Below are 100,721 nucleotides of genomic sequence, written 5' to 3' on the forward strand. Positions count from 1 at the left end.
TCCTGATGGGTGCCCCGCCGGAACGGTCCGTAGGCGGTGAGCACCTCGATGTCTTCATCCACGGCGCGGGCCTCGGCATCGAGAAAGCTCTGGATGGCCTTCCGGAATCCGGGATCCGCGACCCAGTGGAGCGAATGGGTGTAGCTGGGCAGGTAGCCGCGCGCCAGCTTGTGTTCGCCCTGGGCGCCGGCTTCGACGCGGGCCAGCCTTCTGGCGATGGCAAAGTCGATGGCCTGATAGTAGCACAGTTCGAAATGCAGGCAGGGGTGATGTTCGGTGCAGCCCCAGTAGCGGCCGAAAAGCGTTTCCCGACCGATGAAGTTCAGCGCCCCGGCGATGGGCGTGCCGTCCCCGTTCAGCGCCAGCGCCAGCAGCACGTCGTCGCGCAGGCTCTCCTGCAGCTGGTCGAAGAAGGCCCGTGTCAGATAGGGCGATCCCCATTTGCGGCTGCCGGTGTCCTGGTAGAAGCGCCAGAAGGCATCCCAGTGTTCGGGCCGCAGATCGTCCCCCGTCAGCGCCACGATGGTCCCGCCGAAGGCCTGGGCCTGGGCGCGTTCCTTGCGGATGTTCTTGCGCTTGCGCGAGGACAGCGTGGCCAGGAAGGCATCGAAATCCGCGTAGCCCTCGTTCAGCCAGTGGAACTGGCTGGAGCTGCGCCGCATCAGCCCCATGCGTTCGCCGGCGAGGGCCTCGGCCTCGGTGCAGAAGGTGGCGTGCACGCCCGAGAGGCCGTTGTTCGCGGCCAGCTGCACCGCGCCCTGCACCAGCGCGGCCATCCCCTCGGCCTCGTGGCCGGGCTTCACCAGAAAGCGCCGCCCGGTCGCGGGCGTGAAGGGCACCGCGATCTGGAGCTTCGGATAGTAGTCGCCGCCGGCGTTCTCGTAGGCATGGGCCCAGTTGAAATCGAAGATGTATTCGCCCTGGCTGTGGCTTTTCGCGTAAAGCGGCGCGACCGCGATCAGCTCTTCGCCCCTGTAGGCCGCGAGGTGATGCGGCTCCCAGCCGGTGCGCGGCCCGACCGATCCGCTGTCCTCCAGCGCCGCGAGGAAACGCCAGGTGGTGAAGGGATCCAGCGGCGGGCCGCCGTCGGCGGCCTCGGGGCAGGCGCAGGCATCCCAGTCCGCCGCCGGCAGGTCGTGCAGCGAGGAAAGGGTGCGGATCTCGATCTCGGGGGCGGAGGAGGGGTTGGTCATCAGGCCATCATCTGGGGTGGCCCGTCCCGGGATCAAGCGGGAAGGGCGGCGGGGTAGCCTTCGAAGGTCACATTGTCGGCAAGGCGGCGGGCCTCGGCCTCGGCCTGCGCGGAACGGATGGTCCAGCACAGCACCGGCACGCCGGCGGCCTTCAGCGCGGCGACCTGCGGGCGCGACAGATCGGCGGCCTCGTGGCTGATGAAGCTGGCGCCGGTGCGGTCGAAATCGGCGATGGCGCGCAGATGCGCCAAGTGCGCGGGATCCATGCCCGCGCATTCCGGCCCCTCCCAGGACCAGGTGGTCAGGCCGCGCGGCAGGGTCGGGCAGAGGCGGGCGATCTCGGCCACGGCATCGGGATTGAAGGACATGAAGGCCAGCGGGCCCTCGTAGCCCGCCACCGCGCGGGCGGCGGCGGCTTCCAGCGGGCCGATGCCGGCCCCGGCGCTCTGGTCCTTGATCTCGACCAGCAGGGGGGCGCGACCGGCAACCTGGGCCAGGATCTGCGCAAAGCTCGGGATGCCGGTGGCGCCGCCGGTCAGCGGGATCTGCTGCAACTGCGCAAGGGAGCGGGCGCCGACGGGGCCGGACTGGCCGGTCAGGCGCTCCAGCGTGTCGTCGTGAAAGACCACGGCCTCGCCATCGGAGGTCAGCTGGAGGTCGATCTCGATCCCGTAGCCGGCGGCGATTGCGGCCGCCACCGCCTCCGGGCTGTTCTCGGGCCGGCCCGCATCGCGATCATGCAGGGCGCGATGGGCGATCGGGGCGGTCCGGAAGACCGGCGGCAGGGGCGGACGCGTCATCTCATTCGACCTCGAACAGGCCTTCGATCTCGACCGCGACATTGAAGGGCAGCGAGGCGGCAGAGACGGCGGAGCGGGCGTGGCGCCCGGCATCGCCCAGGGCCTCGACGAAGAAGTCGGAGGCGCCGTTGATGACCTTCGGCTGGTCGGCGAAATCGCCGGTGGAATTGACGAAGCCGGTCAGCTTCACCACCCGCTTGAGCTTGCCCAGATCACCGTCGCAGGCGGCCTTGACCTGCGCCAGCAGGGAGATCGCGCAGAGCTTGGCGGCGGCGGCGCCGGCCTCGGTGTCGAGCGTGTCGCCAAGCTTGCCGGTGACCAGTCCGTTGGCATCCTGGCTGATCTGGCCGGAGACATGCACGAGGTTCCCGGAGCGCACGAAGGGCACGTAGTTGGCGGCCGGGGCGGCGGCGACGGGAAGGGTGATGCCGAGCGCGGCGAGGCGGGTTTCGATGTCGGTACTCATGGGGCCTCCGGTAGGAACGGGTTGGGTCGGGGCGACGCTAGCCGCTGGTCGCGGGAATGCAACCGGGGAAAGTGCCGGGGCGGGATTGCGGGGCCGGGCGTGGCGGGGGGGCTCTGCCCCCGTCCCCTGCGGGGACTCCCCCGACATATTTGCGGAAAGATGAAGCGATCAGCCCCGGAAGGCACGGGTGAAGTAATCGGTGAAGGGTCTGGTGACGAATTCCAGCGGGCTGCGGTCGGCGGTGCGGATGAAGGCCTCGACCGGCATGCCGGGGATCAGCGTGTCGCCCTCTGGGAGGTGGCTGGCGGCATCCTCGGCCAGGCGGATTTCGGCGCGGTAATAGCTGATCCCGGTGGCCTCGTCGGTGAAGGCATCGGCGGAGAGGGTGGCGAGCGTACCGTCGAGTTCGGGCGTGCTGCGCTGGTCGAAGGCGGGGAAGCGCAGCCGCACGTCCTGGCCCAGGTGCAGCGCGTCGATCTGCAGCGGGTCGATCCTTGCGGTGATCACCAGCGGGCGGTCCGAGGGCACGAGATAGAGCACCGGTTCGGCGGCACGCAGCACCGCGCCGGGCGAGAAGACCCGCAGCCCGTGGATCGTGCCGGGGCCGGGGGCGGTGATGTCGAGCCGGGCGATCCGGTCGCGCAGGACGCGCGTCTTCTCGGAGGCTTCGAGTTCCTGGACGCGCAGGTCGCGCAGCTCTGCGATGGCGTCTTCCCGGTCGGTGGTCTGCTGGCGCAGGATCTCGATCTCGGTCTCGGTGATCTTGCCGAGGGCCTCGGCGCGGCGGGCGTCGAGATCTCCCATCAGGCCGGTCAGGCGGGCGGCCTCGCGGCGCAGTTCCAGAACCCTCGCGAGCTGCGAGAGCCCCTTGTCGAGCAGCGCCGCCTGGGTTTCGTGCTGCTGGCGGGTCAGCTCGGCCTGGGTTTCAAGCGCGGTCTGCTGGGCGGTGATGCCGTCGATCTGGGCGCGGATCTGGCCTATCCGGCGGCGCAGCTGTTCGCGCGCCTGGGCGCGGGCCTCGTGGCGGGCGGTGAAAAGCCGGCGCTGGCCGTCGATCAGCTCTGTGACCGCGGGATCGGCACTGTCGGTCAGGGTGGCATCGAAACGGGGGGCGGGCAGGTCGTCGCGCTCGGCCTCGAGGCGGGCGCGGCGGGCCATCGCCTCGGACCACTGGGCCGCGCTGACCGCGAGGGAGGCGCGCAGCTCCTGCGGGTCGAGGCGCAGCAGCAGCTGGCCGGCGCTGACCTGCTGGCCTTCCTCGACCAGGACCGCCAGGACGGTGCCGCCGTCGGGATGCTGCAGCACCAGGCGGTTGCGCTCCACCTCGATGCGACCGGGGGCGATGACGGCGCCGGCGATGCGGGTGGTGGCGGCCCAGCCGCCGAGGCCGCCGATCAGCAGCGCCACGCAGAGCAGGCCGAGGGCCAGGGGCAGGCGGGCGGCACGCAGGTAGATCATCGCACGCCTCCGGCGGATTTCAGGATGCTGTCGTGATTGCGCACCACCTTGCGCAGCACCTCGTCGCGGGGGCCGAAGGCGGCGCGGCTGCCGTTTTCCAGCATCAGCAGCAGGTCGCATTCGCGGATCGCCGCCGGGCGGTGGGCCATGATCAGCACCGCGCCGCCGGCCTGCTTCAGCCCGACGATGGCGCGGTTCAGCGCCTCGCTGCCCTCATTGTCGAGGTTCGAGTTGGGCTCGTCCAGCACCAGCAGGACCGGGTCGCCGTACATGGCGCGGGCCAGGCCGATGCGCTGGATCTGCCCGCCCGAAAGCTGCCCGCCGCGTGCCGTGACCCGGGTGTCGTAGCCCTGGGGCATCTTCAGGATCATCTCGTGGGCATCGGCCTTGCGGGCGGCGGCGACAACCTTTTCGGGGTCGGGATGGGCTTCCAGGCGGGCGATGTTCTCGGCCAGGGTGCCATCGAAGATCTCGACCCGCTGGGGCAGGTAGCCGATCAGCCGGCCCAGCTCTTCCTCCGGGTATTGTTCCAGCGTGGCGCCCCCCAGGCGGATGCGGCCGCCGGCACAGGGCCAGGCCGAGGTCAGCGCGCGCGCCAGCGTGGTCTTGCCCGCCCCCGAGGGGCCGATCACGCCGATCGCCTGGCCGGGCGACAGGGTGAAGCTGAGCAGCCGCAGCGCCGGGCTTTCGGCGCCGGGCGGCAGCACGCTGGCCTGCTGGACCTCCAGGCGGGCTTCGGGGCGGGGCAGGGCGGTGCGCGGGGCGGGCAAGGGCGTTTCGCCCAGCAGGCGGGCCAGGTTGGCGCGGCCCCGGGCGGCGCGGCGCAGCAGCGGCCATTGCGCCACCAGCACCTCGACCGGCATCAGCGCGCGCCCCAGCAGGACCGAGCCCGCGATCATCGAACCGGCGGACATCTGCCCCGACAGGGCCAGGAAGGCGCCGAGGCCCAGCATCGCCGATTGCAGCATCAGCCGCAGCGTCCGCGACAGCGCGGAAAACCCCGAGGTCCGGTCCGAGGCCAGCAGCTGCGCGGCCAGCGCCCGGTCGCGGTCCTGGTGCCAGCGCCGCCGGACCGCGGCGCCCATGCCCATGGCGCGCACCAGCCCGGCCTCGGCGCGGATGCGGTCGGCCTGGGCCTGGGCGGCCTGCTGGGCCAGCAGGGCGGCCCCCTGCGGCCCGCGCCCGGCGCGCTGGTTCAGCGCGGCCACGCCCACCAGCAGCGCGCCCCCGGCGAGGGCCAGCAGCCCCAGCCAGGGGTGGAAGACGGCGATGCCGGCCAGGAAAATCGGGGTCCAGGGCAGGTCGAACAGCGCCGCCGGCACCGGCGATCCCAGCAGGGCCCGGATCGCTTCCAGGTCCGGAAGCGCGCTGTCGGCCAGCGGATCGCCCTTCTGTGCCGCGCGGCGCAGGGCGGCATCGTAGACCCGCCCGTCCAGCCGGGACTGCACATGCGCCCCCAGCCGCGACAGCAGCCAGCCCCGGAAGATGTCGAGCACCCCCATGGTCAGGAACAGGAAGGCCGCCAGCCCGGTCAGCGCCACCAGCGTCTCGGGCGAGCGCGCGGGCAGCACCCGGTCGTAGACCAGCATCATGTAAAGCGGTCCGGTCAGCATCAGCAGGTTGCAGACCAGCGAAAAGACCGCGGCCCCCCAAAGCAGCGGACGCCCCTCGCGCTGGACGGCGCGCAGTTCGGCTAGCCCGCGAAGAACGGCTGGCTCCTTCAAGGATCCCCCCAGCGAATTCCGGCCCCGCCGGGCGGTTTCCCGCCGGAAGGGGGCCCAGGACCGGGAGGGCGGACTTTTCCGGCTCCGGCAATTGGTGTGAAATGGCGGCGGTTCCGCCGCTGCGCGGTGCCGTTTCACGGCGCCGCCCTACGGTCGTATGCTGCAAATGCGCACTACGCTTGGGTTCACCTATGCCGGATTACCGTTTAAGGATTACATAACAGCTTCGCGATCTCCTGTTCCCGCTCACCCCTTCCAGATTCAGAGACGGCCGACGTTTCATGACCCAGACCAAGCTCCAGACGACCCGCCGCGCCGGAGCGGCCCTTGCCGCGCTGTCCCTCGCAACGCTGCTTTCCGCCTGTGCCTCGGCGCCCGCAGACCAGGTCAGCCGCGCCGGTGAGGACCCCTACGAGGCCTCGAACCGCCAGATCCACGAGTTCAACAAGAAGCTCGACAAGGCCGTGCTGCGCCCGGTGGGCGTGACCGTCTCCAAGGTCCTGCCGGTCGAGGCCGCGACCCTGATCGGCAATTTCGGCGAGAACCTGTCGACCCCGCGCTACGTTGTGAACAACGTCCTGCAGGCGCATTTCGGCGAGGCGGCGCTGAACACCGCGCGTTTCGTGATGAACACGACCATCGGGATCGGCGGGCTGATCGACGCCGCGACGATCTTCGGCCTGCCCAAGTACGATACCGACTTCGGCGAGACGCTCTACACCTGGGGCGTGCCCGAGGGCGACTACCAGGAGCTGCCGGTGCTCGGCCCTTCGACCCAGCGACGCACCCTGGGCCGGATCGTCGATCTGGCGCTGGATCCGCTGGAATACGTGCTGCCCACGCCCGAAAAGAGCTATGGCACCTATGCCCGCGTGACCTCCACCGTGGACGAGCGCGGCCGCCAGGCCGGTGCGGTGGATTCGGTGCTTTACGACAGCGCCGACAGTTACACGCAGCTGAAATCCATCTATCTGCAGCATCGCCGTTACAAGCTGGGTGATACCGGCAGCACTGGCGCCGGGCTTGGAGAAGACCCATATGGTGCCGCAGACCCCTATGCGGATCCCTACGGCAGCAATGAGGCTGCCGCTTCGGCCTCCGCTGATCCCTATGACGCAAGCTACACGGACCCCTATGACCAATAGCTTCCAGACCCGCCGCCGCCTCCTCGGCTCCATCGCCCTGCTGCCGCTCGCGGTTGCCACGGCCTCCGTCACCGCCGGCCCGGCCTTCGCGCTGTCCGACAGCCAGGCCCAGGCCCTGGTGCAGAGCGTGATCGACGACATCACCAAGGTGATCGACTCGGGCCAGTCCGAACCGGCGATGATCAAGCAGTTCGAGGGCATCTTTAACCGCTACGCCGATGTCTCGATCATCGCGCAAAGCTGCCTCGGCCCCGCCGCGCGCAGCCTCAGCGCATCGCAGAAGGCCGCCTATACGGAAGCCTTCCGCGGCTACATTTCGCGCAAGTACGGCAAGCGTTTCCGGGAATTCATCGGCGCCAAGTTCACCATGGGCAAGGTCGCCCAGGTGAAAACCTGGACCGAGGTTTCCGTGACCGCGAACCTGCGCGGCCAGTCGCCCTTCGAGGTGCGCTTCCTGGTCTCCGACCGCTCCGGCAAGAATCTCTTCTTCGACATGCTGATCGAGGGGATCTCCATGCGCCTGACCGAACGTTCGGAAATCGGCGCGATGCTGGATAAGGCCAACGGCAATATCGACGGGCTGATCAAGGCGCTGCAGAGCGCCGGCTGATCCAGCCCCCGTTCCAAAGGAAAGGGCGCCCCCAGGGGCGCCCTTTCGCGTTTCGGGGGGGGCAGGCCGGCCAAGGAAGGTCCCGGCCGGCCCGCGTCCTCAGCGCAGGCCGAAGATGTTGCGGATCGCGTTCTCGATCACCTGGTCGATGCGCTGACCGCCGCCACCGCCATTGCCGCTGTCGGCGACGGTGCGGCTGGGGGCGGTGGGCTCCGGGTGCAGCATCGGCAGCGGGCGCACCGGCTGGCCCTGTTCGACGCGGCTCATCACCTCGTGGAAGATCTCGGCGGGCAGGCCGCCACCGGTGACGCCGGTCAGCGGTTTGTTGTTGTCGTAGCCCATCCAGACGCCGACCACGTAATCGGCGGAGAAGCCGATGAACCAGGCGTCCCGCGCGCTGGAGGTGGTGCCGGTCTTGCCGGCGATCTCGCGGTCGGGAAGCCCGGCGCGCTGGCCGGAACCGCGCAGCACCACCTGGCGCATCATGTAGATCAGCTCGCGTGCGGCATCCTGGCGGATCACCCGTTCGCCGATGCCCCCTTCGGAGCCCATCAGCGGCGTGTTGTCGCCCTGCAGCTTCACCGATTTCACCCCGTAGGGCGTCACCGAGGAGCCGCCGTTCAGGATGCCGGCATAGCCGCCGACCATCTCGATCAGGGTGCTTTCCGAGGCGCCGAGCGCCAGCGCCGGGCCCTTGGCCAGGTCGGACTGGATGCCGAAGTCCTCGGCCACCTGGCGCACCTTGTCCAGGCCGACGGCCTCGGCGACGCGCACCGCCGGCACGTTCAGCGATTTCGCCAGCGCGGTCTCCAGCGTCACCGGGCCGCTGAAGGTGCGTTCGTAGTTCTCCGGACTCCAGGGGCCGGAGCCGGGGATGTTGATGGTCAGCGGCGTGTCCTGGACGATGTCGTCGTAGTGGTAGCCCAGCTCAAGCGCGGTGGCGTAGACGAAGGGCTTGAAGGACGAACCGGTCTGGCGCAGCGCCTGGGTGGCGCGGTTGAAGACGCCGCCACCGCGCACATTGCGCCCGCCCACCATGGCGCGCACGGCGCCGTCGGCGCTCATCACCACGACGGCGGCCTGGGCGTTGGAGCCCTCTTTCACCTTCTGGTCGAAGATATCGGTCAGCGCGGTGTCGGCGGCCTTCTGGATGCGGGCATCGTAGGTCGTGGAATAGACCACGTCCTCGGTGGTCTTGGTGCCCAGGGAATCGGGCACGGAGGACATCACCCAGTCGGCGAAATAGCCGCCCGAACCGGTGCGGGCCTGGGCGGCAAGCTCGGCGGGGTGGGCGCGGGCCTCGGCGACCTGGGCCGCGGTCAGATAGCCCTCTTCCTTCATCAGGCCGACGATCACGCTGGCGCGGTTCTGGCTGCGGGCCAGGTCGTTGGTGGGCGCATAGCGCGTCGGCGCGGCCAGCAGGCCCGCCAGCATCGCGGCCTCGGCCGGCGACAGGGTCTTGGCGGAATGGCCGAAGTAGCGCTGGCTGGCGGCCTCGAAGCCGCGGGTGCCCTCGCCCAGGTAGGCGCGGTTCATGTAGATCGTCAGGATCTGGTCCTTGGAATAGCGCATCTCCATGCCGACGGCATAGACGGCCTCCTTGGCCTTGCGCCACAGGGTGGTTTGGCGGCAGTCGGCCTCGTAGGCGTGCTCGTTCTTCCACTTCTTCGGGTCGTAGGGCTCGCCCATGCACAACAGCTTGGCGGTCTGCTGGGTGATGGTGGAGCCGCCGTGGCCCTCCAGCGGGCCGCGCCCCTCGCGCAGGTTGATGGCGATGGCGCCGATGATGCCGCGCGGGCTGACGCCGAAGTGATGGAAGAAACGCCGGTCTTCGGTCGAGACGATGGCATGGACCAGGTTCGGCGATACCGTCTTGGCATCGACCACGCCGCCGAACTGCTCTCCGCGCCAGGCGAAGGCATGGCCCTGGTCGTCCAGCATGGTCACGGAGCCCTTGGCCCGCCCGTCATAGAGATCGGAAGCCGGCGGCAGCGTGATCGCCACGTAGCAGGCCGAGATCACGATGGCCGCGACGAAGAAGGCGGCCAGCCGCCAGGACAGCCGCCAGACCAGCGACAGCACCAGCCGGAACGGCCAGAGCACCGCCGAGAGGAACTGGCCGAAGGGGCCGCGCGGCGGACGGCGACCGCCCCCGCCGCCCCCGGAGGCCTTCCGGGCGGTTTTCTTCGGGGGGGATTTGCGGGGGGGCTGTTTCGACGCCTGCGCCTTTTTCGGGGGGCGGGAGCCCCCGCCGCCCCCGCCGCCCGCGGCGCTGCCGCGGGGCTTGGAGGCGGGGCGGGTGCCGCCGGAATAGCGCTTGTCCGCCACCAGAGGCGGCTTTTTGCGTCCTGAATCGCTCATGTCTTGCCTGCTCGCAGTTTTCTGCTTTCGCGGGAAGGTACAGCTTTCCCTTCCGGTTGTAGACCCTTCCCAGGCGGATATGGATCAAATTTGACCGTCCGACACCCCCTGCGGGAGATGATCAAAATCTAAGCCGCTCCTGCGAATGTGATTGACGGGAAGGCGGGTGCTGATCAAACCCACTGGTCAAGGCCCGCCCGGCACCCGCATTTCGGGAATGCATGGGGTGATCCTGCGCGCCGGAGCGTTCTGCCGTGCCGGGGGCCTGATCAAAGGAAGGGGACAGCCGTGAAACTGATCATTGCGACAATCAAGCCGTTCAAGCTGGAAGAGGTCCGCGAAGCGCTGACCGAAATCGGCGTGCGGGGCATGATGGTGACGGAAATCAAGGGCTTCGGCTCTCAGTCGGGACATACGGAGATCTATCGCGGCGCAGAATACGCGGTGAACTTCGTGCCCAAGATCAAGCTGGAAATCGGCGTCACGGACGGGCTTGCCGACCAGGTCGTCGACACGATCACGAGCACGGCAAAGACCGGCAAGATCGGCGACGGCAAGATCTTCGTCCTGGACATCGCCCAGGCGGTGCGCGTGCGCACCGGCGAGACCGACGAAGACGCATTGTGATCATCTGGACAGGGAAAGGGAACTCTTGATGAAATCTGTGATGAAATTGGGGACGCTGGGCGCGCTGCTGGCCGCCGTTCCCGGCCTGGCGATGGCGCAGGACGCCGCCGCGGCCACCGTCGACAAGGGCGACGTGGCCTGGATGATGACCGCCAGCGCGCTGGTGCTGTTCATGACCATCCCCGGCCTGGCGCTGTTCTACGGCGGCCTGGTGCGCGCCAAGAACATGCTCTCGGTGCTGATGCAGGTGTCGCTGATCGCCTGCCTGATCATGGTGATCTGGGTGCTCTATGGCTATTCCATGGCCTTCGGCGGCGGCACCGGCCCGTTCTGGGGCGGCCTGGGCAAGGCCTTCCTGAAGGGCGTGACCATCGATTCCACCGCCGCCACCTTCACCGATGGTGTCGAGCTGCCGGAATATGTCTTCATCGCCTTCCAGATGACCTTCGCGGCCATCACCCCGGCGCTGATCGTCGGCGCCTATGTCGAACGCATCAAGCTTTCGGCGGTGCTGCTGTTCTCGGGTCTGTGGGCCACCTTCATCTACTTCCCCATCGCCCACATGGTCTGGGACGGCTCCGGCCTGATCTTCAACTGGGGCGCGATCGACTTTGCCGGTGGCACCGTGGTTCACATCAACGCCGGGATCGCCGCGCTGATGGTGGCGCTGGTGCTGGGCAAGCGCGTGGGCCTTGGCCGCGACAACATGGCGCCGCATTCCATGACCCTGACCATGGTCGGTGCCGGGATGCTGTGGTTCGGCTGGTTCGGCTTCAACGCCGGCTCCAACCTGGAAGCCACCGCCAATGCCACCCTGCCGCTGCTGAACACCTTCGTCGCCACCGCCGCCGCCGCGCTGAGCTGGTGCGCCTTCGAAGCCATGGGCCGCGGCAAGGCCTCGGGCCTGGGCGCTGCCTCCGGTATCGTTGCCGGTCTGGTCGCGATCACCCCGGCCTGCGGCACCATCGGTCCGGTCGGCGCGATCATCCTGGGCCTTGTCGTCTCCCCGATCTGCCTGTTCTTCGTGACCACCGTGAAGAACAGCTTCGGCTATGACGACAGCCTGGACGTCTTCGGCGTGCACGGCATCGGCGGCATCGTCGGCGCCGTGGGCACCGGCATCCTGACCTCCGCTTCGCTGGGGGGCCTGGGCTATGCCGATGGCGTCAGCATGGGCATGCAGGTCTGGATCCAGATCAAGGCGGTCCTGGTCACCATCGTGTGGTCCGGCGTCGGCTCGCTGATCCTGATCTACATCGTCAAGGCCCTCACCGGCCTGCGGGTCAGCACCGAGGACGAGCAGGTCGGCCTCGATCTGACGACCCACGGCGAAAGCGCCTATCACAGCTGAGGACGCCCGCGTCCCTCGGGCCCGTCCGGAGATCCGGGCGGGCCACCGCGCCCTCCGTGGGCGCCTCTCCGCTCCGGAAACCTGACTTTCCCGTCGGGAAATCGGTTTCACCGGGCGTCGCCGGAGCCTTCTCCGGTTGATGAAAAACTGTGCCGTTTTCCCAATACGGGCAAAAAAAAGGCAGGTTGCGCCCACTTTCCGCTGGTCAAGCGGATCTCTTCCTACGCATTCCGTTCGGGCACGGCTTAGCTAGCCGGTGCCAAAGGCGGGAGTCCGCGCGGACGGACACCCGGTCAAAGGAAGGGGATAGTAGTGAAACTGATCATTGCGACAATCAAACCGTTCAAGCTCGAGGAGGTCCGCGAGGCGCTGACCGAGATCGGCGTGCGCGGGATGATGGTGACGGAAATCAAGGGCTTCGGCTCTCAGTCGGGTCACACGGAGATCTATCGCGGTGCGGAATACGCGGTGAACTTCGTGCCGAAGATCAAGCTGGAAATCGGCGTCTCCGCGGCCATGGCAGACCAGGTCGTCGAAACGATCACGAGCACGGCGAAGACCGGCAAGATCGGCGACGGGAAGATTTTCGTGCTGGATATCCAGCAGGCGGTTCGGGTGCGGACCGGGGAAACCAACGAAGACGCGCTCTGAGCTGTTGGACAGGGGAAAGGAAATATCTTCATGAAAACCGTTACGAAACTGGGCCTTGCCGCGGCGCTTGTCGCACTGCCCAGCCTGGCCCTGGCCCAGGACGCCGACGTCACGCCGCCGAACGGCGACATCGGCTTCATCTTCACCACCTTCATGTTCCTGGTCACCGGTTTCCTGGTGATGTTCATGGGCTGCGGCTTTGCGATGCTGGAAGCCGGCCTGGTGCGTCAGAAGAACGTCACCATGCAGCTGATGAAGAACGTCGCGCTCTTCGCCTTTGCCGCGATCCTCTACTACCTCGTCGGCTACAATCTGATGTACCCGGGCGACGGCTGGTCGATCCCGAACATCCTGGGCGCCTTCTCGCTGACCTCGCTGGAGCCCGTCGGCCTTGACGGCGCAGAGCCGGACCTGACCTATGCTTCCGTCGGTTCCGACTTCTTCTTCCAGCTGATGTTCTGCGCCACCACCGCCTCGATCGTGTCGGGCACCCTGGCCGAGCGCATCAAGCTGTGGCCGTTCCTGGTCTTCATCATCCTGCTGACCGGCTTCATCTACCCGATCCAGGCGTCCTGGAAATGGGGCGGCGGCTTCCTCGACCAGATGGGCTTCCTCGACTTCGCCGGCTCGACCGTCGTGCACTCGGTCGGTGGCTGGTGTGCCCTGACCGGCGCCATCATCCTCGGGCCGCGTATCGGCAAGTTCAAGGATGGCCGCGTCAACCCGTTCCCGGGCTCCAACCTGCCGCTCGCCGTGCTGGGTACCTTCATCCTGTGGCTCGGCTGGTTCGGCTTCAACGGCGGTTCGCAGCTCTACATGGACACCGCGGGCAACGTGGCTGACATCAGCCGCATCTTCGCCAACACCAACACGGCAGCAGCCGGCGGTGCGGTTGCGGCGCTGATCCTGACCCAGATCATGTACGGCAAGGCCGACCTGACCATGGTGCTGAACGGCGCGCTGGCCGGCCTCGTGTCGATCACCGCAGAGCCCCTGACCCCCGGTCTGGGCGCGGCGACCATCATCGGCGCCATCGGCGGCATCCTCTGCGTCCTCGCGGTTCCGATGCTCGACAAGCTGAAGATCGACGACGTTGTCGGCGCGATCCCGGTCCACCTGGTCTGCGGCATCTGGGGCACCATCGCGGTCTGCTTCACCAACCCCGACGCCTCCTTCGGCACCCAGCTCTACTCGATCGTCGTGGTCGGTGTGTTCTGTGTCGTCGTCTCGGCCGTCATCTGGCTGATCCTGAAGGCCGTCATGGGCCTGCGCGTCACTGCCGAGGACGAGGTCATGGGCCTCGACATGGCAGAGCTGGGCATGGAAGCCTACCCGGAATTCTCCAAGGGCTGATCCCCTTCGGAGCATCCAAACGAAAGGCCCGGGAGAGATCCCGGGCCTTTTGCCGTTTCAGGGTCGTGACTTCAGGGCCGCGACTTCAGGGGGTGACCGGCTTTGGCGCGCCCGTCGCCATGTCGGTGCCGGTATAGGGCAGGCCGGCGGCCTTCCAGGCGCCGAAGCCGCCCTCCATATGGGCGATCATGGGCAGGCCGGCCTCAAGCGCGCGGCGCGCCACCTTGTCAGAGCGCATCCCCGATCCGCAGTGCAGCACGATGCGCTTGCTCTCCTGGCCGGGCAGGGTGGCGGGGGTGAAGAAGGACATCGGCATCAGCAGCGCGCCCTCGATATGTTCGAACATGTATTCCTGCGGCGTGCGCACGTCGATCAGCACGATCTGACCGGCCTGAAGCGCGGCCCGGACCTCTTGCGGGGTCCAGGTTTCCAGCGGCATGCCATTGACGGTTTCGGTCTTCATGAAGTCCTCCTGGGCTTGCCCGGGGCCGAACTGCCCGTTTCCTGATCGCCCTGCGCCCCGGGGGCCGTGAGGCGACCCTGCGCGGCCTTTCCCAGCCGCGGGGGATATGCGAAGGAACAGATCGGCCTTCCGGCGTGGTGCTGACATTCCTGTCCGTGAATGCACGCCTTTGCAAGGCAGGCGAGGGTTTGCCGCAGATCGCGTTTCGTGATCCATTCGGCGAGAGAGAGATATCGGGGAACAGGGACAGATGTATGATTGGGCCGCCCTCGGGGCGTGGATCGAATTCGCGGTGCGCTGGCTGCATGTGATCACGGCGATCGCATGGATCGGGTCGTCGTTCTACTTCATCGCACTGGACCTGGGGCTGCACCGGGACCGCAACCTGGCCTCGGGCGCGGATGGCGAGGAATGGCAGGTGCACGGCGGGGGCTTCTACCACGTGCAGAAGTACCTGGTGGCGCCGGCGCAGATGCCCGACGACCTGATCTGGTACAAGTGGGAGGCCTATTCGACCTGGCTGTCGGGCTTCGCGCTGCTGTGCCTCGTCTATTACATGGGCGCCGATTTCTACCTCGTGGACCCGGCGGTCCTCGATATCCCGACCGGCTGGGCGATCGTGATCTCGATCTGCTCCCTGGCCTTCGGCTGGCTGGTCTACGACCGGCTCTGCAAGTCGAAGTTCGGCGATGACAACACCCGGCTGATGCTGGGCCTTTACGTTCTGCTGGTGTGCCTGGCGTATTTCTACACCCATGTCTTCTCGGGGCGGGCGGCGCTGCTGCATCTGGGGGCCTTCACCGCCACGATCATGAGCGCGAACGTCTTCATGATCATCATGCCGAACCAGCGCGTCGTGGTCGCCGACCTGAAGGCGGGGCGCAAGCCCGATGCCAAGTATGGCAAGATCGCCAAGCAGCGTTCGACCCACAACAACTACCTGACGCTGCCGGTCATCTTCATGATGCTCAGCAACCACTACCCGCTGGCGTTCTCGACCCAGTACACCTGGATCATCGCCAGCCTGGTGTTCCTGATGGGCGTGACGATCCGGCATTTCTTCAACTCGATGCATTCGCGCCAGGGGATGCCCTACTGGACCTGGCTGGTCACCGCGCTGATCTTCATCCTGATCGCCTGGCTGTCGACCGCGCCGCTGTTCTTCCACAAGGACCAGGAGCAGGTCAGCGAGAACCTCAAGCACTTCACCGAGGCGCCGGGCTACACCGAGGTGCATGACATCGTGATGGGCCGCTGTTCGATGTGCCACGCCAAGGAGCCGGGCTATGACGGCATCCTCTGGGCGCCGAAGGGCGTGCGGCTGGACACGGATGCCCAGATCGCCCGCAATGCCCGGATGATCTACCTTGAGGCGGGCCTCAGCCATGCCATGCCGCCGGCCAATGTCAGCTTCATGGAAGATGCGGAAAGAAAGAAGATCCGCGACTGGTACGCGGCGGCGACCAAGGGATGACGCCCGGGGAATGACTGGGGAAGGGGCCTTCGGGCCCCTTTTTCACGCCCGGTCTTTCACACCCAGTCGGTCGGCTGCGTCGCGTAGGCCACGTAGAGCGGATGGCGCGGCTCGCCGTCCTTGGTCAGCCCCAGATGCGCCAGACGACGCCCGGTGCCCTTCAGCAGCGCCTTCACCTCTGCCCCGCGCCCCATGTGGCTGCCGTGCACGCCCCAGCCGCACAGGATCAGGCCGTCGGGGCCGATCCAGTCGGCGGCCTCCCGCAGCAGGCGGTCGTTCTCGGGTCCGATGGGTTCGGAGGCCTTCTTCAGCAGGGCCGGAGAGGTCTCGCGCCAGGCAAAGAGGTTGCAGACCCGGAAGCCGCCATAGCCCAGCGTGCGGGCGCGGCGCTCGCAGCGCTCGACGGTGGGGTCGTTCTGGGTCTCGGTGGCGGTCGAGGGGTTCAGCATCACGTAGAGGATGCGCGCCCCCTCGGCCCATTCCCGGCTGAGCGCGTAGCGGTAGCGTTCGCAGGGGGAATAGAGCGCCGCGCTCCGGGCATCGCCCTTCAGGAAGCGGCGCTCGGTGATCATTGCTCTTCGGAGAGGTTGAAGACCCGGCTGGGGTGCAGGGCCCCGGCGCGGAACTGGCCGACCGCGACCGGCACGCCGTTGTGGCTGGCCCAGCAATCCTCGCCGTAATCCACCCCCGAGGCGATCACCATGCCGGGGTTGCCGTGGCGCATCTTGGCGGCGCCCTCCGAGGTGGCGGCGACATGGGGCAGGTCGGTCAGGCCCAGCTCCAGCGGCAGCAGGTGCTGATCCAGCTCGGGCGTGCGCGCCAGCTCCTCGATGGTGGCCAGAGAGACGCCCTTGTCGGCCTCGAACGGGCCGGACCAGACGCGGCGCAGGTTGCGCACATGGCCGAAGCAGCCCAGCTTCTCGCCCAGATCGCGGGCGATGGAGCGCACGTAGCCGCCCTTGCCGCAGACCATCTCCAGCGTGATGTGATCGGCGTCGGGGCGTTCCAGCAGGATCAGGCTTTCGACGAAGAGCGGCCGCGCCGCGATCTCGAACTCCTCGTCGTCGCGGGCCAGCTTGTAGGCGCGCTCACCGTCGATCTTCACCGCCGAGAACTTGGGCGGCACCTGCATGATGTCGCCGACGAAACCGTGCAGGGCCTCCTTGATGGCGGCGTCCTCGGGGCGGGCGTCGCTTTGCGCGATCACCTCGCCCTCGGCGTCATCGGTGTTGGTGGCCTGCCCGAGGCGCACGGTGAAGACATAGGCCTTCAGCGCGTCGGTGATGTAGGGCACGGTCTTGGTGGCCTCGCCAAGCGCCACGGCCAGGACGCCGGTGGCTTCCGGGTCGAGGGTGCCGGCATGGCCGGCCTTGTTGGCGTCGAAGGCCCAGCGGACCTTGTTGACCACGGCGTTGGAGGTCAGGCCCGCGGGCTTGTCCACCACGATCCAGCCCGAGATGTCGCGTCCCTTGCGCCTGCGTCCCATGTCGCGTCCCCTGAGAATGCTGCCCTAGAAGGCCGTCCCTCTAAAGGGGCGGGTCGTTCGGGTCAACTCAGTTCGAGGGGGTCTCGGGGTCGCTGTCGGGCTTGTCGACGACGACGCCGACGATCGGCCCCATTTCCTGACCCCAGTCGTTGCGCCCGAGCTGCGGCGCATAGAGCCGCGAGATGTTGCCATCGAAATAGAGCGCCTGCGGCAGTTCCAGCCGGTCGCGGAAGAAGCTGGCGAATTCGTGGAAGGTCACGGGCTGGCGCGAGATCACGAAGACCGCCTTGTCGCCGGATTCGGTGACGCCGACGCCGTTGCGGATGTAGCGCGAGGTGCTGTCGGGGTTGAAGGCGGGGTGCAGCTTGCCGTCGATGACCAGCATCGGCCCGGACTGGGTGGCGTATGTGCAGTTCAGCTGGTCGCGTTCGGCCTGGTAGCGCAGGGTCTCGACGACGCGGGCCTTGCCGGGGGTCAGGCAGAAGACGCCGTTCGGCAGCAGGCCGAAATTCCCGGGACCGGCATTGGGGATGACCTGCTTCAGCTCCTTGCCGTTCTCGATGTAATGGCCGACGGGGCTGCGGTCCTCGTGGTACATGCCGGCGTTCATGGCAAAGCCGAGGGTCTTGCCCTCGACGCCGAGGCGGGCATTCAGCGCGTCGAATTCGCCATAGGGCGCGCCGCCGGGATCATAGAGGAAGAGGCGGAGGTCGTCCTTGGCGGGATCGACCTCGCAGAGGGCGTAGCGGGTGCCGTTCCAGGTCTCGTTGCGGCACTCCAGCGCCATGGCGGGCATGGGAAACAGCGGGGCCAGCAGCGGCGTCAGCCCGAGGGCGAGGAGTGCGGCGCGCAGGAGCATTCCCGCTCAGCCCTCGTCCTCGTCGAAATCGTCCTCGGCGCCGTGGATGTCGCGCTGGACGGTTTCATCCGAGAACAGGCGGCGCGTCTCGTCCAGCCGGTCGAAGGTCTCGTCCGGGCGGAAACGCAGGTCGGGGGTGAACTTGAGGTTCAGCTTGCGCCCGATGGCGCGGCGCATCTCGTGCTTGTTGCGCTTGAGCAGCTGGATCGCCTCGGTGACGTCGCCACCGCCCAGCGGCATGACATAGGCCGTCGCGATCTTGAGATCGGGCGAGCAGCGCACCTCGCCCACGGTGATCGACAGGCGATTCAGCTCGGGGTCGTGGATGTCGCCACGTTGCAGAAGCTCCGAGAGGCCACGGCGAATGGTCTCGCCGACGCGAAGCTGACGCTGGGAGGGGCCGGGCCCGTCATGGAACTTGTTCTTGCTCATGGGCTGCATCTAGAGGTTTGCAGGGGTTTTGCCAAGTGGAGAGCGCGTGCGGGGGGCGCTGCCCCCATCCCGCTGCGCGGGATTCCCCCGGCATATTTGAGGAAAGATGAAAGGGGTGGGGTGGCGAGGGGGGACCTGCCGGGATATTCAGCGGGAAAACCGGAGGGTCGAGATGAACGAGAAACCTGGAATCGTGATCACCGGCGCGGCGGGCCGGATGGGCCAGATGCTGATGCGCTGCGTGCTGGAGAGCGACGCGGTGCGCCTGGTGGGGGCCGTGGTGCGCCCGGGCCATCCTTGGGTCGGCCGCGACGTGGGCGAGGCGATGGGCGGCACGGCCGTCGGCGTGGTGGCGAGCGACGATGCGCTGGAGGCGTTTTCGAAGGCGCAGGCGGTGATCGACTTTACCACCCCGGCGGCGACGCTGGAATTCGCCGCCCTGGCGGCCCAGGCGCGTGCGGTGCACGTGATCGGCACCACCGGCTTTGCCCCCGAGGAGATCGCCGCGCTGGAGCCCGCTTCGCGCCACGCGGTGATGGTGCGCGCCGGCAACATGAGCCTGGGGGTCAACCTGCTGGTGCAGCTGGCCAAGCAGGTGGCGGCGGCGCTGGACGAGGATTTCGACATCGAGGTGGTCGAGTATCATCACCGCCGCAAGGTCGATGCGCCTTCCGGCACCGCGCTGATGCTGGGCGAGGCCGCCGCCGAGGGCCGTGGTGTCGAGCTGGCGCAGGTCGCCGACCGGGGCCGTGACGGCATCACCGGAGCCCGCGAGCGCGGTCATATCGGTTTTGCCGCCGTGCGGGCGGGCGGCATCGTGGGCGAGCATGACGTGCTCTTCGCTTCTGAATCCGAGCGGGTGATCCTGCGCCATGTCGCCGAGGACCGTTCGGTCTTTGCGCGTGGCGCCATCAAGGCCGCGCTCTGGGGGCAGGACAAGGGCCCGGGGGCCTATGACATGCTGGATGTGCTGGGGCTGAAGCCCGGGGCCTGAGGCCCGGCAAGCGGCGGCGGGTCCTGCAAAAAATATGTTCACCTTGCAGGTTTTGACCGCCGGGTGGATTGATTTTCCGGTGGTTTCGTGGATGGTCGGGACATGCTTTCCCGACCCTCCGCCCGCCCGCTGCCCGTGACCTTCCTGATCGGGACCATGCTGTTCAGCGTGCTTTGCGCGGCCCCGCTGGCCGCCAAGGGGTTCCGACAGATCGAGACGCGCTCGGATTTCCTGGCGCTGGTGGACGGGCATGTGCTGTGGTCGCTGGGGCTGTCGATGCGGCTGCACGCCAACGGCAACCTGCGCGGCAAGAGCCTGGGGCGGCGGGTCACCGGGCGCTGGCACTGGAAGGACGGGCTGTTCTGCCGCACCATGAGCGCCGGTGATGATACCCTGCCGATGAATTGCCAGAGCGTGAAGACCCTGGCCAACACCCTGCGGTTCACCGCCGATGCCGGCAAGGGCCGAAAGCGCGATTTCGAGATCCGCTAGGGGCGGCGATCAGGCGATCAGGCGATCAGAAGTCGATCGCCAGGCCCTTCTTCTCCCAGTCGCCGAAGCGGGCGGGGTCCAGCCCGTCGCGGCCACCGTATTCGCGCGGCGCGGCGTCGGAGGCGGCCTCGGCGGCGGCGCGGCGTTCGGCGGCCTCGGCCAGGGCGCGCTGCGCGGCGGGGGGCAGATCGCTGAGCGGCGTGCCCGAGGCGGCGCGCGGGGTGGCGTCTTCCTGCGGGGCGGAATCGGGGATGAGATCGTCCTGGGACATGACGGTTCCTTTCGGCTTCGCCGACATGGCGGTTCCTTTCGGCTTCGCCCATGATATACGCGCGCCCTGTGCCTTCGCAACCTGACCCGGACCCCGACATGCCTGCTCCCCGACGCCCCCGTACCCCGAATGCGCGCCCCCAGGCGGCGCCCAAAGCCGACACCCGCCGGGCGCCCTCGGCGCGCGGTGCCGCGCTGCGGATGCTGAACGAGGTGCTGGGCGAGGAGCCGCGGCTTCTGGCCGACCTCTCGGATGCGCCCTGGGCCGCGGGCATGGCGGGGGCCGACCGGGCCCGCGCGCAACGGCTGGCCGCCGAGACCCTGCGCGGTCTGGAACGCTGCGACCGGCTGCTGGCGAAGCACCTGAAGAAGCTGCCGCCGCTGCCGGTGCGCAACGTCCTGCGCATCGCCACCTGGGAGCTGGCCCATGGCGAGGCCGCCCATGGCGTGGTCAACGATGCGGTGAACGCGGTGTCGCGGATGCCGCGCCAGGGGCATCTGAAGGGGCTGGTCAACGCCGTGCTGCGCAAGATCGCCGATGAGGCGCCCTCCGAATGGCCGAAGCTGCGCGCGCCGCGTCTGCCCGACTGGCTGCGCGAGCCGCTGGTTGCGGCCTATTCCAGCGCGCAGATGCTGGCTTTCGAGGCCGCCCATGCCGCCGGCGCGCCGCTGGACCTGACGCCGCGCGATCCGGCGCAGGCTGCCGACTGGGCGGAAAAGCTGGGCGGCGTGCTGCTGCCCACCGGATCGGTCCGGCTGGCGGAGGCGGGGCAGATCTCGGCGCTGCCGGGATACGAGGAGGGCGCGTGGTGGGTGCAGGATGCCGCCGCCGCCCTGCCGGTGAAGCTGCTGGCCCCCAAGCAGGGCGAGAAGATCCTGGATCTGTGCGCCGCGCCCGGGGGAAAGACCCTGCAGGTCGCCGCCGCCGGGGCCGAGGTGACGGCGGTGGACCTGTCCGCCCACCGTCTGAAACGGCTGGAGGCGAACCTGAAACGCACCGGGCTTAAGGCGACCGTCATCGCCGGCGACGCGATGGAGCACGAGGGGCGCTATGATGCGATCCTGCTGGATGCGCCCTGTTCGGCGACCGGCACGATCCGCCGCCACCCCGATCTGCCGCACGCCCGCGACGGCGCGGAAATCGGCGACCTGATCGGCCTGCAATCCTTCATGATCGACCATGCGCTGAGCCTGCTGAACCCCGGCGGGCGGCTGGTCTTCTGCACCTGCTCGCTGATTCCCGACGAGGGCGAGTGCCAGATCGAGGAGGCGCTGGAACGTCATCCGGACCTGCGCGTCGATCGCAGCGCGCTGGAACGTCCCGGCATCGACCCGGCCTGGATCACCGAAGAGGGCGGGCTGCGCCTGACCCCGGATCTGTGGCCCGATCTGGGCGGCATGGATGGCTTCTACATGGCGGTGCTGACCCGCTGATCGGCGCCTTGATCCCTATTGTGACATGACAGCGGCGGGGCCGCAGGCTAGGCTTCGTGCAGGCGCCGGAAGAGTGCCGCCCGAGCGAGCGAGGCCCCGATGTCCAGATCCAAGACCCTCCCCCCGGGGGGAACCGCCGTTGGTGCGCTGAACCGGCTTCAGGCCTGGCGCGCCACCCGGGGCCACCCGGTCAGCGCGTTGATTTCCCAGCCCGAACCGCGCAGCACCGGCAGCTATGCCCGGGGCTTTGCGCTGTTGCAGGGCAACTACCTGTTCTCGGCCCAGATCCCGACCGGGCCGGGGACGCTCTGGCAGGTCGAGGCCCCCGATGCCGCCTTCCTGGACGAGATCCACGGCTTTGCCTGGCTGGATGACCTGGCCGCCGTCGGCAGCCCGCCGGCGCGGGATCTGGCGCAGCGCTGGATTGCCGACTGGTTCGACCGCTACGGACGCGGACAGGGCCCGGGCTGGCGCCCCGAACTGGCCGGGCGGCGGCTGATCCGGCTGGTGCATCACGCGCTGTTCCTGCTGCGCGGGCAGGGCGCCGAGGCGCAGAACCTCTATTTCGAGGGGCTGGCCCGCCAGACCCTGTTCCTGGCCCGCCGCGCCCGTTCTGCCCCCGAGGGGCTGCCCCGGTTCGAGGCGCTTTGCGGGCTGGTCTGCGCCGGTCTGGCGCTGGAGGGGATGGAGGCGCGTGCACTGGCCGGGATCGCCGCGCTGGAGCGAGAGGCGGCGGCGCGCATTGGCGCCGAAGGCCAGATCCCTTCGCGCAACCCCGAGGAACTGCTTGAGATCTTCTGCCTGCTGACATGGGCCGCCGCGGCGATCGAGGCGGCGGGCCGTCCGCCCGCCCCGAAGCTTCAGGCGGCGATCGTGCGCATCGCGCCGGTGCTGCGGCGGCTGCGCCACGGCGATGGCGGGCTGGCACGCTTCCATGGCGGTGGGCCGGGGATCGAGGGGCGGCTGGACCAGGCGCTGCGCGACAGCTGCGTGCCGGCGCGGCTGTCTTCGGGGATGGCCATGGGTTATGGCCGGCTTCAGGCGGGGCGCACCGATGTCATCGTCGATGCCGATCCGCCCGCCGCCGGAGAGGCCGGGGCGCAGGCCCATGCCTCGACCCTGGCGTTCGAGCTGACCTCGGGCCGCCGGCCCGTGGTGGTCAGCTGCGGCACCGGGCGCAGCTTTGGCGATGACTGGCGCCGCGCCGGGCGCTCCACCCCCAGCCATTCGGTGCTTTGCCTTGATGGCGCCTCTTCCTCGGTGCAGGCGGCGCGGAGCGAGACCCTGGCCGAGATCCCCCGCCACACGCCGCACACGCTGGAGGAGGTGTCGGGCGGGATCTGCTTCGAGGGCGCCCATGACGGCTACCAGAAGCGCTATGGCCTGACCCATGCCCGCAAGCTGACCCTGTCGCGCGATGGCCGCAGCCTGAGCGGCGAGGATCTGCTGCTGGCGCTGAATGATGGCGGCAAGCGCCGCTTCGACCGCGCCTCGAAGGCGGCGTCGCGGCTGGGCGTGCCCTGGCGGCTGCGCTTCCATCTGCATCCCGACGTGCGCCCCGATCTGGACCTGGCGCGCAACAGCGTCACGCTGACGCTGCTCAGTGGCGAATCCTGGGTCTTCCAGCCGGTCGGGCGCTTTGAGCTGACGGTAGAGCCCTCGGTCTGGCTGGAAAGGGGGCGGCTGAAGCCCGCCAGTACAAAACAGCTGGTTCTCTCCGGGCGCGCAATGGAGTATGCGACGCGCATTCGCTGGTCTTTCGCCAAGGCAGAGGGTACTCCCCTCGCCATCCGGGACGTCCCCGAGGAGGAGGCGGAGGCGCCCGCGACCGAAGTGACCTGACCTGTAACGCTGCCTGGACCTGACCCAATGACCGATACCCTCGCACTTCATCCGGTGCGCCGCGCGCTGATTTCCGTTTCCGACAAGACCGGCCTCGTAGAGCTGGCCAAGGCGCTGACCGAGCGCGGGATCGAGCTTCTGTCCACCGGCGGCAGCGCGGGGATGCTGCGCGAGGCCGGCCTGACCGTGAAGGACGTGGCCGAGGTCACCGGTTTCCCGGAAATGATGGACGGTCGCGTCAAGACGCTGCACCCCAAGGTCCATGGCGGCCTGCTGGCGCTGCGCGACGACCCGACCCACGTTGCGGCCATGGAAGCCCATGACATCGGTCCGATCGACCTGCTGATCGTGAACCTCTACCCGTTCGAGGAAACCGTCGCGAAGGGTGCCGACTACGACACCTGCATCGAGAACATCGACATCGGCGGCCCGGCGATGATCCGCGCGGCGGCGAAGAACCACAAGTTCGTCAACGTCGTGGTGGATACCGAAGATTACGCGGCCCTGCTGGCCGAGCTGGACGCCCATGACGGCGCGACCTCCTACGCCTTCCGTCAGAAACTGGCGCAGACCGCCTATGCCCGCACCGGCGCCTATGACGCCGCCGTGTCGACCTGGATGGCCGATGCGCTGAACGACGCCGCGCCGCGCCGCCGCGTCTTCGCCGGCACCCTGGCGCAGACCCTGCGCTACGGCGAGAACCCGCACCAGTCGGCTGCCTTCTACACCGATGGCTCGGCCCGTCCGGGGGTTGCCACCGCGACCCAGGTGCAGGGCAAGGAACTGTCCTACAACAACATCAACGACACCGATGCCGCGTTCGAGCTGGTCTCGGAATTCCTGCCCGCCAACGGCCCGGCCTGCGCAATCATCAAGCACGCCAACCCCTGCGGCGTGGCGCGCGGCGAGACCCTGCGCGAAGCCTATACCAACGCCTTCGACTGCGACCGCACTTCGGCCTTCGGCGGCATCATCGCGCTGAACCAGCCGCTGGACCTGGAAACCGCCGAAGAGATCTCCCAGATCTTCACCGAGGTGATCATCGCGCCCGGCGCCGATGAGGCCGCCAAGGAACTGCTCTCGAAGAAGAAGAATCTGCGCCTGCTGCTGACCGACGGTCTGGCGGATCCGAAGACCGCGGGCCTGATGGTCAAGCAGGTCTCGGGCGGGATGCTGGTGCAGGACAAGGACTCGGGTCATATCGACATGGACGACCTGAAGGTCGTGACCAAGCGCAAGCCCTCGGACAAGGAAATGGCCGACCTGCTGTTCGCCTGGAAGGTCGCCAAGCACGTGAAGTCCAACGCCATCGTCTACGTCAAGGACGGCGCGACCGTGGGTGTGGGCGCCGGCCAGATGTCCCGCGTCGACAGCTGCCGCATTGCCGCGCGCAAGGCGCAGGACATGGCCGAGGCGATGGGCCTTGCCCAGCCGCTGACCATCGGGTCGGTCGTTGCCTCGGACGCGTTCTTCCCCTTCGCCGACGGTCTGCTGACCGCAGCCGAAGCCGGTGCCACGGCGGTGATCCAGCCGGGCGGCTCCATGCGCGACCAGGAAGTCATCGACGCGGCGGACGAGGCAGGTCTGGCCATGGTCATGACCGGCATGCGCCACTTCCGCCACTGAGGCCTGGATGCGCATCGTCACCCTGACGGCCTTTCTGTCGATCCTCCTGGACCAGGTGACCAAGATCATCGTGGTTCAGGGGCTCGACCTGGAAAGCAAGCTGAGGATCCCGGTCATCGACGGGTTCCTCAGTTTCCGCATGGCCTGGAACGAGGGCATCAACTTCGGCCTTTTCGCCGGCAGCGGCAGCCAGAATGCCCGCTGGATCCTGATCGGCGTCGCGGTGGTGATCTGCCTGGCGGTGCTCTACTGGGTGCGGCGCCAGCGGCCGGGCACCTGGGGCCAGGTGGCCGCCGGGCTGATCATCGGCGGCGCGCTCGGAAACGTGATCGACCGGCTGTGGTATGGCGCGGTGGCGGACTTCCTGAACGTCACCTGCTGCGGCATCGTCAATCCCTTTGCCTTCAACGTGGCGGATGCGGCGATCTTCCTCGGCGCCGTGCTGCTGGTGCTGATGCCTGCCCAGAAAGGGGCGTGACCTCGGCATGGGGATGCGATACTCCTCGCCCGAAACAAGGAGGCTGCCGATGAGAATGGCAACGGGTCTTGCGCTGGCAACGGTTTGTGCGCTGGCGGCCTGCGGAAGCGACCGCGACATCAGCATGCGCAAGTTCCACAAGACCAGCGCCGGTCCTGAGGAATTCGACGTCCTGCCCACAAAGGACCTTGAGCAGCCCGCGAATTACACCACCCTTCCGGTGCCCACGCCGGGCGGCGCGAACCTGGTGGACCAGACGCCGCGCGCGGATGCTGTGACGGCGCTTGGGGGCAAGGCTTCGGCGCTGGTCGATGCCGGGCGGGTGCCTGCTTCGGACACGGCGCTGGTGACCTATGCGTCCCGCGACGGCATCGATCCCTCGATCCGTCCGACGCTTGAGAAGGAAGACACCGCCTTCCGCCGCAAGATGTCGCGCTTCGGTTTCCTGAACATCCTTGGGATCGACCGCTACTACGAGGCCTACAAGGACCAGACGCTGGACGCCCAGAAGGCTGCGGCGCGCGCCCGGGCTGCCGGGATCGAAACCCCGACCTCGCCGCCCGGCGACGGATCGACCCCGGCCATCCTGCTGCCGCAGGACCGCAGCGTGTCCCCGGAAATCACCGAATCCGGCAGATGATCGAAGGAGGGCCCTGGCCCTCCTTTTCGCTTTTCGGGGGGCGTTGGGGCTGCAATTGCGGATTGTGCCGACGCTTCACGATACCACCATCGGATCAACACATCGCGGTGAGAAGTGCCGCCCTCCCTTGCGGGCGGCCCGCCGCGACGTATCTTTCCCCAAAGTTCGTTCAGACGAGAGGAGGGCGCATGTACTTGCGGCTCGTTGCCGGGGCCCTTGCCCTGGCCGTTGTGACCGGCCCGGCCCGTGCGGCAGACACGGCGGATCAGGTCACGGATTTCAAGCTCGATAACGGCCTCGAGGTGGTCGTGATCGAGGATCACCGGGCCCCGGTCGTCGTCCAGATGGTCTGGTACAAGGTCGGCGCCGCCGACGAGCAGCCCGGCGTCTCGGGCATCGCCCACTTCCTGGAACACCTGATGTTCAAGGGCACCGACACCATGAAGGCCGGAGAGTTCTCGGCCACGGTGGCGGCCAACGGGGGCTCTGACAACGCCTTCACGACGCAGGATTACACGGCCTATTTCCAGCGCGTCGCCGCCGACCGGCTGCCGCTGATGATGAAGATGGAATCCGACCGGATGACCCATCTGAAGCTGACCCCCGATGTCGTCGACACGGAGCGCCAGGTGATCCTGGAAGAGCGCGCCATGCGCATCGACAGCAATCCCCAGGCGCTGTTCGGCGAACAGCTGAACGCGGCGCAATACCTCAACAGCCCCTACGGCATCCCGGTGATCGGCTGGCGCCAGGAGATGGAGAAGCTCTCGCTCAAGGAGGCGACGGACTTCTACCACAAGTACTACGCGCCCAATGACGCGGTGCTGGTGGTCGCGGGCGACGTGACGCCCGACAAGGTGAAGGAACTGGCCCAGAAGTACTATGGCCCGATCCCCGCCAATCCCGATCTGGGTCCCCGGATGCGCCCGCAGGAGCCGCCGCAGCTGGCCGAGCGTCGCCTGACCATGCGCGATGCCCGCGTTGCCCAGCCCTACGTGACCCGCAGCTACCTGGCGCCCGAGCGCGACGCGGGCGACCAGCAGAAGGCCGCCGCGCTGACGTTGCTGTCGGGGCTGCTGGGCGGCACCACCGGCAAGCTTTACGAGGATCTGGTGGTGAAGCAGAAACTGGCGGTCTACGCGTCGTCCTACTACAGCGGCACCAGCTACGACGACACCACCTTCGGGGTCTATGGCGTGCCCGCCCCGGGCGTCACGCTGGAACAGCTTGAGGCGGGCATCGACAAGGTGCTGGCGCAGTTCCTGAAGGACGGCGTCAACCAGGAGGATCTGGACCGGCTGAAGATGCAGATTCGTGCCGGGCAGATCTATGACCGCGACGACGTGGACGGGCTGGCCCGCATGTACGGCGCCGCGCTGACCTCGGGACTGACGGTCAAGGATGTGCAGGACTGGCCGGAGATCCTCGACAAGACCACGCCCGCGCAGATCCTTGCGGCCGCGAAAGAGGTGCTGAACCGTGACCATTCGGTCACCGGCTACCTGACCCCGCCCGATTCCGACACCGGCACCGACGCGCCCGCCCGCGTGGCCGCGCCCACTTCCGGGGAGCTGACCCGATGATCCGTTTCGTTCTGCCCGTCCTGTTTTCCCTCGTGGCGCTGCCGGCGCTGGCCGAGGTGCATATCCAGAAGGTCACCAGCCCCGGCGGCATCACCGCCTGGCTGGTCGAGGAACATTCGATTCCCTTCACCGCGCTCGACATGCAGTTCGCCGGCGGGGCCTCTCTGGACCTGCCCGGCAAGCGCGGCGCCACCAACCTGATGACCGGCCTTCTGGAAGAGGGCTCGGGCAAGATGGACAGCCAGCAGTTCGCCAAGGCCGAGGACGACCTGGCCGCAAGCTTCAACTACGATGTCGGCGACGACACGCTGTCGGTCTCGGCCCGCTTCCTGAGCGAGAACCGCGACAAGGCGGTCGACCTTCTGCGTCAGTCCCTGGTGGAGCCGACCTTCCCGCAGGATGCCATCGACCGGGTGCGCGAGCAGGTGCTTTCGATCATCGCGTCCAACAAGCAGGATCCCGGCAAGATCGCCTCGACGACCTTCGACAAGGAGGCCTTCGGGGATCACCCCTATGCCACCTCGCTGAACGGCACCGAGGAAAGCGTGAAGGCGCTGAACCGCGACGACATCGTGACCGCTTGGAAGAACGTCATGGTGAAGGACCGGGTGAACATCGCCGCCGTCGGTGACATCACCCCCGAACAGCTGGGCAAGCTGCTGGACCGGCTGCTGGGCGATCTGCCCACCGGCGGCGCGGCGCTGCCCGGCGATGCCAAGCTGACGCTGACGCCCGGCGTGACGGTGGTGCCCTACGACACCCCCCAGGCCCAGGTGATCTGGGCGCAGAAGGGGCTGGACCTGAACGATCCGGACTTCTTCCCGGCCTATATCCTGAACACCATCCTGGGCGGCGGCAGCTTTGAAAGCCGGCTGATGAAGGAGGTGCGCGTCAAGCGCGGCCTGACCTACGGCGTCTATTCCTACCTTGTGGACCGCGATCACGCGGACCTGTGGATGGGGTCTGTCGCCTCCTCGAACGACAAGGTCGCCGAGGCGATCAAGGTCATCAAGGACCAGTGGGGCGAGATCGCGAAGAATGGCGTCACCGCCGAGGAGCTGGCCAATGCCAAGAAGTACATGACGGGCGAATACCCGCTGCGCTTCGACGGCAACGGCACCATAGCCTCGATCCTGGTGGGGATGCAGCATGACGGCATGCCGATCGACTACCCGGCGTCGCGCAACGACAAGATCGATGCGGTGACCCTGGCCGACGTGAACCGGGTGGCGAAGGAGTACCTTGATCCCGACAAGCTGCGCTTCGTCGTGGTGGGCCAGCCCGAGGGGCTGAAATCCACCGACTGAGGTGGAGGCCGGATGATTGGGGGCGCCCGGGGAGAGAGATCTTCCCGGGCGTTTTGCGTCGGGCGGGGGAGGGGGCTGTCGGCCCCCTCTGGCGTCCCTGCGGGCCGCCATTCACCCCCCGAGGATATTTCCGGCCAGATGAGGGAGCCGGGGACGCGGGGGAAGGCAGCCGATCGGGGGGGCTGGCCTTCAAGCTTCTGCGATTTTTTGTGCGTTCGCCTTTCGCATGTGGCAGACATGGGATTATTGTTGCTACGTCGAAGCAACGGGAGATCCCAAGAGTGCCAGCAAGGCGCCGGGGCTCCGAATGAGGCAAGCAGCTTGGAGGCTGAATACATGACATCCCGGACCCTTGCGGCCGCAGCGGCCCTCGCGCTGATGGCAGGCGGAGCCCATGCACAACAGGAGAGCGACAATCGCGTGTCCGTCCAGACGGACTGGAGCGTGTTCGAGGATTCCAACCCCAAGGAATGCTGGGCGGTGTCGGTCCCGAAGAAGACGGTGAATACCAAGGGCGGCAAGCCCGTGTCGGTGTCGCGCGGCGAGATCCAGCTGATGGCCTTCTACCGGCCCGGTTCGAACGTCAGCGGCCAGCTGGCCTTTACCGGTGGCTACCCGTTCGAGGGCGGCTCCACGGTGAAGATCTCGGTCGGCAACAATTCCTTCGATCTCTATACCGAGGGCGAATGGGCCTGGCCGGCGGGTCCGGGCGACGATGCCAAGATCCTGGCCGCGATGCGCGGCGGGGCCGAGGCGGTGCTGACCGGCCATTCCAGCCGCGGGACGCAGACCCAGGATACCTTCTCGCTCATGGGGTTCACGGCAGCCCTGGAAGAAGCCGGGAAACGCTGCAAGTAAGCCCGGAGCTGGGCTGAAGGCGGCCGGAAACAGGTGGGGGGCGTCATGCGTGACGCGCCCTGTTTTCATGTGCGGACGAATCCGCTATAACCCCTGACCTTGAGCAGGAGCCGCCACCGATGAGCCAGACCCCCACCGCCCCGATCACCCAGGATGTCATGACGATCCCCCGGAAGCTTCCGGAGGGGGCGGCGAACCTTGTGGGCATGACGCGGGAGGGCATGCGCCAGGCGCTGCTGGATGCGGGCACGCCCGAAAAGCAGATCAAGATGCGCCTCAACCAGGTGTGGCAGTGGGTCTACCACTGGGGGGTGCGCGACTTCGACCAGATGACCAACCTGGCCAAGGATTACCGGGCGTTGCTGAAGGATCACTTCGTGATCGAGCTGCCCGAGATGGTCTCGAAGCTGGTGTCGGAAGACGGTACGCGGAAATATCTGGTGCGGATCGCCGGCGGTCACGAGGTCGAGGTGGTCTACATCCCCGAGGAAGATCGCGGCACGCTGTGCGTGTCGTCGCAGGTCGGCTGCACGCTGACCTGTTCGTTCTGCCACACGGGGACGCAGAAGCTGGTGCGCAACCTGACGCCCGGAGAGATTGTCGGCCAGATCATGCTGGCGCGCGATGACCTGGACGAATGGCCGACCCCCGGCAAGCCGAAGGACGAGACACGCCTTCTGTCCAACATCGTTCTGATGGGCATGGGCGAGCCGCTCTACAATTTCGAGGGCGTGCGCGATGCAATGAAGATCGCCATGGATGGTGAGGGGATTGCGCTGTCGCGTCGCCGCATCACGCTCTCGACCTCGGGGGTTGTTCCCGAGATTGCTCGCGCGGCCGAGGAAATCGGCTGCCTGCTGGCGGTGTCGTTCCACGCCACCACCGACGAGGTCCGCGACAAGCTTGTGCCGATCAACAAGCGCTGGAACATCGAGACGCTGCTGGCGGCGCTGAAGGAATATCCGCGCCTGTCGAACTCCGAACGGATCACCTTCGAATACGTGATGCTGAAGGATGTGAACGACAGCGACGAGGATGCGCGGCGTCTGGTGCGTCTGATCTCGGGGATTCCGGCGAAGATCAACCTGATCCCGTTCAACGAATGGCCGGGGTCGCCCTACCAGCGCTCGGACTGGACGCGGATTCGCAAGTTTGCCGACATTATCCACAAGGCGGGCTACGCCTCGCCGATCCGCACGCCGCGGGGCGAGGACATCATGGCGGCCTGCGGGCAGCTGAAGTCGGCCACGGAACGCGCGCGCAAGTCGCGTGCCGAGATCGCCCGCGAAGCGGGTCTCTGATCGGGAACGTAAGGGGGGCTCTGCCCCCGTCGGCCTCTGGCCGACTCCCCCGGGATATTTTCAGCCAGATGACGGGGAGGGGGCGCTCTTTATCATCTGGCCAAAAATATCCCCGCCGGAGGCTCGGCCCGGTACGGGTCGAACTTCCAGAGGTTTATTTGCCGAGACGCCCCGCTCCGACACGGCTGAGCCCCAGCAGGAGCGCCGCCGTGCCGAGACAGGCGGGCAGTCCGCCCAGCTGGTAGCTGAGTCCCGACAGCAGCGTGCCCAGAAGCCGGCCGGCGGCATTCGCCATGTAGTAGAAACCCACATCCATGGTCACGCGCGCGCCGCTGGTGAAGGCGAGGATCAGGTAGGAGTGCAGGGCGGAGTTCACGGCGAAGAGGGCTCCGAATCCCAGCAGGCCCAGGGCCAGAGTGGCGGTTAGCCAGGGGGCGGGGGTCGGCGCCAGGGCCACCAGCAGCGCCAGTATGAGCGGGATCGCGATCAGGGCGGTGACCCAGTGGCGGGTGGCGGCGATGATCTGCCCCTGCGGTCGCGTCGCGGCGCCCAGGAATTTCGGCGCCAGGGCCTGCATGGCGCCGTAGAGGATCGTCCAGACCGCCATGAAGCTGCCGATTGCGAAGAAGGCCGTGCGGTCCCCGGCGGCGCTGCCGTCCGAGAGCACGGCGTAGAAGTAGATCGGGATGCCCACCACGAACCAGACATCGCGGGCGCCGAAGAGGAAGACCCGGGCGAAGCTCAGCCAGTTGATGTCGGGGTTGCGGGAGAAGACGTCGGTGAATTTCACGCCCTTGCGGCCCTTCGGCAGGCCCTCGGGCATGCGCCAGGCGACGGCGGCGAGGATTACGGCCAGCACCCCCGCCATGGCCAGCAGCGAGGCGGTGAAGCCTGCCAGCGCCAGCAGGCCCGCGCCCAGCAGGAAGCCCGCGCCCTTCACCGCGTTCTTCGAGCCGGTGAGCAGCGCCACCCAGCGGAACAGGCTGCCGTTGCCCTGCGGGGCCAGCAGCTTGACCGCAGACTTGGAGCTCATCTTGGCGAGATCCTTGGCGACGCCGCTGGCGCCCTGCACCGCCATCACATAGGCGACCGAGGTGCCGAGCGCCCAGCCGGGATCGAGACGGGTGAGGGCCAGAAGCGCCAGCACCTGAAGGGCCAGCCCCGCGTAGAGCGTCTTCGTCAGCCCGAAGCGGGCGGCGATCCAGCCGGCGCAGAGATTGGTGAGGATGCCCGCGACCTCGTAGAGAAGGAAGAGATAGGCGAGCTGTACCGGAGAGAAGCCGAGGGTGTGGAAATGCAGCAGCACCAGCATCCGGAGCGCGCCGTCGGTCAGCATGAAGGCCCAGTAGGCGGCGGTGACCGCGACATAGGCCTGGAGGGCGCCTCTGGCGGGCGGGGTGTCTGTCATCGGAAGCTCCGGGGCCTCTGGCGGGTGGGAGGCCGTATTTGGGGAAAGATGAAACTCAGAGGCGCGTGCCGACCATGCGGGCGACATCCACCAGGCGGTGGGCATAGCCCCATTCGTTGTCGTACCAGGCATAGACCTTCACCTGGGTGCCACCGATGATCATGGTCGAGAGCGCATCGACAATGGAGCTGCGCGGGTCGTTGACGTAATCGGCCGAGACGAGGGGGCGTTCCTCGTAGCCGAGGATGCCTTTCAGCGGGCCTTCGGCGGCGGCCCTGAAGAGGGCGTTGACCTCTTCGGCGGTGGTGGCGCGGGCGACCTCGAAGACGCAGTCGGTCAGCGAGGCGTTCAGCAGCGGCACCCGCACCGCATGGCCGTTCAGCTTGCCGGCAAGCTCGGGGAAGATCAGGCCGACGGTGCGGGCCGAGCCGGTGGTGGTGGGGATCAGCGCGTTCAGCGCCGAGCGGGCGCGACGGGGATCCTTGTGCACCTTGTCGACCAGGGTCTGGGTGTTGGTCACGTCGTGGATCGTCGTCATCGAGCCGTGGCGGATGCCGAGCCCCTCGTGGATGACCTTGACCACCGGGGCCAGGCAGTTCGTCGTGCAGCTGGCGGCGGTGACGATCCGGTGCTGTGCGGGATCGTAGATGTGATCGTTGACGCCCATGACGATATTGGCGGCGTCAGGGTCGGCGACCGGGGCCGAGACCACGACCTTCTGCACGCCGGCCTCGAAATAGGGGGCAAGCTTTGCGGCGGTCTTGAACTGGCCGGTGCAGTCGATCACCACGTCGACGCCGTCCAGCGGCAGTTCGGCAATCTGCCGGGTGCCGATGAAGGGCAGGCGGGTGCCGTCGATGGTGATGGCAGCGGCCTCGGCACGGATCTGCGCCGCCCAGCGGCCATGCACCGTGTCGAATTCCAGCAGGTGGGCATGCATTGCCGCATCGCCCTCGGCATCGTTGATCCAGGCGATCCTGGCGCCGCTTTCCAGCAGCGGGCGCAGGGCAAGCTTTCCGATCCGGCCAAGGCCGTTCAGCGCATAGGTGGTCATGGGGCAGGCTCCGTCTGGGTGGCGATCCCGTCCACCGCCCTTTGCAGGGAGATCCGGTCGAGTTCGGCGAGGGGCAGCGCGGTGAAGGCGCGCAGCCGGTTGAGCAGAAGGCCATAGGCCTGCTGGAAGGCAAGGGCGCGCTCGGCCTCGGTGCCGGTGGCGGCGACCGGATCGGGCAGGCCCCAGTGGGCGCTGACCGGCTGGCCGTCCCAGGCCGGGCAGTCCTCGTTCGCGGCGGCGTCGCAGACGGTGAAGACGAAATCCATCTGCGGGGCCTCCGGGCCCTGGAAGTCGCGGATCGACTTGGCGCGCAGCCCGGAAATGTCGTGGCCCTTGGCGCGCAGCGTTTCCAGCGCGACCGGGTTCAGTTCCGAGCGCGGCGCGGTGCCGGCGGAGAAGGCGTTGAAGCGGTCCCCGGCGAGGTGGCGCAGGAGCGTCTCGGCGAAGATCGAGCGGGCGGAGTTGCCCGAGCAGATGAACAGCACGTTGTAGAGGCGGTTCGCCGCCTTGCGTCCGGGGCCGGGCAGGCAGGTCTCTGGGCGGCCGCGACAGCAGTCGTTGAAGAGGTAGTCGAGCAGGGTGCCGGCGCTGCCCACCTCGGCGCTGTAGCGCAGCGAGGTGCCCTGGCGGTGCTGGGCGATCAGCCCGGTGGCCCGCAGCGCGCCCAGGTAGACCGACAGGGTCGAGGGCTTGAGGTGCAGGATCTCGGCGATCTCTCCGGCGGGCAGGGCCTGGGGGTGGCGGCGCATGAGCAGCCGCCAGATCGCCAGCCGCTGCGGGTGGCCCAGGGTCGAGAGCTGGGTGGGAATCACATTTTCCATAATTCGTGAATTATGGAAATAAAGGGCCGCGCGCAAGCTGCCCCAAGGGGGGCAGCAAAAGTTTCACATTTCGGGAGCGACCCGCCGGGCGGTCAGATCCGCAGGAAGGGCTGGGCCAGGCGCGGCAGGAGGGACCGGAAGCGCAGCCGGGCGTCGGTGGCGGCCAGGCAGATGCAGGGCACGCCTTCGTCGGCGATGGGCGTATGCTCCAGGCTTTCGTCGGCAACCTCCACGTCGCCGGTGCGGAACTGCCCGGTCTCGTCGTGGAAGGCGCCCTGCAGCACCATGGTCAGCTCCAGCCCGTTGTGGCCGTGATCGGGCACCGCCATGCCGCCGGGGATCCACAGCAGCCGGACCGAGCCCTTGCCGTCCTCGAACAGGATCTTCTGGCGCACGCCGCCACCGGCGGCGCGCCAGCGCGGCGGCTGATGGTTCAGCGCCTCGGCCACGGGACCGGGGTAGATGCCCATGCGGGCTGGGGCAGCGGGGGGCGCGGCCTCGTCCAGGCGCAGCAGCATCCGCGCCAGCAGGTCATCGGACACGGCGGGCGTGGCGGCGCCTTCCAGCAGGGTGCCTGCCAGGGTGTCCTCGGCCTCCAGCCGGGCGCGGCAGTCGTCGCACAGCGAAACATGGGCCGCGATCACCAGTTCGAACGGGCGCGGCAGTTGGCCCGCCGCATAGGCGCGCAGCATGGTGTCGGGAATATGATGGGCAATCTGGTCCATCACGGGCGCAGGTCCTTCAATTCGTGGCGCAGCCGTTCCAGCCCCAGCCGGATGCGCGATTTGATGGTTCCGAGAGGCAGGCCGGTCTCGGCCCGGATCTCTCCGTGGGTGAGGTCGCCCAGATAGGCGCGGGCGATGACCTCGCGCTGATCGGGGCTGAGCTGATCTAGGGCGGCGCGCAGCTTGGCGGCCTCCTCGGCAAAGGCGAGCTGCTGGCCGGGGTCTTCCTCGGGCGGCGTCTCGATCTCTACCTCCTCGGGCAGGGTGCGGGGGGCGCGGCGCACCAGGTCGATCTGGCGGTTGCGGGCGATGCGGTAGATCCAGCCCGAAACCTGGGCCCGGGCGGGATCGAACTGCGCCGCCTTGCGCCAGACCGACAGCATGACGTCCTGAACGACATCCTCTGCCTCGGCCCCGGACATGCCCGAGCGCATCAGCATCCCCTTGATCCGGGGCGCGTAGAAGGCAAACAGCCGTCCGAAGGCGGCCCGGTCGCGCTGGTCGCGCACCGCGAGCATCCATTCCGTCTGGGTACTTGGGGCCTCGGGGGGCATTTGCTGCATCACCGCCAGCCTGCCTTTCTGCCATGCGCCGCGCCGCACGCGCAGGCGCGGCTGTTCCAAGGAAACTGTTGCAGGCATGGGGTCCGGGTTCAACATGCGAAGAATACGAAAGGCCCCCGGGACCGGATCAGAAAAAACTGGCGCAAATTTATTTTCGCCGCATGTGAACTGTTGCGGCGCCCGATCCGTATCCTAATGCGAACCCCGAGCAGGAGCCGCCCCATGTCCTTCGACGCGCTGTCGTTTCGTCCCCAGAAGATCGCGATCATCGGTGGCGGCATCTCGGGGCTGGCCGCGGCCTACCAGCTGGCGCCGCATCACCGCGTGACCCTGTTCGAGGCCGAGCCGCGCCTGGGCGGCCATGCCCGCACGGTGATGGCCGGGCTGCACGGGGACCAGCCGGTCGATACCGGCTTCATCGTCTTCAACTATGCCAATTATCCCCACCTGACGCGGATGTTCCGTGACCTGAACGTGCCGGTGCAGAAAAGCGACATGAGCTTTGGGGCCACCATTGCGGGCGGTCGGGTGGAATACGGGCTGCGCGATGCCGGCGCGGTCTTCGGCCAGCGGCGCAACCTGCTGCGCCCGGGCTTTGCCGCGATGATCCGTGACATCCTGCGCTTCAATGCCCGCGCCGAGGAGACCGCCCGGGACGACTCCATGACCGTGGCCGAGCTGCTGGCTGAGATGCGGCTGGGCCCGTGGTTCCGCGATTATTACCTGCATCCGATCTGCGGTGCGATCTGGTCCACCCCGCCCGAGGATATCGCCCGCTTCCCGGCCCGCGCCCTGCTGCGCTTCTTCCGCAATCACGCGCTGCTGTCGGCCCAGGGGCAGCACCAGTGGTGGACGGTGAAGGGGGGCTCTGTACAGTATGTTGATCGGGTCGAGCAGTTCCTGCGGGCCGAGGGCGTGACGATCCATACCGGCACGCCGATTGCCGCCGTGCGCCGCAGCGGCCCCCGCCCCGAGGTGGTGACTTCGGTCGCGCCGCCCGAGGCCTTCGATCAGGTGATCCTGGCCTGCCATTCCGACCAGGCGCTGCGGCTGCTGGCGCGCCCCACCTGGGAAGAGCTGAAGGCGCTTTCGGCGGTGCGCTATCAGGACAACGAGATGGTGCTGCACCGCGATCCCCGGCAGATGCCGCAGCGGCGCGCCTGCTGGTCCTCCTGGGTCTACCAGTCCGATGGCAGGCCGCGTCCGAAGATCGGTGTCACCTACTGGATGAACCGGCTGCAGAACATCCCCGAGGAAGATCCGCTCTTCGTCACCCTGAACCCCGCCCAGCCGGTTCCCGAGGCCGCCACCTATGACCGCAAGGTCTTCCGCCACCCGGTCTTCGACGGCCCGGCGCTGGCGGCGCAGAGCCGCATCGCCGCGATCCAGGGCCAGAATGCCACCTGGTTCGCCGGGGCCTGGCTGCGCCACGGCTTCCACGAGGACGGCTTTGCCAGCGCCATGCGGGTGGTGCGCCAGATCGACCCGGCGCTGGCATGACCCTGCCGCGCCACATCCCCGGCCAGACCCTTCATGCGCGTCGCGGCGCGGTGCGCCACCGCTTCCGCTACAGCGTCGATTACGTGCTGATCGATCCGGAGGACGACGCCCCCCTGCCGCTGCTGTTCTCGCGCAACCGGATCAACCTGGCCTCGGTGCATGACCGCGACCATGGCGGGATCCGCGGGCAGGGCCGGGGCGCCGCCTGGCTGCGCGAGGCGCTGCGCGACCGCGGCCTGCCGGCGGCGCGGATCACCCGCATCGGGCTGCTGACCCAGCCGGCGTTTCTGGGCCGCGTCTTCAACCCCGTGTCCTTCTGGCTAGTCTGGGAGCGCGCGGCGCTGATCGCCGTGGTGGCCGAGGTCAACAATACCTTCGGAGACCGCCACAGCTATCTCTGCGCCCATCCCGGTTTCCTGCCCATCGGACCGACCGAGCGGATGCGGGCGCAGAAGGTCTTTCACGTCTCGCCCTTCCAGGACATCGCCGGCGGCTACAGCTTCCGGTTCGATGTGTCGCAGGAGCGGGTCTCGATCCATATCGATCATGACAACGGGCGGGAGGGTCTTTACGCTACGTTGACCGGGCCCAGCCGTCCGCTGACCAACCGCGGCCTGCTGGCCGCCGCGCTGCGCCGGCCCACCGGCACGCTGCGCGTCCTGCTGCTGATCTACTGGCAGGCGCTGAAACTGAAGGCGAAAGGGGCCCGCTACAGAACGCGCCCCACGCCCCCCGAGGAGGAGCTGAGCTGAATGCTGACCAACCGTGTGAAAAGTGAATTCCTGGCCACCTGCGAGGGGATCGTCCGGGGCAGCCTGACGGTGATCACCCCGGAGGGCGCGCGCCATCACTTCGGCGCCGGCGCGCCTGAGGCCGAGATCACGATCCACGACTGGTCCGCGATCACCGCGATGATCGCGCGCGGCGATATCGGCATGGGGGAAACCTACGTGGCGGGCCTGTGGGACACCCCCTCGATCGAGGCGCTGACCACGCTGGCGCTGCTGAACCTCGACCAGTTTTCCTCCTATGCCTACGCGAGCCCGCTTCAGAGCCTGAAGTTCCGCATCGTCGACCGGTTGGTGCGGGCCAATTCCCGGCGCGGTGCCTCGCGCAACATCAAGGCGCATTACGATGTCGGGAACGAGTTCTTCCAGCTCTGGCTGGATCCGTCGATGACCTATTCCTCGGCGCTTTATGAGGCGGGGGATGATGACCTGGAGCGCGCCCAGCTGCGCAAGTACGACCGCATCCTGAACCACCTGCCCGAGGCCGAGCGGGTGCTGGAGATCGGCTGCGGCTGGGGCGGTTTCGCCGAACGCGCGGCGGGTCAGGGGCGCAGCGTCACCGGGCTGACGATCTCTCCGTCGCAGAAGGGCTACGCGGATGCGCGCCTCGACGGGCGCGCCGACATCCAGCTGCGCGACTACCGCGACAGCCAGGGGCGTTTCGACGGCATCGTCTCGATCGAGATGATCGAGGCGGTGGGCGAACGCTACTGGCCCTCCTATTTCGCCACGATCCGCGACCGGCTGGCCGAAGGCGGGCGCGCCATGGTGCAGGCGATCACCGTGCCGGACGCCTATTTCCCGACCTATCGCAAGGGATCGGACTACATCCGCGCCCATGCCTTCCCGGGGGGGATGCTGCTTTCGGACGGGGAGATCGCGAAGGCCGCGCAGCAGGCGGGCCTGCGGGTTGCCTCCTCTCATGCCTTCGGGACCGATTACGGGCGCACCTGCCGCACCTGGCTTGAGCGCATGGAGGCCGAGGCGGTGCGGATCCGCAAGTTCGGCTATTCCAACGACTTCCTGCGCAGCTGGCGCTTCTACCTCGGGATTTGCGCCGCCTCTTTCGCGGTCGGCCAGACCGATGTCGTCCAGGTGGAACTGCAAAGGGTTTGAGCTTGCGCCGGCATACATCGGAAAAAAGGTGCCGACGGATTTCCCCTGACACGGGATTGCCACAGTTCTTGTCATGACTGCATCCCGCGCGCCCCGGAGCAGGGCCCGCGGCACCGTCCGGATCGCCGACAGTCGTTCACCAGTGCTCTGTTTCAGAAGGAGGGGACCATGTTCCGTTCCAAGTCCAAGACCCGTGATCTTCACGGCAAGACCTACTGGCTGATCGGTGCGAGCGAGGGGCTCGGCCGGGATCTGGCGAAGGAGATGAAGCGCATGGGGGCAGAGCTGATCCTGTCCGCGCGCTCGGGCGACCGGCTTCAGGCCCTGGCCGAGGAGATCGGCGGCGCGACGGTGGTGCCGGTGGACGTGACCGATACCGCCTCGGTCGCGGTGGCCACCGCCAAGGCCGCCCATGCCGACGGGCTGATCTACTGCGTCGGGGAATACGATCCGATGACCGCCGCCGAATGGGATGCCACCAAGGCGCTGGCGATTGCCGACACCAATTTCATGGGCGCCATGCGCATCCTGGGGCGGGTCGTGCCCGGATGGGTGCAGCGCGGAGAGGGGCACGTTGTGCTGATCGGGTCTCTGGCCGGGTTCAAGGGGCTGCCGGGCGCCATCGGCTACGGTGCCTCCAAGGCCGCGCTGCGGCACCTGGCCGAGGACATGTACATCGACCTCAAGGGAACGGGGGTCGACGTGCAGGTCGCCAACCCCGGCTTCATCCGCACCCGGCTGACCGCCAAGAACAGTTTCTCCATGCCGCAGATCATGGAGCCCGGAGAGGCGGCGCGCCAGGTCATGTGCCTGGTGCGCAACAGTGAACCCCGGCAACTGTCCTTCCCGGCGCCCTTTGCCTGGGTGTTCACCGTGCTGGGCCGGCTGCTGCCGTTCCGCCTTTATGCGCGGATCGTTTCGGGCTGAGCACATCACGCCGCGATCACGGCTGATCGCGATAGTGTTATTTTGCAACACATCTTTCCAAAGCGGGTACCTGAGCGAAAAACTCAGGCACCCTGCCTTGTGCCTGTTTCCCGGGTCCTTACATCCGGCGGTACCGGCCAGCCCAGGGCGTCTTCCCCGTCTGAGCAAGCTTCCCCTGACATTCGATCCCTTCCGGAGGCTTCATGGCTTGCTCTGCGCGCCTGGCATCCGGCACCGCTCTGGCCCTGCTGCTTTCGGCAGGCCTGTCCCCGGTGCTGGCCCAGGACACCTCGACCCTTTCCGACACCGATACCGGCGATGTGCTGGTCCTTGATGCCATCGACGTGAATTCCTACGAGCAGGAGGTGCTGCAATCGCTCGGCGTCTCCGTGATCTCGGCCGAGAAGATCGCCGAGGCGCCGGTGGCCAACGACATTTCGGAGCTGGTGCGCAAGATGCCCGGCGTGAACCTGACCGGCGCCTCTTCTTCGGGGCAGCGCGGCAACCAGCGCCAGATCGACATTCGCGGCATGGGCCCCGAGAACACGCTGATCCTGATCGACGGCAAGCCGGTGCTGTCGCGCGATGCGGTGAAGATGGGCCGCGCCGGCGAGCGTGACAGCCGCGGCGACAGCAACTGGGTGCCCGCCGAGCTGATCGAGCGGATCGAGGTGATCCGCGGCCCGGCGGCGGCGCGTTACGGGTCCGGTGCGGCGGGGGGCGTGGTGAACATCATCACCAAGCAGCCCGAGAAGGACCTGTTCCAGCTTTCGATGAGCTACAACCAGCCCGAAAGCAGCCTGGAGGGCGGCGACAAGCGGGCCAACTTCCTCTGGGCCAAGCCGATCGGTGACAGCCTCAGCCTGCGGCTGACCGGCAACTACAACCATTCCGACCCGGATGATCCCGATATCAACGCCGCGACCGTGGCCGAGGATGACGATGCCGCCGCCGGTTCCGAAGGGGTGATCAACAAGGATCTGACCGCCCTGCTGAGCTGGACGCTCGACGACCAGAACAAGATCGACTTCGAGCTGGGCTATTCGAAGCAGTCGAACCTTTATGCGGGGGACACCCAGCTTTCGATGCCCACCGATGCCTCGGCCGAGCTGGCGGAAAGCGGTGCGACCACCAACAAGATGACGCGCACCACCGCCTCGGTCACCCATACCGGGCGCTATGCGGTGGGCGAGCTGAAAAGCTACCTGCAATGGGAGCATACCAACAACACCCGCCTCTCCGAAGGGGCCAGCGGTTCGCGCGAAGGGGCGATCAGCTCGACCGACGAATGGGGGACGGTGACGCTCGACAATGTCGCGGCCAAGACCGAGCTGACCCGCGACGGCCAGTTCCTGGGCCGCGAGGCCAAGTGGACCTATGGCGGAGAGCTGCGCTTTGAGCGGATGGACGACCCGGTGTCGATCACGGCGCGGGGCGACATCGACTTCTCCTATGGCGATACGGTGGCCAGCGCCGAGGATCGCGATCCGGTCAGCTCCCAGATGATGCTGGGCGCCTATGCCGAGGGCAACATCCTGTGGACCGACCGGCTGTCCATCGCGCCCTCGCTGCGGGTCGATCATGCCGACACCTTCGGCACCAACATCTCCGGGGCGCTGAACGCCAGCTACGAGATGACCTCGTCCTGGACGCTGAAGGCGGGGGTGGCGCAGGCCTTCAAGGCGCCGAACCTGTACCAGCTGAACCCGAACTACATCTACACCACCCGCGGCAATGGCTGCCCCTATCCCTATTACCGCAACGGCCCCTGCTACGTGCTGGGCAACGAGGACCTGAACCCCGAGCGCAGCCTGAACACCGAGCTGGGCGTGGCCTATGCCGGCCCCTCCGGGATCGAGGCGACGCTGACGGCCTTCTACAACGACTACCACGACAAGATTCAGGCCGGCACCGATCAGGTGGCCGAGCTGACGGTGGATGATTCGACCTACCGGGTCTACCAGTGGGAGAACATTCCCCGCGCCGTCGTCTCGGGGGTCGAGGGCAGTTTCCAGGCGCAGCTGCGCGAGGACCTGCTGCTGACCACCAACCTGACCTACATGATCCGCTCCGAGAACAAGGAGACCGGCGATCCGCTGAGCCTGGTGCCGAAGTACACGATCAATGCGGCGCTGGAATGGCAGGCGACGGAACGGCTGAAGCTGGTGCCCTCGCTCACCCATTATGGCAAGATCGAGGCGGCCGAGACCTCGGCCACGACGGGCTATGCCGAGGATGACACCACGGCGCAGGATCCCTACACGCTGGTCAACCTGACCGCCGCCTTCGAGGTCCGCGAGGGCTTCACGATCAAGGGCGGGGTGACCAACCTCTTTGACAAGCAGATCCTGCGTTCGGACAGCGGCGCGCAGACCTACAACGAGCCGGGGCGGGCCTATTTCCTGGGGCTGACCACGACCTTCTGATCGCTTTGGCGGGGCGGGAACGGGGCGGGCGCTGGTCCGCCCCGCTTGCGTTTCGGGGGGCGGGGAGGGGGCGCTGCCCCCGTCGTCCGTGCCGGACGACTCCCCCGGGATATTTTCGGCCAGATGACAGGGAGGCCAGATGACAGGGAGGCCGGGCGTTGACCCCGGGCGGGATCTTTGCAGGATCGGGGGGGCTGTTTCGGGATTTTGAGGTCTGCCATGCCGTCTGTCTTGCGTTTTCTGCGCCGAACCCTGTGGATCGGGGCGCTGGCCCTGCTGCCTGTCGCGGCGCAGGCCGGGGAAACGCCCTGGCGGGTCGGGATCTTCGAGGGGCAATGGGCGGCCACCCGCCTGCCGCTTCTGCCCTACAATCTGGTGACCGGCGGGCTGAGCTTTCGCGACAGCTACCTGACCTCGGTCATCGTGTCGCGGCAGGTCGGGGAGGCCGACCTGCGGGTGCCGGGGACCGCGCTGGGGCTGGCGGGCGTGCGCTTCGAGCTGGAGGGCACCCTGAGCCGGCATTCCGGCCTGCAGGACCATGACGAGGCGACGCTTGGGGTGATGACCCGCAGCCGCGATTACACGGGTCGCGCCGGGGCGATCAGCCTGGGCTGGGCGAACGGCCTGTCCTGGGCCTTCTCTCCGCCGGATTACGAATACGGCGTCGACGGGGTGCGCGGCGAGAAGACCCGGCAGCTGCAGTACTACATGGGCTTCGAAGCGGAATACACGCCGGTGGGCGCGCAGCATTTCAGCCTGTTCGCGCGGCTGCATCACCGTTCGGGCATCTACGGGGTGATCTCTCCCTCGAAGACCGGATCGAACATCCTCGGGGTGGGGCTGCGCTGGAAGGGCTGAAGCCCGACGGGCGCGCCCCTTGCGGGGCGCGTTCGGCACCGATCTCTCGTCGTCATGGGATGATTTTGGAGGGATGGTAGCGGAGGAGGGACTTGAACCCCCGACACGCGGATTATGATTCCGCTGCTCTAACCAACTGAGCTACTCCGCCGAACGAGGCGCTGAATACTGTAGGTCCTCGGGGGGGTCAAGAAGAAAAGTTCACTTTTTTCGCGGTTGCACCCGGAGGCGGTTCCTGCTTCCTCGGGGCAGCGAAAAACGCCTGTTTCGGAAGGGAAAAGTCATGCTGGATCGTCTGCGGGAACTGCTTGGGGCAACGCAGGTTCTGACTGGGGAGGCGGCGGCACCCTACGGCTACGACTGGAATGGCGGCGGTTTCGCGGCCCCCCTTGCGGTGGTGCGTCCGGCCAGTACGGCAGAGGTTTCGGCGGTGATGAAACTGGCCTCGGAAACCGGCACGCCGGTCATTCCGCTGTCGGGGCGTACCGGGCTTGCCGGCGGCGGCCAGGGGGCGGGGGCGCTGGTTCTGTCGCTGGAGCGGATGAACCGCATCCGCGAGATCCGGGTCGGTGCGCGTTCCGCCGTGGTCGAGGCGGGGGTGATCCTTTCGAGACTGCACGAGGCGGCAGAGGCCGAGGGGCTGATCTTTCCGCTGAGCTTCGGGGCGCGCGGTTCGGCGATGATCGGCGGGGCGCTGGCGACCAATGCCGGGGGCTCCAACGTGCTGCGCTATGGCAATACCCGCGATTTGGTGCTGGGGATCGAGGCGGTGCTGGCCGATGGCACCATCGTCGATCTGATGCAGGACCTGCACAAGAACAACTCCGGCTACGACCTGCGCCACCTGCTGATCGGCTCCGAGGGGACTCTGGCGGTGATCACCGGGGCGGTGCTGCGGCTGCGCCCCAAGCCCGGCGCCTATGCGACGGCGATGGTGGCGATGGAGGATCTCTCTCCGGCGCTGGCGCTGCTGAACGAGATCCAGCAGGCCACCGGCGGCGCGGTCGAGGCCTTCGAATACATGCCGGCGAATTTCGTCGAGGATTATCTGGCGCTGCACCCCGGCGCCCGGGCTCCGTTCGAAAGCCGCCCGCCGGTGACGATCCTGCTGGAGATCGGTGCCCTGGCGCCGCGCGACTGCACGCCGGGGCTGGACGGGGCGCTGCCCATCGTGACCTACCTGGAGGACCTGCTGGGGCGTTTCCTGGAGGCGGGGCGGATCTCGGATGCGGTGATCGCCCGTTCGGGCAGTCAGCGGGCCGAGATGTGGGCGATGCGCGAGGCCGCCAGCGAGATCGCGGGCACGCGGGATCCGCGCATCATCCTCGATATCGCCGTGCCGGTGGACCGGGTGGTGAGCTTCCTGGAACGGGCGGATGCGGCATTGGTCAAGGCGGATCCGGGCGCGGGGACCTCGGTCGTGTCGCACCTGGGGGATGGCAACGTGCACTACACGGTCTTCCCGACCCGCGTGGATCCGGTGCACAAGGACCACCTGGTCGAGGCCATCGAGGATGTCGTTGCAGAGCTTGGCGGAGCCTTCTCGGCCGAGCACGGCATCGGGACGCACAAGCTCTCGACCATGGCGCGGCGCAAGGATCCCGGGGCGCTGGCGGCCATGCGGGCGATCAAGGCGGCCCTGGATCCGCAGAACATCATGAATCCGGGCAAGCTTCTGCCACCTGCCTGATCTGCTGCCGCCCTGCGTGCGGATATGGCAGGTGCCTCCGGCGGGGATATTTATGGCCAGATGATGAAGAGCCCCGGCTCCCCTGTCATCTGGCCGAAAATATCCCGGGGGAGGCTCCGCAGGAGGCGGGGGCAGCGCCCCCTTTGTGGCCCCTCCAAAATGGAACAAATCATGAATATAATGCGGAGTCGCCATGTATGCCGAACTCTGCGTCTCTTCGAACTTCACCTTTCTCACCGGGGCCTCGCTGCCGGAGGATTTCGTGCGCGAGGCGGTCGAACTCGGGGTTCCGGCGCTGGCCATCGTCGATGCGAACTCGGTTGCAGGCATCGTGCGGGCCTTCGACGTGGCCCAGGCGATCGCCGGCCAGCAGGCCGCACGCGACACCCATGACCTGTTTCATCCTGCCATCGGGCCGCCCTTGCCGGCCTATGTGCCGCCCTGTTTGCCGCTGGTGGTGCCGCGCCTGCTGCCTGGCAGCCTGCTGCAGCTGACCTGCGGGACCGAGGTCGTGGCCCTGCCGCGGGATCGGGCCGCCTGGGGGCGGCTCTGCCGGTTGCTGTCGAAGGGGCAGCAGCGGGCGCCCAAGGGCGAATGCTACCTGGAGATCGGGGATCTTCTGGAAGAGGGGGCGCTTGAGGGCATGGCGCTGCTGCTGCAGCCGCCACAGGCACAGACGGTGCCTTGCGGCGCGGGCGACTGGCTGCCACGGGTGCGACCGCTGACGCGCCGCCTTGGGGGGCAGATGCACCTGATTCTCAGCCCGGGCTACGACGGCAAGGATCACCTGCGGATGCCGGCCATCGCGGCGCTTGGCGCGGCGCTTGGCCTGCCGCTGGTCGCCAGCCTGCGCCCGCTCATGCATCATGCCCGGCAGCGGCGGATGGCGGATGTGCTCTCGGCGATCCGGCTGGGAACCACGGTGGATGATCTGGGACCCGAGGCGCAGCGGAACGCCGAGCGCCGCCTGCGTCCCGTCCCCGAAGTCCACCGCATCTTCGCCGACTACCCCGAGGCCGTTGCCGCCAGCGGGCAGATCGCCGACAGCCTCGATTTCTGCCTGAGCGAACTGCGCTACGAATATCCCTCCGAGGTTGCCCCCGGCGAAACCCCGGCCGAGCGCCTGTCGCGGCTGGCCCATGAGGGCCTGCGCTGGCGCTACCCTGCCGGCGCCCCGCAGCAGATCCGCGACCTTCTGGCCCATGAGCTGGAGCTGATCGGCAAGCTGGGCTACGAACCCTACTTCCTGACCGTCAACGACATCGTGGCCTTCGCCCGTTCGCGCGACATCCTGTGCCAGGGGCGGGGCTCGGCTGCCAATTCCGTCACCTGCTTCTGCCTTGGCGTCACTTCGGTCAGCCCCGAGATCGGCACCATGGTCTTCGAACGCTTCGTCTCCGAGGCCCGGGACGAGCCCCCCGATATCGATGTCGATTTCGAGCATGAACGCCGCGAGGAGGTGATCCAGTGGATCTACGAACGCTACGGGCGCCACCGCGCGGGCCTCTGCGCCACCGTGATCCACTACCGCGGCAAGCGCGCCATCCGCGAGGTCGGCGCCGCCATGGGCCTGTCGCAGGACACCATCGCGGCATTGTCTTCGCAGCTTTGGGGGCACTCCGCCGCCGGCAGCCTGACGCCCGAGCGCCTGCGCGAGATCGGCCTGGATCCCCATGATCGCCGGCTGAACCTGACGCTTCAGATGATCGGGGAAATCGAGGGCTTCCCCCGCCACCTGTCGCAGCATGTCGGCGGCTTCATCATCACCGAGGGGCGCCTGGACGAGCTGGTGCCGGTGCAGAATGCCGCCATGGAGGACCGCACCGTCATCTGCTGGGACAAGGACGACATCGACCGGCTGGGCATCCTCAAGGTCGATATCCTGGCGCTTGGCATGTTGTCCTGCCTGCGCCGCGCCTTCGAGCTGATGCAGGTGCACGAGGGGCTGGACTATACCCTGGCCAGCCTTCCGGCGGAGGATCCGAAGACCTACGACATGCTCTGCCGCGCCGACAGCATCGGCGTGTTCCAGGTGGAAAGCCGGGCGCAGATGAACTTCCTGCCCCGGATGCGGCCGCGCAAGTTCTACGATCTGGTGATCGAGGTGGCGATCATCCGGCCCGGGCCGATCCAGGGCGACATGGTGCATCCCTACATCCGTCGCCGCAACGGCGAGGAAGAGGTCAGCTTCCCCTCCGACGCCCTGGGCGAGGTGCTGGGCAAGACCCTGGGCGTGCCGCTGTTCCAGGAGCAGGCGATGCAGATCGCCATCATCGGCGCGGGTTTCACCCCGACCGAGGCCGACCGCCTGCGCCGTTCGCTGGCCACCTTCAAGAAGCACGGCAATGTCGCCGATTTCCGCGACCGCTTCCTGCGCGGCATGGCCCGCAACGGCTACGACATGGACTTTGCCGAACGCTGCTTCTCCCAGATCGAGGGGTTCGGATCCTACGGTTTCCCGGAAAGCCATGCCGCCAGCTTCGCGCTGCTGGTCTATGCCTCGGCCTGGATCAAGTGCCACCACCCCGGTATCTATGCCTGCGCGCTGCTGAATTCGCAGCCCATGGGGTTCTATGCCCCGGCGCAGATCGTGCGCGATGCGCGTGAACACGGTGTCACGGTGCTGCCCGTCGATATCAACGCCTCCTACTGGGACAACGTGATGGAGCGTGACGGCGGCGGCAATCTGGCGCTGCGGCTGGGCTTCCGGCAGATCAAGGGGCTGAGCCGCGACGAGGTGCGCTGGATCTCGGGGGCGCGCGGCAACGGTTACCTGACGGTGGAGGAGGTCTGGCGCCGCGCCGGCACCCCGCCACCGCTGATCGAGCGCCTGGCCGAGGCCGATGCCTTCGCCAGCCTCGGGCTGAGCCGCCGCGAGGCCTTGTGGGAGGCGAAGGCGCTGCGCCCGGGAGACCCGCTGCCGCTGTTTGCCCGCGACCTGGAGGGCGAGGGGATCGAGGAACCGCAGGCCCTGCTGCCCGAGATGACCCTGGGCGAACATGTGGTGGAGGATTTCGTGGCGACGCGGCTGTCGCTGAAGGCGCATCCGGTGGCCCTGCTGCGCCATATCCTGACGCCGGGGTGGCGGCGCGAGGATATGTAAAGCACGCTTTACACGCCGCCCCGATCGGCTCTAGTGTAAAGCATACTTTACATGATTCCCGGGGAGGCACGGAATGAGACGTTCGATGATCGAAATCGCCCTGGCGATGACGGCCTATGTGGTGGTCCTGGTGCTGTCGCTTCTGCTGCTGGCGCGCGGCGGCATCGGCCATCCGGGGGGGCGCATCGCGGTGTCGCTGCTGCCGGTGCTGCCCGCGCTCGGCATCTTCTGGGTCACGCTGCGCGACCTTGCGCGGCTGGACGAGATGCAGCGCCGCATCGCGCTGGAGGCCCTGGCCCTGGCCTATGGGGCCACGGCCCTGCTGACCTTCAGCTACGGTTTGCTGGAAAACGTGGGCTTTCCGCGGCTCAGCATGTTCGCGGTCTGGCCGGTGATGGGGGCGCTTTGGGTGCTGGGCAAGATCATCGCCCAGTGGCGCTACAGATGAGGAACAGCATCCCCGATCTGCGCGCGGCGCGGCACTGGTCTCAGGCCGATCTGGCCGAAAAGCTGGGCGTGTCGCGCCAGACCATCAACGCGCTGGAGCGCGGGCGCTACGATCCCAGCCTGCCTCTGGCCTTCCGTATCGCCGCGCTGTTCGGGACCCGGATCGAGGACATCTTCGAGCCGGATCCCCTCTGAGCCCTCAGCGCAGGCCCTTCTGGGCGATCAGGGCGGCCAGCTCGGCCATGACCTGGGCGCGGGCGGCGGCCAGGGCGGCGGCGTTCTCTCCGGCCACGGGGGCTTCCAGTTCGAACAGGCCCGAGCGGCCCCGCGCCTCGCTGTCGGGCGCCACGAAGTACTGACCCGCCAGGTGGAAACTGCCGTCGGCCTCGGTCACCATCTCCGAGATCCGCACCTCGACCCGCGCCGAGGCCCGGTCCAGGAAGGGCCAGGGCGAGGCGGCGATCTGCGCCCCGGTGATGCCCGTGAGGTCGCGCACCAGCGTCATCGTCATGCCGCGCGCCGGGTCGTCGGCCCAGAGCTTGGACTTGTCGGCCTTCAGGCTGCCGTCGCCCTGACGGCGGTAGATCTCTCCGCTGCCCGCGTAATCGGGCAGCGAGACCGAGGCGACCTCGACCGAGGAGAAGCCGATGCGCTGCTTGGGCAGGGCCTCTACCGGGGTGGCGGGGATGGTGTAGAGCGCCTCGTTCCCCGAACAGGCCGCCAGAAGCAGCAGGACGGGCAGGGTGCTGAACAGCTTTGCAGGTTTCATCAGGTCGTCCTCATCGTCCGAAGAGCAGGGAGTTGGGGTTGCGCTGCACCTCGCGCGCCAGCGCCGAGATGGCGTCGGCGGCACGTTGCACCTGGCGCAGCGTGTCGGTCACGTCGCGGCCCACGCCGTCGCGGGCGTCGTAGCCGCGCAGGGTGGTGGCGGCCTGGGCCAGCACGGCCTGGGCATTGGCGATCAGCGCCGGCAGATCCTGCGAGACCTTGGTGACATTCTTCGCGGCATCGTTGGCCGAGGCCAGCGTGTCGTTCAGATTGTCCACCGCGCCGCCCTCGCGCAGCTCCTTGAGCGTGTCGCGCAGCTGGTCGAGCGCCTGCGAGAGATGCGCCGGAAGCTCCTTGGTGCCGGATTGCTGGAGGAAGCTGTCGACGGTCTGCATCAGCCCGTCGAGGCTGTCGGCCAGCTGGTCAAGCGGCACGTTCGCGGCATTGGCGGCGATGCTGTCGAGGCGCTGGATCAGGGCCGGAACGCCGGTCACCGCGCCGCTGAAGGCCTGAGCTGCATCGGTCACGCCCTGGATCGCGTCGGTCACCTTCTTCACCATCTCCTCGTGCTGGACCTGGGTCAGCACGCCGTTGATGTTGTCGGCCACCGAGGAGAGCTGCTGGGGCAGCTGCTGCACCCCGTCGGATCCGACGAACTTGCGGGTATCGTCCAGCAGGCCGCGGATCTCTCCGGGCACCGCGCGGGTGTCGTCGCTGCCCACCAGCGCCGAGATGTTGTTCAGCGTGTTGATCGCGCTGCTCATCAGCTGCTCGATCGGCAGGGCCGAGACGCGGTCGAGGATGCCCTGGGCATTCGCCGCCACATCCGAGATCTGCCCCGGTGCCGTCGGGATGACCGGGTTCGGCTGGGCGCTTTCGTCCAGCGTGCCGGGATCGGCATCGGTGTTCGAGGTCAGCTCGACCTTCAGCCCGCCGGTCAGGATCGAGGCGGTCACCAGCCGGGCCCGCAGGCCCTCGTCCTTGACCTGCTGGCTCAGGTAGGCCAGCGCGCCCTCCGGGGTCTTGTCCTTCAGGCCCATCTTGGAGGGGCGGATTTCCAGCGTGGCGACCATGTGCATGTCGCTGTCGCCGAAACGGTCCTTGTCGACGATGGCGCCGATGGCATCGACCTTGCCGATCTGAAGGCCGCCCAGGGTCACCGGGGCATCCACCGACAGGCCGGCGACGTTCTCGCGGAAATAGGCGGTCAGGGTCAGGGTCGGGCCCTCGTCATCCCCGAAGGTCGAGGCGGCGGCGGAATCCTTGTCCGGATAGACCGTGAAGGTCGAATCCGGCAGCACCTCCTGCCCGCCGGAGGCGGTGGTCTCGAAGCTGACGCCGCCCTGCAGCAGCGTCGCCACCGAGGAGATGTCGAGCGCGGCGCCGTTCGGCCCCAGCGTGAAGGAGAAACCCGAAGTGTCCCAGAACCGCGTCGCCGAGGTGATCAGCTTGTCCTGGGGGGCAAAGATGAAGGCCGGGGCCTCGACGGTGGAGCCGTCCTTGGAAATCTCGGCCTTGCCGACGCGACCGACCTCGATGCCGCGGTACTCGATCACCGTGTCGCCGGTCAGCCCGCTGCCGGGGGCGGCACGCAGGCGGATCTTCAGCCCGGGCTTGCCGTCGCTGTTCAGCGGCGCCTGGGATAGGCCTTCGAATTTCGTCTTTAGCCCCTCGGGCTTGCTGTCCCACAGGCCCTGGATGTAGACGCCCGAAAGAACCGTTCCAAGGCCGGTCACGCCGCGCGCCGACACCTCGGGACGCACCACCCAGAAGTTCGAGCTGTCGTCGACATAATCGGCCACGTCCTTGTTCAGCCGCACCCAGACCTCGACCTTGTTGAGGTCGGCGGAGAAGCCCAGCTTCTCGACCACGCCGACGGCGACGTCGCGGTAGTGCAGCTCGGTCTCGCCGGCCTTGACGCCCTCGGCGCTGTCGAAGTCGATCTCGATCAGCGGGCCGCGCTGCGCATAGTTGTGCCAGGCGACGCTGAGGGCGATGATCAGCGCCAGGATCGGCACCACCCAGACCAGCGAGATACGCTCGTACAGGCTGCGGCGGGTGGTGGTGACGTGAACGTCCGGGGGCGTGTCGCTCATGGGGCGGGCGAAGCTCCGTTCTTGGCCTCGCGGTCCCAGATCAGGCGGCTGTCGAAGGCCTGGGCCGAAAGCATGGTGAAGATGACGGACAGCGCGAAATAGAGCGCCGCCGGGCCGGGCTTGACCGAAACGATGCTGCCCAGCTGGACGAGGGACGACAGGATGGCGACGACGAAGACGTCGATCATGGACCAGCGTCCGATATATTCGACCAGTTCGTAAAGCTGCAAACGGCGGCGGGCCGACAACCGGGCGCGGTGGCGCACGCTGAGCGCCAGCAGGGCCACCACGCCGAACTTGCTGACCGGGATCAGCACCGAGGCCACCAGGATCACCAGCGCGATGGCATAGCTGCCGTGGTTGGCCAGTTCCACCGCGCCGCCGACGATGGTGTTTTCCTGGGTGAAGACCAGGGTGCGGGTCTGCAGCATCGGGTAGACATTGGCGGGCACGTAGCAGATCAGCCCGACCAGCCACCAGGCCCAGACCTTCTGGATCGATTTCGGATCGCGCGAGCGCAGCTTGTGGCCGCAGCGCCCGCAGCGGGGCGTGCCATCGGGCCAGACCCGACCGCAGCGGGTGCAGCCGATCAGGCCCATCTCGCGCGCGGATTTCAGCCCTCCAGGCGTTTCCATACCGTGTACCTGCACATGAGCGTGTCCTGGACGACGACCAGGACAACGAGGATCGAGAACAGCCAGAAGGCCGGGCCCAGGTCCACCTGGGCCAGCGCCGAGATCTTGATCAGCGCGACGGCGCAGCCGACGGCAAAGACCTCGGCCATGGACCAGGGGCGCAGGTGCTCGGCCAGGCGGAAGGCGCGGGATGCGCCGGGCCAGGGGGTGCGGTTGCGCACCAGCGGGATCAGCACGTAGATCACCAGAATCGCCCGCAGCGCCGGGATGAAGACGATGAGCGCGGCCAGCGCGAAGGACAGCAGCAGCAGCAGCGCGCCCGAGGAATTGAAGGCCAGCGCCGCATCCAGGATCGAGCTGCGGTTGGACAGCCCGTTGGTCGAGATCGCCAGGAAGGGCGTGATCGTCGCCGCCACCACCAGGAACAGCACCGAAAGCGCCACCGCGATGATCCGCTTGCCGGCGCTCTGGCGCGGCGCGATCAGCACGTGGTGGCAGCGCGTGCAGGTGGCCCGCTGGTTGATCCCGGGGGCCGTGCCCACATGATAGACCGCGTCGCAGCGCGGGCAGGCGATCAGCGCATCCAGCGACGGCGCCGGGCGATCAGAGGCGGGCAGGGGCTGGGACATCGGACTGCGGCAGGGCTGCGGGTTCCTTGCAGGGGAAGCTGGCGGACCGGGCCCCGCGGGGCGCAGCGGTCCAGGGTTCCCCGACATGGTAGCACCTCGGCGCGGCGCGCCAAGGGGCCGGGACAAATTGCTGCCGCAGCGTCAGCGCCGCAGCCTTTCCAGCAGGGTGTAGGAGCCGAAGCCATCGGGCACGGCGCCGATGCTGCGCTGGTAGGCGCGGATCGCGGCGACGCTGCGCCCGCCCAGGATGCCATCGACGCCACCGGTGTCGTAGCCGCGCCGGGTCAGCAGGGCCTGCATCTCCTGACGCTCGCGGCGGGTCAGGCCGCGTTCGCCCTTCGGCCAGTCATGGGCCAGCGGCCCGGCGCCGGCGATCCGGTCCCCCAGCAGCCCCACCGCCAGCGCGTAGCTGTCGGCGTTGTTGTAGCGCTTGATGACGTCGAAGTTCTTGAACACCAGGAAGGCGGGGCCATTGGCGCCGGTCAGCATCAGCAGCTCGGCCGGACCGTAATCGCGCAGCTCTTTCGAGACCGGCCGCACGCCAAGCGCGGCCCATTGCCGGGCGGATTTCTTCGGCCCGTTCGCCAGGCCGTAATCGAAGCCGCGCGGCAGCTGCACCTCCATGCCCCAGGGCTGGCCGGGCTGCCAGCCGAAGCGCTTCAGATAGGCCGCCGAGGAGGCCAGCGCATCGGTCGGATCGTCGGACCAGATGTCGCGCCGCCCGTCGCCGGTGAAATCCACCGCGTAATCCAGATAGGAGGTCGGCATGAACTGGGTATGCCCCATGGCCCCCGCCCAGGATCCCACCATGCGCTCGGGCGTGGTGTCGCCGTGCTGGACGATCTTCAGCAGCGCGATCAGCTGCGCCTCGTAGAAATCGCGGCGCCGCCCCTCGTAGGCCAGCGTCGCCATGGAGGAGATCAGCGGCGTCTTGCCCCGGTGCGAGCCGTAGTTGCTCTCCATCCCCCAGATCGCGGCAACATATTGCGACTGCACGCCGTAATGATTCTGGATCGCCGAGAAGGTGCGGGAATATTGCCGGTAGGCATCGCGGCCATTGCCGACACGGGTGTCGGAGACGGCGCTCGACATGTAGTCGCCCACGCCCTTGGTGAATTCCGCCTGGTTCTGGTCCTTGCGGATCACGTCGGGCAGCAGCTGGACATGGCGGAAGGCCCGGTCGAAGGCCGCAGAGGAGACCCCCTTGGCCATGGCGCGGCCCTTGAAGCTGCGCAGCCAGCGGTTGAAGCCCGGATCCATCGAGGCCTGCACGACCTGCGCCTCGGGCTCCGGGCGCGGTGCTTCGGCCTGCTGGCGCAGCAGGGCGGGACGGGGTTTCGGGCGCAGGCTCTCGTCCAGGCGCTCGACCGCCGCCACCACCGGCACCACGGAGGTCTGCGGCGCTTCGGGGGCCGCCGCCCGGGCCTGCAGATGCGCCGGGGGCGCCTTCGGCTCGATCTTGACGGGTTCGGCAGAGGCGGTGCGCACCGGCGCGCTGCGGGACGGGCTCTCCAGCCCGAGCTGGCTCATCGTGGCGGCGGCCAGAGCCGCGGCATCGTCCTGCGCCAGCGGGGCGGATTGGGCCGACCTGAGCTTGGGGCGCAGCGACTCGACCGGCGCCTGTTCCAGCGCGGCGGCGGCCTCGGGCAGAAGAAGAAACAGAAGGGGGGTCGCCTTCAGGATGTGACGCATGATGGGAAAAATCCGGCTGCTCGTGGATTTCAGGCTTTTGTGTTTTTAAGGATGGTAAACCGAAAAGCCTGAAATCCAAAGCCTTGCAGCCGGGGAATTTCACGTCTGCGAAGACCCGCTCACTTCTGCGTGCGGGTCCGCTTTACTTTCTTCGCGGTCTTGCTGTCCTTGCGCTTCTGGCGGACCAGATTGGGCTTGGAACGCGTGGTGCCCGGACGGTTCGGCGCCCCCTTGCCGTAGCTTTTCCTGCGCCCGCCGCGCCGCGACGGCCCGTGCTGCACCGTGGCGCCGTCCAGCTCGATCAGCTCCAGCTCCAGCCCGCCGGTCACCGGCACGGCCTCGGCCAGCTTGACGGTGACCCGCATCCCCGGCGCCACCAGCATCCCGGTGTCGGCGCCCATCAGGGTCATTTCCTCGCGGTCGAAATGGAAGAACTCGGAGCCCAGCGAGCGGATCGGCACCAGCCCGTCGGCGCCGGTTTCATCCAGCCGCACGAAGGCGCCGAAGCGCGCCACGCCGCTGATCCGACCGGTGAATTCATTGCCCACCCGTTCGCTCAGGTAGGCGGCCAGGTAGCGGTCGGTGGTGTCGCGTTCGGCCATCATCGACTTGCGCTCGGTCTCGGAAATATGCGTCGCGGTGCCTTCCAGCCGCTCGACATCCTCCGCCGACAGCCCGTCCTTGCCCCAGCGGTGCACGTTGATCAGGCCGCGATGCACGATCAGGTCGGAATAGCGCCGGATGGGCGAGGTGAAATGCGCGTAGTTCTGCAGCGCCAGGCCGAAGTGGCCAAAGTTCACCGGCGCGTAATAGGCCTGCATCATCGAGCGCAGGGTCGCCATGTTGATCAGCTCGGCCTGGTCGGTGCCGGCGGCCTGGTTCAGCAGCCGGTTGATATGCGCCGTCTTCAGCACCTGGCCCTTGGCCAGCTTGAAACCGGCGGCATCGGCGGTCTCGCGCAGCGCCTCCAGCTTTTCGGGGCTGGGTTCCTCGTGGACCCGGAACAGCAGCGGAGAGTTCTTCGCGATCAGGGTCTCGGCGGCGGCGACATTGGCCAGCACCATGAATTCCTCGATCAGCTTGTGGGCATCCAGCCGGTCGCGGAACCGCACGGAGCTGACCTGGCCGTCCTCGGACAGCTCGATCTTGCGTTCCGGCAGGTCCAGGTCCAGCGGCTGGCGCGCCTCGCGGGCGGCGCGCAGGGCGGCATAGGCACCGTAGAGCGGCTTCAGCACGTCCTCCAGCAGCGGCCCGGTCTTGTCGTTGGGCTGGCCGTCGATGGCGGCCTGCACCTCTTCGTAGGACAGCGACGCGGCGGATCGCATCAGCCCGCGCTGGAAGCGGTGGCTCAGCTTGTGGCCCTGGGCGTCGATCTTCATGCAGACGGCGATGCAGGCGCGCGGCACGCCCTCGTGCAGCGAACACAGGTCCCCCGACAGCCGGTCCGGCAGCATCGGCACGACCCGGTCGGGGAAGTAGCTGGAATTGCCGCGCTGGCGCGCCTCGCGATCCAGCGCCGATCCCGGCGTCACGTAATGCGCCACATCGGCGATCGCGACCCAGAGCAGGAAGCCGCCGGGGTTCTTCGGATCGGGATCGGCCTCGGCATAGCAGGCGTCATCGTGGTCGCGCGCATCCGAAGGGTCGATGGTGACCAGCGGCATGTCGCGCATGTCCTCGCGCCCCGAGAGGCCGGCGGGCTTCATGCGGTCGGCCTCGGCGATCACCTCATCGGGGAAGGCGTCGCGGATGCCGTGCTGGTGGATGGCGATCAGGCTGACGGCCTTCGGTGCGGTCGGATCGCCCAGCCGCGCGACGATGCGGGCGCGCGGCAGGCCCATGCGGGCCTTGGGCCCGGCCTGCTCGGCCTCGACCAGCTCGCCGTCCTTTGCCCCGTGGGTGGCGCCCTCGGGGACCAGCCATTCCTTGTCCTGGCCCTTCTCGATGGGCACGATCCGCCCCCCTTCGGAGCCCTGCCGGAACACGCCCAGAATCCGCGTGGGGTTCTGGCCGATCTTGCGGATCAGCCGCGCCTCGTAGGCATTCTCGCCCTCGATCGGGGTGACCTTGCCCAGGATGCGATCCCCGGCGCCAAGCGCGGGATCGCTGTCGCGCAGCACCAGATGCACCACGGGTTCCGGGCCCTCGCCCTGCCATTCCAGCGGCTTCGCGGTCAGGTCGCCATCGGCATCCGGCGCGTTCACCTGCAACACCGAGACCGGCGGCAGCCGGTCCGGATCGCGATAGGTCTTGTGGCGTTTCGCCAGCACGCCCTCGGCCTCCAGCTCCTTCAGCAGGCGCTTGAGGTCGATGCGGGCCTGGCCCTTGATGCCAAAGGCCTTGGCGATGTCGCGCTTTGCGGTCTGGGTCGGATGCTCGGAGATCCAGTCGAGGATGTCCTGCCGGGAAGGAAGCTGTGCCATTGTGCCGCCATACCACGCCGCCGTATCCTGGTCATCGCGAAAAGCAGCGCCGCCCCCTCTCCATTTTCTTGTTCCAAATACCTCGGGGGAGTCGCGCAGCGCGCGACGGGGGCAGCGCCCCCGGCCCGCTTTCCACCCCGCGCGCACGCCCCGCATCAGACCGGTGCATCCGGCACAGGCATCCCCTGGCATACCGGTCGCCGCCGCAGGTCCGCCCCGCAGATTCCCGTTGCCTCCTTGCCGCCGTGCCGCAAACTGGTCCGACCCGCAAGGAAAGCCCGAAGATGCCCCAAGACGATCTCCTCGCCGAGCTTGCCGCCTGGGACTGGCAGGAAGGACAGGCCATCGCCATTTCCGCCCAGCTCGAAGCGCAGATCTGATCTCTGGCTGCGGCCAGTTCTTTCCGCAAAGCGGTGCTGTCGCGCGGGCGGAAGGCTCTCTTCGACACCTGTGCGCTGGAACAGACCGCCGAGGCCCTGTTGCCCGCCGCGCCCGATGTCGGCGGCGGTCTCGATCTTGCGACACAGGATCTTGAGGTGCTCTGGCTGATCGTTTCGGCGCTGGCCCTGTGCCAGGATGCCGGGCTGCGCGCCCTCTACGAGGCCGGAGAGCTTGAGGTCGCCGCCGCCCTGTCGGCCCGTCAGGCGCAGGAGCTGATGGCGCTGCTGCGGCCGCTCGGCGCGGATGGGCTGGCGCGTCGCGTGGCCGCCGGGATCGCGTTCGAGGACCGCGCCGCGCTGCGCCAGAGGGTGCTGCCGCAGGCGCAGACCCTGCTGGGCGGCCTGAGAGAGAGCGTCGGCGGATTGCATGGCCGGTCGCTGCTGACCCGGGAGCTGATCGACCGGGGCCATTCCGGTCCGGCCTACCTGCGTGCCATCGAGGCCGAGCAGGAGGCGCCCTTCCTCTTCCTGCCAAGCTCCGGGGGCGCGCCGGAACGGGCCGTGGCTAGAGCGGCAGAACCAGCGCCATCTCCCGGTGCGGCACCCCGCCGCCGTCGTATTCCGGGCCGCTGGTGGTAAAGCCCAGGCCCTCGTAAAAGCCCATCGCCTGCACCTGGGCACCCAGCACGATGCGCCTGTGGCCCCGGGCGGCCAGCTGCGCGATCCCCTCGCGCACCAGCGCCGCGCCAAGGCCGGTGCCGCGTGCCGGTGCCAGCACGCAGATCCGTCCGATCCGCCCATCCGCGCCCTCGTCCAGCAGCCGCGCGGTGCCCAGGGCCACGCCGTCCAGGCGGGCCAGCAGATGCACGGCGCCCGCGTCCAGCGCATCCCATTCGTCGGCCTCGGAAAAGCCCTGTTCCTCGATGAAGACCTTGCGCCGCAGGGCGAAGCAGTCCGCGGGATCCGCGACCGCCTCGATCCGCAGCGTGCCGCTCATGCGAAGTAGTCCTTCAGGATGCGGGCGTAGATGCCCTTCAGCTGGGTGATCTGTTCGACCGGGACACGTTCGTCCACCTGGTGCATGGTCTGGCCGACCAGGCCGAATTCCACCACCGGGCAGTGATCCTTGACGAAACGCGCGTCCGAGGTTCCGCCCGAGGTCGACATCTCGGGCACAACGCCGGTCTCGGCCTCGACGGATTTCGCCACCAGCGTCGACAGTTCGCCCGGGGGCGTCAGGAAGCTTTCGCCCGAGATCTTGATCTCGCAGTCGATCTGGATGCCGAAGTTGCGGCTGACGTCCTGGGCCTCGCGCTTCAGCCACTGGCTGAGCTCGGCGCCGCTATGGGCATCGTTGAAGCGGATGTTGACGGCGGCCTTGCACTGCGCCGGGATCACGTTGGTGGCGCGGTTGCCGGTGTCGAACTGCACCACCGCCAGGGTCGAGGCGTCGAAATGATCGGTGCCCTCGTCCAGCGTCGCGCTGGCCAGCCGGTCGATCAGCCGCGCCATCGCGGGCAGCGGGTTCTTCGCCTTGTGCGGATAGGCCGAATGGCCCTGCTTGCCGGTCGCCGTGAACCAGCAGGTCATGGAGCCGCGCCGGCCGATCTTCATCATCTCGCCCATGGTCTCGGGGCAGGTGGGTTCGCCGACCAGGCAGGCGGACATCGCCTCGCCCTCGGTCTGCATCCAGTCCAGCAGGGCGATGGTGCCGTCATGGGCATCGCCTTCCTCGTCGCCGGTGATCGCCAGGATCACCGCGCCGTCGGGGGGCGTCTGGCGGACGAAATCCACCGCAGCGGCGGCAAAGGCGGCAACGCCGGTCTTCATGTCGGTGGCGCCGCGCCCCCAGAGGATGCCGTCCTTGATCGCGCCGCCGAAGGGATCGACCGTCCAGGCGGCCGCATCGCCCACCGGCACCACGTCGGTATGGCCGTTGAAGCCGAAGCTGCGGGCATGGCCCTTGGCGCCCCAGCGGGCATAGAGGTTCGAGGTGCCGTTGCGATCGACCCGGGTGCAGGTGAACCCGGCGCCCGACAGCAGGCCTTCCAGCAGGACCAGCGCACCGCCTTCCTCGGGGGTGACCGAGGGGCAGCGGATCAGATCGGCACTGAGCGCAACGGGATCGACGGGGGCATGCGACATCTGGGACTCTCCTTTGACGCGCATGGCTAGCGCCTTTCCGGCACGAAGCAAAGCCCCGCCCCTGAAAGACCCTGTCACGTCACTGTCAATGAACGGTGTCGCCCGGTTCTCCGGCATCATCGTAGAACGGCGTCATCTGCGCCACGATGACCGAGTTCTCTTCCAGCGCGCGCTGCATCAGCTCGCGCTCTTCCTCGGGGATGTCATGGCCTTCTTCCAGCCGCTCCTCGAGCGAGCCGTAGCCCGAGACATCCAGCGGTGCGAGGTCCGCCTGCTTGAGGATCGCCACCGTCTCGCGGACGGCCTCGGCCTCGTCGACGCCGGAGGCGTAGCACATCAGCGCGGCGCCGGTGCTGTCCTCGGGCAGGCCGTCGCCCTCGTGCCGGCCGACCTCGACCAGCAGCGTGTAGACCTGTTGCTTGCGTGGGGTCTTGTCCTTGGCCATAGCGCCCTCCGTGGTTGCGGCGGCTGTCCCAGATCGCGGCGCGGAAGTAAAGGGGGCGATGCGGCAGGCGGGGGCGGTCGCCGGACCTCGGACAGCCAAACGCCCGCGCCGGGGCGGGCGCGGGCGGGCATGTCGGGGGCGTCGGACCCGCCGGGCGTCAGACGCGCCGCAGGGCGCGGGTCAGGGCGATCAGCAGGCAGGCGCCGATCACGCCGACGATCAGCTGGCCGAACCAGCCGCCCAGGGTGCTGCCGACGATGGCCAGCAGCAGGAAGTTCATCACCACGGCGCCGACGATCCCGAGGATGATGTTCAGGATCAGGCCCATGCTGGAGCTCATGATCTTTTCTGCGATCCAGCCCGCGATGGCACCGACGATGATCGCCGCAATCCAGCCAAGTCCTGCCATTGGTCTTTCCTTTCGTTGATCTCCGGGCCGCCTCTGGGGCGGGTCGCAAGGTCAACGCGGCGGCAGGGGAAATGTTCCCGCGGGGCGCGCGGGCGGGTCGGCGCATGCAAAGGGCCCGAAGGCGGTCTGCCTCCGGGCCCTTCCGATGTCTGCCTGCGGGCGCGATCAGTCGCGCAGCAGCTCGTTCACGCCGGTCTTCGAACGGGTGCGTTCGTCCACGCGCTTGACGATGACCGCGCAGTAGAGGTTCACGCCGTTCTTGGAGGGCATGGTGCCGGCCACGACGACCGAGTAGGGCGGCACTTCGCCATACATGACTTCGCCGGTCTCGCGGTCGACGATCTTGGTGGACTGGCCCAGGTACACGCCCATGCCCAGCACCGAGCCCTCGCGCACGATGACGCCCTCGGCCACTTCGGAGCGTGCGCCGATGAAGCAGTTGTCCTCGATGATGACGGGGCCGGCCTGCAGGGGCTCAAGCACGCCGCCGATGCCCGCGCCGCCCGAGATGTGGCAGTTCTTGCCGATCTGCGCGCAGGAGCCGACGGTGGCCCAGGTGTCGACCATGGTGCCGCTGCCGACATGGGCGCCCAGGTTCACGAAGGAGGGCATCAGCACCGCGCCGGGCGCGATGTAGGCGGATTTGCGGACCACGCAGTTCGGCACGGCGCGGAAGCCTGCGGCCTTCCACTGGTTGTCGCCCCAGCCCTTGAACTTGCTGTCGACCTTGTCCCACCAGCCGGAGCCCTGCGGGCCGCCGTCATGCTGTTCCATGTCCTTGATGCGGAAGCCCAGCAGCACGGCCTTCTTGGCCCACTGGTTCACTTTCCAGTTGCCGTCTTCCTGCTTCTCGGCAACGCGCAGGGCGCCGCTGTCCAGGGCGTTCAGCGTGTCTTCGATGGCTTCCCGGGTTTCGCCGGTGGTCGCGGGGGTGATGGTGTCGCGCGCCTCCCAGGCGGCTTCGATGGCAGCTTCGAGCTGAGCGTTGGACATCTTCAGTTCCTCGTTTCGGTTCCCGACCGCTATAGCCAGCACGGGCGGGGGGCGCAATCGCGGGCTGCGCTGCTCTGGCATCGGGCGGCGGGGCAGGTTACGCAGGGAGATCGACAGAAGGATTGCCGAGAATGAGCGACGACACCCACGGCCGCTTCCGTGATGCCCGGGACGACATCCGCCAGACGGGCCACCTGCCCGACACGCCCCAGACCCGGTCCGAGGCCTACCGGCTGGCGTTCACCGACGATGATTTCCTGGCCCGCGATGCGCTGCGCCCGGTGCGCCTGCAACTGGAGCTGCTGAAGCCCGAGCTGGGCATGGACGAGGCCGGCATCGCCTCGACCGTGGTGCTGTTCGGCGGGGCACGCATCCCCGCCCCGGGCGAGAAGGCCCGCAATCCCGGCCTTGAACGTCTGAGCCATTTCTACGACGAGGCCCGCCGCTTTGCCGCGCTGATGACCGAACGCTCTCTGGCCGGGGGCGGCACCGACTGGGTGGTGTGCACCGGCGGCGGCCCGGGCGTGATGGAGGCCGGCAACCGCGGCGCCGCCGAGGCCGGCGGCAAGAGCGTCGGCCTGTCCATCGTGCTGCCCCACGAGCAGGTGCCGAACCAGTGGGTGACGCCCGAGCTGTGCTTCAACTTCCACTACTTCGCGATCCGCAAGATGCATTTCCTGATGCGCTGCCGGGCGCTGTGCATCTTCCCGGGCGGCTTCGGCACCCTGGACGAGATGTTCGAGGCGATCACCCTGATCCAGACCGGTCGCATGGCGCAGGTGCCGCTGCTGCTGTTCGGGCGCAGCTTCTGGGAAAGCATCATCGACTTCGACGCCATCGCCGAGGCCGGCACGATCTCTCCGGATGATCTGAAGCTGTTCCGCTTCGTCGAGACTGCCGAAGAGGCGATCGAGGTGATCGACGGCTGGGAACATGTCGGCGAGAAACGCCGCCGCATCCCCGGGCGCGGCTGATGGCCCCTGCACGCGGGCAGATGTGGTTTCGCATCGCGGTGCTGTTCCTGGCGGGGCTGGGGGCGGCAGGACAATTCGGCAAGATCTCGGTCCTGTTCCCGGCCTGGGCGGCGGCCTATCCGGGGGCGGGGGCCTCGCTCGGCTTCCTGCTCTCGCTGATCTCTCTCATGGGGGTGGTGCTGGGGCTGGTCGCGGGGCTGGCGGTGGCGCGTCTGGGCTTCCGGCGGATGCTGGTCCTGGGGCTGGCCTTCGGCGCGGTGCTGTCCTGCATCGAGGCGCTGATGCCGCCGCTGCCGGTGATGATGGGCCTGCGGGTGATCGAGGGGCTGTCGCATCTGGTGATCGTGGTGGCCGCCCCGACCCTGATGGCCGAGATCGCCGATGACCGCGCGCGGCCGGTGTCGCTGGCGATCTGGTCGACCTATTTCGGCGTCGCCTTCGCGCTTTACGCGGTGATCGGCCATGCCCTGCTGGCGCTGGGCGGGTTGCCGGCGGTGCTGCTGACCCATGCCGCCTGGATGGCGGCCTTCGCGGTCATCGTGCGGGTCTGCCTGCCGGAGGACCGGCCCTTTGCCGGCAATGCCTCCTTCGCGCCGCTGGCGCTGCTGAAACGGCATGGCGCGGCCTATCGCTCGGCCTTCATCGCGACGCCGGGGCTGGGGTTCGGCTGCTACGCCGCGACCTACATGGCGACGCTGACGGTGATGCCCGCCTTCTTCCGCGCCGATGCGCGCGAGGGGCTGATGACGGTGCTGCCGATGGCGGGGATCGTGACCTCGCTCACCCTCGGGGCCTATCTGCTGCGCCGCCACCCGGCGGTGAAGGTCGTGGTCTGGGGCTTCGGCCTCTCGGCGCTGGGGGCGCTGTGCCTGGCACTGCTGCCGCAGATTGCCTGGGCGCCGGTGCTGCTGTTCTGCGTGCTGGGGCTGGTGCAGGGCGGCAGCTTTGCCTCCGTGCCGCAGATCAACCTGGATGCAGAGGGGCGGGCGCTGTCGAACGGCGTGCTGGCGCAGATGGGCAACCTCGGCAACTTCCTTGGCACGCCCGTCCTGCTGGCCATGACCGGCGCCGCCGGAGAGAGCGGCTTCCTGGTTTTCGCGCTGGTGCTTTACGGGCTGGGCGCGGCGATCCACGTCGTTTCGGCGCGGATGCGGGCGCGCGGGCCGGTCCCGGCCTGAGCTGCGGGGCCTGCCCCGAAAGGGCAGGCCCGATCCCTCATACCGACATGCAGATGTACTTCACCTCGAGGAATTCCTCGATCCCGTGGCGGCTGCCCTCGCGGCCCAGACCCGATTGCTTGACGCCGCCAAAGGGCGCCACCTCGGTCGAGATCAGCCCGGTGTTCACCCCCACGATGCCGTATTCCAGCGCCTCGGCCACCTTGTACACGCGGCTCAGGTCCCTGGCGTAGAAATACGAGGCCAGCCCGAAGATCGTGTCATTGGCCATGGCGATCACCTCGTCCGTGTCCTCGAACCGGAACAGCGGGGCGAGGGGGCCGAAGGTCTCCTCGGTTGCGAAGGCCATCTCCGGCGTGGCGCCGGTGACGATGGTGGGCGGGAAGAAGGTGCCGGGCAGGCCGCCCTTGTCGCCGCCCAGGATCACCCTGGCGCCCTTGGCGGTGGCATCGGCGATGTGGTCGCGGACCTTCTGCACCGCGTCCTCGGTGATCAGCGGCCCCAGCTCCGAGCCCTCCTCCAGCCCGTCACCCACCGTCATGGCGGCGACCTTCGCCTTCAGCTTCTCAGCGAAGGCATCATAGACGCCCGACTGCACGTAGATCCGGTTGGCGCAAACGCAGGTCTGGCCGTTGTTGCGGAACTTGCACTGGATCGCGCCCTCGACGGCGGCGTCCAGATCGGCGTCGTCGAAGACGATGAAGGGCGCGTTGCCGCCCAGCTCCATCGAGCATTTCTTCACCGTGTCGGCGGCCTGTTTCAGCAGGATGCGCCCGACGGCGGTGGAGCCGGTGAAGGTGATCTTGCGGACCTTCTCGTTCTCGCAGAACTCCTTGCCGACTTCGGAGGAGCTGCCCGAGGGCAGGACGTTGAAGACCCCGGCGGGCAGGCCCGCGCGCGCCGCCAGAACCGCCAGCGCCAGCGCCGAAAGCGGCGTTTCAGAGGCCGGGCGGGCGAGGAAACTGCACCCGGCGGCCAGCGCCGGGCCGGCCTTGCGGGTGATCATCGCGGTGGGGAAGTTCCACGGCGTGATCGAGGCGGCAACGCCGACCGGCTGCTTGATCACGGTGATCCGCTTGTCGGCCTGATGGCCGGGAATGGTCTCTCCGTAGATGCGCTTGGCCTCTTCGGCGTAGAATTCGATGAAGGAAGCGCCATAGGCGATCTCTCCCTTGGCCTCGGCCAGGGGCTTGCCCTGTTCGGCGGTCAGGATCGTGCCCAGATCCTCCTGGTTCTCCATGATCAGGTCGAACCAGCGGCGCAGCAGCACCGAGCGTTCCTTGGCGGTCCGCGCCGCCCAGAGCCGTTGCGCATCGTGGGCGGCGTCGATGGCGGTGGCGATCTGGGCGCGCGACAGGTTCGCGACCTCGGCCAGCACGTCGCCGCGCGCGGGGTTGGTGACGGCGAAGGTCCCGTCGGCGCCGTCGATCCACTTGCCGTTCACATAGGCCCGGGTGGCCAGCAGCGACGGGTCCTTCAGAAGGGCGGAGAGGTTCGTGGTGGTGTCCAGCATCTGACTACTCCCTTGGTCTGGGTGCGTTCAGGCTGAGGGTAGGGCCGGGGTGCCGCCCGGCCACTGTCTGCGCGGTCAGTGCCCGGCAAGGTCCTGCCAGCAGGGGAAGGGATCGTGGGGCGCGGGGGTGGCGGCATGGACGCCGCGGGCGATGGCGCGGGCCATGACGGTGGCGCCGGCATGGCAGAGATCCAGCAGATCCGCGGGGTCGGCGAGGGGCCTTGCATTGGTGGCGGCGCCAAAGATCAGGTCGCCGTCGGCAGGGGTGTGCGAGGGCACCAGCGCACGGGCAAAACCGTCATGGGCGGCGGTGGCCAGCCGGGTGCACTGTGCCTGGGTCAGGTCGGCATCGGTGGCGATGATGGCGATGGTGGTGTTCTCGCCCTGCGCGCGCCGGCCCAGCATCTTCGCCTTGGTCAGCGCCTCGTGGGGATCGGGGAAGCGCGCGGGCAGGCCGAGGCCGCCGAATTCCTCCGACATCTCCCACGGGGCGGCCCAGAAATGCCGCCCGACGCCGACCGTGGCGGTGCCAAGCGCGTTGACGGCCACCAGCGCGCCCACCGTGTAGCCCCCCGGCAGCTTTACCGAAGCGGTGCCGAGGCCGCCCTTCAGCCCGGCGGTATTGGCCCCGGTCCCGGCGCCGACCGAGCCAAGCGCGACGCGCCGCCCCCGGGTGCCGTAGGCGGCGCGGCCAAGCGCCTTGTAGGGGTTCTCGCTCCAGGATTTGTCGCCGCCGTTGATCAGGTCGAAAAGGATGGCGCCGGGCACGATGGGCACCCGCACCGGCCCGGCCTGAAAGCCGCGCCCCTCTGCGCGCAGCGCATCCGCCACCCCCGAGGCCGCATCGAGCCCGAAGGCCGATCCCCCCGAGAGCACCAGCGCATCGACCTTCTGCACCGTCTTGTCGGGCGCCAGAAGGTCGGTCTCGCGCGTGCCGGGGGCGCCGCCCATGACATGGACGGCGGCGGTGAAGGGGGTGTCGGCAGTCAGCACGCTGACCCCGGATTTCACCGTGTCGTCCTGTGCCTGTCCCAGCAGCAGCCCCTCGATATCGGTGATCGCGTTCATCCATGTCATGAGAAAATCCTTTCGCGCTGGACTGTTGCCGGAGACGGACGGCTCTGCAACGGGTCTTGGCGCTCACGCTCCCGTCAGGTCACGGAAAATCGACTGGCGGGGGATGTAAATCCGATTAACACCGCCCATATCGGCAGAAACCCAGGACGAGGAGAGCCAGATGTCCGATTTCGAGGCGCAGATCCAGCAGAGCCGGCGCGAGGTGAGCGAGGCGCAGGGGCGCATCGCGCAGGTGACGGCGCGGATCGAGGCGGCGCGCGCCGATGCCGGGGCCTCGGAGGCGCTGGCGGGGATCGAGGACGCGACGCTGGCGGATGTGCGCGCCCATGCCGAGCAGATGAACGCCAACATCGCCGAGCTGATCATGGGCCTCGATGACGTGACGGGGCAGTTCTCGCGCGAGTTCGACGCGATGCGCAACCGCACGGGGATGGAGAAGGTGATGGGCTTCTTCTCGCGCCAGAAGGCCGAGCAGATGCGCCAGGAGCGGCTGCGCCATGCCTCGATCGACGACAAGCTGCAGGATCTGATCGCCAAGTCGGACGAGATCACCCGGCTGTTGCAGGACCAGCTGAGCGAGCTGGAGCACCAGAAGCAGAAGGTGGGCACGAACCTGTCGGAGACCCTGGCCGAGCGCGAGGCGGTGGTGAGCGAACTGGAGGCGCTGCGGGCCGCGATCCTGGCGATGGATCCGAAGATCATCGACCTGGAGAACCGCATCGGCGTTTGCCAGGACGCCGCCGAACGCACCCGGCTGGAAAGCGATCTGGCCGGGGTGAATGCGGAATACAACGCCAAGGTGCAGGACGAGCAGGTGAAGATTGCCCGCTCGCAGACGCTGGAGCGCTACGTGGAAAAGGGCAAGACCTGGGTGGATAGCCTGCAGAACCAGGCGGCGACCCAGATGGTGCTGATCAACAAGCTTCAGACCGACACCAAGCAGCGGGTGGTGCTGTATGACGCGCTGACGAAATCGCTGAAGACCGCGCAGCAGCAGGAGGTCGCGCACCGGATCAACGAGATCGGCACCGAGACCGACCGCGAGGCGCAGAAGGCGATGGCGCAGATCGGCGCGGCCACCAATGCCCGGATGGCCGACATGCTGGAGGCGCACGAGGGCCACATGGTCTTTGCCCGAGAGGTGCTGGAGGCCAAGGCGCGGGCGGACGAGCGCTTTGCCCGCCGTTTCCGCGCCATCGTCGAGAAGCATGACAGCAATCTTTATGGCGGCTGAGGGGATGGCAGCGCCGCTCGCCCCTGCGGGGCATCGCCCCGCCCGCCATCCCGCAAGGTGTCTTGATGACTGAGGGGCTGGCGTCGGATCACGTGGTGCTGGAGGACGGCACGCTGTCGCGGCGCTACCTGGCGCAGATGCGGGCGATTTGCGCCCATCTGCCCCGGGTGCTGGGCGTGATGGAGGCCGAGGGGGCGCTTTCGGCGCGTGAAAGCGCGGCGGTGGCCGGGCATCTGGCGGCCCTGGGCTTCACCTTCCGGGCGCTGGAGATGAAATACATGATGGTCGGGCGCGCGGGGCTGAAGGGCACCGGCGCGCTGACCATCGACGATCACGAGAGCGGCTTTCCCACCGCCCGCGAGGTGATGGTGCTGGCCAATGACGCCGCCCAGGCCACGGCGCGGCTGGCCGAGATGCCTTCGGAAGCGGCGCTGAAGCGGCAGATGCTGGACGAGATCATCGGCGATCTGCGCACCCCGGTGCGGCTGCAATATGCGCTGTCGCAGCGGCTTTATCTGGAGGAGCTGGCGAAGGGCCGGCTGTTCTGGCCGCATGTGGAGGCGGAGGCCGAGTGGCTGGGCGATGTGGCACCGGGGCGGCGGCGCTACCTGCTGCACTGGTCGAGCTGGGACAGCCAGGTGAACCTGCCGCTGATCTGGCTGATGGAGCTGGAGGATACCGGCGCCACCGGCCTGCCCGCCGACGGCGCCCGCTGGGCCGAGCTGCGCGGCTATCTTTCGGCGCAGAGCCTCTCGGGGCTGAAGCTGCTGACCATCGCGCGCGGGCTGGATGCCGATTTCTCCGACCTGCATCCGAAGCGGCTGCGGCGGCTGCATGTGGGGCCGATGCATTCGCATCTGTTCACCCGCCAGTCCGGGCCGATCGCCGATGTGCTGGCGGCTGCGGGGGGCGCGGAGGGCGAGGACTGGGCGCTGGCCTGGACCTCGGAGCTGCTGGAGAGCGAACGCGTGGTGCAGGAGCGCACGGGCTGGTTCGGCCAGGTGGAGCGCGAGGTCTTCGCGCTGGATCCCGTGCAGGGAAGTGAGCGCGGGGTGAGTGCCCGCAGCCGGGCGCTGGTGCTGCCCGCGCGGCCCTATCAGGTGCTGGTGGAACAGGCGCCGGAGGGTTTCCGGAGGCTGCGGAAATATGTCGTCGGCGATGGCGGCCGGGTGCTGAGCCAGCGCTGAGGCCGCGCGACCGGTGCGCAAGAGAGGGAAGGCGAGAGATGTCGGATCTGGATGTGATGGCGCTGCCCGAGGCGGAGATCCGGGCCTGCTACCCGGCGGCCGAGGCGCTGCTGACGGGGTTCGATCACGCGCCGCGGCTGACCAGGCCGCGGGAGGGGCCCGCCACCGGCGCGCGCGCTCTGCCCGGGCATCGCGCCTTCCGTTCGACCACGCCGGGGCTGACGGCGACGCGCCCGGCACGGGGCGCCTCGGTGCATCTGCTGGAGCGGATCCGGGCGGGGGAGGCGGATGCGCTGATCTCTCCGGCGCAGGCGGGTCTGGCACGGGCGCTGCGCCGCGCGCTGGCGGTGGCCCTGGCGCTGGGCGAGGTCTTTGCCGCCGGATCGGGGCTCGCGGAGTTGAAGCGGACCAACCGTGAAGGCCGGGTGCCGGGGGCGCGGCAGGCCGAATTCGCGCGGCTGCTGGAGGCCGAGGCGCTGGTGGTGCTGCATGTCTTCGCCAATGCCACCGCCTTCCTGCTGGCGCCGCAGCTGGAGGGCGCCGTTGCCGAGGGGCCGGAGCCCGAAGAGATCCTGACCGAGAATGCACCGCTGGCCCTGCAGGGCACCCTGTGGGAGCTGGACACCGTGCTGGAGGCGGCGGGCGCGGCGCAGGTCGCCGCCGTCGCGGGCCATGCCGAGCGGCTGATGGCGGCGGTGGCGCTGCGGATCGGCACGGCGCCGGTGGCGGGCTTTGCCGGGCGGGCCTGGCGGATCGGCGACGACGATCTGGTGATCCGGGGCTTCGCGCCGGCGGTGCGGGCGCGCTCCACCCGGGTGGAGATGGAGTTTGCCGCCCCGCGCGAGGTGGTCGGCAATGCCATCGCCAAGCATCAGGCGATGAAGCTGGCGCGGATGATGATGGCCTATGACCCGCTGACCCGGATGAACCCCTTTGCCGAGATGGGCGGCTTTGCCTTCACCTTCCTCGGGGACGGGCGACCGGGCACCGGCAAGACCACTCTGATCCGGATGATGGCCGGTCTTCTGAACGACTATTGCGCGGTCGCGGGCTATGCCTTCTGCTACCGCAACCTCTCGGTCGGGGCGCTGGACAGCTACCAGGGCAAGTCCGGGCAGAATGCCCGCGATTTCATCGCGGCGGTGAGCGATCCCGCCGGCATCGGCTTCGGCACGATCGACGATGTGGACCAGGTGGCGGGGCGGCGCGGGGACCGGCAGGCCTCGGCGGGGCAGCAGGAGATCACGGCGGTGCTGATGGAGGCCTTCGCCGGGGCGCAGACCGTGGTGCGCGGGAATTGCAGCTTCGGGCTGTTCTCGAACTTTCCGGAGCGGGTCGATGATGCGCTGCGCCAGCGCGCCGGGGCGCGCTTTGCGATCGACGGGCCGCAGAGCCGCGAGGATTACATCGACCTGCTGGCGCTGCTGATGGGGGAGGGGCACGACATCCCCCTGGGGCAGCACGATTTCCTGGCGGCGCAGGAGATCCGCCGCGCGGTGGCGCACAGCTATGCCGGCCATGACCGCCCTGCCGAGCCCGCCCTGGCGGCGGTTCTGGCCGAGGTTGAGGGGCGGCTGGGGCCGCTGGATACGCTGGCCAAGCTTGGCAGTTACCTGAAGGCGATCCAGGAGGCCGATCCGCGCTTTACCGGGCGGGCGGTGAAGAACATCACCGATGCGGTGAAGGCGCGGTCTCTGGATGTCGAGCTGCCGGAGGAATGGATGCAGGACCCGGGCCTGTTCCTGCACCGCGACTACGCGACGAAACGCGCCATGATCGGGGAGTTGCGCAAACCCGTCACAGCCCGGATGCTGATGCAGGAGATCAACCGCTACGGCGACAGCGAGCTGCGCTATGCCGGGGCGGCGGAGGAGGCGGCGGTGACGGACAGGGTGCGCGAGATGGAACGGGCCGAGGCGGCGCAGCGGCGCTTCCGGGCAGGGCGCGGATGAGCGCGCGTCGGGTGTTCGGGAACGGGGGGTGCGGGAATGGGGGGAGCGCCCTCCGCGCCCCTTGGGGCCCGTCGGGCGCTGCCCGGGCCCTGCGGTCCCGGGCGGGCCCCCGGGCCGGCGGAGGGGCGCGGCCATGATGGATCTGCTTCTGGACAGGGGCCTGATCTACGGCAACCTGTTCCGCGTCGACACCGAGGCCCTGGCCGAGCGCTATGCCCGCGCCCTGCGCCATCTGACCGGGCGGGAGACCGCGCTGCGGGAGTTCCACATCGATCTGTCGGGCTATTCGCCGGAGGTGGGGGCCGAGCTGGGCGATCCGGCCTATCTGAACCCCCGGGGCGTCAACCGGCAGTTCATCCTGCTGTCGGTGCGCCAGCAGAGCGCGCCGCTGCTGGAGGCGCGCTTTTCGACCTCGCGCAGCATCCTGCGCCGCTTCATCGCCGCCAACGAGGAACAGCTTTTCGCGCTGACCGCGCGCGATGCCGTGGCCGGAGAGCTGGTGAACTCGGTCTTCGAGGTCGAGACCCCGGCGCGGCTGCTGGAGATCCGCCATGTCACGGTGGAGGCCGACACCACCCGGGGCGTGCTGCGCGCCGCCGAGGCCCTGGGGCGCCTGTCGGACCGTTTCCTGAGGGAGCCGGGCGCCTGGCACGACCAGCGCCTGATCGACGAGATGATCGCCACCGCCCGTCAGAGTGGCGATGTCAGCCGCAGCCCGGTCCGCCTGACCTCGGAACGGTTCGAGCAGAAGACTTTCTGGACCGCGCATTTCGGCGGCGCCTACCTGTTCCGCGATGTCCGGGAGCCGGCGATCCTGGCGGCGGAACCCGAACGCTTTGCCGGCTTGCCGCTGCCGGTCATCGCGCTGTCGGATCGTGCCGGGGTGGCGCGCTTCCTGAACGCCAACGGGCTGAGCGAGCCGGTGCTGCATGCCCGCGGCATCGACGGGGCGGCGGTGCTGCGCCAGAAGATGGATTTCATCACCGTCGACACCGCCCAGCATTCCGGCCTGGACCTGGAAGGCGCCACGCGCCGCGATCTGCGCCGCATCGCCCGCCTGCATGCCGATGTGCTGCCGCCCGAATACCACGCCCTGCGCCGCATGGTCGAGGGCGCGACCGGCCTGCCGGACCCCGGCGCGCCGGGCTATTTCTACGCGCTGCGCGCCGCCTCAGGCCCCGACGAGGACCTGGTGAACATGCTGCTGGCCGAGATGACGCCGAAGGACGTGCGCCAGCTGTTCATCTGCCACAAGACGCTGTTCTACCGGCTCTGGCAGGGCTGGTCGGCGCCCAAGCAGGCCTATGTGGCGGATTTCCTGGCCCGCGAATATGCCGTCGACACCGCCGGCGCGCGCGCCGCGCTGTTCGGCCACGAACCCGCCATGGCCGAGCCGCAGCACCCGCAGAGCGGCCCCTGGGGGCCGTCCAAGGGCCTGAGCGCGCGGGACGAGGTGCGCGGCCTGCACCGCAAGCCCGCAGCCGGTGACGACCTGGTGGCCCGGGTCGGCCCCTGGGGCGTGCTGCACCGGAAGGACCGCCGATGATCGCCCTGCTGCGCTTTCTGATCCCCGCCGCGCTGGTGCTGAGCGTGATCTACGCCGCCGTCTCGCTCTGGTCGCGGCACAAGCGGCGCCGGAAGCTGACCCGCGACTGGACCGACGAACACGGCGACATCCCCGAGGACGATGCCGAGGAGGAGGACTTTGTCGAAAAGGGCCTCGATGCCTATGACGGCAGCTTCCGGCGCCGCCTGATCCTGCTCATCTACATCGTTCCGGTGGTCATCGTCGCCATCATCATATACGCCCAGAACTACAGGTAAGGAGAGACCCCAATGCGTTACGTGAAATGGGCCGTCCGGATCATCGTCGTCCTCGTGCTGGCGGCGTTCTTCGATTACACGCTGCCCCAGCATGACGTGGTGCGGGTCACCGACACGTTCGAGAAGCGGATCGACTTCGGCGACAACTCGATCTTCTGGTCGAATTCCGGCGCCGGCAATGCCTCCAACGCCACCAACCGCGACGTCTTCTTCATCCAGACCATCCGTGCCAACGGCAAGCCGCTGGTGTTCCGCAACGAGGACACCGGCTGGGGCTGGCCGCCCTATTTCAAGTTCAACACCAACAACCTCCAGACCGAGGCCGCGGATCTGAAATCGACCTCGGACAACCCGAAATGGGTCCGCGTCACCCATTACGGCTGGCGCAACGAATTCCTGTCGATCTTCCCCAACGCGGTGCGGGTCAAGCAGGTCTCGGGGCCCGATGACGTGGGGCTGCCCTGGTTCAACACCATCGTCATCGTGCTGTTCATCGCGCTGGCCTGGGCGATCCGGGTGCGCGTGCTGCGCTTCTGGGACCGCCGCATCGACCCGATGATGGAGGATGTGGGCGACGGTCTCTATGCCGGGCGCTCGAAGCTGCGCCGGATCTTCTCGCGCGGGAAATAAACGGCCCGGGGGCCGCCCCCGGCAACCGAACCGGGCCCCGCTGCGTTAAGTCCAGAGCTTGAACGCAGGAGGGCCCGATGCCTCTCAGCACGATGTTTTCCCCGGAGGCCGATGCGCGCCCCGATGCGACGGAGGCCTCGGCCCCGTCCCGTCCCCCCGTGGTCCTTACCCCGGTGGCGATCCTTGCCAACCGCAAGTCCGGCACCAATGCCCGCGACGCCGAGGCGATCGACCGCGCCATGGCGGTCTTCGGAGACGATGCCCGGCTGCATCACTGGGACACCGAGCAGGACCTGGGCGCCCTGGCCGACAAGGCCATCGCCGGGGGCGCCCGCACCATCATCGCCGCCGGTGGCGACGGCACCGCCATGGCGGTGGCCCAGGCGGTTCTGGGAAAGGACGTGGCCTTCGGCGTGCTGCCGCTTGGCACCTTCAACTACTTCGCCCGCGGCCTCGGCCTGCCCGAGGAAGCCTCGGAAGCCGCGCGCGCCCTGCTGGCGGGCACCCCGCACGAGATCCGCATCGGCACGGTGGATGGTCAGGTCTTCCTCAACAACGCCAGCCTCGGGATCTATCCGCGCATCCTCAAGGAGCGCGAGGATGTCTATGCCCGCTGGGGCCGCCGCCGCCTGATGGCGCACTGGTCGGTGATCCGGACCTTCTGGCGCTTCCAGCGCCCGATGCGGATGCGGCTGACGGCGGACGGAGCGGTACAGGACGTGCGCACGCCGCTGCTCTTCGTGGCGCGCTCGGCCTACCAACTTGAGATCTTCGGTCTGGAGGGGGCCGAGGCGATCCACGACGATGCCTTCGCGGTGCTGGTGGGGCGCGGCGAAACCCGGGCCGAGCTGTTCCGCCTGGCCTGGCGGCTGATCACCCGGCGCATGCAGCCGGGGCGCGATTACGATCTGCTGGCGGCGAAGCACCTGGTGGTCGAGACCGCGAAACCCCGGATGCTGGTGGCCTTCGACGGCGAGAAGCGCCCGGACCGCAGCCCCTTCACCTTCCACATGGAAGACCGCCCGCTGCGCCTTCTGCTGCCGGGGCCCCGCCAGGAGGCCCCCGCATGAGCCGCCTGCTGCATCTTTCCGACCTGCATTTCGGACGCAGCGAACCGGCGCTGGAGGCGCCGCTGCTGGCGGCCATCTCAAGGATCCGGCCCGATCTGGTGGTGGTTTCGGGCGATTTCACCCAGCGGGCCCGGGTCGCGCAGTTCCGCCAGGCGCGCGCCTTCCTGGAGCGGGTCGAGGCGCCGCTGCTCTGCGTGCCGGGCAATCACGACACGCCGCTCGACAATGTGCTGCTGCGCTTTCTGCGCCCCTTCGGACGCTATCGCCGCTGGATCGACCGGGATCTGGAGCCGACCTACCGGGATGCGGCGCTTTCGGTGGTCGGGGTGAACACGGTCAATCCCTTCGCCTGGCAGCAGGGTCGCTTCCGCCGTCGCGCGCTGGAGCGGGTCTGTACCGCCTTCGAGGATGCCGGCGACCGGCTGCGGGTTGCGGTGCTGCACCATCCCCTGGAACACGGGCCCGAGGTGGAAAAACGCCCGATGCGCGGCGCCGCCCGCGCCCTGCGGGGCCTGTCGGACTGCGGGGCCGACGTGGTGCTCTCGGGCCACCTGCACCGCGCCGGCACCGCCCCGTTCCGCGCCGCCCCGGGGCTCCTTTTCGTGCAGGCGGGCACCGGTCTCTCGACCCGGCGCCGGGGGGAAACCAACACCTTCAACATGCTCGATCTCTCGGGCGAGCGGCTGCGCGTCACCGAGTGGGCGGCGGAATGGGACCGCGCCGGCGGCGTGGCCTTCGCGCCGGGCCGCAGCAACTCCTTCTGCCGGGACCGGGGCGCCTGGATCCGCAGCGGCCCGGGGGCGGGCCTTTTCGACGCCGGTGCCGGGGGCGCGGCCCCGGTCTCCCGCGGAGCCTCCCCCGGGGTGTTCCCGGCCCGGTGACCTCCGTGCCCCGGCTCCCTCATCTGGCCATAAATATCCCCGCCGGAGGCGGCCCGGGACCTGCGGCGCGGGTCCGCGGGGCTTGGCGGCGCGCCCCCGGCATGGCTAAGATCTGCCGATGAGTCCTTCTTCCCCTCCCAGCCAGGAGAGCGCCATGGACGAGGCGGATCGCGTCTTGCTGACCGAATTGTTCGAAGCGGCCGTTGCGGCTGCCGATCCGCGCGAGGCGCTGAAAGGGCACCTGCCCGACGCGCCGAAGGGGCGCACCGTCGTCATCGGGGCCGGCAAGGGCGCCGCGCAGCTGGCCCGCGCCTTCGAGGCCGCCTGGGAGGCCGCCGGTCATCCCGCCCCCGAGGGGATCGTCGTCACCCGCTACGGCTACGCGGCCCGCTGCCGGCACCTGGAGGTGCTCGAAGCGGCCCATCCCGTGCCGGACGAGGCCGGGGAGGAGGCGACGCTGAAGGTGCTGCGCCTGCTTCAGGGGCTGGGCCCGGACGACCTGGTGGTGGCGCTGGTCACCGGCGGCGGCTCGGCGCTTCTCGCGGCCCCGCCCGAGGGGCTGAGCCTCGAGGACGAGCAGGCGCTGAACACCGCGCTGCTGGCCTCGGGCGCGCCGATCGGGGCGATGAACGCGATCCGCAAGCAGGTCAGCCGGGTGAAGGGCGGCCGCCTGGCCGCCGCCGCCGCGCCCGCGCGGGTCGTCAGCCTGATCGTCTCGGACGTGCCGGGCGATGCGCCGGAGGAGGTGGCCTCGGGGCCCACGGTGCCCTGTACCAAGGGCCGGGCCGAGGCGCTGGCCGCCGTGCGCCGCTACGGGATCGAACTGCCGCGCCGGATCCGGCATTTCCTGGAGACCGCGCCCGAGGATGCCCCAGCGCCCGGCGATCCGGCCTTTGCCGGCAACCGCGTCACCGTCATTGCCTCGGCGGCGCGCTCGCTCGAGGCCGCCGCGGCCCTCTCGGAAGCGCGGGGCATCCCGGCGGTGATCCTGTCGGACGCCATGGAGGGCGAGGCCCGCGAGGTGGGCCGGGTGCAGGCCGCCATCGCCCGCGAGGTGCTGAGGAAGGGCCGCCCCTTCGTGTCCCCGGTGCTGATCCTGTCGGGCGGCGAGACCACGGTGACCCTGCGCGGCCGGGGCCGGGGCGGGCGCAACACCGAGTTCCTGCTGAGTTTCGCGCTCGAGATCGAGGGGCTGGAGGGGATCGCGGCGCTCGCGGCCGATACCGACGGCATCGACGGCTCGGAGGACAATGCCGGGGCCTTTGCCAGCGGGCGGACCGCCGACTGGATCCGCGCCGAGGGGATCGACCCGGCCGAGGCGCTGTCCAACAACGATGCCTACAGCGCCTTCGAGGCCGCCGAGGCGCTGTTCGCCCCCGGCCCGACGGGGACGAACGTGAATGATTTCAGGGCGATCCTTGTGCGCAAGCCCTGACAGGGTGCGCACGCCCTGACAAGGTGTACAAGCCCCGGCAGGCTGCTCAGGCCCCGGCAGGGTAGGCAGGCCTTAAAAAGGGCGCAGGCCCCGGCAGGGTGCGCTGGCCCTAGCAGATGCGGGGCAGCTGCTCGCCCACCAGCATGTCGACGATGCGGGTGCCGCCGAAGGCGGTGCGCAGGGTGACGGGGATCGTGCCCTTTTCCACCGCGCGCCCGATGAGGCAGGCATCGCGGCCCGCCTCGGTGGCGTGCATCGCGGCCAGCGCCGCCCCGGCCTGATCCTCGGGGACGAAGAGGACCAGCGTGCCCTCGTTCGCGAGGTAGAGCGGATCAAGGCCCAGGATCTCGCACATGCCGCGCACTTCGGGGCGCAGGGGCAGGGCGGCCTCGTCCAGGGCGACGGTGACGCCGGCGCTCATCGCCATCTCGTTGAGGCACGAGGCGAGGCCGCCGCGGGTCGCATCGCGCGCCGCGCGGGTGCCGGGGGCGGCGGCCAGCACCGCCTCGATCAGCCCGTTCAGCGACTGGCAGTCCGATTGCAGCGGCGAGGACAGCGCCAGATCGCCCCGTGCCGCGAGGATTGTCGCGCCGTGATCGCCAAGGACGCCGTTGACCAGCGCCACATCGCCGGGGCGGATGTGGCGGGCGGCCATGTCGCGGCCCGGCGGGATCACCCCCACGCCGGAGGTGGTGATGAACACCCCGTCGCCCGAGCCGCGCCCGACGACCTTGGTGTCCCCGGTGACTATGCGGACACCTGCAATGGCGGCCTCGCGCGCCATGGAGGCGACGATGCGCTTCAGCTGGGCGATCTCGGTGCCTTCCTCGATGATGAAGGCCGCCGAGAGCCACAGCGGTTGCGCGCCGCCCACCGCCAGATCGTTCACGGTGCCGCAGACCGCCAGCTTGCCGATGTCGCCGCCGGGGAATTCCAGCGGCGTGACGACGAAACTGTCGGTGGTGAAGGCGAGGCGCGCGCCGGGTTCGCGCAGCGCCTCGGCGCTCAGGCGGGCCTGATCCTCGTCGCTGTCGGGGCGGAAGACATCGGTGAAGACTTCTTCGATGAGGTCGCGCATGGCCCGCCCGCCGCCGCCATGGGCCATGGTGATGCGGGTGTCGCGCAGCCGCGAGGGCTTGGTTTCGGCGTTCATCTTCGGGGTCCTTCTATTCCGCCGCGAGGCGGGCACCGCCATAGGTCCAGTAGGCCGCGCAGGCCCCTTCGGAGCTGACCATCAGCGCCCCCAGCGGCGTATCGGGGGTGCAGCCGCGGCCGAACTGCGGGCAGGCGGTGGGTTTCATCCGTCCGGTCATCACCTTGCCGCAGGCGCAGCCCTCGGGTTCGGGGACGGGGGTGCGCCCGGTAGAGGCCGCGTAGCCGATGCCGAATTTCGTTTCCGCATCATAGGCCAGGTACTTGTCGCGGATGCGCAGGCCCGAGGCGTCAATTTCCCCGAGGCCCCGCCATTCGAAGCTGGGGCGTTCCTCGTAGACATCGGCCATGGCTGCGATCGAGACCGGGTTGCCGTGTTCGGGCACGACGCGGGCATACTGGTTCTCAATCTCCGCGCGGCCCGTGCGGATCTGTTCCAGCACCATCAGCACAGATTGCAGCAGGTCGAGCGGTTCGAACCCCGCAACGACCAGCGGCTTGCCGTAGTCGCGGGCGATGAAATCGTAGGGGTGGATGCCGATCACCATCGAGACATGCCCCGGGCCCACGAACCCGTCGAGCTGCATGTAGGGATCATCCAGCAGCGCCTTGATCGGCGGCGGCACGGTGATGTGGTTGCAGAAGATGGTGAAGTTCGGGATCTGCTCGCGCGCGGCGACCTGGATGGTGAGGGCGGTCGAGGGGGTCGTGGTCTCGAATCCGAGGCCGAAGAAGACGACTTCCTTGTCGGGGTTGCGGCGGGCCAGTTCCAGCGCATCGAGGGGGGAATAGACGGTGCGCACATCGGCGCCCCCGGCCTTGGCCTGAAGCAGGGAGCCCTTGGATCCCGGCACCCGCATGGCATCGCCGAAGCTGGTGAAGATCACGCCGGGACGGCGGGCGATCTCGACCGCCTCGTCGACGCGGGTCATCGGCAGGACGCAGACCGGGCAGCCGGGGCCATGGATGAACTCCACCCCCTCATGCACCAGCTTGTCGAGGCCGTAGCGAAAGATCGCATGGGTGTGGCCGCCGCAGATCTCCATGATGCGGATGGGATTTTCGGCGCTGGCGCCGATCGCGTCGGCGGCACGGGCGATGGCCGCAAGCAGGGCATGGGCCTTGCTCGGGTCGCGGAATTCCTCGACGTATTTCATGCCTGCCCCCCGGCGAGGGCCCGGTCCCCCTCGGCCATCTGATCGAGCGCCTCCTGCGCCTCGCCAAGCGCGCGCAGGGCCTCCAGCGTCCGGGCGGCCTCGTCGGCGTCGATCACCGCCATGGCGAAGCCGACGTGGATCAGCACCCATTCGCCCACCAGATCCTCCAGCGGTCGGTCGGCGACGCAGGCCAGAGAGACCTCTCGTTTCACGCCGGAAACATCCGCCAGCCCCATCTGCCGGGCGGCGTCGGTGATGGCCGTGATCTGGCCGGGAATGCCAAGGCACATTGGTTCAGTCCTCTTCGGAAATGGCGGCGTGGGGTTCGATCCCGTAACGCTCCAGCTTGGCGCGCAGCCCGACGCGGGACAGACCCAGTTCGGCAGCGGCACGGGACTTGTTCCACTTCAGCCGGGTCAGGGTCTCGCCCAGGATGCGCATTTCCATGATCTCGACCCGGTCCTTCAGCGTGCCCTCAAGCTGGCTGAGATCGGGAAGCGAGCAGTGCTCCTCTTCGCGCGGATCGCGCGATTGCAGGATGTGGCGTGAAATCACGTCGGCGCCCAGCGTCATGTCCTGCGCCAGGATCAGCATCCGCGTCACCTCATTGCGCAGTTCGGGCAGGTTGCCGGGCCAGTCGTAGGCCTGAAGAAAGGCGATGGCGGCGGGCGCGAGGCCCCGCGCCGCCTTGCCGTGTTCGCTGGCGGCCTCGTGCAGGTAGCGCTCGGCCAGCAGGGCGATGTCTTCGCTGCGCGCGCGCAGCGGCGGCATGGTCAGCTCTGTCACCTGCAGCGCATAGTAGAGATCGCTGCGGAAGCGCCCGTCGGCGACGCGGGCGCGCAGCTCCCGGTGGGTGCCGGCGATGAGGCGGGCATGGGTGGTCAGGGTCTCGTGCGCGCCGAAGGGCTGGAAGGCGCCCTCGGTCACGACGCGCAGGACGGCGACCTGCATGGCGGGCGACAGGGTGTCGATGCCGTTCAGGAAGACGGTGCCCCGGTCGGCCTTCTGCAACAGGCCCGCGCGGGTCTGGGTGACGCCGGGCAGGGCGCCGCGCCGGGCGCCGAACAGTTCCGCCTGAAGCGCCTCGTCGCCCAGGCCCGCGCAGTTCAGCTCGTAGAACGGTCGGTCGGCGCGCAGCGATCCATAGTGCATGGCGCGCGCCAGATCGGTCTTGCCGGTGCCCGGTTCGCCGGTGATCAGCACCGGCACGTCGAAGCTGGCGAAATGGCGCGCCAGCGCGATGGTCGCGTTCAGAGGAGAGTTCGGGCCGCGCAGCACCTTCTCGAAGCCCAGCCCCGCCTGCAGCAGCCGGCGGCGTTCCTCGGTGCGCGCCGAGGCGGCGGTGCCGAGGTAGCGCATCTCCAGCGTCATGCGCTCGTGGTCGCGGGCCAGTTCAAAGAGGCGGGCGGCGTTCTTCACCGCCATCAGCAGCTGGTCGGGGTGCCAGGGCTTGGTGATGAACTGGTAGATCCCGGCGGCGTTGATCGCCTGGATCATGTCCGCCGTCTCGGTATAGCCGGTCACGATGATGCGCACCGTGTCGGGCCAGCGGTCGCGGATCTCGGTCAGCAGCTCGATCCCGGTCTTGCCCGGCATCCGCTGGTCCGAGACCACGACCTGCACCCAGTGCTCCTCCATCAGCCGCCAGGCCTCGGCCGCGTCGGAGGCCTCGAGGACGTGGAAATCGTCCTCGAGCGCCATCCGCATGGCGGCGACGGAATGGGGCTCGTCATCGACGACAAGGATGGTGGGGAGCGAGGTGCTCATTCCGCGGCCTGCTCCATGTGCTTGGCCAGCGCATTGGTGCGCAGCCAGCTGATCCAGCGGTCCAGCCCCTCGCCGGTGCGGGCAGAGACGCGGATCACCTCGATCAGCGGGTTCACCCGGCGCAGGTTGGCCTCGTACAGGTCGAGGTCCACGTCGCAATGCGGCGCGAGGTCGGTCTTGTTGAGGATTGCCAGCCGGGAGGCGGTGAACATGTCGGGGTATTTCAGCGGCTTGTCCTCTCCTTCCGTGACCGAAAGGATGGCGACCTTGGCGTCTTCGCCCAGGTCGAAGGCGGCGGGGCAGACCAGGTTGCCGACGTTCTCGATGAACAGCGTGGTGCCGGCGGCGGGGTTGAGGTGATCCAGCGCATGGCCGACCATGTGGGCATCCAGATGGCAGCCCTTGCCGGTGTTGATCTGGATCGCCGGGGCGCCGGTAGCGCGGATGCGGTCGGCGTCATTGGTGGTCTGCTGGTCGCCCTCGATCACCGCGACGGGGCCTTCCATGGCGCGGATCGTGGCGCACAGAAGCGTCGTCTTGCCCGAACCCGGAGAGGAGACGAGGTTGACCGCGAAACTGTCGAGCGCCTGAAGCCGGGCGCGGTTGACCTGCGCCAGCCGGTCGTTGTGCGACAGGATGCCGGTCTCGATCTCGATCAGGCGTTCCTGGGACATGCCGGGCACCTCGGTCCCCGCCGGGCCAAGGCCAAGGTGGATGTTGTGGGCATGGCCGTGATGGTGATGCCCGTGGTCATGTGCGTGGTCATGATCATGCGCGTGGTCGTGATCATGAGGGTGGTGGGAATGGCCATGGTCGTGGGAATGATCATGGGCCAGGTGCGAGTCGCCGCATCCGCAAACGGTGCACATCAGATGACCTCCATGTCCTTGATCTGCATTTCATCGCCGCCCTGGGGCAGCAGCCTGCCCCCGCCGCACAGCGGGCAGGGATCCAGGCGGTTCTCGATCTCGACCGTCTTCATGCAGTCGTAGCACAGCGCCACGCCCGGCAGGTCGAGCATCACAAGTTCGGCACCCTCGGCCTTGGAGCCGCGCATCACGACCTCCCAGGCGAAGCCGAGGGCGGGTTTCTCGACCCCGGCGAAGCGGCCGATTTCCAGCCGCACGCGGGTCACGCGGGTCACGTCGGGGCGGTCGGCGGCCTGTTCGACCACCCGGCGGATGCCTTCGCAGAGCGACATTTCATGCATCAATGGCCTCCAGCGTCACGGGGGAACAGGGATCGAGGATATCGAGCAGCAGCGGCGCCAGCGCGGTCTTTTCCGGCGGCAGCGTGGCGAGGGCGCGCGCCAGGATGCCGCCCGGGGCAAGCAGGCTGTCGGTCGGTGTCACGCGGGTCAGGGCTGTCACGGTTTCGTCCCGGGTCTCGATACGGATGGCATAGAACCCGCGGGTGGCGGGCACCACCGCGCAGCCGGGCGCGGGGCGGGCGATGGCGGGCAGGCTGCCCGCCAGGGCCATCTCCACATCGTAGAGCCGGGCACAGGCGCGCCACAAGGGGCCGCGACCCGATGTCTCTTCCAGGGCGCGCATCGCGGGGTGGTCAAGGTGCCGCAGGGCCACGGAATTTTCCTTCGGACGCGGGTCCAGAAGGGTCTCGGGGGTGGCCGGAGGCAGGCTCCCGGCCACGGCCTCTCCCGGGGCGAAAAGCCGGTGGATGGATGCGAAGACCGGCGCCGCACCCCGGGAGGAGGTCAGAAAGGCCTGCATCTCGGCTGCGGTGCGCGGGGCGTGGCCCATGGGGCCGAACAGCGTTTCCGCGACGCCTTCGCCGCTGGCCCAGCGGGGTGGCAGGGGCAGCGGCGGCAGGTCCAGCAGCTTCGGCCAGGTGATGCAGAGCTTCAGCAGGTGGTCGCGCAGGACCTCCTGGGCGATGCCGGCGGGATCTGCGGGGCGGCCGAGCGCGCAGGCCACGGCCGCCCCCTGTGCCGCCCGACACAACGCAAAGAGCCGCGGCAGAAGCGCGGCGAGCGCATCCGTGGACAGGCCCGCGGCGATCCGGCCCAGGTCGGGCTGGGGCGCGGCACGGACCCGCAACACGGGCGGAGCTGGGGCGGCAGTGTCGGTCATCAGGCGGTCGTCTCTCCGGTGGCAAGGCCCGCGGTCAGCACAGAGCGCCGCGACGGGCGGTCGGTCAGGATCGGCACCGGGGGCTCTTCGGGGGCTTCGGCAGCGGCGGCCTCAGCCTCAGCCTCAGCCTCAGCCTCGCGCGCGGCGCGGATATCGGCGGCGCGGTCGGTCTCGGCCTGGTTCTCGGGGTCGAACAGCGCCAGCATCACCGCCTCTGCCACCTCTACCGCGTCCTTCTGGCGGGTGAAATCCCCCATGGGCGAGAACAGAGAGCAGGCCTTGTAGGGGCCGGTCAGCGGGCGGGCGTTGTGGATGAATTCGTAATCGCCCGAGGGGAAGGCGATGACTTCCTTCTCGCCGGCGGTCAGCTCCCAGGTCTGGCCGTCGGGCAGCAGGATCAGGTTCATGAACCAGGGGCTGACCAGAACCCCCAGCACCTGCCCCTCGTGGGCGCGAAAGCCCACGGCCTCGACCCGCAGCGCCTTGTTGACCAGCGGCACGTCGCGCATCTTGGAATGCCAGACCTCGTTGAAGTCATCGACAAGGCGCGCGGTCAGGGCCGAGATGCGGTTGGCCTCCAGCAGGTCGGCGGCGCCGGGATCTTCCAGCACCATGAACTGTTCGGCGGGGGCCGAGCAGGTCGGACAGGACCAGTCGGAGGGCAGCGCGGCAAACGGCGTGCCGGGGTCGATCTGGCGCGTGGCATCGCCCTCGGCCGGATCGTAGGGGGTCCAGCAGACCTTGCATTCCATGATCGCCTGCGGGCTGATGCGGTCCGCCGCGCCCAGGTAGGAGCCCTCGAAGCCGCTCATCGGATCGCCTCCACCACTTCGCGCAGGCGCTCGGCGCTGTCGGCCAGATCCTCATGCGCGGCCAGCACGACCTGGGGCATCGCGGTGATCTCGTAGGTGTCGAGGATCAGCTGGTCGGTGGAGTTGAAGAACTGCACGTGCCAGCAGCGCGGCAGCGCGGTCGAGGTGATCCGGCAGTTGCCATAGCCGCGCGACAGGATGTCGACGCTGCCCTCGCCCAGCCGGGAACCCAGCCAGGCCAGGTCCTCCTCGGTATGGGGCAGCAGCGAAAGGTTGATCACATGCAGTTGGGTGCCGCGGGCGGAGTGGTCCAGCAATTCCGAGAGCAGGGCCGGGGCGTTGATCACGCCGGGGCCGGGGCGGGCATCGCCGGGGGCGCGGAAGGGGGCGGCGGCGCGGGTGATGGCGGCGGAGGGGGCGGGGGCGACCTCGACCATGTCGAGGCCCTCGCCCGTCAGGCACCAGACCCCGGCAAAGACCGATTCCTGCACCCGGATCGCGGGGATGTCGCGGATCTTCATCGCCACCTCGCCCTCGCCCAGGGTTTCCGAAAGCAGCCGGCGCGCGGAGGGGGAGAGCGCGGAGAGGTCGAAGCGCTGCGCCGCGCCGCCGGCTGCCACGCGCTCGCAGGCCTCGGCAAAGGCAAGGAGCGCATCCAGGGCCTCTGTCGGGGCGTCCATCATCTCCGGCAGGTGCATCGTGTAGGTCCGCATGTCCTGGGGCATGGACATGTATTCAAGCTCTGCGCCGTCCTCGGAGGTCTGCGATCCGGGGCCGTAGCCGGTGGGCGGCAGGTGGAAGTTCTGCATGGGTCTGGCTTTCTTTTCGGCTATTCGGCGGCGGCAGGGGCAGAGAGGAAGCGGGGGATGCGCGCCATGTAATCGTCCCAGTCGCGCACCCGGGCGATGCCGCCCAGGCAGATGCCGTCATGGTAGAAGATCAGCGCGGGGGTCTTCAGCACGCCGCTGTCCTCGCGCAGGGTGGCCTCGATCGCGTCACCGATGACGGCGCAGTCGAAGGCGTTCTGGAAGGTCATCCGCAGCTCCGGCAGGATGATCGCCACGTCGGGGGTCTCGAGGTTGCGCGCGGCATCGCCGGGCACGAAGGCCACGTGCACGCCGGGGCTGGCGGCCCAGGCATCGAAACTGCCGATATCGTCAAGGGCGGGCCAGCCAAGCTCGGTCGTCAGGCGGGTCACGAGGGGGTGCGTCATGGGCGTCTCCGGGGCTCAGGCGTGGGTCTTGCCGGCGGCATGGGCCGCGGCCAGGTGGGGCGGAAGCTGCGGCGTGCGGGCGTCCAGATCGGCGAAGGCATCGCCGCTGTCACCGCCCGCCATGACCTGGCGCAGGCCCTTGAGGGCGGCGGCGATCTGGCGCGCCTCGGTTTCCGAGATCACCTCGCGGGCGGTGCCGAGGAAGCCCAGGACCCAGGTGCCGGCGGGCAGCGGGCCGGTCAGCGACAGGTCGATCAGCTCTTCGCGGGTGCCGTCGGTGGCCAGGCCCGCGATGCCGTCGCAGGACAGGATCCTGAGGGGGGTTCCGATGCACATGGCCTAGTCCGCCGGGAAGAAGCGGGCATCGCCGCTGCGGCAGGCCAGCGTCTGGGAGGGGCGCTCGCCCTCGTAGACATCGCGGCGCAGTGCCGGGTCGGCCAGGTCGATGGAATGGGTCCGGCCGGGCACCGCATGGATGCCGCGCGCCGCCAGCCAGTCGCGGGCGATGGCGATGGCGGGGGCGACCTGGGCGGCGACAGCGGGGCGCAGGCTGCCGCCGTAATCCTCAAGCTCGACCGGCTGGACGCCGATCAGCACGACCTCTTCGGGGCAGTAGCCCATCAGCGTGGCGGTGGCGATCACGTCCTGAAAGCCGGTCTGGTGCAGCGACATCTTCTTGGCGCCCATGAAGGCGGGGACATCCTGCCCCTCGACCACCTTCAGGGTGCCGGCGGGCAGGCCGTAATCGACGGCATCGAAGACCACCATGATGTCCGCGGCCTCGAGGAAGGGCAGCAGGTAAAGCCCCTGGGTGCCGCCATCGAGCACGGTGACCTCGGGGCCGAACTGTAGCGTTGCGGCAAGGTCTTCGACGCAGCGCACGCCGAAGCCTTCGTCGGCCCAGAGCATGTTGCCGATGCCAAGGATGAGAGCGGTACGACCCATGACGGTCCTCCTGGGGATGGGATCTTTCCGGGGCTCCTCCTGTCCCGGTAGCGGCAAGTTACCGTCCGGGCCGGCAAAATGGTTGCCGGATTTCCATCTTTGGCGGGAGGAGTTCAGGGTATTGAAAACGCTTGGTTAAACCCGGATTTTCCGGGGTGGCATCGAGGCGATGGTGGAAAGATTGTTTCCTGTTTGCCGTATTTTTGGAAAGATGAATTCCGGAAACGAGAAACGGGCCCCGAAAGGCCCGTTTCCGATGCGACGCCGACGAGGGTGGTCAGGCGGCGTCGTCATCCTTGAAGCTGCGGTAGCCGTTGATCATGGTCGAGACCATGGTCTGGCGGCTCATGATGTCCTCGCGGATCGCCAGGTAGATGTGGGCGGTCATGAAGATCACCACGAAGTACATGCCGAGGTGGTGCAGCGAATGCATGAGCTGGCTGTTGCCAAGGGCATCGTGCAGCCAGCCGAAAAGCTGGTCGGGCAGGCTGCCCCTCTGGGCGCCCTCGGCATAGAGCGCGAAGCCGGTGACGATCATGAAGGTCATGCCGACCACCATGAACAGGAACATCGCGATCTGGGCCAGCGGGTTGTGACCGACATGGATGCCGGGCCTGCTTTCCAGGAAGGCATACCAGCGGGCCTCGTGCAGGACATCGCGCCACCAGCTTTTCTGCCAGAGCGGCAGGTAGAAGGCCTGCCGGGCGTGGTGGTTGCCGACGAAGGCCCAGTAGATCCGGCCCAGGAAGCCCACCGTCAGCAGCTGGCCGGCGGCGAAATGCGCAAAGCGGATGTAGCCCATGACGAACTGGTGAGTCGCCTCGCCGATCTGCATCGTCGGCAGCGGGCGGGCGATGAACCAGCCCGAGACGATCAGCACCAGGATGAACAGCGCGTTGGCCCAGTGCCAGAGCCGCACCGGCCATTCGTAGACGAAGACCGAGGCGCCGGGGCGGGGAAGGGTGTGATGGGACATCGGCTCAGCCTCGGCGGGGCCGCAAGGCCGAGAGCGCCAGCCCGCCGGCCAGCGCCAGAAGCCCCAGCCCGTGGGCCGGCGAGAAGACCCAGTGCGCGGCGCCGCTCAGGGCCGGATCATGGCCGGGATGGGCGCTGGCGGCGCCGGCGGCTAGCAGCAGGGCGAGCGTGCAGGTGACCAGTTTCATGGTGTTTCCTCCCTTTCGATCAGCGTACCTTGACCCGGGTCAACTCTGCGCCGTCGGGCGCCATCACGTGGGTCGAGCAGGCCAGGCAGGGATCGAAGCTGTGCAGCGTGCGCAGCAGTTCGACCGGCTCCTCGGGGCGGGCCATGGGGGTGCCCAGAAGGCTGGCTTCATAGGCGCCGATATTGCCCTGGGCATCGCGCGGAGAGCCGTTCCAGGTGGTCGGCACGACGCATTGGTAGTTCTCGATCCGGCCGTCCTTGATGCGGATCCAGTGGCCGAGCGCGCCGCGCGGGGCTTCGGTCATGCCGACGCCCTTGGCCTCTTTCGGCCAGGTCGAGGGATCCCATTTCTCGATATTGGCGGTGCTTTCGTCGCCGTTGCGGATATTGGCGATCATCTTGTCGAAGAAGTGCTTCTGCAGATCGCCGCAATATTCCGATTCCAGCGCCCGCGCGGCCGTGCGCCCGAGTGTCGAGAACAGCGCATCGAAGGGCAGGTCCATGTCGCGCAGCAGGCCGTCGACCTGATCCTTGATCACCTCGTGGCCCTTGGCATAGCCGATGATGTAGCGGGCCAGCGGGCCCACCTCCATCGCGTGGCCCTTCCAGCGCGGCGCCTTGATCCAGGAGTATTTCGCGGCCTCGTCGAGTTCTTCGATATTGGTGCGGGTGCCCTTGGCATTGGGGCCAAGCTCATACTGCGGCTCGGTCTCGCCGTCCCAGGGGTGCAGGCCGCGGCCCGGCTCGCCGTAGGTGTACCAGCTGTGATCGACGAATTCTTGGATCTGGTCGGGGTCGCGGTTGTCGACCTCGTGCACGGTCGAGAGATCGCCGTTGATGATCGCGCCGCGCGGCATGTGCAGCTGGTCGGGGCTGAAATCGCTGGGGTTCTCGGGGATGTCGCCATAGGCGAGGCAGGCCTGCGAGGCGAGGCCGCCCCCATAGAGCCAGTTCTTGTAGAAGCCGCCGATGGCCTTCACGTCGGGGATGTAGACGTTGCGGTTGAATTCCTGCGTGCGCTCGATGATCGAGGACACCAGGTTCAGCCGCTCCATGTTGATCGCGCCGACCGCGCCGGTGGAATGGACGTTGATCGGGCAGGGCACGCCGCCGACCAGCCAGTTCGGGTGCGGGTTCTTGCCGCCGAAGATCGCGTGGATCTTCACGATGTCCTTCTGAAGGTCCAGCGCTTCCAGGTAGTGGGTGGTGGCCATCAGGTCGGCTTCGGGGGGCAGCAGGTAGGCGGGGTTGTCCCAGTAGCCGTTCTTGAACAGCCCGAGCTGGCCGCTTTCGACGAATTTCTTCAGCCGGTTCTGCACGTCGCGGAAATAGCCGGGGCTGGAGAGCGGGTGGCTCGGGCTGACCATCTGCTGCAGCTCGCTGGTGGCCTTGGGATCGGCCTTCAGCGCATTGATCGGGTTCACCCAGTCCAGCGCGTGCAGGTGGTAGAAGTGCACGATGTGGTCATGCATCTGCAGCGCCAGCTGCATCATGTTGCGGATCGAGTTGGCGTTGTCGGGAATGGTGATGCCAAGCGCATCCTCCACCGCCCGCACGCTTGTCAGCGCGTGGGTGCCGGTGCAGACGCCGCAGATCCGTTCCACGAAGGCCCAGGCATCGCGCGGGTCGCGGCCCTTCACGATGACCTCGAGGCCGCGCCACATGGTGCCGGTGGAGACCGCGTTGCGGATCACGCCATTCTCGTCGACGTTCACCTCGCAGCGCATGTGGCCCTCGATCCGGGTCACCGGGTCGACGACGATGCGCTTGCCGGAATTGTCCAGCTGGAAGCCGTTGGGGGTTTGCACGGCCATGGCTTACACCTCTTCCTTGGATTTCGACGCGGCGTCCTTGGTCTTCGTCTTCTGCGACTTGCGCTGCGCCGTCTTCAGCGCCGAAACGGCGGCATGAAGCGCGACGCCCCCGCCCACCACGCCGGCGGCGGTCAGGCCGATCTTGTCGGCATTGGCCTCGACCCCGAACTGGGTCAGGTCGGTCACCCGGTTGTAGAAGCTGCCCTGATCCCAGAAGCCATCTTCCGAACAGCCGATGCAGCCGTGGCCGGACTGGATCGGGAACGAGGTCCCCTCGTTCCAGCGGATCGTCGAGCAGGCGTTGTAGGTGGTCGGGCCCTTGCAGCCCATCTTGTAGAGGCAGTAGCCCTTGCGCGCGTTCTCGTCGTCCCAGTGTTCGACGAACTGGCCGGCGTCGAAATGGGGACGGCGGTAGCACTTGTCGTGGATGCGCTGGCCGTAGAACATCGCCGGGCGGCCCTGGCGATCAAGCTCCGGCAGGCGGTCGAAGGTCAGCATGTAGGTGATCACGCCGGTCATCACCTCGGCGATGGGCGGGCAGCCCGGGACTTTGATGATCGGCTTGTCGGTGATGACCTTGTGCACCGGGGTGGCGCGGGTCGGGTTCGGCTTGGCCGCCTGCACGCAGCCGTAGGAGGCGCAGGCCCCCCAGCTGATGATCGCCTTGGCGTCCTTGGCGGCATGGCGCAGCTGCTCGACGAAGGGCTTGCCGCCGACGATGCAGAACATGCCGTCCTCGTTCAGCGGCGGGTTGCCCTCCACCGCCAGGATGTAGTTGCCCTTGTACTTCTCGATCGTGTCCTGAAGCGCGGCCTCGGCCTGCTTGCCGGCGGCGGCCATCAGCGTGTCGTCGTAATCGAGGCTGATCATCGAAAGCACCACATCCTTGGCCAGCGGGTGCGCCGAACGGATGAAGCTTTCGGAACAGCAGGTGCATTCCAGCCCGTGCACCCAGATCACCGGCGTGCGCGGCTTGGTCTCCATCGCTTCGGCGATCTTGGGCACATAGGCCGGGCCCAGGCCAAGCGCCGCCGCGGTCAGAGAGCAGTATTTCATGAAGCTGCGGCGGGTGATCCCCTGCCGGCGCATCACGTCGTAGAAGGTTTCGATCTGGCTCAAGGCTGGCTCCTCACTGTCCTTCCGGGCGCAGGTGCAGGCGCGCCTTACCCCGTGATGGCGGCAGTTTTACGCGTATGCGGAGGTATGCGGAGGCGAAAACGCCCGGATCGCAGGCGCTTTGATAAAATAAGCAATATCAGTTGGTTGTTGGTTTTTCAGGGGGTCCGGAACGGGGCCGCGCCGGTCAGGGAAATGTCGGCTGGAAGGGCGGGTGGTCAGGTGCTTTCCAGCTGCGCCAGCGCAATGAGCACCTGGCCAAGCGCCAGGCTGCCGTCATTGGCAGGCGTTGCGCGGTGGATCAGCACCGGGACGCCCTGAAGGCGCGTCAGCACCTCGTCCAGCAGCCGGGCGTTCTGGAAGCAGCCCCCCGTGAGGGCGACGGCGCGGGCGGCGCCGGTTTCGACCAGGGTGCGGGCGCGGGTCGCGAAGGCCTCGGCCAGCCCGGCGTGGAAGCGGGCGGACAGGGTGGCAGGGGGCAGCCCCGCCGCATGGTCGCGGCAGAGGGTCTGAAACAGCGGCGCTGGGTCGATCTGCGTGCCCGTGCCCATCGGGTAGCCGGGCTCCGGCGGGCCGGCCAGCGCTTCCAGACGCATCGCGGCCTCGCCCTCGAAGCTTTGCCGCGCGGGGTACAGGCCCAGGATCGCGGCCACCGCATCAAAGAGCCGCCCCGCCGAGGAGGACAGCGGCGCGTTCATCCCTGTCGCTGCCGCCCGGCGCAGCAGCGCGCGCGGTGCCTCCGGGAACAGCCGGTCGGCCAGCTCTGCCAGCCCCGCCGCATCAAGGCGCACCAGCGCGTTGCGCCAGGGTTCCGCCTGCGCCGCATCACCGCCAACCAGCGGCGCCGGGGCCAGGTGGGCGGCGCGGGTGAAGCCGTGGTAATCGCCCAGCAGGATCTCTCCGCCCCAGAGGGTGCCGTCCGGCCCCAGCCCCAGCCCATCCAGCACGATCCCGGCAACCTTGCCGCCATCGGCGGGCCAGAGGTTCTCTCCCAGGCAGGCGGCCAGGTGGGCGTGATGGTGCTGGACCGGGATCACCGGCAGGCCACGGCCTTCGGCATGTTGCGTGGCGCGAAACCCGGGGTGCAGGTCGCAGGCCACGGCCTCGGGGGTATGGTCGAACAGCGCGGCATAGTCGCGGTCGGCTTGCAGGAAGGCCTCCCAGGTCAGGGCCTCGTTCAGCTCTCCCAAATGGTGACCCAGCAGCAGCTGGCCGTTCTTCGACAGGCAGAGCGCGGCTTTCATCTGGCCGCCATAGCCGGTCACCTGGCGGTCGGGCAGGCCCGCGGGCAGGGGCAGGGTGGCGGGCACGCGCCCGCGCGCGCGACGCAGCACCATCGGGCCATGGGGGGTGATCCGCTCGACGGAATCATCCAGCCGCCGGGCGATCTCGCGGTCATGCATCAGGAAGGCATCGGCGAAGCCGGCCAGCTTTTCGCGCGCCTCGGCGTTGCCGATCACCTGCGGTTCGCCCGAGAGGTTGCCCGAGGTCATCACCAGGGGCCGCCCGACGGCGGCCAGCAGCAGATGATGCAGCGGCGTGTAGGGCAGCATCCAGCCCAGCGTCGCCTGCCCGGGTGCCAGAGCCTCTGGCAGGCCCGGGGTTTTCGCCAGCAGCACGATGGGGGCGGCAGGGTCCTTCAGCAGCGCGATCTCGGCCTCTGAGGGCGCAGCATGGCGCAGCAGGATCTCCAGCGGGGCCATCAGCGCGAAGGGTTTCGCGGGGCGATGCTTGCGGCTGCGCAGCTGCGCGATGGCGGCGGGGTCGGTCGCGTCGCAGGCCAGGTGGAAGCCGCCCAGCCCCTTGATCGCGACGGTGCCACCGGCGCGCAGCAGGGCGGCGGCGGCCTCGATGGCGCCGCCGCCCTCCGCCCCCTCGCACCACAGCCGGGGTCCGCAGTCCGGACAGGCGATGGGCTGGGCGTGAAAGCGGCGGTCGGCGGGATCGCCATATTCGGCGGCGCAGGCGGGGCACAGGTCGAACGCTGCCATGGTGGTCTGCGCGCGGTCGTAGGGCAGGCGCGTCAGGATGGTGAAGCGCGGCCCGCAATGGGTGCAGTTGGTGAAGGCATAGCCGTGCCTGCGCCCGGTGCCGAAGATCTCCTCGACACAGGCCGGGCAGGTGGCGGCATCGGGGGCAACGCGGGTCTCGGCGCCGGGCGCACCCGAGGCGCGGATCTCGAACCCTGCGCAGGGCGCCGCGATCACATCCGACGCCTCGATCCGGTCGACCCGCGCCAGCGGCGGGGCCTCGGCGCGCAGGGCCGCCTCGAACCCCTCGCTGAGCGCCGAAACCTCGATCAGAACCCCCTCGGCATCGTTTCGCACCCAGCCCGTCAGGCCAAAGCGCCGTGCCAGTTGCCAGACGAAGGGGCGGAAGCCCACGCCCTGTACCTGTCCGCGCACGCGGATGCGCCGTCCCATGCTCAGTGTACCGTGCAGGCCATGCAGGGATCGAAGCTGCGCACGATGTGCTGGACCGACAGCGGCGTCTCCTCGCCGGGGCGGACCTCGGCGCCCACCAGCGCGGCCTCGACCGGGCCGGGCGCGCCCGTGACATCGCGCGGAGAGAAGTTCCACGTCGTCGGCGCGACGATCTGGTAGCCGGCGATCCGCCCCTCTTCGATCCGCAGCCAGTGGCCCAGCGTGCCCCGCGCCGCCTCGACCAGCCCGGCGCCGGTGCCGGACCTCGGCCAGGGGGCGGGGGCCATGAATGGGGCCGAGGGATCGAGGCTGCGCGCCAGATCCTCCAGCAGGATCTGCAACCGGGCGATTTCCAGCAGGCGACCGGCGATGCGGGCGCGCACGCTGCCCTCGGCGGCCAGCGCCAGGGCCAGGGGGTGCCTGTCGACCACCTGCCGGGCCAGCGCGCCGACCTCGACCGTGCGCCCGGCAAGGCGCGGCGCCTTGCACCAGGAATAGCCCGGATCGGCCATGTCCTCGTCCGGTTCGGTCAGGCCGCGCGCGGGATGGGCGGTGTCGCCCAGCATCCAGGCATGGGACAGATCCTCGGTGATCGCCCCGGTCTCGAAGGGGGTGATCTGCCCGCCCTCCCAGACGCCCGAGGCACTGACCCGCCCGGTGTCCAGCGGATAGGCCCCGGCGGACAGGTAGCGGCGCGGTCCGATCCCCGTCCCCTCCAGCCCCAGATCGGCTGAGATCGCCTGGAACAGCCCGGCATCGCCGCTCTCCCAGCTCTCCAGCGCGGCGACATCGGGCAGGGCGGCGAAGGCTTCCACGGGCGCGCCGAACAGGCTGTCTTCAAGGAAGCGGCGGAAGCTGCGCAGGGTGGCGAGGATGCGCACCCTTTCGCCCGCATCGGGGGCCTTGGTGACGCCGCCGGGCTGGATCGCCAGGGTATGCGGCCACTTGCCCCCGAGGATGCCGGCGATGTGCAGCAGTTGCGCGCGCGCTTCGGTGGCACGGCGCGCGGCGCTGCCCTCCATGGCGGTGAAGCGGGCGAGGGCGCGGTCATGCCAGGCCCGCCCGTCATAGCCGGGGCGGGCGAAGTCGGGCATGAAGAACAGGTGGAAATGGGTCACGTGGTCGGCCATGTTCTCGACCCCGTGCAGCAGGGCGGCCGCGATGCGGCCCTGCGGCGGCATGTCGATCCCGCCGGCATCGGCCAGCGCCAGCGCCGCCGCCGAGGACTGGCTGACCGAACAGATACCGCAGATCCGCGGCGTGATCGTCAGCGCGTCGCGCGGATCCTTGCCGGGCAGCATCATCTCGAAGCCGCGAAACAGCGGCGCGTTCACCTGCGCCGAGGCGACCGCGCCGTCGCGCACCTCCAGCCGGATTTCCAGATCCCCCTCCACGCGGTTGAAGGGGCCGACGATCAACTGCCGTTCGTTCACTTGCGCTTGCCTTCCCCCGGCGGGATCTTCAGCCGGTCCGAATGGGCGTTCACGTCGATCCGCTTCGGCGTTGCCGCCTTCGACAGCGATGCCAGCGCCATGAACCAGGCCTTCGGCATGTCCGAGGGCAGGCCGACGGGAATGCCCGCGATGGTCGGCGTCTCGGTGAAGGGATGGCGGGGTTCCTCGAACTCCGGTGCGGTGCAGTTGATGCAGGGATAGTTGCCCCGCGTGCACGAGCCGGTGCCGTTCCAGGGCCGGATGTTGCAATCGCCATGAGCCTGGGTGCCGATGCAGCCCAGGTGCTCCATCATGCAGCCCAGCTCCGAAAGCTCGCGGGCGCTGGCCTTGTATTCGTAATACTCGTTCTTCGGGCAGGCATGGTGGACCAGGTGATCGGCGTAGAAGCGCGGCCGGCCCAGCGGATCGAGGTCCTGCGCGCCCAGCCGGTCCTCGGCCAGCAGCAGCAGCGTTTGGGTCACCCAGTCGGGATGGGTGGGGCAACCGGCGATGTTGATCACCGGACGGCCCGAGCGGGCGCGGAAACCCGCATCCAGCGCGCCGCCGCCGAAGCGCCCGTCATAGGCCAGCCCCACGGCGCCCGCCGGGTTGCCCCCCGCCGAGGTGATGCCGCCATAGGCCGCGCAGGTGCCCACCGCCAGCACGTCGCGGGCCAGCGGCGCGAGGCTTTGCACCCAGTCCAGCATCGCCCGCCCGGTGCCCGCCAGCATGTGATAGCGCCCGGTGCCCTTCGGCCCGGTGACGATGGAGCCCTCGATGCAGAGCAGGTCGAGCGGGGTTTCCCCCGCCTCGATCGAGGCCAGCAGGGCGCGCACCTCGGCCCCGGTCTGGACCGAGAAGGAAGGATGCCAGAGCGTCGTGATGCCCGCGTCCGTCAGCAGGTCGAAGACATTCGGGGTTTCGGCGCAGAGCAGCGACATGGTGCAGCCGCCGCAGCCTGCGGATTGCAGCCAGAGCAGGTTCATCGGGTCTCCTCCGGGGCGGAATGGGGCGGGGCAGGGTGGGACGAGGCGGGCGGCGTCAGCGGCAGCGACAGGCGGAAATGCCCGCCGGGCCCGGGGCCGAGCGCCAGGCTGCCGCCATGTTCCTCGGCGATCTTGAGGCTGATCGCAAGGCCGAGGCCGGTGCCCTGGCCGACCGGCTTGGTGGTGAAGAAGGGATCGAAGATCGCCGCGCCAAGCGCCGGATCGACACCAGTGCCGCTGTCGTGCACCGAAAGCACCGCCGTGTCGCCCTGCTGCGCGATGTCGAGGGTGACCTGCGGTGTCTCGCTGGCCTCGGCGGCATCCATGGCGTTCTGCACGAGGTTCATGATGATCTGCTGCACGTGGCCCGCGACCCCGGTGACGGTCAGCGCATCGAGGCCGGTGAAGGTGACCGTCAGCCCCGATTTCGTGCCGCGCTCGACCCAGTGGGCGGCGACGCGGGCGGTCTCGGCCAGGTCGAAGGGGGCGCGGGTGCCGGTGCCGTCGGCAGAGAGGCGGCGCAGGTCGGCAACGATGTCGCGCACCCGCTCGGCGCCGTCGCGGGCGCCATGGACCGCCTCGCGCAGGTTCTTCAGGCTGCGGTCGATCTTCAGCGTGTCGCGCAGGGCGACCAGCTCGTCGCGGGTGGCGCCGGCCTCGACCTGCTCGAAGTAGCTCTCGAAGCGAGCGAGGTATTTCTCGAGCGCATGGGCATTGGCGTAGACGAAGCTGATCGGGTTGTTGAGCTCATGCGCGACGCCGGCCAGCAGGCGACCGAGGGAGGCGAGCTTTTCGTTGCGCACCAGCTGGGTCTGGGCCTCTTTCAGCTGGCGGTGGCTGCGTTCCAGCTCCGAATAGGCCTGACGCAGCTCGCCCAGTGGGCGGCCGACGAGGACGGCGCCGATCACCCGCCCGCGCTGGCTGAGCCGGGTGGACAGCGCGATCTCGAAGGGCAGGGGGCCGTCGGGGGTGGTGAGGTCGGCCTCGAACTGGGCGGCGCCGCGCGACAGACGCAGATCGCGCAGGGCGCGGGCCAGGGCATCTGCGGAGGCCGGGGGGAAGAGATCGGCGATGGCGCTGCCCTGGAGCGCCTCGGCGGGGCGGTGCACGAGGCGCGCGAGGGAGGCCGAGACCGTCTCGATCCCGCCGTCGCGGTCGATCACCGCCATGATCTCGGTCACGGAGCCCAGCACGGAGGCGACGAAGCGGCGCAGCTCCTGCAACTCTTCGCCCTGGCGTTCCAGCTGTTCCTGGTGGGCGACGAGATCGGCATAGGTGCGGTCCACCGCCGAGAGCACGCTGGCCCAGGCGTCGTCGGTGAAGTCGGTGCTGCCGGGGGATGTCGGCAGGTCCATGGGCATGGGGGCCTCCGGGGATTGCGGGGACAGTCTAGGAGGTTCGGGGCGCGGTTTGCAATGCGTTGCGGAGGGGATGCGGGGGGCGCGCAGGGAGGGGGCTCTGCCCCCGTCGCGCGATGCGCGACTCCCCCGAGGTATTTGGAACAAGAAAATGCCGGGAGGCAGGGGGGCGTGACGTTGAGGCAAGGGCGGTGTCGCGCTTGCCCGATCCGGGCGGGCGGCGCAGAGGGGAGGGGCACAACGGATGGAGAGAGCACCATGAGCGCATGGGAGCGGGCCCGCGGGGGGCTGAGGGGGATCAGGGAAGAGGGGGCGCTGCCTTTGCTGGTGGCGGGGACCTTCTTCATGCAGACGCTGGACGGGTCGGTGATCACGCCGGCGATCCCGGCCATGGCGCAGGCCTTCAGGGTGCGTCCGGTGGATCTGAACATCGGGGTCAGCGCCTACATGCTGACGGTGGCGATCTTCATCCCGGTCTCGGGCTGGGCGGCGCAGCGCTGGGGGGCGCGGCGGATCTTCCTGCTCTCGATCCTGGTGTTCACCCTGGCCTCGCTGGCCTGCGGGATGAGCCAGAGCCTGCCGCAGTTCGTTGCGGCCCGGGTGGCGCAGGGTCTGGGCGGCGCGATGATGGTGCCGGTCGGGCGGCGGGTGGTGCTGGAGCTGACGCCGAAGGACCGGCTGATGGGGGTGATCGCGCTGCTGACCTGGCCGGGGCTGCTGGCGCCGGTGCTGGGGCCGCCGCTGGGCGGGGTGATCTCGGACAGTGCGAACTGGCGCTGGATCTTCTGGCTGAACCTGCCGCTGGGGGCGATCGCGCTGACGGCGGCGCTGAAGCTGCTGCCGCGGCTGGGGCGCGATCCGGATCTGCCCTTCGACTGGATCGGTTTCGGGCTGATCGCGCCGGGGCTGTTCTGCCTGCTGTTCGCCGCCGAGGCGCTGGGGCACGGGGCGGTCGACTGGACGCGGGAGGGGGCGCTGCTGGCGGGTGCGGTGATCCTGCTGGGGCTGGGGCTGCGGCATCTGCTGCGGGCCGCCCAGCCGATGCTGCGATTCGATGCGCTGCGCCATTCCAGCTTTCGCATCTCGGTCCGGGGCGGGTCGCTGTTCCGGCTGGGGATCAATGCCGTGCCCTTCCTGCTGCCGCTGATGTTCCAGGTGGCCTTCGGCTGGAGCGCGCTGACCGCGGGCCTCATGCTGACCGCGATCTTTGCCGGCAACATCGTCATGAAGCCCTTCACCACCCCGGTGCTGCGCCGCTTCGGCTTTCGCAGCGTGCTGGTGGTCAACGGCGTGCTGAACGCGGCGGCGATCGCCGCCATGGTGCTGGTCGGGCCCGAAACCCCGGTGGGGCCGGTGCTGGCGCTGCTGTTCGTGTCGGGGCTGGCGCGTTCCATGCAGTTCACCGCGCTGACCACCCTGGCCTTCGCCGATGTGCCCCAGGCCGAGATGGGGACGGCCAATACACTGTTCTCAACGCTGGTGCAGCTGTCGCGGGGGCTGGGGGTGGCCCTGGGGGCGATCGGCTGGCGGCTGGGAACGGGGCTGTTTCCCGAAGACCCCGCCGCCGGGTTCCGCCTGGCTTTCGCGCTGGTGGCCGCGATTTCCCTCCTGGCGGTGATCGACAGCCTGCGGCTGGCGCGCGATGCAGGCGATGCGGTGGCGCATCGCGGGCGTCACGTCAGGACGCGAGCATCCTGAGGCCCTGGGTCACGTCGGTGCGCACCGCCAGGCGCAGGCCGGGTTCGTCCCCGGCCTTCAGCGCGGCGATGATCGCCAGGTGGTGCTTGGGCGGCTCGTTCTTGCGCATCTTGCCGTAGAGCTTGCGCATCGTCGGGCCCAGCTGCAGCCAGACGGTTTCGGCCATGGCCAGCATCGCCGGGGCCTGGGCGCGCAGGTAGAGGGTGCGGTGGAATTCCAGGTTGGTGCGGATGTAGCCGGCCGAATCATGCTGGGCGACGCGCTCGGCCACCGCCACGTTTATGGTCTGCAGCCGGTCGATCAGCGCCATGTGGGCCCTGGGCAGCGCGCGCGAGGCCAGCTCCACCTCGATCAGCGAGCGCAGGGAGGCCAGCTCCTCGATCCGCTCGTTCGAGAGGTCGGGCGTGGAAACCCGCCCCGAGGAGGACAGTTGCAGCGCGCCTTCGGCGACCAGCCGCCGCACGGCTTCGCGCGCGGGGGTCATCGAGACGCCGTATTCCGCCCCGATGCCGCGCAGGGTCAGCGCCTGTCCGGGGGCGATCTGCCCGTGCATGATGCGGGAGCGCAGGCCGCGGTAGACGCGGTCATGGGCAGAGGGGGACGGGTCGGGGCGCGGCTGGATCAGCATGAGACAGATGTGATCACAACGGAACCCGAGGTCAAGGGTCGAAGCGGTAGCGGTGCAGCTCTGCGCCGTGACGTTTCAGCCAGAGACGGGGATCGCGATAGGGGCCGTGGATGCGCTCCACCTCGTCCCAGAAGGCCTGGGAATGGTTCATCTGCGCCAGGTGCGCGACCTCGTGCGCGGCCACGTAGGAGAGCACATCTGGGGGGGCAAGGATCAGCCGCCACGAGAAGTTGAGGGATCCGTCGGCGGTGCAGGAGCCCCAGCGGGACCGCGTGTCGCGCAGGGTGAGGCGCCGGAAGGGCCGGCCAAGGCGCGCGGAATAGTGATCGCAGGCGTCATGCAGCCGGTCGCGGGCCAGCTCTTTCAGCCAGGCGGCCAGGCGCGGGGCCATGCTGTCGGCGGGCAGCTCGATCCGGTCGTCGAACAGCCGCACCCGGCGCCCGGGGGTGGCGACCAGCAGGCGGGGGCGGCCCTCGACCGGGATGCTGGCGCCCGCTTCGACACTGACCTCGTCCGAGCGTCGCGAGAGATGCCCGCGCAGCCAGTCCTCCTTCTCGGCGGCGAAGGCCAGGGCCTCGCGCTCGGGCACGCCGCGGGGCAGGGTCAGCGTCACCCGACCGTCCAGCGCCGAGACCCGCAGCGAGATCCGCCGCGCCCGCGCCGAACGGCGCAGAAGAAGGGGAACCGGGGGATTGCCCGGAAGGACATGATTGCCCATATAGCGTCCTCAGTACCGTGCCGCGCGCCCCTCGTGACCGCGGGGTGCCGCCTATTCCAAAAGGTTTTGACACCCTGCGGTCGTTATGGCAGGTGGCGCGGATTGTGGACAAGAGATGTCAGCCAGGAAGGGACCTGAAATGCCCAAGGAAGAATGGGGCACGAAGCGCGTCTGCCCGACGACCGGCAAGCGGTTCTACGATCTGAACCAGAACCCGATCATCAGCCCCTACACCGGCGAAGTGGTCGAGGTCGAGACCGGCCGTAGCCGCATGATCGCCGCCGACGCAGAGGATGCCGCGAGCAAGAAAGCCTCCAAGCGTGAAGTCGATAACGAGGACGAAATCCTCGATGATGACGACGTCGATGTCGATCTGGGCGATGATGTCCTGGACGATGACGATGATGACGACAATGTCTCGCTCGATGACCTGGCCGACATGCCGGGCGACGACGAGGACAACTGATCCGACCCTGACGGGACGTCATCGGAAAAAATGCCCAGGGCGCGATTTTTTCGCTTGATCCCGCCCCGGGCATCCCATAGATACCCGCTCACCGGAGGCAAACAAGCCTTAAGGTACGGGGCCTTAGCTCAGCTGGGAGAGCGCTTGCATGGCATGCAAGAGGTCAGGGGTTCGATCCCCCTAGGCTCCACCAAATCCCCCTTGGTGATGATAAGACAGTTCCGCCTTTGTCGTCAGGGGATTGCCTCTGCCGCGCAGACGGGTGCTGTTTTCCCTGCGAAAATCCATGTTGCCTTGATCGCCGCTCCGAGCGTGTCGATCGCTTCGCAGCGCTTTCCCCTGTCAAATCCGAGGATGGCCCATGAGCGACCATTTCTTCGTCGTGACGGGCGGTCCCGGTGCGGGCAAGACCAGCCTGATCACCGAGCTTGCCCGCCGTGGCTTTCAGACGTTTCCCGAATCCGGTCGCGCCATCATCCGCGAGGAGGTGCAGAGCGGCGGAGATGCCCTCCCCTGGGCGGATCGCATGGCCTATGCCGAACGTAATGCTGGAGCGGGACCTGCGCGCCCACAGCGCCGCACAGGCGCTCTCAGGCCCCGTGATCTTCGACCGGGGCACTCCCGACATCATAGGGTATCTAACCCTCAGCGGCCTCCCCGTGCCGCCACAAGTCGCTGCAGCGGCCAAAGCAGCCCGCTACAACGCCAGCGTCTTTCTAGCGCCATATTGGGATGAGATCTTCTCACAGGACACCGAGCGCAAACAGACCCGCGCTGAAGCTGAAGCGACAGGCGCCGTCATGTGCGAGACTTACACCGCGCTCGGTTACGAGATCACGGAGCTGCCGCGCACCGACATCACATCACGCGCCGACTTCGTTTATGCCCAATTAGCGCTCTGACCGTCCAGATGGAGGGAGAGCCTGCTGAACCGGAGAAACCGCGCGGCTGCCTTCCGCCTCCTACCACCTGAAGCTTCGGGTTCACCTGTCGCGATTTACGTTGTCTTTCTTTGTGCGGTCAGGGTTGTCTCTCGCATACTCACGCCTTTTGATCTTGACGACGTGAGCATCTGGATGCTCACCCCTTTTTATCTCAGCCACGATGTTGCGACGGGGGACGTCTTTCCGGTTGCCAACATCGTAATGCTCATTCCGCCCTCCAGGGCCGTCACCTTTACCTTTGATCCTAGTCATAGTGATGTCCTTAGTTACGCCGAGTGGATCCATGAACTACGGCAGGCCGACCGTCGCGAAATGCCACGTCAAGCACCCAGAGCCACTGATTCCATGAGAATCATACCAAAAGTTGCGCCAAGATTCATGCGGCGCATATATATAGTAGTGTCGAGGCATAAAGTGATCTAATCGTGACCGGCCCAAAGCATGCGTAATTGGGCTGCCTCTGTGGAGAGGTCGAGCTCCTGTTAGGATCGGATGATCCAATGGAAGGGAGTGAGATATGGAATACTTTGCCGGACTTGATGTTTCGCTGCGCAGCTGCGCGCTC

The 100,721-nt window shown here is 68.4% G+C and carries 95 protein-coding genes, 2 tRNA genes and 1 pseudogene (1 of these 98 cut by a window edge); 45 read left to right on the forward strand and 53 right to left on the reverse strand.

Translation table 11 applies throughout. From position 1 onward, the window contains the following. The 5 genes from KM176_RS09675 to KM176_RS09695 all read right to left on the reverse strand — a co-directional run. Positions 1–1,193 carry the 5' portion of a GNAT family N-acetyltransferase gene (locus KM176_RS09675; RefSeq protein WP_160895902.1) on the reverse strand. It extends 13 nt beyond the left edge of the window, so 1,193 of the gene's 1,206 nt are visible here — the first part of the coding sequence; its start codon is at positions 1,191–1,193; its stop codon lies off the left edge, out of view. Between the two features lie 32 nt (positions 1,194–1,225). Next, positions 1,226–1,993, reverse strand: coding sequence for a glycerophosphodiester phosphodiesterase family protein (locus tag KM176_RS09680; protein WP_160895901.1), 768 nt, complete (start codon positions 1,991–1,993; stop codon positions 1,226–1,228). A 1-nt stretch (position 1,994) separates the two neighbouring features. Continuing rightward, a complete protein-coding gene (locus tag KM176_RS09685; RefSeq protein ID WP_160895900.1) occupies positions 1,995–2,459 on the reverse strand; it encodes a RidA family protein in 465 nt (154 codons plus the stop codon). Between the two features lie 168 nt (positions 2,460–2,627). After that, positions 2,628–3,917 carry an HlyD family type I secretion periplasmic adaptor subunit gene (locus KM176_RS09690; RefSeq protein WP_160895899.1) on the reverse strand — a complete coding sequence of 430 codons (1,290 nt, stop codon included), beginning with the start codon at positions 3,915–3,917 and terminating at the stop codon, positions 2,628–2,630. Further along, positions 3,914–5,641 (reverse strand): type I secretion system permease/ATPase, encoded by a 1,728-nt coding sequence (locus KM176_RS09695; RefSeq protein ID WP_160895898.1) that lies wholly within the window; start codon positions 5,639–5,641, stop codon positions 3,914–3,916. Before KM176_RS09695 ends, KM176_RS09690 begins: the two co-directional genes overlap by 4 nt. Positions 5,642–5,922: 281 nt before the next feature. Between KM176_RS09695 and KM176_RS09700 the strand changes: the two genes are divergently transcribed. Both KM176_RS09700 and KM176_RS09705 read left to right on the forward strand, forming a co-directional pair. Continuing rightward, positions 5,923–6,786, forward strand: a complete 864-nt coding sequence (locus KM176_RS09700; protein WP_160895897.1) for an MlaA family lipoprotein — start codon at positions 5,923–5,925, stop codon at positions 6,784–6,786. Continuing rightward, a complete protein-coding gene (locus KM176_RS09705; protein ID WP_160895896.1) occupies positions 6,776–7,396 on the forward strand; it encodes an MlaC/ttg2D family ABC transporter substrate-binding protein in 621 nt (206 codons plus the stop codon). The genes KM176_RS09700 and KM176_RS09705 overlap by 11 nt, the downstream gene beginning before the upstream one ends. Before the next feature lie 99 nt (positions 7,397–7,495). Here the strand turns inward: KM176_RS09705 and KM176_RS09710 are convergent, their stop codons facing one another. Further along, entirely contained in the window at positions 7,496–9,757 is a 2,262-nt protein-coding gene (locus KM176_RS09710; protein ID WP_215558773.1) for a transglycosylase domain-containing protein, read from the reverse strand. Positions 9,758–10,045: 288 nt separating this feature from the next. Here KM176_RS09710 and KM176_RS09715 point away from each other — a divergent pair, with 288 nt between their 5' ends. The 4 genes from KM176_RS09715 (at position 10,046) to KM176_RS09730 (ending at position 13,739) form a co-directional block, all read left to right on the forward strand. Continuing rightward, complete coding sequence (locus tag KM176_RS09715; protein WP_160895886.1) at positions 10,046–10,384, forward strand: P-II family nitrogen regulator; 339 nt, start codon at positions 10,046–10,048, stop codon at positions 10,382–10,384. 28 nt (positions 10,385–10,412) lie between these two features. Further along, entirely contained in the window at positions 10,413–11,735 is a 1,323-nt protein-coding gene (locus tag KM176_RS09720) for an ammonium transporter (RefSeq protein WP_160895885.1), read from the forward strand. Positions 11,736–12,047: 312 nt separating this feature from the next. Further along, on the forward strand, positions 12,048–12,386 hold the full coding sequence (locus tag KM176_RS09725; RefSeq protein WP_160895884.1) for a P-II family nitrogen regulator: 339 nt from the start codon (positions 12,048–12,050) through the stop codon (positions 12,384–12,386). A gap of 30 nt (positions 12,387–12,416) precedes the next feature. Beyond that, positions 12,417–13,739, forward strand: a complete 1,323-nt coding sequence (locus KM176_RS09730; RefSeq protein WP_160895883.1) for an ammonium transporter — start codon at positions 12,417–12,419, stop codon at positions 13,737–13,739. 85 nt (positions 13,740–13,824) lie between these two features. Here the strand turns inward: KM176_RS09730 and KM176_RS09735 are convergent, their stop codons facing one another. Continuing rightward, positions 13,825–14,202 (reverse strand): rhodanese-like domain-containing protein, encoded by a 378-nt coding sequence (locus tag KM176_RS09735; RefSeq protein WP_160895882.1) that lies wholly within the window; start codon positions 14,200–14,202, stop codon positions 13,825–13,827. A 250-nt stretch (positions 14,203–14,452) separates the two neighbouring features. On the opposite strand from KM176_RS09735, the gene KM176_RS09740 reads away from it, so the two are divergent. Beyond that, a complete protein-coding gene (locus KM176_RS09740) occupies positions 14,453–15,676 on the forward strand; it encodes a urate hydroxylase PuuD (RefSeq protein WP_160895881.1) in 1,224 nt (407 codons plus the stop codon). 56 nt (positions 15,677–15,732) lie between these two features. On the opposite strand, the gene KM176_RS09745 is transcribed toward KM176_RS09740, so the two are convergent. The 4 genes from KM176_RS09745 to rbfA form a co-directional block, all read right to left on the reverse strand. Continuing rightward, positions 15,733–16,248 (reverse strand): DUF1643 domain-containing protein, encoded by a 516-nt coding sequence (locus KM176_RS09745; protein ID WP_160895880.1) that lies wholly within the window; start codon positions 16,246–16,248, stop codon positions 15,733–15,735. Continuing rightward, the gene (gene truB / locus KM176_RS09750) at positions 16,245–17,162 is read right to left on the reverse strand and encodes a tRNA pseudouridine(55) synthase TruB (RefSeq protein WP_160895879.1); all 918 of its coding nucleotides are present in this window, start codon (positions 17,160–17,162) and stop codon (positions 16,245–16,247) included. The genes KM176_RS09745 and truB overlap by 4 nt, the downstream gene beginning before the upstream one ends. 67 nt (positions 17,163–17,229) lie before the next feature. After that, positions 17,230–18,021: a phosphodiester glycosidase family protein gene (locus KM176_RS09755; RefSeq protein WP_202397949.1), complete on the reverse strand. Its 792-nt coding sequence runs from the start codon at positions 18,019–18,021 to the stop codon at positions 17,230–17,232. Between the two features lie 6 nt (positions 18,022–18,027). Further along, complete coding sequence (rbfA, locus tag KM176_RS09760) at positions 18,028–18,453, reverse strand: 30S ribosome-binding factor RbfA (protein WP_160895878.1); 426 nt, start codon at positions 18,451–18,453, stop codon at positions 18,028–18,030. A gap of 172 nt (positions 18,454–18,625) precedes the next feature. Between rbfA and dapB the strand changes: the two genes are divergently transcribed. Together dapB and KM176_RS09770 are read left to right on the forward strand one after the other, a co-directional pair. After that, entirely contained in the window at positions 18,626–19,447 is an 822-nt protein-coding gene (gene dapB / locus KM176_RS09765; RefSeq protein WP_160895877.1) for a 4-hydroxy-tetrahydrodipicolinate reductase, read from the forward strand. A gap of 102 nt (positions 19,448–19,549) precedes the next feature. Next, positions 19,550–19,939 (forward strand): hypothetical protein, encoded by a 390-nt coding sequence (locus KM176_RS09770; RefSeq protein ID WP_160895876.1) that lies wholly within the window; start codon positions 19,550–19,552, stop codon positions 19,937–19,939. 25 nt (positions 19,940–19,964) lie between these two features. Here KM176_RS09770 and KM176_RS09775 read toward each other — a convergent pair whose 3' ends face one another. Beyond that, on the reverse strand, positions 19,965–20,210 hold the full coding sequence (locus tag KM176_RS09775; RefSeq protein WP_160895875.1) for a DUF1674 domain-containing protein: 246 nt from the start codon (positions 20,208–20,210) through the stop codon (positions 19,965–19,967). A gap of 98 nt (positions 20,211–20,308) precedes the next feature. Here KM176_RS09775 and KM176_RS09780 point away from each other — a divergent pair, with 98 nt between their 5' ends. The 9 genes from KM176_RS09780 to rlmN all read left to right on the forward strand — a co-directional run bounded on the left by KM176_RS09780 (position 20,309) and on the right by rlmN (position 31,278). Then, the gene (locus tag KM176_RS09780; protein ID WP_160895874.1) at positions 20,309–21,643 is read left to right on the forward strand and encodes an RsmB/NOP family class I SAM-dependent RNA methyltransferase; all 1,335 of its coding nucleotides are present in this window, start codon (positions 20,309–20,311) and stop codon (positions 21,641–21,643) included. A gap of 99 nt (positions 21,644–21,742) precedes the next feature. After that, positions 21,743–23,485 carry a heparinase II/III family protein gene (locus KM176_RS09785; RefSeq protein WP_160895873.1) on the forward strand — a complete coding sequence of 581 codons (1,743 nt, stop codon included), beginning with the start codon at positions 21,743–21,745 and terminating at the stop codon, positions 23,483–23,485. Positions 23,486–23,512: 27 nt separating this feature from the next. After that, positions 23,513–25,111, forward strand: coding sequence for a bifunctional phosphoribosylaminoimidazolecarboxamide formyltransferase/IMP cyclohydrolase (gene purH / locus KM176_RS09790; RefSeq protein ID WP_160895872.1), 1,599 nt, complete (start codon positions 23,513–23,515; stop codon positions 25,109–25,111). A gap of 7 nt (positions 25,112–25,118) precedes the next feature. Beyond that, positions 25,119–25,589 carry a signal peptidase II gene (gene lspA, locus KM176_RS09795; RefSeq protein WP_160895871.1) on the forward strand — a complete coding sequence of 157 codons (471 nt, stop codon included), beginning with the start codon at positions 25,119–25,121 and terminating at the stop codon, positions 25,587–25,589. A gap of 49 nt (positions 25,590–25,638) precedes the next feature. Then, positions 25,639–26,229 carry a DUF3035 domain-containing protein gene (locus KM176_RS09800; RefSeq protein WP_236045242.1) on the forward strand — a complete coding sequence of 197 codons (591 nt, stop codon included), beginning with the start codon at positions 25,639–25,641 and terminating at the stop codon, positions 26,227–26,229. A gap of 188 nt (positions 26,230–26,417) precedes the next feature. Next, the gene (locus KM176_RS09805) at positions 26,418–27,812 is read left to right on the forward strand and encodes a M16 family metallopeptidase (protein ID WP_160895870.1); all 1,395 of its coding nucleotides are present in this window, start codon (positions 26,418–26,420) and stop codon (positions 27,810–27,812) included. Then, positions 27,809–29,119, forward strand: a complete 1,311-nt coding sequence (locus KM176_RS09810; protein ID WP_160895869.1) for a M16 family metallopeptidase — start codon at positions 27,809–27,811, stop codon at positions 29,117–29,119. Before KM176_RS09805 ends, KM176_RS09810 begins: the two co-directional genes overlap by 4 nt. A gap of 336 nt (positions 29,120–29,455) precedes the next feature. Then, positions 29,456–29,977, forward strand: coding sequence for an invasion associated locus B family protein (locus KM176_RS09815; RefSeq protein ID WP_160895868.1), 522 nt, complete (start codon positions 29,456–29,458; stop codon positions 29,975–29,977). A gap of 119 nt (positions 29,978–30,096) precedes the next feature. Continuing rightward, the gene (gene rlmN, locus KM176_RS09820; protein ID WP_160895867.1) at positions 30,097–31,278 is read left to right on the forward strand and encodes a 23S rRNA (adenine(2503)-C(2))-methyltransferase RlmN; all 1,182 of its coding nucleotides are present in this window, start codon (positions 30,097–30,099) and stop codon (positions 31,276–31,278) included. Positions 31,279–31,432: 154 nt separating this feature from the next. On the opposite strand, the gene arsJ is transcribed toward rlmN, so the two are convergent. The 5 genes from arsJ to KM176_RS09845 form a co-directional block, all read right to left on the reverse strand. After that, entirely contained in the window at positions 31,433–32,686 is a 1,254-nt protein-coding gene (gene arsJ, locus KM176_RS09825; protein WP_160895866.1) for an organoarsenical effux MFS transporter ArsJ, read from the reverse strand. Between the two features lie 55 nt (positions 32,687–32,741). Next, positions 32,742–33,740, reverse strand: a complete 999-nt coding sequence (locus tag KM176_RS09830; RefSeq protein WP_160895865.1) for an ArsJ-associated glyceraldehyde-3-phosphate dehydrogenase — start codon at positions 33,738–33,740, stop codon at positions 32,742–32,744. After that, positions 33,737–34,561: an arsenate reductase/protein-tyrosine-phosphatase family protein gene (locus KM176_RS09835; RefSeq protein WP_160895864.1), complete on the reverse strand. Its 825-nt coding sequence runs from the start codon at positions 34,559–34,561 to the stop codon at positions 33,737–33,739. Before KM176_RS09835 ends, KM176_RS09830 begins: the two co-directional genes overlap by 4 nt. A 92-nt stretch (positions 34,562–34,653) precedes the next feature. After that, positions 34,654–35,286: a ChrR family anti-sigma-E factor gene (locus tag KM176_RS09840; RefSeq protein WP_160895892.1), complete on the reverse strand. Its 633-nt coding sequence runs from the start codon at positions 35,284–35,286 to the stop codon at positions 34,654–34,656. Continuing rightward, a complete protein-coding gene (locus tag KM176_RS09845) occupies positions 35,286–35,840 on the reverse strand; it encodes a sigma-70 family RNA polymerase sigma factor (RefSeq protein ID WP_202397955.1) in 555 nt (184 codons plus the stop codon). The genes KM176_RS09840 and KM176_RS09845 overlap by 1 nt, the downstream gene beginning before the upstream one ends. Positions 35,841–36,071: 231 nt before the next feature. Here KM176_RS09845 and KM176_RS09850 point away from each other — a divergent pair, with 231 nt between their 5' ends. The 6 genes from KM176_RS09850 to KM176_RS09875 all read left to right on the forward strand — a co-directional run bounded on the left by KM176_RS09850 (position 36,072) and on the right by KM176_RS09875 (position 43,464). Then, the gene (locus KM176_RS09850) at positions 36,072–37,349 is read left to right on the forward strand and encodes an NAD(P)/FAD-dependent oxidoreductase (protein WP_160895863.1); all 1,278 of its coding nucleotides are present in this window, start codon (positions 36,072–36,074) and stop codon (positions 37,347–37,349) included. Continuing rightward, positions 37,346–38,101 carry a DUF1365 domain-containing protein gene (locus tag KM176_RS09855; protein WP_160895862.1) on the forward strand — a complete coding sequence of 252 codons (756 nt, stop codon included), beginning with the start codon at positions 37,346–37,348 and terminating at the stop codon, positions 38,099–38,101. The genes KM176_RS09850 and KM176_RS09855 overlap by 4 nt, the downstream gene beginning before the upstream one ends. After that, positions 38,102–39,253, forward strand: a complete 1,152-nt coding sequence (locus tag KM176_RS09860) for an SAM-dependent methyltransferase (protein ID WP_160895861.1) — start codon at positions 38,102–38,104, stop codon at positions 39,251–39,253. Positions 39,254–39,421: 168 nt separating this feature from the next. Continuing rightward, entirely contained in the window at positions 39,422–40,180 is a 759-nt protein-coding gene (locus KM176_RS09865; RefSeq protein WP_160895860.1) for an SDR family NAD(P)-dependent oxidoreductase, read from the forward strand. Positions 40,181–40,383: 203 nt separating this feature from the next. Next, the gene (locus tag KM176_RS09870) at positions 40,384–42,606 is read left to right on the forward strand and encodes a FepA family TonB-dependent siderophore receptor (protein ID WP_160895859.1); all 2,223 of its coding nucleotides are present in this window, start codon (positions 40,384–40,386) and stop codon (positions 42,604–42,606) included. A 219-nt stretch (positions 42,607–42,825) separates the two neighbouring features. Beyond that, positions 42,826–43,464 (forward strand): hypothetical protein, encoded by a 639-nt coding sequence (locus KM176_RS09875; protein WP_160895858.1) that lies wholly within the window; start codon positions 42,826–42,828, stop codon positions 43,462–43,464. Between the two features lie 74 nt (positions 43,465–43,538). Here KM176_RS09875 and KM176_RS09880 read toward each other — a convergent pair. Next, positions 43,539–43,615, reverse strand: a tRNA-Met gene (locus tag KM176_RS09880). Between the two features lie 132 nt (positions 43,616–43,747). On the opposite strand from KM176_RS09880, the gene KM176_RS09885 reads away from it, so the two are divergent. The 4 genes from KM176_RS09885 (at position 43,748) to KM176_RS09900 (ending at position 48,899) form a co-directional block, all read left to right on the forward strand. Then, the gene (locus KM176_RS09885) at positions 43,748–45,154 is read left to right on the forward strand and encodes an FAD-binding oxidoreductase (protein ID WP_160895857.1); all 1,407 of its coding nucleotides are present in this window, start codon (positions 43,748–43,750) and stop codon (positions 45,152–45,154) included. A 193-nt stretch (positions 45,155–45,347) separates the two neighbouring features. Then, the gene (locus tag KM176_RS09890; RefSeq protein WP_160895856.1) at positions 45,348–48,257 is read left to right on the forward strand and encodes an error-prone DNA polymerase; all 2,910 of its coding nucleotides are present in this window, start codon (positions 45,348–45,350) and stop codon (positions 48,255–48,257) included. A gap of 73 nt (positions 48,258–48,330) precedes the next feature. After that, positions 48,331–48,705: a hypothetical protein gene (locus KM176_RS09895; RefSeq protein ID WP_160895855.1), complete on the forward strand. Its 375-nt coding sequence runs from the start codon at positions 48,331–48,333 to the stop codon at positions 48,703–48,705. After that, complete coding sequence (locus KM176_RS09900; RefSeq protein WP_160895854.1) at positions 48,702–48,899, forward strand: helix-turn-helix transcriptional regulator; 198 nt, start codon at positions 48,702–48,704, stop codon at positions 48,897–48,899. Before KM176_RS09895 ends, KM176_RS09900 begins: the two co-directional genes overlap by 4 nt. A 4-nt stretch (positions 48,900–48,903) precedes the next feature. Here the strand turns inward: KM176_RS09900 and KM176_RS09905 are convergent, their stop codons facing one another. From KM176_RS09905 to rnr, 6 genes are all read right to left on the reverse strand, one after another. Continuing rightward, complete coding sequence (locus tag KM176_RS09905; protein WP_160895853.1) at positions 48,904–49,473, reverse strand: PqiC family protein; 570 nt, start codon at positions 49,471–49,473, stop codon at positions 48,904–48,906. A gap of 10 nt (positions 49,474–49,483) precedes the next feature. After that, on the reverse strand, positions 49,484–51,568 hold the full coding sequence (locus tag KM176_RS09910) for an MlaD family protein (protein ID WP_160895852.1): 2,085 nt from the start codon (positions 51,566–51,568) through the stop codon (positions 49,484–49,486). Continuing rightward, positions 51,565–52,203 carry a paraquat-inducible protein A gene (locus KM176_RS09915; protein WP_236045244.1) on the reverse strand — a complete coding sequence of 213 codons (639 nt, stop codon included), beginning with the start codon at positions 52,201–52,203 and terminating at the stop codon, positions 51,565–51,567. The genes KM176_RS09910 and KM176_RS09915 overlap by 4 nt, the downstream gene beginning before the upstream one ends. After that, on the reverse strand, positions 52,182–52,832 hold the full coding sequence (locus tag KM176_RS09920; RefSeq protein ID WP_160895851.1) for a paraquat-inducible protein A: 651 nt from the start codon (positions 52,830–52,832) through the stop codon (positions 52,182–52,184). Before KM176_RS09920 ends, KM176_RS09915 begins: the two co-directional genes overlap by 22 nt. Positions 52,833–52,973: 141 nt before the next feature. Further along, complete coding sequence (locus KM176_RS09925) at positions 52,974–54,524, reverse strand: lytic murein transglycosylase (protein WP_160895850.1); 1,551 nt, start codon at positions 54,522–54,524, stop codon at positions 52,974–52,976. Positions 54,525–54,643: 119 nt separating this feature from the next. Then, positions 54,644–56,947 carry a ribonuclease R gene (gene rnr, locus KM176_RS09930; RefSeq protein WP_160895849.1) on the reverse strand — a complete coding sequence of 768 codons (2,304 nt, stop codon included), beginning with the start codon at positions 56,945–56,947 and terminating at the stop codon, positions 54,644–54,646. Positions 56,948–57,426: 479 nt separating this feature from the next. On the opposite strand from rnr, the gene KM176_RS09935 reads away from it, so the two are divergent. After that, a complete protein-coding gene (locus KM176_RS09935) occupies positions 57,427–57,966 on the forward strand; it encodes a hypothetical protein (protein ID WP_160895848.1) in 540 nt (179 codons plus the stop codon). On the opposite strand, the gene KM176_RS09940 is transcribed toward KM176_RS09935, so the two are convergent. From KM176_RS09940 to dapD, 5 genes are all read right to left on the reverse strand, one after another. Beyond that, positions 57,893–58,324, reverse strand: coding sequence for a GNAT family N-acetyltransferase (locus KM176_RS09940; RefSeq protein ID WP_160895847.1), 432 nt, complete (start codon positions 58,322–58,324; stop codon positions 57,893–57,895). The two genes, KM176_RS09935 and KM176_RS09940, sit on opposite strands and share 74 nt — an antisense overlap. Continuing rightward, positions 58,321–59,472, reverse strand: a complete 1,152-nt coding sequence (gene dapE, locus KM176_RS09945) for a succinyl-diaminopimelate desuccinylase (protein WP_160895846.1) — start codon at positions 59,470–59,472, stop codon at positions 58,321–58,323. Before dapE ends, KM176_RS09940 begins: the two co-directional genes overlap by 4 nt. Before the next feature lie 85 nt (positions 59,473–59,557). Continuing rightward, a complete protein-coding gene (locus tag KM176_RS09950; protein WP_160895845.1) occupies positions 59,558–59,917 on the reverse strand; it encodes a hypothetical protein in 360 nt (119 codons plus the stop codon). A gap of 157 nt (positions 59,918–60,074) precedes the next feature. Next, positions 60,075–60,326: a GlsB/YeaQ/YmgE family stress response membrane protein gene (locus KM176_RS09955; RefSeq protein ID WP_160895844.1), complete on the reverse strand. Its 252-nt coding sequence runs from the start codon at positions 60,324–60,326 to the stop codon at positions 60,075–60,077. A gap of 165 nt (positions 60,327–60,491) precedes the next feature. Next, the gene (dapD, locus tag KM176_RS09960; RefSeq protein WP_160895843.1) at positions 60,492–61,319 is read right to left on the reverse strand and encodes a 2,3,4,5-tetrahydropyridine-2,6-dicarboxylate N-succinyltransferase; all 828 of its coding nucleotides are present in this window, start codon (positions 61,317–61,319) and stop codon (positions 60,492–60,494) included. Positions 61,320–61,450: 131 nt separating this feature from the next. On the opposite strand from dapD, the gene KM176_RS09965 reads away from it, so the two are divergent. Both KM176_RS09965 and KM176_RS09970 read left to right on the forward strand, forming a co-directional pair. Then, entirely contained in the window at positions 61,451–62,293 is an 843-nt protein-coding gene (locus KM176_RS09965) for an LOG family protein (RefSeq protein ID WP_160895842.1), read from the forward strand. Further along, positions 62,293–63,471 carry an MFS transporter gene (locus tag KM176_RS09970; RefSeq protein WP_236045245.1) on the forward strand — a complete coding sequence of 393 codons (1,179 nt, stop codon included), beginning with the start codon at positions 62,293–62,295 and terminating at the stop codon, positions 63,469–63,471. Before KM176_RS09965 ends, KM176_RS09970 begins: the two co-directional genes overlap by 1 nt. Positions 63,472–63,508: 37 nt before the next feature. On the opposite strand, the gene KM176_RS09975 is transcribed toward KM176_RS09970, so the two are convergent. Together KM176_RS09975 and KM176_RS09980 are read right to left on the reverse strand one after the other, a co-directional pair. Then, positions 63,509–64,984: an NAD-dependent succinate-semialdehyde dehydrogenase gene (locus tag KM176_RS09975; protein ID WP_160895841.1), complete on the reverse strand. Its 1,476-nt coding sequence runs from the start codon at positions 64,982–64,984 to the stop codon at positions 63,509–63,511. Positions 64,985–65,059: 75 nt separating this feature from the next. Next, positions 65,060–66,061, reverse strand: a complete 1,002-nt coding sequence (locus KM176_RS09980; protein ID WP_160895840.1) for a P1 family peptidase — start codon at positions 66,059–66,061, stop codon at positions 65,060–65,062. 160 nt (positions 66,062–66,221) lie between these two features. On the opposite strand from KM176_RS09980, the gene KM176_RS09985 reads away from it, so the two are divergent. The 9 genes from KM176_RS09985 to KM176_RS10025 all read left to right on the forward strand — a co-directional run bounded on the left by KM176_RS09985 (position 66,222) and on the right by KM176_RS10025 (position 76,274). Beyond that, positions 66,222–67,295, forward strand: coding sequence for a coiled-coil domain-containing protein (locus KM176_RS09985; RefSeq protein ID WP_160895839.1), 1,074 nt, complete (start codon positions 66,222–66,224; stop codon positions 67,293–67,295). A 65-nt stretch (positions 67,296–67,360) separates the two neighbouring features. Beyond that, the gene (locus KM176_RS09990; protein ID WP_160895838.1) at positions 67,361–68,482 is read left to right on the forward strand and encodes a hypothetical protein; all 1,122 of its coding nucleotides are present in this window, start codon (positions 67,361–67,363) and stop codon (positions 68,480–68,482) included. Between the two features lie 38 nt (positions 68,483–68,520). Continuing rightward, positions 68,521–70,434: an ATP-binding protein gene (locus tag KM176_RS09995; RefSeq protein ID WP_160895837.1), complete on the forward strand. Its 1,914-nt coding sequence runs from the start codon at positions 68,521–68,523 to the stop codon at positions 70,432–70,434. Between the two features lie 136 nt (positions 70,435–70,570). Next, complete coding sequence (locus tag KM176_RS10000; RefSeq protein WP_160895888.1) at positions 70,571–71,980, forward strand: DUF6638 family protein; 1,410 nt, start codon at positions 70,571–70,573, stop codon at positions 71,978–71,980. After that, positions 71,977–72,258 (forward strand): hypothetical protein, encoded by a 282-nt coding sequence (locus KM176_RS10005; protein WP_160895836.1) that lies wholly within the window; start codon positions 71,977–71,979, stop codon positions 72,256–72,258. Before KM176_RS10000 ends, KM176_RS10005 begins: the two co-directional genes overlap by 4 nt. Positions 72,259–72,270: 12 nt before the next feature. After that, a complete protein-coding gene (locus tag KM176_RS10010; RefSeq protein ID WP_160895835.1) occupies positions 72,271–72,888 on the forward strand; it encodes a DUF1523 family protein in 618 nt (205 codons plus the stop codon). A gap of 77 nt (positions 72,889–72,965) precedes the next feature. Beyond that, on the forward strand, positions 72,966–73,958 hold the full coding sequence (locus KM176_RS10015) for a diacylglycerol/lipid kinase family protein (RefSeq protein ID WP_236045246.1): 993 nt from the start codon (positions 72,966–72,968) through the stop codon (positions 73,956–73,958). Beyond that, positions 73,955–74,839 (forward strand): metallophosphoesterase family protein, encoded by an 885-nt coding sequence (locus tag KM176_RS10020; protein WP_160895834.1) that lies wholly within the window; start codon positions 73,955–73,957, stop codon positions 74,837–74,839. The genes KM176_RS10015 and KM176_RS10020 overlap by 4 nt, the downstream gene beginning before the upstream one ends. 154 nt (positions 74,840–74,993) lie before the next feature. Continuing rightward, the gene (locus KM176_RS10025) at positions 74,994–76,274 is read left to right on the forward strand and encodes a glycerate kinase type-2 family protein (protein WP_160895833.1); all 1,281 of its coding nucleotides are present in this window, start codon (positions 74,994–74,996) and stop codon (positions 76,272–76,274) included. Positions 76,275–76,383: 109 nt separating this feature from the next. Here KM176_RS10025 and hypE read toward each other — a convergent pair whose 3' ends face one another. The 20 genes from hypE to KM176_RS10125 form a co-directional block, all read right to left on the reverse strand. Beyond that, entirely contained in the window at positions 76,384–77,427 is a 1,044-nt protein-coding gene (gene hypE / locus KM176_RS10030) for a hydrogenase expression/formation protein HypE (protein ID WP_160895832.1), read from the reverse strand. Positions 77,428–77,440: 13 nt separating this feature from the next. Continuing rightward, positions 77,441–78,583 (reverse strand): hydrogenase formation protein HypD, encoded by a 1,143-nt coding sequence (gene hypD, locus KM176_RS10035; RefSeq protein ID WP_160895831.1) that lies wholly within the window; start codon positions 78,581–78,583, stop codon positions 77,441–77,443. Further along, the gene (locus tag KM176_RS10040; protein ID WP_160895830.1) at positions 78,580–78,873 is read right to left on the reverse strand and encodes a HypC/HybG/HupF family hydrogenase formation chaperone; all 294 of its coding nucleotides are present in this window, start codon (positions 78,871–78,873) and stop codon (positions 78,580–78,582) included. Before KM176_RS10040 ends, hypD begins: the two co-directional genes overlap by 4 nt. 4 nt (positions 78,874–78,877) lie before the next feature. After that, complete coding sequence (locus KM176_RS10045) at positions 78,878–80,350, reverse strand: sigma-54-dependent transcriptional regulator (RefSeq protein WP_160895829.1); 1,473 nt, start codon at positions 80,348–80,350, stop codon at positions 78,878–78,880. Beyond that, positions 80,347–81,219, reverse strand: a complete 873-nt coding sequence (hypB, locus tag KM176_RS10050) for a hydrogenase nickel incorporation protein HypB (RefSeq protein WP_160895828.1) — start codon at positions 81,217–81,219, stop codon at positions 80,347–80,349. Before hypB ends, KM176_RS10045 begins: the two co-directional genes overlap by 4 nt. Next, positions 81,219–81,560: a hydrogenase maturation nickel metallochaperone HypA gene (gene hypA / locus KM176_RS10055; RefSeq protein ID WP_160895827.1), complete on the reverse strand. Its 342-nt coding sequence runs from the start codon at positions 81,558–81,560 to the stop codon at positions 81,219–81,221. The genes hypB and hypA overlap by 1 nt, the downstream gene beginning before the upstream one ends. Further along, on the reverse strand, positions 81,553–82,440 hold the full coding sequence (locus KM176_RS10060; protein WP_160895826.1) for a hydrogenase expression/formation protein HupK: 888 nt from the start codon (positions 82,438–82,440) through the stop codon (positions 81,553–81,555). Before KM176_RS10060 ends, hypA begins: the two co-directional genes overlap by 8 nt. Beyond that, a complete protein-coding gene (hybE, locus tag KM176_RS10065) occupies positions 82,440–83,252 on the reverse strand; it encodes a [NiFe]-hydrogenase assembly chaperone HybE (RefSeq protein WP_160895825.1) in 813 nt (270 codons plus the stop codon). Before hybE ends, KM176_RS10060 begins: the two co-directional genes overlap by 1 nt. Then, complete coding sequence (locus KM176_RS10070; RefSeq protein ID WP_160895824.1) at positions 83,249–84,061, reverse strand: hydrogenase expression/formation protein; 813 nt, start codon at positions 84,059–84,061, stop codon at positions 83,249–83,251. The genes hybE and KM176_RS10070 overlap by 4 nt, the downstream gene beginning before the upstream one ends. A gap of 20 nt (positions 84,062–84,081) precedes the next feature. Beyond that, positions 84,082–84,465 carry a thioredoxin domain-containing protein gene (locus KM176_RS10075; protein ID WP_160895823.1) on the reverse strand — a complete coding sequence of 128 codons (384 nt, stop codon included), beginning with the start codon at positions 84,463–84,465 and terminating at the stop codon, positions 84,082–84,084. Between the two features lie 15 nt (positions 84,466–84,480). Then, positions 84,481–84,801: a HypC/HybG/HupF family hydrogenase formation chaperone gene (locus KM176_RS10080; RefSeq protein WP_160895822.1), complete on the reverse strand. Its 321-nt coding sequence runs from the start codon at positions 84,799–84,801 to the stop codon at positions 84,481–84,483. A gap of 3 nt (positions 84,802–84,804) precedes the next feature. Continuing rightward, entirely contained in the window at positions 84,805–85,410 is a 606-nt protein-coding gene (gene hybD / locus KM176_RS10085) for a HyaD/HybD family hydrogenase maturation endopeptidase (RefSeq protein WP_160895821.1), read from the reverse strand. Between the two features lie 277 nt (positions 85,411–85,687). After that, positions 85,688–86,386, reverse strand: coding sequence for a Ni/Fe-hydrogenase, b-type cytochrome subunit (gene cybH / locus KM176_RS10090; RefSeq protein ID WP_160895820.1), 699 nt, complete (start codon positions 86,384–86,386; stop codon positions 85,688–85,690). Between the two features lie 4 nt (positions 86,387–86,390). Beyond that, positions 86,391–86,573 (reverse strand): hypothetical protein, encoded by a 183-nt coding sequence (locus KM176_RS10095; protein WP_160895819.1) that lies wholly within the window; start codon positions 86,571–86,573, stop codon positions 86,391–86,393. Between the two features lie 19 nt (positions 86,574–86,592). After that, the gene (locus KM176_RS10100) at positions 86,593–88,386 is read right to left on the reverse strand and encodes a nickel-dependent hydrogenase large subunit (RefSeq protein WP_160895818.1); all 1,794 of its coding nucleotides are present in this window, start codon (positions 88,384–88,386) and stop codon (positions 86,593–86,595) included. A 3-nt stretch (positions 88,387–88,389) separates the two neighbouring features. Beyond that, the gene (locus tag KM176_RS10105; RefSeq protein ID WP_160895817.1) at positions 88,390–89,505 is read right to left on the reverse strand and encodes a hydrogenase small subunit; all 1,116 of its coding nucleotides are present in this window, start codon (positions 89,503–89,505) and stop codon (positions 88,390–88,392) included. A gap of 215 nt (positions 89,506–89,720) precedes the next feature. Next, positions 89,721–91,925 carry a carbamoyltransferase HypF gene (gene hypF / locus KM176_RS10110; protein WP_160895816.1) on the reverse strand — a complete coding sequence of 735 codons (2,205 nt, stop codon included), beginning with the start codon at positions 91,923–91,925 and terminating at the stop codon, positions 89,721–89,723. Between the two features lie 2 nt (positions 91,926–91,927). After that, positions 91,928–93,358: a nickel-dependent hydrogenase large subunit gene (locus KM176_RS10115; protein WP_160895815.1), complete on the reverse strand. Its 1,431-nt coding sequence runs from the start codon at positions 93,356–93,358 to the stop codon at positions 91,928–91,930. Further along, entirely contained in the window at positions 93,355–94,344 is a 990-nt protein-coding gene (locus KM176_RS10120; RefSeq protein WP_160895814.1) for an NADH-quinone oxidoreductase subunit B family protein, read from the reverse strand. The genes KM176_RS10115 and KM176_RS10120 overlap by 4 nt, the downstream gene beginning before the upstream one ends. Further along, positions 94,341–95,705 (reverse strand): sensor histidine kinase, encoded by a 1,365-nt coding sequence (locus KM176_RS10125; protein WP_160895813.1) that lies wholly within the window; start codon positions 95,703–95,705, stop codon positions 94,341–94,343. The genes KM176_RS10120 and KM176_RS10125 overlap by 4 nt, the downstream gene beginning before the upstream one ends. A 255-nt stretch (positions 95,706–95,960) precedes the next feature. Here KM176_RS10125 and KM176_RS10130 point away from each other — a divergent pair, with 255 nt between their 5' ends. Then, a complete protein-coding gene (locus tag KM176_RS10130) occupies positions 95,961–97,400 on the forward strand; it encodes an MFS transporter (protein ID WP_160895812.1) in 1,440 nt (479 codons plus the stop codon). Here KM176_RS10130 and KM176_RS10135 read toward each other — a convergent pair. Together KM176_RS10135 and KM176_RS10140 are read right to left on the reverse strand one after the other, a co-directional pair. After that, the gene (locus KM176_RS10135) at positions 97,381–98,028 is read right to left on the reverse strand and encodes a GntR family transcriptional regulator (protein ID WP_160895811.1); all 648 of its coding nucleotides are present in this window, start codon (positions 98,026–98,028) and stop codon (positions 97,381–97,383) included. The two genes, KM176_RS10130 and KM176_RS10135, sit on opposite strands and share 20 nt — an antisense overlap. 31 nt (positions 98,029–98,059) lie before the next feature. Beyond that, positions 98,060–98,746: a M48 family metallopeptidase gene (locus KM176_RS10140; protein WP_160895810.1), complete on the reverse strand. Its 687-nt coding sequence runs from the start codon at positions 98,744–98,746 to the stop codon at positions 98,060–98,062. A gap of 139 nt (positions 98,747–98,885) precedes the next feature. Here KM176_RS10140 and KM176_RS10145 point away from each other — a divergent pair, with 139 nt between their 5' ends. The 4 genes and pseudogenes from KM176_RS10145 to KM176_RS10155 all read left to right on the forward strand — a co-directional run bounded on the left by KM176_RS10145 (position 98,886) and on the right by KM176_RS10155 (position 100,114). Beyond that, a complete protein-coding gene (locus tag KM176_RS10145) occupies positions 98,886–99,212 on the forward strand; it encodes a TIGR02300 family protein (protein WP_160895809.1) in 327 nt (108 codons plus the stop codon). A 117-nt stretch (positions 99,213–99,329) separates the two neighbouring features. Beyond that, positions 99,330–99,405, forward strand: a tRNA-Ala gene (locus KM176_RS10150). Between the two features lie 168 nt (positions 99,406–99,573). Further along, positions 99,574–99,681, forward strand: a pseudogene (locus tag KM176_RS25170) (AAA family ATPase); the annotation flags it as partial. Positions 99,682–99,745: 64 nt separating this feature from the next. Beyond that, positions 99,746–100,114 (forward strand): AAA family ATPase, encoded by a 369-nt coding sequence (locus KM176_RS10155; RefSeq protein WP_237453204.1) that lies wholly within the window; start codon positions 99,746–99,748, stop codon positions 100,112–100,114. The last annotated feature ends 607 nt before the right edge of the window (positions 100,115–100,721 follow it).

Origin of the sequence: Pseudooceanicola endophyticus, assembly GCF_018760365.1 — a bacterium.
Lineage (GTDB): Bacteria > Pseudomonadota > Alphaproteobacteria > Rhodobacterales > Rhodobacteraceae > Pseudooceanicola > Pseudooceanicola endophyticus.

Bases quoted from the DNA above. Each gene is read 5' to 3' on its own strand.
- KM176_RS09680 (WP_160895901.1), bottom strand. From the start codon at position 1,993: ATGACGCGTCCGCCCCTGCCGCCGGTCTTCCGGACCGCCCCGATCGCC.
- KM176_RS09685 (WP_160895900.1), bottom strand. From the start codon at position 2,459: ATGAGTACCGACATCGAAACCCGCCTCGCCGCGCTCGGCATCACCCTT.
- KM176_RS09690 (WP_160895899.1), bottom strand. From the start codon at position 3,917: ATGATCTACCTGCGTGCCGCCCGCCTGCCCCTGGCCCTCGGCCTGCTC.
- KM176_RS09700 (WP_160895897.1), top strand. From the start codon at position 5,923: ATGACCCAGACCAAGCTCCAGACGACCCGCCGCGCCGGAGCGGCCCTT.
- KM176_RS09705 (WP_160895896.1), top strand. From the start codon at position 6,776: ATGACCAATAGCTTCCAGACCCGCCGCCGCCTCCTCGGCTCCATCGCC.
- KM176_RS09710 (WP_215558773.1), bottom strand. From the start codon at position 9,757: ATGAGCGATTCAGGACGCAAAAAGCCGCCTCTGGTGGCGGACAAGCGC.
- KM176_RS09720 (WP_160895885.1), top strand. From the start codon at position 10,413: ATGAAATCTGTGATGAAATTGGGGACGCTGGGCGCGCTGCTGGCCGCC.
- KM176_RS09730 (WP_160895883.1), top strand. From the start codon at position 12,417: ATGAAAACCGTTACGAAACTGGGCCTTGCCGCGGCGCTTGTCGCACTG.
- KM176_RS09735 (WP_160895882.1), bottom strand. From the start codon at position 14,202: ATGAAGACCGAAACCGTCAATGGCATGCCGCTGGAAACCTGGACCCCG.
- KM176_RS09740 (WP_160895881.1), top strand. From the start codon at position 14,453: ATGTATGATTGGGCCGCCCTCGGGGCGTGGATCGAATTCGCGGTGCGC.
- KM176_RS09745 (WP_160895880.1), bottom strand. From the start codon at position 16,248: ATGATCACCGAGCGCCGCTTCCTGAAGGGCGATGCCCGGAGCGCGGCG.
- truB (WP_160895879.1), bottom strand. From the start codon at position 17,162: ATGGGACGCAGGCGCAAGGGACGCGACATCTCGGGCTGGATCGTGGTG.
- KM176_RS09755 (WP_202397949.1), bottom strand. From the start codon at position 18,021: ATGCTCCTGCGCGCCGCACTCCTCGCCCTCGGGCTGACGCCGCTGCTG.
- rbfA (WP_160895878.1), bottom strand. From the start codon at position 18,453: ATGAGCAAGAACAAGTTCCATGACGGGCCCGGCCCCTCCCAGCGTCAG.
- dapB (WP_160895877.1), top strand. From the start codon at position 18,626: ATGAACGAGAAACCTGGAATCGTGATCACCGGCGCGGCGGGCCGGATG.
- KM176_RS09770 (WP_160895876.1), top strand. From the start codon at position 19,550: ATGCTTTCCCGACCCTCCGCCCGCCCGCTGCCCGTGACCTTCCTGATC.
- KM176_RS09775 (WP_160895875.1), bottom strand. From the start codon at position 20,210: ATGTCCCAGGACGATCTCATCCCCGATTCCGCCCCGCAGGAAGACGCC.
- KM176_RS09780 (WP_160895874.1), top strand. From the start codon at position 20,309: ATGCCTGCTCCCCGACGCCCCCGTACCCCGAATGCGCGCCCCCAGGCG.
- KM176_RS09785 (WP_160895873.1), top strand. From the start codon at position 21,743: ATGTCCAGATCCAAGACCCTCCCCCCGGGGGGAACCGCCGTTGGTGCG.
- purH (WP_160895872.1), top strand. From the start codon at position 23,513: ATGACCGATACCCTCGCACTTCATCCGGTGCGCCGCGCGCTGATTTCC.
- lspA (WP_160895871.1), top strand. From the start codon at position 25,119: ATGCGCATCGTCACCCTGACGGCCTTTCTGTCGATCCTCCTGGACCAG.
- KM176_RS09800 (WP_236045242.1), top strand. From the start codon at position 25,639: ATGAGAATGGCAACGGGTCTTGCGCTGGCAACGGTTTGTGCGCTGGCG.
- KM176_RS09805 (WP_160895870.1), top strand. From the start codon at position 26,418: ATGTACTTGCGGCTCGTTGCCGGGGCCCTTGCCCTGGCCGTTGTGACC.
- KM176_RS09810 (WP_160895869.1), top strand. From the start codon at position 27,809: ATGATCCGTTTCGTTCTGCCCGTCCTGTTTTCCCTCGTGGCGCTGCCG.
- KM176_RS09815 (WP_160895868.1), top strand. From the start codon at position 29,456: ATGACATCCCGGACCCTTGCGGCCGCAGCGGCCCTCGCGCTGATGGCA.
- rlmN (WP_160895867.1), top strand. From the start codon at position 30,097: ATGAGCCAGACCCCCACCGCCCCGATCACCCAGGATGTCATGACGATC.
- arsJ (WP_160895866.1), bottom strand. From the start codon at position 32,686: ATGACAGACACCCCGCCCGCCAGAGGCGCCCTCCAGGCCTATGTCGCG.
- KM176_RS09830 (WP_160895865.1), bottom strand. From the start codon at position 33,740: ATGACCACCTATGCGCTGAACGGCCTTGGCCGGATCGGAAAGCTTGCC.
- KM176_RS09835 (WP_160895864.1), bottom strand. From the start codon at position 34,561: ATGGAAAATGTGATTCCCACCCAGCTCTCGACCCTGGGCCACCCGCAG.
- KM176_RS09840 (WP_160895892.1), bottom strand. From the start codon at position 35,286: ATGGACCAGATTGCCCATCATATTCCCGACACCATGCTGCGCGCCTAT.
- KM176_RS09845 (WP_202397955.1), bottom strand. From the start codon at position 35,840: ATGCCCCCCGAGGCCCCAAGTACCCAGACGGAATGGATGCTCGCGGTG.
- KM176_RS09850 (WP_160895863.1), top strand. From the start codon at position 36,072: ATGTCCTTCGACGCGCTGTCGTTTCGTCCCCAGAAGATCGCGATCATC.
- KM176_RS09855 (WP_160895862.1), top strand. From the start codon at position 37,346: ATGACCCTGCCGCGCCACATCCCCGGCCAGACCCTTCATGCGCGTCGC.
- KM176_RS09860 (WP_160895861.1), top strand. From the start codon at position 38,102: ATGCTGACCAACCGTGTGAAAAGTGAATTCCTGGCCACCTGCGAGGGG.
- KM176_RS09865 (WP_160895860.1), top strand. From the start codon at position 39,422: ATGTTCCGTTCCAAGTCCAAGACCCGTGATCTTCACGGCAAGACCTAC.
- KM176_RS09870 (WP_160895859.1), top strand. From the start codon at position 40,384: ATGGCTTGCTCTGCGCGCCTGGCATCCGGCACCGCTCTGGCCCTGCTG.
- KM176_RS09875 (WP_160895858.1), top strand. From the start codon at position 42,826: ATGCCGTCTGTCTTGCGTTTTCTGCGCCGAACCCTGTGGATCGGGGCG.
- KM176_RS09885 (WP_160895857.1), top strand. From the start codon at position 43,748: ATGCTGGATCGTCTGCGGGAACTGCTTGGGGCAACGCAGGTTCTGACT.
- KM176_RS09890 (WP_160895856.1), top strand. From the start codon at position 45,348: ATGTATGCCGAACTCTGCGTCTCTTCGAACTTCACCTTTCTCACCGGG.
- KM176_RS09895 (WP_160895855.1), top strand. From the start codon at position 48,331: ATGAGACGTTCGATGATCGAAATCGCCCTGGCGATGACGGCCTATGTG.
- KM176_RS09900 (WP_160895854.1), top strand. From the start codon at position 48,702: ATGAGGAACAGCATCCCCGATCTGCGCGCGGCGCGGCACTGGTCTCAG.
- KM176_RS09905 (WP_160895853.1), bottom strand. From the start codon at position 49,473: ATGAAACCTGCAAAGCTGTTCAGCACCCTGCCCGTCCTGCTGCTTCTG.
- KM176_RS09910 (WP_160895852.1), bottom strand. From the start codon at position 51,568: ATGAGCGACACGCCCCCGGACGTTCACGTCACCACCACCCGCCGCAGC.
- KM176_RS09915 (WP_236045244.1), bottom strand. From the start codon at position 52,203: ATGGAAACGCCTGGAGGGCTGAAATCCGCGCGCGAGATGGGCCTGATC.
- KM176_RS09920 (WP_160895851.1), bottom strand. From the start codon at position 52,832: ATGTCCCAGCCCCTGCCCGCCTCTGATCGCCCGGCGCCGTCGCTGGAT.
- KM176_RS09925 (WP_160895850.1), bottom strand. From the start codon at position 54,524: ATGCGTCACATCCTGAAGGCGACCCCCCTTCTGTTTCTTCTTCTGCCC.
- rnr (WP_160895849.1), bottom strand. From the start codon at position 56,947: ATGGCACAGCTTCCTTCCCGGCAGGACATCCTCGACTGGATCTCCGAG.
- KM176_RS09940 (WP_160895847.1), bottom strand. From the start codon at position 58,324: ATGAGCGGCACGCTGCGGATCGAGGCGGTCGCGGATCCCGCGGACTGC.
- dapE (WP_160895846.1), bottom strand. From the start codon at position 59,472: ATGTCGCATGCCCCCGTCGATCCCGTTGCGCTCAGTGCCGATCTGATC.
- KM176_RS09950 (WP_160895845.1), bottom strand. From the start codon at position 59,917: ATGGCCAAGGACAAGACCCCACGCAAGCAACAGGTCTACACGCTGCTG.
- KM176_RS09955 (WP_160895844.1), bottom strand. From the start codon at position 60,326: ATGGCAGGACTTGGCTGGATTGCGGCGATCATCGTCGGTGCCATCGCG.
- dapD (WP_160895843.1), bottom strand. From the start codon at position 61,319: ATGTCCAACGCTCAGCTCGAAGCTGCCATCGAAGCCGCCTGGGAGGCG.
- KM176_RS09965 (WP_160895842.1), top strand. From the start codon at position 61,451: ATGAGCGACGACACCCACGGCCGCTTCCGTGATGCCCGGGACGACATC.
- KM176_RS09970 (WP_236045245.1), top strand. From the start codon at position 62,293: ATGGCCCCTGCACGCGGGCAGATGTGGTTTCGCATCGCGGTGCTGTTC.
- KM176_RS09975 (WP_160895841.1), bottom strand. From the start codon at position 64,984: ATGCTGGACACCACCACGAACCTCTCCGCCCTTCTGAAGGACCCGTCG.
- KM176_RS09980 (WP_160895840.1), bottom strand. From the start codon at position 66,061: ATGACATGGATGAACGCGATCACCGATATCGAGGGGCTGCTGCTGGGA.
- KM176_RS09985 (WP_160895839.1), top strand. From the start codon at position 66,222: ATGTCCGATTTCGAGGCGCAGATCCAGCAGAGCCGGCGCGAGGTGAGC.
- KM176_RS09990 (WP_160895838.1), top strand. From the start codon at position 67,361: ATGACTGAGGGGCTGGCGTCGGATCACGTGGTGCTGGAGGACGGCACG.
- KM176_RS09995 (WP_160895837.1), top strand. From the start codon at position 68,521: ATGTCGGATCTGGATGTGATGGCGCTGCCCGAGGCGGAGATCCGGGCC.
- KM176_RS10000 (WP_160895888.1), top strand. From the start codon at position 70,571: ATGGATCTGCTTCTGGACAGGGGCCTGATCTACGGCAACCTGTTCCGC.
- KM176_RS10005 (WP_160895836.1), top strand. From the start codon at position 71,977: ATGATCGCCCTGCTGCGCTTTCTGATCCCCGCCGCGCTGGTGCTGAGC.
- KM176_RS10010 (WP_160895835.1), top strand. From the start codon at position 72,271: ATGCGTTACGTGAAATGGGCCGTCCGGATCATCGTCGTCCTCGTGCTG.
- KM176_RS10015 (WP_236045246.1), top strand. From the start codon at position 72,966: ATGCCTCTCAGCACGATGTTTTCCCCGGAGGCCGATGCGCGCCCCGAT.
- KM176_RS10020 (WP_160895834.1), top strand. From the start codon at position 73,955: ATGAGCCGCCTGCTGCATCTTTCCGACCTGCATTTCGGACGCAGCGAA.
- KM176_RS10025 (WP_160895833.1), top strand. From the start codon at position 74,994: ATGGACGAGGCGGATCGCGTCTTGCTGACCGAATTGTTCGAAGCGGCC.
- hypE (WP_160895832.1), bottom strand. From the start codon at position 77,427: ATGAACGCCGAAACCAAGCCCTCGCGGCTGCGCGACACCCGCATCACC.
- hypD (WP_160895831.1), bottom strand. From the start codon at position 78,583: ATGAAATACGTCGAGGAATTCCGCGACCCGAGCAAGGCCCATGCCCTG.
- KM176_RS10040 (WP_160895830.1), bottom strand. From the start codon at position 78,873: ATGTGCCTTGGCATTCCCGGCCAGATCACGGCCATCACCGACGCCGCC.
- KM176_RS10045 (WP_160895829.1), bottom strand. From the start codon at position 80,350: ATGAGCACCTCGCTCCCCACCATCCTTGTCGTCGATGACGAGCCCCAT.
- hypB (WP_160895828.1), bottom strand. From the start codon at position 81,219: ATGTGCACCGTTTGCGGATGCGGCGACTCGCACCTGGCCCATGATCAT.
- hypA (WP_160895827.1), bottom strand. From the start codon at position 81,560: ATGCATGAAATGTCGCTCTGCGAAGGCATCCGCCGGGTGGTCGAACAG.
- KM176_RS10060 (WP_160895826.1), bottom strand. From the start codon at position 82,440: ATGACCGACACTGCCGCCCCAGCTCCGCCCGTGTTGCGGGTCCGTGCC.
- hybE (WP_160895825.1), bottom strand. From the start codon at position 83,252: ATGAGCGGCTTCGAGGGCTCCTACCTGGGCGCGGCGGACCGCATCAGC.
- KM176_RS10070 (WP_160895824.1), bottom strand. From the start codon at position 84,061: ATGCAGAACTTCCACCTGCCGCCCACCGGCTACGGCCCCGGATCGCAG.
- KM176_RS10075 (WP_160895823.1), bottom strand. From the start codon at position 84,465: ATGACGCACCCCCTCGTGACCCGCCTGACGACCGAGCTTGGCTGGCCC.
- KM176_RS10080 (WP_160895822.1), bottom strand. From the start codon at position 84,801: ATGTGCATCGGAACCCCCCTCAGGATCCTGTCCTGCGACGGCATCGCG.
- hybD (WP_160895821.1), bottom strand. From the start codon at position 85,410: ATGGGTCGTACCGCTCTCATCCTTGGCATCGGCAACATGCTCTGGGCC.
- cybH (WP_160895820.1), bottom strand. From the start codon at position 86,386: ATGTCCCATCACACCCTTCCCCGCCCCGGCGCCTCGGTCTTCGTCTAC.
- KM176_RS10095 (WP_160895819.1), bottom strand. From the start codon at position 86,573: ATGAAACTGGTCACCTGCACGCTCGCCCTGCTGCTAGCCGCCGGCGCC.
- KM176_RS10100 (WP_160895818.1), bottom strand. From the start codon at position 88,386: ATGGCCGTGCAAACCCCCAACGGCTTCCAGCTGGACAATTCCGGCAAG.
- hypF (WP_160895816.1), bottom strand. From the start codon at position 91,925: ATGGGACGGCGCATCCGCGTGCGCGGACAGGTACAGGGCGTGGGCTTC.
- KM176_RS10120 (WP_160895814.1), bottom strand. From the start codon at position 94,344: ATGAACCTGCTCTGGCTGCAATCCGCAGGCTGCGGCGGCTGCACCATG.
- KM176_RS10125 (WP_160895813.1), bottom strand. From the start codon at position 95,705: ATGCCCATGGACCTGCCGACATCCCCCGGCAGCACCGACTTCACCGAC.
- KM176_RS10130 (WP_160895812.1), top strand. From the start codon at position 95,961: ATGAGCGCATGGGAGCGGGCCCGCGGGGGGCTGAGGGGGATCAGGGAA.
- KM176_RS10135 (WP_160895811.1), bottom strand. From the start codon at position 98,028: ATGCTGATCCAGCCGCGCCCCGACCCGTCCCCCTCTGCCCATGACCGC.
- KM176_RS10140 (WP_160895810.1), bottom strand. From the start codon at position 98,746: ATGGGCAATCATGTCCTTCCGGGCAATCCCCCGGTTCCCCTTCTTCTG.
- KM176_RS10145 (WP_160895809.1), top strand. From the start codon at position 98,886: ATGCCCAAGGAAGAATGGGGCACGAAGCGCGTCTGCCCGACGACCGGC.
- KM176_RS10155 (WP_237453204.1), top strand. From the start codon at position 99,746: ATGCCGAACGTAATGCTGGAGCGGGACCTGCGCGCCCACAGCGCCGCA.